Source organism: Ruegeria sp. CE9 (assembly GCF_056537425.1).
This window is the reverse complement of sequence record NZ_JBQFRO010000009.1, coordinates 115,344-210,036: the sequence shown is the minus strand read 5'-3', so window position 1 is coordinate 210,036 and position 94,693 is coordinate 115,344. Positions and strand designations below refer to the sequence as shown.

The following is a 94,693-nucleotide window of genomic DNA, read 5'->3' as shown; positions in this document are numbered from 1 at the left end:
ACAATCTCTTCGGGCTTCGGTCGCTTGTTTGCCATTCGTGGTCCTCCGTTCCCTAAACATAACGGTGGACCAGTTCAGTTGGGGAGGCTCAGGACGAGCTGGACCTGTCAGACCACCGAAAATGACAGATAGCCTGGACAATCGAGCCATTCTACGGAAGCAGTTTGCTGGACAGCTTCCCTGAAGATACGCATCGAGCCATTCAAGTTACACTCGAAACCAGGCAATCGAACTTGTCAGAAGTGTAACTATGCTATTGGTCGTTGATGTGCCCTACTGCCCGCCCGTAATGTTGACTTTGCCCACAATCTTCGCACCGCTTTCAGTTGCCATAGCCCTGGCCGATACATCAGCCTGAACATGTGAGGTCGATGCAATCTTCAGATCGTCACATTTCAGACGACCTTGATGCTTGCCTTCCATAACGATCTTTTTTGCCGACAGTGCACCGTCAACCGACCCGCCAACCTGAACAGTGATTGTATCAGCGCTGATGTCCCCGACCACACGGCCTTTGACTTCAACGCCGCCCGCACTTGAAACGACATTGCCTTCGATTGTCAGGTCTTCTTCTACTATTGAGTTGGTCACATTGAGATCCTCTGACTGAGATAGCGGCGACCCTAAGACGGAAGCTGGGATTTGGCCACCTGCGTCTAAGGTGACCTAATCCCGGGGCGAAGATTCGCCTTTAGCCACAGGCAATACTACAGGACTGCTGTATTTGCATTTCCGGATGCTCTCTCTACTTGGCAAAGGCGCGCGCCAGAACCGAGCCCATACGCTGTGCGAATGCGGATGGGTCGATGGGGGCTTCACCTTCGACGATGCGGGCTTGATCCAGCAATAGATGGGCGGCGTCTTTCAGCAGGTCGTCATCGTTCACATTCTCTTGCGTGGCACGGTCTGCCAGTTTGGTAACAATCGCATGGCTGGGGTTCAGCTCAAGAACGCGCGGGGCGCCGTGCTGCAACTGCCCGTGGCGTTTTAACAGGCGCTCCAGATTGACATCCATGTCCCCGTCATCGGCTATGAGGCAAACTGGGCTGTCGGTCAGACGCTTCGAAGGGCGCACGTCTTTGACCGCTTCGCCCAGTTCGGCCTTAAACGCAGCGATCAGAGCAGAGAGATCAGCTTCTTCTGGTTTTTCTTCTTCCGATTGGGCTTCATCTGCCTTGATCTCGTCGAGATCTGCTGTCCCGCGAGTGATGGACCTGAATGGCTTGCCGTCGAATTCTGTGATGTGCTGCAACCAGAACTCATCCACATGGTCGGACAGGAGCAACACCTCGACCCCTTTGGCTTTGAAGCCCTCCAGATGTGGAGACTGGGCCAGTTTGGCCGGATCTTCGCCAGCGATGTAGAAGACCGCCTCTTGTCCCTCTTTCATACGAGCCACGTAATCGGCAAGGCTTGTCAAGTCGCCAACAGCGGTGGAGGCGAAGCGGCAAATCTCGAGGATCCGATCGCGGAGCGCGGCATCTTCGACCAGGCCCTCCTTCAGCACTGCACCGAAATTGCCCCAGAATGCTGCGTACTCATCAGGTGCTTTGGTGGCTTTTTTCTTCAGCTCACTCAGCACTTTTTTCGTGATCGAAGTCTTGATCTTCCTGAGTTGTGGGTCGGTCTGCAACATCTCTCGCGAGACGTTCAGAGACAGATCCTGGCTATCCACAACCCCGCGCAGAAAGCGTAGATACGCTGGTATCAGATCCTTCGTAGTCTCCGAAATGAAGACCCGGTTGACGTAGAGCTTCACATGGCTCTTGCGCTCGGGCTCAAAGAGATCGAATGGCTGGGTGCTGGGCACAAAAAGCAGGCCCGTGTGATTGAGTGTGCCTTCGACCTTATTATGCATCACGTTCCACGGCGCATCAAAGGCGTGGGAGCAGTGACGGTAGAACTCGGTGTATTGCTCCTCCGAGATGTCCTTCGCAGGGCGGGTCCAAAGCGCTTCGGCTGAATTAAGCGTGTCTTCTCCAAGTTTGACCGGGAAGTTGATATGCTCGGAGTAGGTCTTGATGATGTGCCGAATACGGGCCTCTTCGGCAAACTCCTTGGCGTCTTTCTTGAGGTGCAACGTCACCGTAGTTCCGTTGGTCACGCGCTCGGTCGGCTCGATAGAGAACTCGCCCTTGCCGTCAGAAGACCAAAGCCAGGCCTCGCTCTCGCCTGCCTTGCGGGTCACGACATCAACCCGAGACGCCACCATGAAAGCAGAATAAAAACCCACACCAAACTGGCCAATCAGGCCTGGCTTGTCTTTGTCGTCAGCCTTGAGCGCTTCAATGAAAGCACTGGTGCCGGATTTGGCAATGGTGCCAAGGGTTTCAAGCAGATCAGCGTGGTTCATGCCGATACCATTGTCCGAAATCGACAACGTTTTGGTCTTGGTATCAATCTCAAGCGTGATCGCAAAATCCTCGGAGGGTGCAAGCGACGCGTCGGTCAGGGCTGCGTAGCGCAGCTTGTCACAGGCGTCGGATGCATTGGAGACGAGCTCGCGCAAAAACACCTCGCGGTTGGAATAGAGCGAACCTGCGACGATTTCCAAAAGCTGGCCCACTTCGGTCTGGAAGGAAAACGTTTCTTTCTCAAGAGTCTCTGTCATGGCTCGTAACTCCTATTAGCAATCGCGGCGCAAACTAATGATCTATCATGCCGGTTTCAACTAGCCCCAAGGGCCACCTCTCGAAGGTTGGGCGCTGCTTTTCAACCCTTTGGCACTACCAAGTGCCCGCAGCTTGGCGATGCGCTTTTCAATTGGCGGGTGTGTGGCAAAAAGGCTATCCACCGCCTGCATGTGAAGCGGGTTGACGATGAACATATGCGCCGTGGCCGGGTTACGTTCGGCAGCAATATTGTCGATCCGACCAGAGAGCTGGCCCAATCGGGCGAGCGCTGACGCCAACCATTCGGGATTGCCGCAGATCGCGGCCCCCTCGGCATCTGCTTCATACTCACGCACCCGGCTGATCGCCATCTGCACCATACCCGCAGCCAGGGGCGCAAGGATCATCATCGCGATAGTACCGACAATACCCAAAGGCCTGTCGCGCCCGCCGCCAAAGAAGATCGCGAAATTCGCCAGCATCGAGACCGCTCCGGCCAGGGTTGCGGTGATGGTCATCGTAAGCGTGTCGCGGTTTTTGACATGTGCCAGCTCATGAGCAACAACAGCAGCCACCTCTTCACGGCTCATGTTGCTCAACAGGCCGCGCGTGACTGCGACTGCGGCATTCTCCGGATTGCGTCCGGTGGCGAAGGCGTTGGGCTGCTCGGTCTCTATGATGTAGATCGCGGGCATGGGCATACCGGCCCCTCGGGCCATCATTTCGGTCATTTTCCACAGCTCCGGTGCCGAGCGCGCATCAACGGGCCGCGCTCCATGCATACGCAGGACGGCTTTGTCCGAATTCCAGTAGGAGAAGAAGTTCATCGCAAATGCGAGGCCGAGCGCGATGACAAAGCCCACCTCACCGCCCAGCATGAGCCCGATGACACCCACAAAGGCCGTCATCACGGCCATGAGAATAAACGTACGCACCATCAGACTTGGCCTCCAAAACCCATCGCCGCGCATATAGGATCTGCCTTCTGCGAGAACAATGACCTGACACGGGAAGTAGCTGGATTGCGGGCAAAGCTGCAATTCGGAGAAACCAATTCGACTTCTCCTATCCCAAGCTGCGGCCTTTGATGTTAGAACCGCAAAAGAAAAACATTGACCATATGACTGACAATGAAGCTGGAATTTCATCACATTAACTTTGTGGCCGACGATGTCGATCGCATGCACGACTTTTACACAAGCGTGCTTGGTCTTGCTGATATCCCACAACAAAATTTCCTTCGCACTGAAGCAAACGAAGATACGGGCTATGACGGCAAAATCAGATTTGCGACCGAAGGTAGCATGCAGATGCATCTTGCAGAACGGGACTTAGGTGTCGCGTTCAAAAAACATGCATGCAATAAATCCGGTTGAACGAGGGCATATTGCCTTTCGTACCGATGACCTTGATGCCTTTCTCAGAAAGCTCGATGAATGCGGCATTCCATACTCAGACTATGGAACGGCTTTCTCGAAAGAGTGGCACCAAGTGTTCTTGCCGCGACGGTCCTGCATACAGTTACCACTTAACCGTTTAGAAATGCATCAGAATGCGAGTGCAAAGTCGCATCGACGCGAATGTTTGGAAATGACCGGAGTTCAAGGGCTCGTGTTGCTCTAAGAACCCCAGCCAACAAATTATTCAGTTGCTTGGCGTCATATCGACGATCGTCGGTTCACGATCGCCACTGGTTGGAAAGACCACCATCTCATCACCCATCTCTCCGAAATCGATCTGCTTGAGATCGACCTTGTGCACGGTCCGGTCGTACATGGTGTGATAATAGTAAATTTGGTTCTGGGAGTCGCTGGCAGTGGTGACTTGCGTGGCGCTGTAAAGCAAGTCTTCCGATTGGACGTCGTCCTGCGCACCCTCGGCGGCATCGGCCGGAATGTTGAAATTGTCGAGGATCCGGAAAGCCTCGCGCACCGTGTCGTAGCCGCCTTCGGTGTCACGTGCAGTCTGAGAGAATGCAACGGCGCGGATAAAGCGTGAAGGGGGTGTGAAATCACCAGGCAGGCCGATCATGCCGCTGCCTGCGCCAAGTGGAGCAAAAGTGACGCCACTGGCTTCGACCTGCGGTACGCCAATAGCCGTCAGGTTGACGTAATTATTGAGGTTCGTCATGTGCCAGTCATAATTTGGCGAGTTGGTGATTACACCAAGCGGGGCATCGAAAACCGTCAGCTCGCCATCGATGTATTCGATGACGATCCGCCCGCCTGAGCGGTCTGCTATCAACATGTGAAATGGAAACGGGAACCCAAGCGTCTCATCCACCACACCCACGACGCGAATGTTCTCGAGCCCGGATTTCGCCTCCTCAACGGTTTCGAAATTCGACAGGACATAGCTGGCCAGCAAATCACCGGGGATCGTGTTGTCGGCGAGTTCAGGCTTGTAGTCCTGGTATTCCGTGAAGCCAGGCAGGTAGAACAGCCCGGCAGTCAGTCCCGCCTCGTTGATCCCGTCAGCTGGCGCACCGTGGTCCAGCATGCTGATGCCAACCATTCCGTACCTTCCCGTCCACGTCGCACCTTGCTTTCCGTCCGGCATCTCGCCGGCGCTGTAGGAATATCCCCTCGGGATGATGTTGATCTTGGTTTCGAGGTCGAAGGGTCCCCATTCGGCGGTCCTTGCACGAATGATGCTTCCGTCCGAACCGGTGAGCATGATGCCCGTACAGGCCCACGACACTGAAGCAGATGCGATCAGGGCAACAACAGTCCGGGCAACCGTTTTCGTCAGTGGGATAATGTTCATAGATAAGCTCCTGTCGTGGCGTTTTTCAAAATTTTGGAGTTGCTCGATGATAAACGTGCGTCAATTGCGAAAACCCATTTCTGATTGGCGGTTTGCATCAACACTAAGTGGTGTTTCATATTAACTGTATCTGATATCTAATGCTGGTCTGTTGTAATCACTACAAAGTCGGCATGGGCCAAGACAAAAAGTTCATTAAACCAACTAAACGCAGGCAAGGTGACGTTCTCCCGGCGGGTAGAAGCCGTGATCAAGAGGAATCAGCCAAGCCGCGATTAGATATTACTGAGGCGAAGCACTCGGTTCTCAGGAACGGGTGGCTTGCTGAACAAGACAAGGCATTCCAGGCAGTCATACTGGATAAGGCCACGCTTCGGACGTTTGCTGTCGGTAGCCGAGTCTTCGATGTCGGCGACTTCCGTGGCGGCATATTTGGCGTTGCAGGAGGCGCTTTTGGAATCAAGGTTCCGCGACGCGGCGGAGACGACAGGCTCGCCCATATATGCCGTGGTGGCGTGTGGTTCGGATATGATGCCTCACTCAGCCGGCGCCATCGAAACCTGGCATTTGTGGCGGTCGAGCCCTCGATTGCGTTCCACGTCCCGCTGGTCGCGCTGGATCAGATAGCTGCATCCGACCCGAGTTATCACCGAGCCCTGACCAAGGTTGCGTCCTATGGCATGGACATTGCCATCGCGACCGTCTCCGATCTTCTGATACCCAATGTCCAACAGCGCATTGCCTCGACGCTGTTGCGCATCGCTTCGACAAATGACGCAGGACAAGAAGGCACGGCCGTCATTTCGGGGCTAACGCAGGAGCAGATCGGTGAGCTGGCCAATGCCGCGCGAGACGTTGTCAATCGAACTCTCAAGCAATTTGCATCAAATGGGTGGATCGATGTCACCTACAAGAAGGTCAGGTTACTGGAGCCTGCGGAGTTGGAAGCGTTTTGTTCATGACCCGACGTACAAAGAGCCGCCGAAAGTGCTACTGGCATCATAATCGGAAAGTAGGCGACGCGATAATTCAAACCACTTCACTCTACTCAACGGATCAGGAATTCGGATGCATTCCGGCGACCGTTGCGGCCGAGTTTTTCAACATGGATCTGCTCAAAAGGATGCCCAAAGGGGAGGTGCGCGAGAAGCTCAAACCCCAGTTCGAGTTTACAGGCGCCGGTCCATGATAATTAATGACAATTCGAGGTAGTACTCAATTGGTCAAACAAATTCAATTCTCTTCGGCAAATCGGCGCAAAGCTGCAATCCCCGCTTGTGCAATTTGCTGCATCGCAGCTTCCCAGAAGCGGTAATTAACTCAGCCACATCAATTCGGTCTTGTGTGCTGATGCTCTGGGTCAATGCAATAGTCAGCCGCTGTCTCATCCAAGCAATGCACGCATCTCACCATTTTCGAGAACGGCACTATCACGAGGATCGCGCATGGCTGTTTCCAGCATTGCACGAGCCAGTTCGTCGGAGGTCACTCCGATTGTCGGCATAAGCCTTTGGAGCGGCTTGAAGACATAATCTGCTGGTTTCCAGCTGCTCCTCGGCACGGACGGTGCAATATAACCCGGACGGAATGCGAACATCCGTTCGAGGGCGGACGCGAACAGTGCATTCTCTGCCTCTCCCTTGACCTTCAATGCAAACGACATTCCGTCGCCGTCGGGTCGGGCACCTTGTGCGGAAAACAAGCAAAATGTCGCTTTGGGCGCCGCCGTTTCACAAGCTGTCAGCAAAGCTCGTAGCCAGTCTACCGTGATCTCTTCATACTCTGCCCGGCTTACCCGAGCAGAGTATGTAGCAAGGCAGTGGAAGATCGTGTCTGTTCCAATGAGATATGGCTCGATGGCTTGGGCATCGCCGAAACCTGAGAATGTGACTTCGGTGAGCTTCTCGTGATCTCGACCCGACGGTCTGCGTCCAAGCGACACGAGCTCGTGCGCGCTTTCCGCGTTCAGCAATGCCGCAAGGACCGATGACCCCACCATCCCTGTCGCGCCGGTCAGCAAAACCCGCCCAAGTGGTCGAGATGGCTTTTTAGGCGGATTAGGCACGCCGTTCTGCCTCGGCCTTAAGACCTCGATTGAAGGCTTGGTAGCCGTCCACATACATTTTGGCCAAACGACCGCCCATCAGGAACGTGATGCCGCCCATGATCTCGTCGGATTGCACGAAACGGGTTGTCCCATCTTCAAGCGGTTCTACTTGAAAATGATGGTTGTCGCGAATGCCGCCTGGTCCCTTCTCGGCCCAATAGAACTGCGTTCCGTCCACGACTGTGATTGTGTGATCCAACGTAGTCAGCTTCTCCTTTGACGCATCAAGTTGAAAGTCAACGGTGATCTTCGATCCGTCCCTGATCTCTCCCTTGATGCCCACAAGAAAGGCCGCCCAATTGCCGTAGCTGGCCGTGTCGGTCAGTACCGACCATACCACCTCTGGCGGCGCATCGATCACGATGTCGGTGTGAATCCTGTGATGCGAGAAGCTCACTTTTTCCGATGATCCGTTTTCCATGACTTGCTTCCTTACGTCTCAAGCGCTGATTGGCGACGGGGCATCCCTGCCCCGAACTGTGATCTGCCCGAACCGATCTCGCATACGCTTGGATCGGAAGAGATAGATCGAGATGATGATGTAGTTGATGCACTCCTGAACAAAGTTCCGGTAGCGATCCGGGCTTTCCAGCATATCGAATGTCTGTACCGCACACATGGTGGCAAGCGCGGTGAACATGACCAGCATGGCAATCGGAGTGAAGCTCCAGCGCAGGGCGTATCCCAAGAGAAACATAGCGCCGGAGGCGGTGATCAATATCCAATGAAGAGTCTGCATGCCCACTGGGAAGGTTTCATTTTGCAGCGGCATGAGCGGGGCCAGTCCGGTGAAATACTCCATAAAGCCAAGCAGTCCCCAGCCGAGCATGACAACCGATGCCAGCACGACCAGATACTCGAAGCCTTGCGAGACACGGTCCATGATTGTCGTCATCGCCGTCACCCCAACATCCGCATCATGAACCGATCGAACATGCGGTCGCTCAGGATGCGGTGAAAGAAAATGGCCTGTCTGACGCCGACACCAGCGGCATAGCGTGTTTTGGGCTTCGGCGCCTTGACCGCTCCAACGATGACATCGGCGATCACGCTGGGTGGCGAGGCAGTTCCTTTCTCTGCGCCCATGTTGCGGAACCAAGCCACCATTTTCTGCGCAATGGAACTGTAAGGGCCGCGTCCCGAGGTCTCGAGTAATGGATCAATAAAGCCGCCCATAATCTCGGTGTCGATGGCACCCGGACGAACAACCACCACATCGATCCCAAATTGGGCCGTCTCGGAACGTAGACAATCGCTGAAGCCTTCGAGCGCAAACTTGCTTGAGACGTACCAGGCTGCCAGCGGTGCGTGCACCTTCCCCTCGCCGGACGACACATTGATGATTTTGCCCCACCCCTGCTGGCGCATATGCGGCAGGACCAATTGGGTTAAGCGGCCAAGCCCGAAGAAATTGACGTCGAACTGATAGCGAGCCTTGTCGATGTCCGTTTCCTCGACCGACCCATAGACAGACAGGCCGGCATTGTTGACGAGGATGTCGACACCGCCATGGTCGCGCTCGATCTGTTCGATTACAGCGACAACGTCCTCCTCCTTGGTCACGTCCATCTTGATCGGGATGCATCCGAGCGCTTTCAGGTCGTCCATGATCTCGACCCGGCGCGCGACCGGATAGACGACGGACCCTTCCTTGACAAGCGCTTCTGCGGTGGCCTTGCCGATACCGCTGGACGCGCCGGTCACAAGGGCGACTCTCTTTTCATTGTTGTTCATGGCTTCGCCCTTAGACAGTAAACGTCTGACCGGTCATCTCTTCCGAGAGCAACCAGAGACGCTTGGCCACATCATGATCGTCGCAGATCGGATTGCGGATCGCGACGCCAGTGTCCCCGCTCATCTCCTCGGGGCCAGTCGGACCATAGTAGCCCCCACCCTCGACCTCCTCAGACAGGGCGGCAAACAGTGACGGCTTGGCAGCGTCTTCGTTGGAATGCAGCAGTTGCTCGACTTGCGCCTTCATCGCCTCACGTGAGGCGTCGTCTAGATCCTGGAACAGGCCGGAGTCAGAACCACCGGGATGCACGGTCAGCGACTTCAGTCTTTTGCCGGACACCCGAAGACGGCGGTCCAACTCGTCGCCGAACAGGAGACAGGCGAGCTTGGACTGTCCGTAGGCCAAACTGGGGTCCTGCCCACAGGTCAGATCATCGAAGTGAATGCTCGCGCCCTTATGCGCAATACTGGAGAGCGAGACGATCCGCGATGCCGGATCATCTGGCACCATATCAATCAGAAGCGCCGTGAGCAGAAAATGCCCCAGATGGTTGGTGGCGAACTGAAGATCGACGCCTTCGGCATTGGAATTCGCAGAATAGAGCAGAATTCCTGCGTTTTTTATCAGCACATCGAGTTTGGCGTGTCGGGCACGAAACGCATTGGCAAAAGCATGGACTGAGCCGAGGTCGCTTAGGTCCAGCAAGATGATGTCGAGCGATGCAGAAGGAACCCGAGAAACAACCTCTGCTTTGGCCGCTTCGGCCTTCTCCTGACTGCGGCAGGCCATGACGACGTGAAAGCCAGCTTCGGCCATCCCTACGGTTGTTTCAAACCCGATGCCATTGTTTGCGCCGGTGACAATAGAGATTCTTCCAGAGTGTGCAGACATATCAATTCCTGACGAGTTGACAGTTGGTGTATGATTGTCATCATATTGACACTCCGCGTTCGTATGTCAATATGTAAATCATGGAATATCGCCACGCGTACATCATCGAAGCCGCAAAAGGCCTGTTTCTTCGCTACGGGGTGAAGCGAACTGGCATGAACGATATTGCCGAGGCCGCGGGCATTTCTCGCCAGACGCTCTACAAGGCATTTGCCAATAAGGATGAAGTGTTACAGGCTACGATACGGTCCCTGGCGGACAAGGTTGTCCTGGATATTGAGGCCGGACTGGACAAGGTCTCCGGTCTTGGCGCGCAACTGGATCTCATTTTCAAACACACGGTCATTGAGCACTATGACTTCCTGCAATCCTCGCCCAACGCCGAGGATATTATCGCAGGTGTCACAGCATCCAGTCAGGAAGAGCTTGAAGCAGGCGCCAAGAGAAACACTGAGATCATTTCCCGGGTTCTGGGGCCCTTCTCGGACAACATTAAGGCGTGCAGTCTTACCGTCGACCAATACGCTGACTTTATTCAGCGCTCAGCAACCGCAGCGAAGTACAGTGCCAAAAGCAGGAAGCATTTGCTTGGGCTTTTAGCTGCGCTTCGCGTTTCTGTGTTGAAGGTTACTGGTGCCAGCTAGAGAGCTACGACGGCCCTAAGCCGACTTTGAGCACTTCATTAGATTTCGCAGCCGCAGCCCGCATTCCGGCCATTCGCTGCACGCGCGAAATCTAAAAAGCCCGCCGACGGGGATCGCGTAAGAAATTCGACAAATGGCCTCTGGTTGTGAATGCCGATTGCATTTGTACATTCTAAATTGGTCGTCGAGTTTGACTATCCCGAGAAATATTGAAGCACTCACAGAAGAGCTCTTTCATTTAGTCAGAACGACGAAGGAGTGCAGGCGCTGATCACTTTGCATGGCGTATCTCCGGCATTCCGAAACCTGTGTGGCAATATGCTTGAGAAGTAGTACGCGTCCCCGGGACCCAGAACCCTGGACTGCCCATCTACGGTCACTTCAAGACGGCCCTCTATCACAACCGCACATTCCTCTCCTTCGTGCGACAGTTCAGATCGACCCGAGTCGGCACCGACATCGTACTCTTCTATGAGCATCTGGAGCTTTCTGTCTCGGCGCTCACCTGCGACAAGTAAATAGGAGACTCCGGGTGATCCTAGGTCGCGCATTCTTTCGTGCGGGTAAAAAAACGACTCTTCGTTTTGCAATTCAAAACTGAAGAAAAAGCCCAAATTGACGTCTACCGAGGCAAGGATCTTCTTTAACAACGCCACAGAAGGTTGGGTCGAACCGCTTTCGATTTGAGAAATCGTTCCGCTACCCACTCCCGCGCGTTTGGCCATTTCACGTTGACTGAGGCCTTTGGTCGTCCGAATCAACTTTAGACGACGGGCTGTTTCGAGATCTGATGACAAAACCGTTACTCTAGTGCTTTCTTGCTTTGGATCGAAAGCATTCTAGGGGTGCAATGATTTTTTTCAATAACTTACAGATTAAAATAAAACCGGATGTGCGGAAGGTCTGAACTCTGCAAGGATTTGTCATCAAATGAAAATCTTCTTCACGAGGAATGAACGTGCTCGATCAACCCAACACAATGTCATCGTTTTGGATGCCGTTTTCGGCCAATCGTGATTTCCTTCGCGAGCCCCGAATGATCCAAGCAGCCGAGGGGATGTACTACACCAGTTCTGATGGTCGGAAGGTCATGGATGGCACCGCCGGACTGTGGTGCGTCAACGCGGGTCACCGTGATCCGCTGATCGTTGAAGCGGTACAGAAACAGGTGCACGAGCTGGATTACGCACCAAACTTCCAGTTCTCCCACCCTCAGGCGTTTGAGTTGTCAGCAAAGCTGACCGCGATGATGCCTGAGGGAATGAACCACGCATTCTTCACTAACTCTGGCTCCGAGTCCGTCGATACGGCGCTAAAGATAGCGCTGCACTACCATCGAATGCGCGGCGATGGGGCGCGTACGCGCTTGATCGGGCGCGAGCGTGGTTATCACGGCACAGGGTTTGGTGGCATCTCGGTTGGCGGTATCGTCAAGAACCGCATGCATTTCGGCGCGCTTCTGACCGGCGTTGATCACCTGCGTCACACGCATGATCTGGACAAGAACGCATTTTCCCGCGGTTGCCCACAACACGGGGCAGAGCTGGCAGACGATCTGGAGCGTTTGGTTGCTTTACATGACGCCTCGACAATTGCAGCTGTGATCGTCGAACCAATGGCCGGTTCGACCGGTGTTCTCCTGCCGCCGAAAGGATACCTAAAACGACTGCGTGAGATCTGCGACCGCCATGGCATTCTGCTGATCTTCGACGAAGTTATCACTGCATTCGGTCGCTTGGGGGCAGCGACGGCGTCAGAGTATTTTGATGTAAGGCCAGACATCATCACGACCGCCAAAGGCCTGACCAACGGCGTCATCCCGATGGGTGCGGTCATCGTATCCGACAAGATTTACGAGTCGGCTATGGAAAATGCCGATGCGCCGATTGAGCTATTCCACGGCTACACCTATTCCGCCAACCCTGTATCGTGCGCCGCCGCGCTGGCAACGCTGGAGAGTTACAGGGAGAACGATCTGTTCCGCCGCGCTGCATTGCTGTCGCAGCCCTGGGAGGATCAGCTTCACAGCCTCAAAGGTCTGCCGAACGTCATCGATATCCGCAATCTGGGATTGGTGGGCGCGGTCGAGCTTGCACCACGAGAGGGCGCGCCTGGGGCACGGGGTTATGATGCAATGAAACTTGCCTGGGACGCCGGAATAATGATCCGTGTCACAGGTGACATCATCGCCTTGTCTCCACCTCTGATCATCTCGGAACCCGAAATAACAAAACTTTGTCTAACACTTGGAGAGGTATTGGCGGATCTGCCATAACCCCTGACTTCTAACCCCAAAAAGGACTGACATCATGAAAGATGCATCCCCGATCGCTTTGATCGGCCACTACATTAATGGCCAAATCACTGCTCCATCCGGTGAGAATACTCAGCCGGTTTTCAATCCCGCAACCGGTTCGCAAACCGGCGAGGTGTCACTGGCGAACGTCCAGACTGTCGACGATGCAGTGGCCGCTGCCAAAGCCGCGTTCCCGAAGTGGTCAAACACACCGCCAATCCGCCGCGCCCGCCTTATGAACAACTTTCTGGCCCTGGTACGCGAGCATAAGGACGATCTGGCACGCGCCATCACGGTTGAGCATGGCAAGGTTTTCACTGACGCCCAAGGCGAAGTTGAGCGTGGTATTGATATCATCGAGTTTGCCTGCGGTATCCCGCAACTCCTCAAAGGCGATTACACCGAGCAGGTCTCCACCGGAATGGACAACTGGACAACGCGTCAGGCGTTGGGCGTTGTGGCTGGGATCACTCCCTTCAACTTCCCGGTCATGGTGCCGATGTGGATGTTCCCGATCGCCATCGCCGCAGGCAATACCTTTATCCTGAAGCCGTCGCCGACCGATCCGTCCGCAGCGCTGCTGTACGCGGATCTGATGCAGAAAGCCGGTTTCCCCGATGGTGTGTTCAACGTCGTACAAGGTGACAAGGTCGCCGTGGATGCGTTGTTGGAGAACGACGACGTCAAGGCCGTGTCCTTCGTCGGTTCGACCCCGATCGCGAACTACATCTATGAAGTTGGCGCGCGGCACGGCAAACGCGTTCAGGCTCTGGGTGGCGCAAAGAACCACATGCTGGTTATGCCCGATGCCGACATGAACAAGGCAGCCGACGCCCTGATCGGCGCAGCCTTTGGCTCGGCAGGCGAACGCTGCATGGCTATCTCGGTTGCTCTGCTGGTTGGTGATGCTGCCGACAAACTCATGCCAGTTCTGAAAGAGCGCGCCGAAACTCTGAAGGTCAAGAATGGCCTAGAGCTGGACGCCGAGATGGGTCCGATCGTGACAGCTGCTGCGCGCGACCGGATCAAGGGCTACATCGACTCTGGCGTTGCAGAAGGTGCTGACCTGCTGGTCGATGGCCGCGACTATACCGTCGAAGGGCATGAGCAAGGCTTCTTCCTGGGCGGCACCCTGTTCGACAACGTCACACCCGACATGAAGATCTACAAGGAAGAGATCTTTGGCCCCGTCTTGTCCTGCGTCCGCGTCTCGAACTTTGCCGAAGGCCTGCAACTGATCAACGACCACGAGTTTGGCAACGGCGTGTCGTTGTTCACCCGCGACGGCAATGCTGCACGTGAGTTTGGCAAGCAGGTTCAGGTCGGCATGGTCGGCGTGAACGTTCCGATCCCGGTTCCGATGGCCTGGCACGGCTTTGGCGGCTGGAAGAAGAGCCTGTTCGGAGACATGCACGCCTACGGCGAAGAGGGTGTGCGTTTCTACACCAAGCAGAAATCCATCATGCAGCGCTGGCCCGAGAGCATCTCGGAAGGCGCCGAATTCGTCATGCCGACGGCAAATTGATCATCCGATCCAAGGAGTGAAGAACATGTTCATTGGTGTTCCCAAGGAAATCAAGAACCATGAATATCGGGTTGGCCTGACCCCCGAAAGCGTCGCGGAACTGGTCTCGCATGGTCACAACGTCATCGTAGAGACCAATGCCGGGACTGGCATTGGCGCAGATGACGACGCCTATCGCGCTGCCGGAGCCGAAATTGCTGCAACTGCAGCCGATATCTTTGCCAATGCAGAGATGATCGTGAAGGTGAAGGAACCTCAGGCCGTTGAGCGCGCCATGCTGCGTGAAGGTCAGATCCTTTATACCTATTTGCATCTGGCCCCCGACCCGGAACAGACCAAAGATCTGGTCGACTCGGGCGCTGTCTGCATCGCTTATGAGACCGTCACCGACGACAATGGCGGTCTGCCCCTGCTGAAACCGATGAGCCAGGTTGCCGGTCGCATGTCGATCCAGGCCGGGGCCAGCGCGTTGGAAAAGGCCAAGGGCGGTCTGGGCGTATTGCTGGGCGGCGTGCCTGGTGTGAAGCCGGGCAAAGTTGTGGTCATCGGCGGTGGCGTCGTTGGCTTCAACGCGGCCCAGATGGCCGTCGGCCTGCACGCGGACGTGACCATTCTGGACCGTAACCCTGCAGTTCTGGAGAAGCTGGAAAACCACTTCGAGGCCTCGGCCAAGGTTGTCTATTCGACCAAAGCTGCACTGGAGGAAGAAGTCACCAATGCGGATCTGGTTGTTGGCGCGGTTCTGATCCCGGGCGCTGCTGCGCCCAAGCTGGTCTCGCGCGAGCTGATCTCGAAAATGAAACCCGGTGCGGTCGCCGTGGACGTGGCGATCGATCAGGGCGGCTGCTTTGAAACGTCCAAAGCCACCACTCACGCAGAGCCTACCTATGTTGTCGACGATGTTGTTCATTACTGCGTCGCCAACATGCCTGGCGCAGTCGCCCGAACCTCGACCTATGCACTGAACAACGTCACGCTGCCGCACGCTCTGGCTATTGCCAACAATGGCTGGAAGCAGACGCTTGCAGACAATCGTCACCTGATGAATGGCCTGAACGTGGCCCACGGAAAGGTGACGTACAAGGCTGTGGCCGATGACCTTGGATACGAGTTCATCGCCCCGGAACTTTGCTGAACTGAAGCAAAGAAATGTCCCACCGCGCGTAATGCGGCGGGACACACACCACTGAGGAGGAAACCTTAATGATTACGAAGATTAACCGCCGCGCCCTCGGCGCGATGGGTGGCGCTGTTTTGCTTGCTGCAACCACACTCTCAACAGCAGCCGCAGCGGAAGACATGACACTGCGCTTTGCCGGCGTGTTCCCGATTGACCATCAGGGCACGAAAATGATGGAGCAGGTCGCAGCGGATGTCGCTGCAGCAGACGTCGGCCTGAAGATCGAAGTATTCCCGGCAAACCAACTGGGTTCGGGTGAGGCACTGTTCGAAGATGTTGCGCGCGGCAACATCGACCTGGCATCGGCGTTCATCTATGCCGATACCGATCCACGCCTGGAATTCCTGTCCATGCCGTTCCTGCTGGGCGGCTGGGATGACATGGAAAGCACGCTTCTGAACATGGATTCCGAGTTCAACACCATCCTGCAAGAGATCACCGACGAATATGGCGTGCGCGTCATGGCGCAGAATCCGGAAGGGTTCATCGGCATCGTTTCGTCGCAAGAGCCCCAGAACTGGAATACTTTTGACGACAAGGGCATGAACATTCGTGTCTGGTCGTCCAGCGTTGTGAAGTCGATGGTCGAAGAACTGGGTTACCAGGCGACCACCATGGCATGGGGCGACATCTTCCCCGCACTTCAGGCCGGCATTGTCGACGGAGCAATCTGCTGCACGAAGACCGCGACTTACTCGATCTTCGCCAAGTCGGATGTTGGCACCCATTTTGTCGAGTACAATTCGATCTCAGAACTGACAACCTTCTATGCGTCGCAGCGGACACTCGACAAGCTGAACGACGATCAGCGCGCCGCGCTGCAAGCCGCGATGACCAAGGCGTCCGAAGACTTCTTTGCCTACAATCGTGAGAACGACGAAGTGTTCGGCCAGAAATTGCTCGACAAAGGCTACACCATCCTGCGCCTGAGTGACGAAGAACAAGCTGCGATGGCCGCTCATGTCCAGGAAACGGTCTGGCCAGCGATGGCACAAAACGTCGGTCAGGACATCATCGACCGCCTGCTGGCTGCAAAAGAACAGCAATAATCACTGAGAAAAGGGTCAGCTAATCAGTTGGCCCTTTTTTCGTCTCTGGCTCAACAAAGGGAGGGAGAAAGATGTCTAGCACTGAAGCTGAGCGTCCGTTGGTCGTCGAAAGTGCAGAAAAGAAGAGCTCGCAAAAAATCACTGACGAGTTGCCAGTCATTATTGGGTATCCGCTGAAAGCAGTGGCTTTTGTCATGAGGCAGATCGTCATGTTTGCCGGTTTCCTGATGGCTTTTACATTTGGGGCAGTCGTTGTCATCCGGTATGGATTTGGCGGTGATCTGTTTGCCTACGAAGAGTGGCTATTGGGCATTAGTATCATCGGCTTTTTTGCAGGTGCTGTTCTGGCCTCTGCCCGCAACCTGCACATCAACGCGGACATTCTTGGCATTGTGATCCAAAACCCTCGGTTGATTTGGTGGCGCGGCTTTGTCGTCCTGACAGTCGAGGTGCTGGTGATCCTATTCCTCATGTACGCCTGCTATGTCTCGCTGCTTGATGACTTCTCATTCCCGCGACTGCGCGCAACCCCGGTGCTGCGCATTCCGTTTGTGACCTGGCGGATTGCGATCATGATTGCCTTTGGCCTCATGGCGACGTTCACGGCGGCGTATCTGTACGTGCATATCCGCAAGGGGCTCGGGCTTCCCTTGAGATCAGAAATGCAAAAAGGAGAAACCCAATGATCATCGGAGGAAGTCTCCTAATCGTCTGCTTTATGCTGCTGTTGGGCGTCAGCGTTTATGTAGCATTCGGATCGGTTTTGATTTTCATCGCCCTTGTCGGAGATCAATCCATCACCGGCTACTTGCCCACCGGCTCTACAGGTATCCGCTCACTTGTACTTCTGGCGATCCCACTCTTCATGATCGCCGGAGGCATCATGGAGAAAGGTAAAATCGCGGCCCCTCTTGTCTCTCTGGCTGAAATGTTCATTGGCCATATCAAAGGAGGATTAAGCGCGGCTGGGGTGTTGGCCTGCGGTGTGTTTGGCTCCATTTCCGGTAGTGCCAATGCAACGCTGACCTGTATCGGCGGCATCATGATGCCCCACCTGAAAAAGGCCAACTATCCGGGTGGGCAATCGGCGGCTCTGATCGTGGCGGCCAGCCCCTTGGGTCTGTTGATCCCACCAAGTTCGTCTCACATCCTTTATGGCTGGGTTGCACAGCAGCACGTACTGAAGTGCTTTTTGTCCACGGTCATTCCGGCGATCATCCTGATCACTCTTTTGATCGTCGTTAATCAGTTCATGCTGCGGAAGTATGACGACATCAACCTAACGGAACGTCCTAAACCGTTCCTGCCGACATTCGGAGTTCAGGCACGTTTGGCCGGGCCTGCGCTTATGATGCCGCTGATCATTCTGGGCGGGATCTATGGCGGCATAATGACGCCAACCGAGGCTGCGGGTATCGCAGTGGTCTACTCGATCCCGATCGCGATTTACTTCTACCGTGGCCTGACCTGGAAAACACTGGCTCAGACCATCCAGAATTCCGGTGTTACGATTGGCGTGGTCATGGTCATGATCTTCATGGTTCTGATCGTGTCGGACAATTTGATCTCGCAGGGCGCCCCTCAGTTGGCCAAGGATCTGGTTTATTCCGTGTCGGACAATCCGGTCGTCATCCTTCTGATGATCAACGTCGTGATGATCCTTATCGGGATGCTCATGGATGATATTTCGGGTCTGCTTCTGGCGACGCCGATCTTGCTGCCCATCGCGCAGAGCACTGGAATGGATCCGATCCATTTCGCGGCCGTAATTGGTGTGAACTTGGGTATGGCGAACATCACTCCACCAACTGCGCCGCTACTATATCTCGGTGCTCAGGTCTGTGATGAACCGGTTTCGCGCATGCTGTGGCCGACGTTGATCTTCATTGTCTTTGCATGGCTTCCGACGCTAATGCTCACGACTTTTGTCCCAGAGTTGGCCCTGTTCCTGCCTGATCTCCTGCTCAGCCGGTAGTGGCAAGAAAGCGCAAAAGCCCAAGACGAAATAGCACGCACCCCAACCTTACGGCTGGGGTGCCTGAGCGCCCTCCTAAAGATGAAGTGGGAGAGGCCAGTTCGCAGAAGAAAACTGAAAACCTAAATACGGAGGTTTAAAATGTACAAAAATATTCTAGTCGCGCTGTCTCTCGAGCATGGCATCAGTGAACACGCGCTTGTGGCGGCACATGCCCTTGTATCCGAAGGTGGAAAAATCACTGCCGCGCATATCCATGAGCCCCCAAATAGACAGATAATGTACTATATGGATGAAGGGATCGCAGAAAAATCTCTCCAAAAAGCAAAGGCGCGCTTGGCCGAGCGCCTAACAAGTGAGACCGACGTGTCGTCTATCTTGCTCGAGAGCCAATCGGCAGGTCGCGCAATCACTGAATACGCCAACAAACATGGCATCGACTGTATCGTCCTCGCTTCACACAAACCTGGGATGAAAGAGTTCTTTTTGGGTTCCACGGCTGCTCTCGTTGTTCGCCATGCTCAGTGTTCGGTGCATGTACTCCGACTGTGACGCCGGCACCCGCAACATGTTCGTAACTTCGCCCAGTGAAATCTGCGGTGATAAGCACGTCTCACGGTGACCAAGGTCTAATTTTGGTGCACCTAAAAGAGTTTCACTTTGCGGCCTTTGGGAGGTAGGATTCGCAGCCGATCTCGGCGGCAACGCGGCATCCTGTGATATCCTCTTTCGTCAACGTCGGGTTGTCGTTGTGGGCGGGAATGGCGGAAAGGAGGATCAGTTATGGATACACCAAACTTACCTGCCATTCGCGCGCTTCGCCCAGCTTGGAACAAGGGACGCATCGTCGGTCAAAAGCGCCCGTTAAAACCCAAACACGTCTGGGCAATTCGAGTAAGATTGGAGCTCGCAGAGAACCATCGCGACCTCGCTCTCTTCAATATGGCCATCGACAGCAAGTTGCGCGGCTGTGACTTGGTGAAGATGAAAGTCGTTGACATCATGGCCTCTGGTCAGATCAAGGAGCGGGCTTCGGTGCTGCAAAGTAAAACTCAGAAACCGGTCCGCTTCGAAATTTCTGAAGGTACTCGGACCTCCGTCGAGAAGTGGATGGAAGATGAACTCATGGTTGGGTCTGAATACCTTTGGCCAGGGCGTTTCCATGAGCGTTTGCACATTTCAACGCGCCAGTATGCGCGGATCGTGCGTGATTGGGTCACGTCTATAGGTTTGGAAGCAAGCGCATATGGCACGCATTCAATGCGGCGGACAAAGGTCACTCAAATTTACAAGAAGACAGGCAATCTGCGCGCGGTACAACTCTTGCTTGGGCATACTAAGATGGACAGTACCGTTCGGTATCTCGGTGTTGAGCTTGAGGATGCACTTGCCATAGCAGAGGCCATTGAAATCTGACTACTATGGGCCGCTTTCGTTAGCGGCCCATTCCTGCCGTTCGACCTTGGTCACCGTCGCTGCGACGCGGCCCGTCAGAGCCGACCTTCGCTGCAAGCGCAAAATCAGAAACGCGACGAACTGGGAGTCCGCGGGACAATCCTGTCGTTAAACCTCCGAATTCGAACGGCTGCCATTCGCACTTTGCCGCTGCAGCAAAAAACACCAAGTTCCGGTTCCGGACTTTCTTCGCATGTGAGAACGAGTTTTCCCGTCAATCTTTGGCAGCATTCACTGCCAGAACCCCACAGCGCACCATTTCGACAAGATACAACTCGTCCCAGTTGACGTTTCCAAGACTAATCTCAGGGCCATATTCTCTCACGAGCCAACGCAAAACATCCGTGCGGTAGGCTTTTGTATTTCCGGTGATGGTTTCCTTTGGCAGCTCAATCATGAGTTTGTCGGTATCGACGACCTCCGACAGCTTTGACAGAACATCACCACGCTGTTCGCCGCAAAAAATCTCTTTGTCTTCCAGGATTACAAGGTCAGAGCCAACTTCGAAGCACTTTTTGACGTCCGCAATGATTTCGTCAGCGCTCATTTTTCGATCGTGCAGGCCGACTTCTCCGATCACTTCCAAACCGGGGCGCTTGGCAACTGCCGCCAAGGCTTGATACTTGGATTCGATTTTTGAATCACTGCGAATGTTGGAAACCTCAACCCCAGTGAAACCGAGCGTTTCGCACTCGTCCAAAAACTCTTCAAAACGCCCAGTGTTTACAGCAACTTCAGCAAACAACCCTCCCGGAAAAGTGGAAATGCCGTGTTCGTTGTAAAGCTCAATTTTGGATTTCAGGGTTTCTAATGGGAGGATCCCAGCTAGATTCCCGGCAAACTTGGCCTGGTCAATGATGCCACTGTGCGATTTCATAAGATCAGCCTGGAGGTTAACCGGGAGCCCGTAGTCGATAAGCATGGTTTTGCCCGTCTGACGCGGTTTGGCGCTGCGATTGGGCAGACTGATGGATTTGAAATTGATTGCGTTCACGTCATTTGCTCCGGTTGCGGGCGGGTCACACCCATTTTGTCGTTGTCAGGATTAGTCAGATACTTCAGCGTCAGGCTCGCTGATTTTGGGAAGTGCATTGGCATCATCGCTAAGCTCTGACGCGGATTTGGAGTTCAGCAATGTTTGCTCAAGTTTCTGGAATACGACATGCAATGTCGCCAATTCGTCTTCACTTAGAGCAGCTGCAAGTTCGGCTTGCCTCAATTGACGGATGGCTTCGATCTCTTTGCTCAGAGCTCGACCATCCTGAGTTAACTCGACACGCACCAATCGCTTATCGTTTGGGTCGTCTTTCTTTTCCAGAACACCTTGATCAACCAGAAACGCCACCGCCCGGCTCGTTGAGCCTTTGTCCATTTTTGTGCGTGAAGAGAGCTCAGAACCAGTGAGCCCTGAAGCTCTGGACAACGCCCAGATCACCCGAATCTCTGGGACTGCAAGTCCAAAAAGTTCACCATAGATTTCAGAACTAAGTCGGGTCCACATCGTCGAGATCAACTTAAAATTTCGACTAATGTGATTCTGTGAAACCGCGCTCGTCCGCGTTTGTGGCGGTTCCTTTTGAAATCTCTTTCTGGCTGTTTTTACCCTGTTTACAAGGGTTTCTGGGTTCTTTTGCATAGCTCTGCCCTCAGGTGTTCGAAATTTAGTCTTGCACTGTTTAAAAGCACATGTCAACGTTGTGAGCATAACGTTGATGACACAACGTTTTGTTTGCAACGGAAGTGATAAATGCTACTAGCGAGCATAAAACTATCGTTGCCTTTGAGATGGAGGAGGCTCAAATGAAGTCAACATTCAAAACGCTAGCCGTGGCCGTCGGATTGACCGCAGCTAGTCTTGCAGCGGTTCCCGCACATGCCGAGTACCCAGAGAATCCAATTACTATTGTTGTGGGTTCGAGAGCCGGTGGCGGTATGGACACGATGACCCGCGCAATTGCGCAAAAAATGGAAGAAAGCCTTGGTGCCTCGATCATTGTCGAAAATCGAGGTGGTGGCGGCGGAGCTGTTGCTGCGAAATACGTGCAAAAAAAGCCTGCTGACGGATACACCATCGGATTTGGCAGCACAAACGCGTTCACACTTTCTCCTCTACTGGGCAAGGTCGACTACACACACGAAGACTTCAAAATTCCCGGCATGATCAACGAAGCCGGCCTGATCCTTCTGGCGCGGGCGGACAAGGAATTTGGTGACTTCAAAGGGCTGGTAGATCGCGCGAAACAGGATGGCTTCATCCGATATGGCACGCTTTCTCCCGTTGATCTGTTGGTCATGAAGGCAATCGCTAAACAAGAAGGCTTTGAACTTGACCGGATTGCAGCCAAAGGCGGAGCCGAAACCAGAGCGGCGCTGATCGCTGGCGATGCAGATTTGGTTTCAAGTGGCGCGTCCGGGCTTAGGCTCGTTGCGAAAGACGAAAACATCGTTGCGTTGGCGACATTCACCCCAAACCGACTCGCGGCAGCCCCGGATTTGCCGACGCTGGCTGAGTTTGGTTACGATTTCAACGTCGCAGCAAGCTACTTGTTTTTCGTTCCTTCAGACACACCTGACGCCGTCGTGGCCAAAATCGAGACTGCGGTGTTAGAAGCTTTGGCGCAGGACGACATCAAAGGGCTGATCGAAAAAATGGGCCACGAGTATATGCCCAGAAACACCGAGGAATCGAAAGCCCGTTTGCTTGAATCGTTAGAAGCCATGAAAGAGTTGGCTTCAGGTCAATAGCAAGTTGGGGAGGGAGAGGTCATGCCGCTCTTGACGTCTAGGGACATAGTTGGTGGCCTTGTAGCTGTCGCGTTTGGTGCCTTGTTGTGGGTCTGGTTGATACCAACCTTTGTTGACGAGGACACGGACCTGCAACTGCCGGTGTCAACGATGCCCAAATTCGTTGCAACCGCGTTGATTGTTCTTGGCATTTTGCAAATTCTCAACGGGTTCAAACAGGCCGCGCAGACAAACTCTGCCGACCAACCCTTCCCCAAAGACGAAGCTCTGGTGGTGGCCGGTCTGCTTCTGGCTCTCGCGGCAGCGGTGTTCGCAATGCAGTTCGCACCATTTTTCGTGGTCGCACCCGTTCTGACGGCGGTGTTCGTGCGGGTTTATGCGAAAACGTCGCCTTTGGTGCTTCTGGCAATCTCAATTCTCGGCCCGAGCACGATTTTTGTCATCGTGCGCTACGTGTTCGAACGCACTTTGCCCTGAGGAAATTCGCATGGAAATGATTCTCGAAGCAGCCAGCAATGCATTTCAGTTTTGGAATCTGGTCGCAATCTGGGTCGGTGTATTCGTTGGAATCACCATCGGAGCCATTCCGGGGTTGAATACGCCCATGGCGATGGCAATCGCCATTCCACTTACACTGACTATGGAGCCATTGGCTGCAATAGGCATGCTGGTCGGTGTTATGAAAGGTGGTGGGTTCGGAGGAGCCATTGCGGCCACCTTGCTGAACACTCCCGGAGAGCCTTCTGCGGCTGCGACCGCTCTCGACGCTCATCCTCTGGCGAAGGACCAGGGGAAGCCGCGGAAGGCTCTCAAAATGGCTCTTTTTTCGTCGGTAACCGGCGACACGCTCTCCGACATCGTGCTCATTACGTCGGCGGTTCCTCTAGCCATTTTGGCTTCGCAGATGGGAAGGGTTGAGCAAGCATCGGTATTGTTGTTCGCATTTACCATGGTGGCCGGAATAGCCGGATCCTCGTTGGTTCGCGGACTTATTGCCACGCTTTTGGGCATGCTGGTTGCGCAGGTCGGAGAGATCGAAGGAAGTATCGCTGAGCGGTTTACCTTTGGCGTTCTGGAATTGAGCGAAGGCGTGCCTTTGGTCGCAGCAGCTTTGGGCTTGTTGGCGGTTCCAGAAGTTTTGATCCAACTGCAAAAGGGACGTTCCGAAGGCACTACGGCTGCTGTGATCTCGGAAAAGGGCAACAAAGACGACCGGCGACTGACGTTTTCCGAATTTTGGAGTGCGAGAATATCTGTAGCGCGTGGTGCTGTGATCGGAACTGGAATCGGTGCGCTGCCCGGTTTGGGAAGTTCGGTTGCTGCATTCATCAGCTATGGTCTCGCAAAGCGGTTTTCCAAAACACCCGAGCAGTTTGGCAAAGGCTCGCTGGAAGGAATCGGCGCCGTTGAATCCGCGAATTCTGCGGTAAATGGTGCAAACCTGATCCCGTTGCTGACTTTCGGTATTCCCGGAAATGTCACGTCCGCCCTGCTGATCGGAGCATTTGTCATTCACGGTGTCGAACCTGGACCTGGCGTGTTTGACAATGACGCGCTTCTGATCTTTGGATTGTTCGTTTCGATGATGATCGCAAATTTTTTGACATTCTTGAGCGGACAGGTTGGTCTCAGGTTCTTTACGACAGTGCTCTCAACGCCCGGTGTGGTCGTCTTCCCAATCGTTGGCCTTCTGTGCTTCACCGGCGTTTACATATCGGCAGGAGTTGGATTGCTTGGCGTGGCAATAATGGTTGGCTTCGCGGCCCTGGGTTATCTGATGCGCCGCTTCGACTATTCCACGATTGCTTTCATTATCGGCCTGGTTCTTGGGGACACGTTTGAACGCAATCTTCGCGGGGCGGTCACAATTCTGCACCGTGATCCGGTTGGGGGAATGGCGGAACATCCCTTCGCAATTCTAATGTTGGTGGTGACGATCATCTTCCTATTCTTCCTTTACAAACAAAAACGCGCGTTGATGAAGGAGATGAAAAGGATGAATTCGGCAGCTTAGACCAACTCCGCTTCAACGCGCCATAGCGACAACGAAACCTAATAATTGCGCCCGATTTTTTACTGCCACCGGCAGTCCACGAGAGAGGTGTGCGCAATTCAATTCAATCAACGAAAGGTGACCCGAAATGAACCTTGGGGATATTATCAAACGCTCGGCGCGGTATTGGCCGGACCGCCTAGCCGTCATCGACGGGGACCGACGCGTGACTTATCAGGAATTCCATGAACGCACGAACCGGTTGGCGTCGGCATTGGCTGGAATGGGACTAGAGCAAGGTGACCATGTCGCTGTGCAGGGCCCAAATTCGCTTGAGCTGATCGAGACCGAAGTTGCTCTTTATAAAGCTGGAATGGTGAAAGTTCCGATCAATGCGCGACTTTCGACCGATGAAACGGTTCATGTGATTAACGATGGCCACCCAAAGCTCATCATTTGCGGTCCTCAACACGCCAAAGCGCTTGCGGCTCGACAAAACGAGATGCCCACATTGCAGAAGATCGTGGCTTTTGGGGCTGACACCGGAGACACGGGGTACGAAGCGTTGCTGGAGAGCGGGTCCAATGAATGGATCAGTGTAAACCCTGACGACAGCGCGACGGCGGTTCTTCATTATACCTCTGGAAGTTCTGGTGTGCTGAAAGCGGCAATGCAGACTTACGGCGGGCGTCGGGCCTTGGTGCGAAAAAGCGCAACAACCCCGATTACCCGGATCGAAACGCAAGATGTTTTGGCGCATGTTGGTCCCATTACCCACGCAAGTGGCATGCAGATGATGGGGCTGCTGCGTGTCGGGGCCTGCAACCTAATGAAAAACGGTTTTGATGTCGATGACCTCTTGCAGACCGTACAGGATGAGAAAGTAACGCGGCTCATTCTGGTTCCGACCATGGTCAACCGCATCGTAAATCATCCGGGTGTCGAGAACTACGACCTAAGCTCGTTGCGCAACGTGTCTTATGGTGCGGCTCCAATGGCTCCGGCGCTTGTTGAAAAAGCATTTGAACTCTTTGGTCCAATACTGTCGCAAGGGTACGGAGCTGGAGAGGTTTGCAGCGCTGTTACAATCCTTACCGAACAGGACCACATCGACGCGATGGCTGGCGACAAGAAGCGCTTGGCGAGCTGCGGTCGATGTTACTTTGAAGCTGACGTTCGGGTCGTGAACGATGATTTCGAAGATGTGGACCCGGGCGAAACCGGCGAGATCGTCGTTAGCGGACCCGGTGTCATGGCGGGCTACTACAATGCTCCAGACCTGACTGCCGAAGTCATGAAGAATGGATACTACCTCACCGGTGATCTCGCGACTGTTGATGAAGAGGGATACATCTTCATCGTTGATCGAAAGAAAGAAATGATCATTTCGGGCGGCTTCAATGTTTATCCAAACGAAGTCGAAAAGGCGCTTTATCAACACGATAGTGTTTTTGAGGCCGCTGTTGTCGGCGTGCCCGACGAAGAATGGGGCGAGGCGGTGAAGGCTGTCGTCGTGGTAAAACCCGGGCACGAACTCTCCGCAGAGCAGGTCATCGAATACTGCAAAGAACATCTGCCCGGTTTTAAACGCCCGCGCAGCGTCGATTTCGCTGAAGAACTTCCCAAGAACCCAAATGGCAAAGTCGTCCGCCGACTGGTGCGCGATGCCTATTGGCAAAACACTGACCGAAAGGTGAACTGATGAAGGTGCCCTCTGATTTTCGTGGTTCCGAACGAGCCGCCGAAGTTCTTAATGAACTTCTGACATTCCTGGATGACATTGTCATTCCGATGGAAAAAGAAGCAGGGCTCAAGTGGGGAGAAAAGCCCCCTAGAGAGTTGCTTGAGCGAGTCTGGAAAACGTCGTCCGAGGCGGGACATTACTCGTTGCTTTTGCCAAAAGAACTTGGCGGTGCAGGACTCTCGACCCGAGATTTCTGCGCGGTTAAGTGCGAAGCATATGCGCATGGCTCTCAGTTGGTCGCGCATGTGCTCGGCGAGTTAACGGGTCCGCCTCGCGTGGGTCACCTGTTTAAGGTGGCGACTGACGATCAAATTGAAAGGTTCCTTTCAAAGGTAAGCAGCGCTGAAAAAAATGTTTGCTTTGCGCTTACCGAACAAGGCGCAGGTTCCGACGCGGTATCGATCAAGACCAATGCCGTTCGGGATGGCAACCATTACATCATCAATGGCCACAAAAGGTTTATCTCAGGCGGTCCCTACGCGGATTTTGCTATTCTTTTGGCTGTGACCGATCCTGAAGCCGGTGCGCGGGGAATTTCTGCCTTTTTTGTCGATCTTGATGGCCCAGGCTGTTCAGTCGATTCTGATTACGAGGTTCTGACAGGCCAACGGTCGCATGCCGACTTGATCTTCAAAGATGCCCGCGTGCCCTTAACGAACTTGATTGGGCAGGAAGGGGCAGGCTTCAAACTGGCCATGGGCCGCATCACAGTCAATCGCCTGCTGCACTGCGCCACGATGCTGGGTCAGGCCAAACTTGTGACAAAACTGTCAATCCAGCGTGCCCAGACACGTCAGCAGTTTGGCAAACCCATCGGCATGTTCCAGGCGATACAACACATGATCGCCAACATGTCGACTGACCTCTACGCGGCGCACAGCATGATGTTGGACGCAGCCGCACAGCAGGATGCGGGCCACGACATTCGCAAAGAAGCTTCCATGGCAAAGGTCTTTTGTTCCGAGAAGGCCTTCGAAATCGCTGATCGCGCAGTTCAGGTCCATGGCGGTATGGGACTGCTTAAAGGCGGTGCGCCTGAATACATCTTCCGCACCCTCCGAATGTACCGGATCGTAACCGGAACTAGCGAAATCCAGAGAAGCACGATTGCCAAGGAGTTGCTTCTTCCCAAAGGAATGAAGGTGCCAAAATGAGCTTTCCTCAACCACTAGCTGGAATGACGGTCCTTGACTTCACCGCTCTACTACCCGGTCCGTTTTGCACATCCATGCTTGCCCAATACGGCGCAGAAATCATCAAGATCGAACGCCCAGAAGGTGATCCTGTGCGCAAACGAAATGTGTTTCTGTTCAATCAGATCAACGCTGGCAAAAAGTCCGTCGTTTTGGACATGAAATCGGACGACTTTGCCGAAACCGTGCTGGAGCTTGCAAAGGATTCGGATGCCGTTGTCGAGGGGTTTCGTCCCGGCGTCATGTCTCGGGCAGGTGTGGGATATGAACACCTCAAGGAAGCGAACCCGGCACTTGTCTACACCTCCATTTCAGGATTCGGTCAGGACGGACCTTATCGAAACAGGCCGGCACACGATTTGAACTATCTCGCGGTGGGTGGATATTTTTCGGTACCATCTCAATTGGATGGACAGATCTCACGCCCCAACGTGAGGCTTGCTGATACCCTTGCATCCGTAAACGCAGCATATGCTACGTCGATGGCGATGATGGACGCACAGAAATCCGGCAAGGGATGTCATGTTGATGCCAACATCTTCGATGGGATTGCCAACTGGTCTTTAATGCTTTTGTTGGCCGGAGGCGGAATGATGCCGGAAAAAACCGAACATTTCGGGCACGTGATGGCGGACAGCGAAATGTACCGGACCAAGGATGGGCGTTTCATCACGATTGGCACACTGGAAGACAAATTCTGGATCAACTTGGTTGATGCCATCGCGGAGGAAGGCGATCCGTTGCGCGACGAGAAGTACCATAAGCGACGTGGGCGCGACGCCGACAAGCATGGATTGAAGGCTCTTTTGGATGCATGTTTTGAACGCAAGACGTTGAAGGAATGGGAAGCTATCCTGGAAAACATCGATACAGCGTGGGGGCCTGTATACCGGGGTCTTGAGCTGCTTAGCGATCCACAGGTTATCGAGCGTCAACTCGTGCACGATCATAATGGATTCAAGAAACCTGCGTTTCCCATTTCCTTTTCTGGTGATCGCGGGGAGGCTCTTTCACAAGCGCCCAAACTGGGAGAGAACACGGACGAACTTCTTGATGGGTTGAGATGACTTTCCGGACGTTGGACGGAGCTTGAAACAGCTTCTTCCGGCGATCCCTGCTTTTCCCACCCCAGTTTCCAACACACCTAAGTCGTCAAAACTCTCACTTTGGATTTTGCGAAATCAGCGGCTCGGTTCGCGTTCATTTGGATCGCGAAGTGTTTGAAAGACCCAGAAATGCGTTCAGTCCGATGGAGGTCTGCTTGAATTCTACAACAAAATACGAGGTCTACGAAAATCTTGCCCTTGTTGGGATCGACAATCCACCTGCGAATGCCTTGTCGCAGACGGTGAGAAATGGAGTGTTACGCGCAATCGAAAACTCCGAGCTCGCGGAAAACGTTGAAGCAATTGTCATCTACGGCAACGGTGCCATGTTTTCGGCGGGTGCTGACATTCGCGAATTTGGCTCTCCGCCGTTGGAACCATTTCTGCCCGACCTGATCAATCGAATAGAAGCTTGCCAAAAGCCTGTCATCGCGGCGGTGCATGGGACCGTTCTTGGCGGTGGTCTCGAAGTGGGGTTGGGATGCCATTTCAGGGTGGCTGCTGAGAAGACCGCGCTTGGTTTGCCTGAAGTGAAGCTTGGGTTGTTGCCGGGCGCGGGTGGAACTCAGCGGTTACCTCGGCTTATACCGGTGGAATCTGCGCTCGATCTCATCACGACCGGCAGAACGATCGATGCGCCAGAAGCGTTGGCACTTGGATTGGTGGACGACGTTTCGTCTTCGGCGGACCCGCGCCAGGTTGGTATTGAGTTCGCTCAGAAGGTGCTGGAAACAGGTCTGAAGGCCAACCCGACCCGCTCCAGACCTGTCAAAAACTCTGATGGAGCGGCGTTCGAAAAACACCGGTCAAAGGCGGCAAATTCCAAACTCGGCAGAGGTGCGCCGCTCAAATGTGTCGAGGCCGTTCAGGCGTCCGTAGAAATGTCGTTTGAAGACGGTCTGAAAACCGAACGCGGCTTGTTTCTGGAACTGGTCAAATCGGATGAGCACAAGACGCTGGCCCACACGTTTTTCGCCGAACGGCAAGTTGGCAAGATCCCCGACCTCGCAAAAGGAAAACCACGAAAGATATCTGAAATCGGAGTTATTGGCGGCGGTACAATGGGCGCAGGGATTGCGGTCAGTGCCTTGTTGTCCGGCTTTTCCGTGACTTTGGTGGAGCGAGACGATCCCGCAGTTTCCAAAGCAGAGTCCATCGTGACAAAATTGCTTTCCGGCGCGGTGAAACGCGGCAAGCTTACCCAGGCAGATTTCGATGCAATCGTTCAGCAACGTTTCCGGGCGACCGATAATTACGACCGGTTGCAAAAGGCCGACCTTGTGATTGAGGCGGTTTTTGAGGACATGGCTGTCAAGAAAGAGGTTTTCGCCAAGTTGGATGACGTCTGCAAACCCGGCGCGGTGCTCGCGACCAATACTTCTTATCTTGACGTCAATGATATCGCGAACGCGACGCGAAGACCCGAGGATGTCATCGGACTGCATTTCTTTTCGCCAGCTCACATCATGAAGCTGTTGGAAATCGTTGTGGCAGACAAAACGTCGGCTGAGGTCGTGGCGACGGGATTTGCCCTGGCCAAGAAGCTGGGCAAAATTGGTGTGCGATCCGGAGTATGCGACGGGTTTATCGGCAACCGCATCCTTTCTGCTTATCGCAAAGCACTCGACGGTGCCATTTTAGCCGCGGCCAGCCCCTACGATGTGGATCGCGCCTTGGAGGGATTTGGTCTCGCCATGGGGCCCTACGCCGTGGGCGACCTTGCGGGCCTCGACATTGGCTGGGCAACCAGAAAGCGCCTCGCGCCGAACCGGGATCCCCGAGAAATCTACTCAGAGTTTCTTGATCGCCTTTGCGAAATGGGACGTTTTGGCAGAAAAACTGGGCGTGGGATCTACATCTACGGGGACGATGGCGCGAAGCCTGATCCAGAGGTGGTGGACATCATCGCTGCAGAACGCGCCGAAAAGGGCATCAAATCTCGGTCGATGGATGATGAAGAAATTGTCGACCGGTTCGTTGCCGCCATGGTGAACGAAGCGGCTAGAATTGTTGATGAAGGCATCGCGCTTCGCCCATTGGACGTCGATGTGACACTGATCAACGGTTATGGATATCCGCGGTGGCGGGGAGGTCCGATGCACTATGCCGATAGTATCGGGTTGAAGAATATCCTGAACAAAATCAATCGATTTGCCGAAGATGACGCATTCCTTTGGCAACCTGCGCGCTTGCTGGAGCGGCTCGTCGCCGACGGTAAGAGTTTTTCCAGCATGAACTTCTGAGGGAACAAAATGAAACAAGCCGTTATCGTATCCACCGCCCGCACTGGCCTCGCCAAATCCTATCGTGGAGCTTTTAACAAAACTCATGGGGCCACCTTGGCAGGGCACGCCATCGAACACGCCGTTGCCCGCGCCGGGGTGAACCCCGATCTGTTGGAAGATGCCTTTGTCGGATGCGGCTATCCGGAAGGTTGGACAGGTGGAAATATCGCCCGTCAGTCGGTGATAAGAGCGGGGCTTCCCGTGACCGTTGCGGCAACAACCGTTAATCGCTTCTGTTCATCCGGGCTCCAGGCAATTGCCATGGCGTCCGGAGCAATTGTCAACGACGGAGCCCCAGCCGTGATCGCCGGAGGTGTCGAAAGCATTAGCCAGATGCCCCCGACGCGCCCCCCGCAGGCGCAGGAACCCTGGATCCTTGAACACAAGCCAGATCTGTATCTTTCCATGATTGAGACGGCCGACATCGTCGCAAAGCGTTACGACATCAGCCGCGAGGCACAGGACGAACTTGCGCTGGAAAGCCAGAAACGTACGGCGGCAGCGCAGGCCGCAGGCAAACTTGCCGACGAAATCGTGCCAATCACGGTTGTTCAGGCCATCAAGGACAAAGAGACCGGCGAGACGAGCGAGAAAGAAGTGACGTTTGGAATGGACGATTGCAACCGTCCGACCACAACGATTGAGGGTCTGGCTCAATTGGCGCCGGTACAAGGCGACGGAAACTTCGTCACAGCGGGGAACGCATCGCAACTGTCCGACGGTGCATCGGCCTTGGTTGTAATGGACGCCGATGTCGCAGAGCGCGAGGGCCTGGAACCGTTGGGTGCGTTCAAAGGGTTCGCCGTAGCAGGCTGCGAACCGGATGAAATGGGGATTGGCCCCGTGTTCGCGGTTCCACGCCTTTTGGAACGGCAAGGGCTGTCGGTTGCAGATATCGATCTGTGGGAACTGAACGAAGCCTTTGCAAGTCAGGCGCTTTATTGCCGGGATCGGCTGGGCATTGATCCCGAGATTTGCAATGTAAATGGCGGCTCAATCTCAATCGGGCACCCGTTTGGCATGACGGGCGCTCGGATGGCTGGGCACCTTTTGATCGAAGGCAAACGCCGTGGCGCGAAATACGGGATCGTCACCATGTGTATTGGCGGCGGCCAGGGCGCGGCCGGGCTGTTCGAGATTTTCTAAGGTGGCGAGATGGATTTGAACCTGACACCCGAACAAGAGCAGTTTCGCGCAGAGGTGCGCGAGTTTGTGACCGAAAAACTGCCGTCTTCTATCGGCAATAAGGTTCGTCTGGGAAAACGCCTTTCCAAATCCGATATGGCGCAATGGGCGGCCATTCTGAGCAGGAAGGGCTGGTTGGCCGCCAACTGGCCCAAAACCTATGGTGGCGCCGAATGGGATGCTGTGCAGCGGCAGATTTTCGAAGAAGAAGCGTGCAAGGCCTATGCGCCACGACTGGTGCCCTTTGGGCTGACGATGCTTGCTCCGGTCTTGCTGAAGTTCGGAACCGAGGAGCAGCGCCAACGCTTCCTGCCTCGCATCTTGAGTGGCGAAGACTGGTGGTGCCAGGGTTATTCTGAGCCCGGCGCAGGGTCCGATTTGGCGGCAGTCAAGACAAAGGCCGAGTTGAACGGGGATCACTACGTCGTCAACGGGCAGAAAACCTGGACCACGCTTGGTCAGCATGCAAACTGGATCTTCTGCCTCGTCCGCACCAACCCGGACGTTAAAAAACAGGAAGGCATTTCTTTCCTTCTGATCGACATGAACACGCCTGGTGTAACGGTCCGACCCATCGTGCTGATCGATGGCGAGGCAGAGGTCAACGAAGTCTTTTTTGACAATGTCAAAGTTCCGGTCGGAAACCTTGTCGGCGAGCAGGACAAGGGTTGGACCTATGCCAAATACCTCCTGACCCATGAACGCACGAATATTGCTGGCGTCGGCTTTTCCGATGTCGCTTTGACCACGCTCAAACATGTTGCGGCCAACACTGTGTCCGGAGGTAAGCCTTTGGATCAAAATCCGTTTTTCGCCGGGCGCATGGCGCAGGTTGAAATCGATTTGATGGCGATGCGAACAACCAATCTCAGGGTGGTCAGCGCGGCGGCAAAAGGCCAGGCGCCCGGCGCAGAAAGTTCGATGCTGAAAGTAAAGGGCACACAGATCCGTCAGGAACTCACGGCATTGTTGCGCCGTGCCGTTGGTCCGGATGCGATGCCATTTCTTCCCGGCGTTCTGGACGACAGCAGTAATTCAGAAAACTTGGTGCCGGAATATGCCGCCGCTGCTGCTTCGACGTATTTCAACATGCGTAAACTGTCGATCTTTGGAGGCGCAAACGAAATCCAGCGCACCATCATCGCCAAATCGATGCTTGATCTTTGAAAGGCGACAACATGGACTTCTCGTTAACCGAAGAAAGAATAATGCTGCGAGATATGTTGCGGCGGTTTCTCGTTGACAGATACTCTCACGAAAAACGCAGAGCGGTGCTTTCGTCAGGCGAAGCATATGATCCTGAAGTCATGGCGGAACTGGCTGATTTGGGCGTTTTGGGCGCGGTCTTTGCAGAAGAAGACGGCGGTTTTGGAGGTAACGGCTTCGACATATCGGTCGTTTTTGAGGAGATCGGGCGAGCTGGTGTGATCGAGCCGATTCTGGGATCAGCCGTCTTGGCTGGCAGTCTGCTTTCTGAACTGGGAAATCCAGATCAGAAAACGTCTATCATGGACGTCATCGACCGCACCACAACCCTTTCCCTGGCGCACGCAGAGCCGCAGTCACGGTACGATCTAAGTCTGGTGCGAACGGCGGCAGTGCAAGACGAGAGTTCCGTGACCCTAAACGGTATCAAATCCCACGTCCTCAATGGTGCCCAGTCCGATGTGGTGATCATATCTGCCCGCGAGTTCGGGGCCGAGAATGATGAAGACGGGATTTCCCTGTTTTGGGTGCCGATTGATACGAAGGGCGTGAGCTGCGAAGGCTTCACGAATATCGACGGAACATCGGGTGCGCTGATGATCCTGGAAAATGTTCGCATTGAGTCTTCCCATCGCCTCGGCAATCGAGGTGGAGCATATCCGGCATTGGAAACCGCAATGGCACGCGCAATTCTGGCTGTTTGCGCCGAAGCTGTCGGAGCGATGGACGCTGCGCGGGAACTGACGGTTGAATACCTGAAGGAACGCAGACAATTCGGCGTCCCTATCGGCAGCTTCCAGGCACTTCAGCACAGAATGGCCGATATGGTGATTGAAATTGAGCAAGCACGCTCAGCCGTCATAAACCTTGCCGGACATCTCGATTCCGACCGAAACACAAGAGAAACGCACGTAAGCGCCGCAAAAAACCTGATTGGACGCGTCGCTAGTTTGGTTGCAGAAGAAACCATTCAAATGCATGGCGGGATCGGCATGACAGACGAATACGCGCTTTCGCACTTCGCCCGCCGCCTCACAATGATCGACCACCAGTTCGGGGATACCGACCACCATCTGGAACGATTTATCACGCGGAACACCACATAGCTTATTCGGCACTGCAATTATGCCAAACAGCCACGCCCGCTATTTACTAGGCATACATTCGATTAACGGCTGTGAATTGGTGGTCCGGGCCATGAATTCTGGCCCGGCGGAATGCCCCCAACACTATTGTCGGCAAGCAGCGCTTTGCCGCTGTTTGCGCGAGGTGCAGCATCCAGGGCTTTGGGCTCGATGCGGCCGTTCTCCGCGGCGTCAACAAATGGTCGAAAGGATTCCTGAGCCGCCATTGCTGATCCAACAGGGCGCTGCGTACGTATTCGGCAGGTCGCAACCCTAACCGGACTTTCCAAACTAGACTTTGCTATTCTAGAGATGCGGACGAAAGCTGCAGTTTGGTCTTGAACGAATACGTGTAAGTTCACGGATACTGGACGCAACTTGCTCCACAACTCGAAAGCAAAGGCACATCGACAATCGCTCACCTTGAGAAATTGACTGAGCGGTCCCGGAGGATACCATGACAATGATGACCAAACTGGCCCTAGCTGCCTTATCCTTTGTGGCTATGAATAGCCCGAGCCTTGCGCAGGATGTCACAATCGCCCTGCAATCGGCTTTCCCGACCAGCCTTCCGGTCGTCAACACGATCCGGCAGTTCGAAGCAGACGTCGAGGCAGCCTCCGGCGGGACGATCCAGATCGAGCTGGTGGAACCTGGCACGATTGTCTCGCCGTTCGACATTCAACAGGCGGTCTCTGACGGCAAGATCGAAGCGGGCTATACCGCTGCAGCCTACCTTCATGGGTCCTTGCCCGTTGCGTCGTTTTTCACGTCGATGCCGTTCGGGCCGCAGGCGCTCGATTTTATGGCTTGGTTCTACGAAGGCGGCGGGCTCGAGCTCAATCAGCGCATGTATGACGATGCAGGCTTTGACCTCGTGACTATGCCAGTAACATTCACCGGCATGGAATCGGGCGGTTGGTTCAACACACCCATCGAAGGGGCCGAAGATTTTGCAGGGCTCAAGTTGCGTTGGACGGGGCTGGCCTCGGAAGTGCTGGCAAGCCTCGGTGCGGATACCGTGCTGGTAGCAGGCGGAGAGATCTTTCCATCGCTTGAAAGTGGCACCATCGACGGGACCGAATTCAGCTTTCCCCAGGTGGATCTTGCGCTGAATTTTCCGGACGTGGCTTCTTTCTACTACTTCCCCGGATGGCACCAACCTTCGACGATGATTGAGCTGATCATCAACCGCGACGTTTGGGACGGCCTGACAGACAGCCAGCGCACAATTATCGACATGGCGGCCAGAACCAATGCGATGCGTTCGGTCTTGCGGATGGAATACTCACAAGCCGCCGCCGTCGCGCAAATGGCAGAACAGGGCGTGGAGGTCCGCCTCTACAGCCCCGAGACTCTGGACAGCCTCCGCGTAGCCTGGGACGCGCTTGTCTCCGAAATGGCTTCGGCTGACCCCTTTGTGGCAGAGGTTTGGGACAGTCTACTGGCCGCGCGAACACAAGAAGACGGCTGGGATGCGTTAACCGAAAAACCAATGCTGCGTCCATGATGGGCCGTCTCGACGCGATCCCCGGGCTTCTGCTCCCGGGGGTTTGAGATGAGCTTCTGCGCTATGTGAGCTGGGCCAAAAAGGGCTCATCGCAGACCTCGAAGGCGGTGCGGCAATCGCATGATATGGTACCTCGTCAACGTCGGGTTGTAGCTTGTGAGGGCATGGCGGATCGGAGGATCAGTCATGGAAACACCAAACTTACCGGCCATTCGCGCGCTGCGTCCAGCCTGGAACAAAGGTCGTATCGTTGGCCAAAAACGACCGCTGAAGCCAAAGCATGTCTGGGCAATCCGTGTTCGACTTGAATTGGCAGAAAATCATCGCGACCTCGCACTGTTCAATATGGCGATCGACAGCAAGCTGAGAGGATGCGACCTGGTAAAGATGAAAGTCGTTGACATCATGGCCTCTAGTCAGATCAAGGAGCGGGCTTCGGTGCTGCAAAGTAAAACTCAGAAACCGGTCCGCTTCGAAATTTCTGAAGGTACTCGGACCTCCGTCGAGAAGTGGATGGAAGATGAACTCATGGTTGGGTCTGAATACCTTTGGCCGGGTCGCTTCCATGAGCGTCTTCATATCTCGACACGCCAATATGCACGGATCGTCCGTGATTGGGTCACGTCGATCGGTCTAGAAGCGAGCGCATATGGCACGCATTCGATGCGGCGCACAAAGGTTACTCAGATTTACAAAAAAGACGGGCAATCTGCGCGCGGTGCAACTCTTACTTGGGCATACAAAAATGGACAGTACCGTTCGCTATCTCGGTGTTGAGCTTGAGGATGCACTTGCCATAGCGGAGGCCATCGAAATCTGAATACTACGGGCCGCTTTCATTGGCGGCCCATTCCTGCCGTTCGACCTTGGTCACCGTCGCTGCGACGCGGCCCGTCAGAGCCGACCTTCGCTGCAAGCGCAAAATCAGAAACGCGACGAACTGGGAGTCCGCGGACAAAGCGCCTTTTAGTTGCAATTGCGCCAATGGCCGATTTCCGAGATTGATTGGGTCGAAAGCCTCGGCTCGTAAAAGCGTTGCTGTGTTTAAGCTTTATCCCAGTAGCCCTATTGGACAGCCCCGGAAACGCGGTCCTGTCTTGGGGAGCGTCCGAATTTGCGGGCATATTCACGTGAGAATTGAGCCGGGCTTTCATATCCGACCCCATAGGCAATCTCTGAGATCTTTGCGCCGGTAGTTTGAAGCTTATTGCGGGCATGAAGCAGACGCAGGTCTTTCTGGTATTGCAGCGGTGAGGTTCCTGTGACGGCCTTAAACTGTTCAAAGAAGGCCGAACTGCTCATACCCACGCGCCCGGCAAGCTCTCCGACGACAAGGGGATTAGCCAGATCTGACCGGATTTCGTGCGTCGCCGCAAAAATCCGGCTGGACGTATTTTCGTGCCACACCAGTTTTTGAAGCGTGCCGCCATGTTGCCCGATCAGCAGGCGGGCATGGATTTCCCGCGCCGTGATCGGTGCCAGCATGTGATGTGTCTCTTCGGCTTCGCACTGCCGAAGATACCGTAACAAGGCGCTTTTCATTTCATCATCGGTTTCAGCGAGGCAAATCGAAAATGGATCCGACACTCGATGGGTGGATGACCGCGGCAGTGACGCGGCAAGTGCGCGCAAGAGGTCCAGATCAAGGTGAAACACGATCGCGACGTAGGGGTGTTCGGCCGTGGCCTCGGTAATCCTTGAGACAACCGGTAACGCGTTGCTGACGATCAACGACTGCCCGGCCCGCACCGTGAATGTTCTGGTACTGGTCCCGACCTCTTTGGCGCCTTGCAGGACCGCACATAGCAGAGGGCGGTAGACATTTGCGTCATGTTGGGTGGTCGATGGATAGGTTAGAAAAACCGTCCCGCTTTCCTTGTGTGGTAGCGCACCCTGCGCGACGCCTGCTTGGTCAAGCAGCGCCAGAACGTAGTCCAATAGTGTCTGAGGTCCCATGAATGCCTCCTGTCATTGCCATCGTCGATAGCACAGAAGCAACGAACGCCATCACTGAAAAATTCCACTTCTGGAGGATTAAGCAAGAAGCGCGGAGATTCCTGAAAGATACATCCCCATTTGATGATTATTGTGTGCTTAGAGTCTTGCGGAGTAATAACATGAAAACCATTCTGATCACCGGGGCTTCATCCGGTATTGGCGCGGCAACCGCCCGACATTTCCAGGCGAACGGTTGGAATGTCGTCGCCACGATGCGCAACCCAGCGGGCAGCACAGATCTTGGGGCTTTGGACAACGTGCATCTGACTCAAATGGATGTGACGGATACGGGCTCAATTGCATCGGCCGTGGGCGCTGGCATCGAACGGTTTGGGCAGATTGATGTTTTGTTGAACAATGCAGGTTATGGCGCCTACGGTGCGTTAGAGGCCTTTTCGATGGATCGCATCCGACGTCAGTTTGACACCAACGTGCTTGGGTTGATGGAAGTGACCAAAGCGGTTCTGCCCCATTTTCGTCAGAGCCGGTCAGGCACGGTCATCAATATCTCGTCCATCGGAGGACAGATTACATTTCCACTTGGGGCGCTCTACCATGGCACCAAGTTCGCAGTTGAGGGGTTATCTGAGGCGTTGCACTACGAATTGGAACCTCTTGGCATTCGGGTCCGAATTGTCCAACCTGGTATGATACGGACCAACTTCGGCGGCAGCTCTTTCGATTTTGCGATGGATGAGAACCTGCCGGATTACGCACCAATGGCCGAAGCCATGGGGCGCCTGTTTGGCAAGCTGGCCGCAAACCCGTCTGAACCAGAAACGGTCGCACAGGTCATTTGGGATGCGGCCAACGAGACCGGAAGCCGCCTGCGTTTTCGCGCAGGGCCTGATGCTGAAGAATTGCTGAACGCGCGCAAACAACAGGATGACGAGACGTTCATTGGTAGCCTTAAGCAAAAGATGGCACCCTGAAGAACCGTTGAGTCATTCATAGAAAAAAGGGATGCTCCATGTACCGCAAAGTAATTGATAAAGGTGGCCTGGCCGTTGTAACCGGGGCTGCAAGCGGTGTCGGCAAGGCCGCGGCCCAACGATTCATTCAAGACGGATTGGGGGTTGTGCTGGTCGATCTGGCGGGTGAGGCCTTGGACAGAGCCGAGGTGGAGCTGCGTGATCAGGCTGGAGCCTCCGCAACTGTTCAGGCGTTTCCGACTGATGTTACCGACGCCACTGCTGTGAATGCTTTGGCGGATCAGATCTTTGCGCTCGGCGAGGTGGCTGTCCTGATGAACAATGCCGGTATCGCGGTGCCGTCCGGCAGCTGGGAAAACGCGAAAAACTGGCGCAAACTGTTAGAGGTCAATCTTTTTGGCGTCATGAATGGCGTGCATTCTTTCCTGCCGCGTATGATTGAGGCGGGGCGCCCCGCTGTGGTGATCAACACCGGGTCAAAACAGGGCATCACCACACCGCCCGGAAACCCCGCTTACAATACCAGCAAAGCCGCCGTGAAGGTCATGACGGAAATGTTAGCGCATGATTTACGGCAGGCCGAGGTGGATATCACCGCCCATCTGTTTGTGCCGGGATTTACCTATACTGGTATGATCGCAAAGTTCATGCCGGAAAAACCTGCTGTCGCTTGGACAAGCGAAGAAGCAATTGACTATATGCTGAAGCGCATGTCGGACGGGGACTTCTATATTCTTTGCCCCGACAATGATGTGTCCGAAGAGCGCGACCGCAAACGGATTGAATGGGCCGTGGGCGATATCATCAACAATCGCCCGGCTCTTTCGCGCTGGCATCCTGACTATGTGGATGCCTTTGCGGCGCATGAGGCTTCGGAATAGCCGGTCCCAAGAGCGGTCAAGCATAGAGCCAGTGAATCAGTGGAGCAAACAACGAGGCTTACACCAATTCTAAATTCCTAACGGACGTTTATGCCAAGCGCAGCGTTGGTCGATATGGGCTCATTCCAGACCTCGACGACGTTGCAGCACACGCCTCTGCCCCGCTGCCAGCTGATCATGCAGACGGCCCTTACCAGCCATTCGACCAAGGTGGACGTCTCTGCGATGCAGCCTGTCAGATGAGCTATTCGGTGCGACGGCAAATTCTACCTGAGCTTGGAGGTCGGAATCGCGGGACATTGCGGCTGTTCTTCGCGTCGCTTTAAATGTCCGCTGTGCCTATTCGCGGCACCAATGGAATGAAACAGCTATCTAATACTTGATGAAAAACGCCCTCACAATTCGCTGTTTCGCCGAGCTCAATCAGGCTTCAACTGACAAAGAGAAAACGAAGAGGCGTCAAGTTGTTTCATGGGAAAGTCCATCATCTCGGTACTTAGGCCGAGCGCTGCAATGTAGTCGCTGATGCGCGCACTACCAAAAAGGTGATCGAGTACCGAAAAACCCTGCTCAGAAGCAAAGCCGGATACCTCGTCGGGAGCAACATTGAACAGGAACGGCTCTCCCGCCCCCGCAACGGCATTTCCGATGCCGTCTGTTTCGCCCATCGATTGAGAGGCACTGGCGGTGGACGCATAACTTGTCAGGAAACGGGTCGCAGGCGACCGGTTGGACCTAACCATCTGATAGACCTTTGCGACCTCAGCAGGCGGAACATATTCCAGCGAGACTTCGGCGATGAATACGGTACCGGCGCTGTGGTCGTAGCCGAGTTCCAAAAGTTTATTCAGCGTCGTTTCCCGCGCAAAATCCACTGCGGTATATCGGATATTCGGCGGAACTCCAAAATTGCGGGAAATCAGCACGCGTTTGGCGGCTATCGTTTCAGGTCGATCAACTTCGAAAACAGGGACCTGGCTATAGTTGCCGGACAAGCGCAGCCCAATTGTGTCAAGTCCGGAACCAAGGACTACGATTTGTTGAGCGCCGTTGGCCACAGCTTGTTCGGCCCGACTCTGCATGAAAGTCTTGCGCCACAAAACGTGGGCGACAAGTCGCCGGGCTATACCATTTTCGTCTGCGAAAGTGAGCACGGATGGCCAGTCGGTCAATCCGTCTAGAATGCGCTGACCATCGACCGCCCCCTCAGCAAACAACCGCTCTGCAAAAGGATCGTAAAGGACATCGTGATAGGCCGGATTTCTATTCACCATCGCGCAAAAGGCACAGACGCCAAGAGCCGTTCGGCTCAAGCCGGGTTGGGCTGTTTCCGGGACGTAGAACACGGCGAATACCCCACGACTTTATTATCACAAAGTTTTAGAGATCATCTATTCTAGTCCGAGTCAAAGACGGATGATCTACTCCCGTGAAGCTTCCAATGCCCTGATTGAGGCTTGCAGGTCCTGAAAAGATTGCAGAAATAGCTGTTCTGCAGCCCATTACTTCATGGCGACGTCTGTTCACTGTCTGGACTGTCCTACTTTTTGGACATTCGAGCAAAACGCAGCATTCGACACATTGGTCCAATTGCTGCCGATCAAACGAAACCAGCATGTTCCAGCTAATCTGACTTACGAGCAGTCATAATGTAGGCGGTTGTTGGGAATTCGGCAGTTCCATTTGGCGTAGCGTATTTTCTTAGTTTCGGTTCGGCCTCAATCAACACTTCCGAAACCTTATCCTCGCTAAGATGTATATCGAACAGCGGTAACCATCCGCGAAGCTCAACCTCCACCATTGTTCGAGTGCTGGGAAAATTTGCACGTTCTGTTTTTGTTTCAAAATCAATATCTTCAAAGCCGGAAAGTGATAGTAGTTCAGCAACCTGATCCGGGTTACCTAAACAGAACGGCAACCTGACTGCATCCCCTGCTGCAGAAGATACGTGTTCATCCAATGCCGAAACGATGTCGCCATATGCGGGGTTCTGATCGATGGAATGCCAGGCCGCTATGGCCAGTCTCCCACCCGGTTTGATCACCCTAAACATTTCATTGGCTGCTTTCTGGCGGTCCTGAAAGAACATAACGCCAAACTGAGAAACAACACATTCGAATGAATCATTATCAAATGGCAGTTCCTCAGCAGTGCCCAAAACCCATTCGATTTTGGTTTCAATTTCTCCTGCAGCAGCAATCATTCCGGGAGCTGGATCAAGACCAACCACGCGCCCTCTCTGGCCAGCACGCGCGAGTGCATCTCTTGTAAGCGCGCCCGAGCCGCAGGCAATGTCCAAAACATGGTCGCCGTCATTGACACCTACTCCATTTACTAGGTGCTTGGTCCAAGGAGCAAAAAGAGCTGGGACGAAAAGAGTTTCATATCCGCGGCCAGCCTCAAGTTGTTCTTGGGTTGCTTCAACCGCCATTGGTTTGCCTCCATACTAGAGTTTTCCTGCCCTACTATATCACGATGTTTTTCCGGCTTTGATAAATCCCTCGGGTGGACACAAATGATATCCGCTTCGGGCTCAGCGCTGACCTTGGAGCAGGCGCAGCATAAGCCACTGCACTTTTTTCACGAAATACCCAACGGCCCTTAGCAGACCTTGGGCACCCTCTCCATATGCTGCGGTCGCAATATGCATAGCTGCCGTTCGCTGCAGTGTGGCAAGGCCATTGGTCAAAAAACTTTCTAAGCGCAACAAAGCTACTGATGGCCGACTTAAGGCAATTTGCCACACTGGGAGTTTTGTATCTGTCTGACTGGCGTAGCCAGAGAAAAACTCAATTCCTCTGCCCTTTGAAGAGACTTAAGCGCTTGGCCGCTTGAGGCTGAACAGCTCTGTCACACGCGCATAGTCCTGATAGCCCAAACGTGCCAAGGGTTGGAACTTGGTAACATCGAAGATGCCATTGATCAGATATTTCTCGTTGAGGTGAATGCCTGTGACTTCACCAAAGGCTACGATATTGGAGCTGCCAGGCAGGTCTACAACCTTGGTCAGTTTACACTCCATACTCGCAGGGGCGTGGGCCACACGTGAACAAGGGATCGTTTCGCATTCAGTGCGTTCGAGCCCGGCGAGTTCAAATTCATCGACATCGCGGCTCGCCGACAAAGAGGTCTTGTTCATCGCGTCGCGCATTTCGTGCCCGACTACGTTGACACAGAATACCCCTGTATCGATCACGTTGCCGATAGAGTCTTTACCGCGTTGGCGGTCCTCTTTGCTGGACGTTGATGCAAACATGACCTGCGGAGGGGAGTAAGAGACACCATTGAAGAACGAATACGGTGCGAGGTTCTCCGATCCATCTGCGCCGCGGGTGGAAATCCAGCCAATCGGTCTTGGTGTGATGAGCGCGTTGAAGGGATTGTGCGTCAGACCGTGGCCGTTTCGCGGTTCGTAAAACATGGGTCGACCCTTGGGGAGCGGAAGCCTCGCCTTTAAGAGGCTCCCGGTGATTAGACTGCTAAGGCAACTACGTCGGGGTTCATGCTGTAGGTGCCGATATGGGAGACATTTGCCAGGACATGACCTTTCATGGCCGCCAGCGCGTCTGCCCCGGTAAAGGGTCCGTGCAAATCCAGCTGGTCGATGTCCAATGCGTAAACAGTAAAATAGTAGTGGTGGATGATGCTGTCGTTCCAAGGTGGGCACGGGCCGTCATAACCGCCGTAATTCCCGCCCATTTCACCATCGCCAGCAAACCAGTCTGTGTAGCTGTTGATCCCCGTTTTGCCGTAGGAACGCTGGCCGGCGGTTTTGCCTTTGGCCGTCACACCAAGACTGTCTGCGCCCTCTAGAATCTCGGATACATTCGCTGGAATGTTCACAACAACCCAGTGGTAAAAATCAACACGTGGCAGATCGGCTGGAACCGTTCTACCCTCTTGATTAACATCGTCTCCGGAGGATGGAACATCCGGGTCATGGCAAATGAGAGCGAAAGATTTTGTACCTTCGGGTGCGTCGCTCCATGCGATTGACGGGTTTACATTGCCGGACAAGGCAAAGCGACCTTCGGCAGGGATCTGTCCAAACGCGAACTTGGCTGGGATCGGTGAGCCGTTGGCAAAGCTGTCGATCGTGATTTTCATCGGTATTCTCCGTGAGGAATCGTTACGCCACGGGGCCACCCCGAGGCGCAAGAAATTAACGATTGTAGACGGCTGTTATGGTTGAGGAAGCCAGACTGTTGGCGTTCACCATGAACCCGGCCAGTGCATTGCTGACGGAGTCGTCCAGCTCCAGTGTCGTGCCGAGAGCATGAACCGTGAAGTTGTAGCGGTGCACCTCACCCGGCGGTGGGCATGCGCCGCCGAAGCCTTCCGCGCCATAATCGTTGGTCAGTTCCACTACACCTGTCGGGACCGCCGCGCCGCTGGGCAATTCACTTACATTTGCCGGGATGTTGAAAGCGAACCAGTGCCACCAGCCAGAACCAGTTGGCGCATCTGGGTCGTAGACAGTGACCGCGTAGCTTTCGGTACCCTCGGGTGCACCAGACCAAGCCAACGTCGGAGCAATGTTGCCGCCTTCACAGCCAAAGCCTTGAAAAACCTGGGCTGCGTCAAGCTGGGTGCCTTCTGCAATATGGGGGCTGGTCAGTTTGAAGGTGTCCGCCACAACAGGGGACGCCAGACCACTTGCGACCAGCATGGGCGCAAGAAGAGATGTGCGTAGCATTGTTCAGTTCCTTTCCTGAACTTTCGTGTTGTCGATGGAGCTAACTTAGACACGACGCACAAGTGCCGCCTCTGACAGCCACGCAAATAATGTCGAAATTCGATCAACCTTTCGCGGAGCGGATGTCTTTTGGCCTAATTCCGAACCTATTTTGGAAAGCGTCCGAAAAATGAGATGGCGTTTTAAAACCGCAATCCATTGCGATTGCGGAGATTTGGCTGTCTGTGGTTTGCAGCAAGCTCAACCCTCGTTCCAATCGCGTGTGCAATAGAATCTTTGCAAACCCCTGACCTGTTTTTGACAGCCATCGTCGCATGGTGGCTTCGCTCATCGCGAAATGGTCAGCGACGTCCCCGGCCATCCAAGGATGGCTGAGGTCCGTTTCGATCAAGCGGCGGACTTGACTGATTGGATCGTCTTCAACTTGCGTTGGCAGATTGAATCCCTGTGCGCGAAGCCAGAGTAAAGGCTCTAATAGTCGATGCTTTTTTATCATTTCCGAAAGCGAGGCGTTGTTCAGCGTATCTGTGATCAAGCTAAGGATATCAGATGGGTTGTGCTCTGAAGCTCTAACAATTTGGACGCCCCTTTCAGCCTGCGTTTTGGGCACATCAGAGAAAACGCCATCCACCAAATCGTGAGAAAAGCAGACTCCCAAAGCGCGGTAGGTTTCATTCATGACCGGCCGGTTTTCCATGGTGACCATGGCGCCCGGTGGAAAGATCATCAAATCCCCTTCTTCGCCAAGCATTTCGCCTTGGGTCGGATGCAGAACGTATTTGCTGCCGCGTTGAATAAAGAACAGGAAAGTCAGCCGAAAATAGAGTTCCGTAAACGTTGCTGTTGTCGCTTGAGTAATCGGATAGATGGATACCTGATGCGACACTTCCAAAGCTTCAGTTTTCGGTTCACGGTTCACGATTTGGTCTCGCTTGGAAATACGCTGCCCCACGGGAGAGCAGCGCAGAAAATAATCAGGCCACTTCTTGCAAGGACGCTGTCATGCCGTTTGACAGCAGTGCACCGCCGCCCGGTGCAACCTCAGTCAAATCCAGACGACGTAATATTTGGCGCGTCGTTGCAACGGCGGCTGACAGAGTTGGAAGTCCGGACGCACGTTCAATCATTTCGACTGATGGGAGCGACGGCATTTGGACACAGGCAGATGCAACAATGGCATCGACACCGCGCGTATCAAGCTTGCGCCAAAGCTCGGCAGGAGCTGTTGGGTCTTGTGACGCGACTTTGAGGTTGTCCGGAATTTCCAGTGCAAGGAAGTCCTGCACTTCGATACCCTCGTTCTCGATATAATCCACAACCATTTTCGTGAGCGGCTTCATATACGGGCAGATGATCGAGACCTTTTTGATCCCGAGATCCTTCATTCCATCGATGAGCGCGCCCGCAGAGTTCAGGACAGGAGTTGGGCATCCATTGTCGACCGTCGCTTGATTGAGTTTGACTTCAGATTTTCGGTGATAGCCCAACCCCATGGACATAATCGCAACCAGACACGCATAGGCCTGCACTTCGACTGCCGCGTCGGACAACTCGACCGCGCAACGCTGGCTGTCGGCGTCCATAGCTTCAAGCTCTTCCTTCACCACACTTTTCATCCGCATGCGGGACGAATGAAACGCGAAACGATCGGGCAGGATCGTCTCCCGCGCTTTCAAAAGTGCGGGAATTTCCGTTTCCATGGTGACGTTGGAGCTGGGAACAATCAGGCCAACGCGGCGGTACTTTGTAGCAAAAGACATGGTCTTTCCTTTCAGGAGATAGGGTTAGAGCGCGGGGCCCATGACGACTTCGGGCAACCAGGTTGCGATGCCCGGGAAGACACAAAGCAAGATGATGGCGATCAACATGCAGGCAACGAAAGGGAGGGAACCGGTCAGGATGGTCTTCAACGAAATATCCGGGGCGATACCGTTGATGACATAAAGATTCAGGCCAACGGGTGGAGAGATCAGCCCGATTTCCATGTTGATCGTCAGGATCACGGCAAACCAGATCGGATCAAAGCCAGCAGTCGTGATGATTGGCAACAAGATCGGAGCCGCCATTAGGATCACCGCGACCGGAGGAAGGAAGAAGCCCGCAATGATTAGGAAGATGTTCACAGCGATCATCAAAACCCAAGGGTTCACGTCCAGCGTCCCGATCCAGGTCGCAATGCTTTGCGTGATGAAAAGGCTCGACAGCATGTAAGAGAACACGCCAGCGGCTGCGATGATGAACAGGATCATCACGCTTTCCTTGGTGCTGTCCTGCAGGATCATCCAGATTTTGCGGATATCCCAAAGCTTGTAGATGACGATGGCCACGACAAGACACAGGATTGCGCCGACTGCTGCCGTTTCTGACGGCGTGGCAACGCCGCCGTACATGGTGTAAAGCACGCCGATGATAATGGCTACGAACGGCACAACACGCGGCAGAACTTCGAATTTTTGCTTCCAGGAATAACTGCGCGCGGTCAGCAGCGCGGTATCGCCGGATCGCCAGGTCGCGTAGAGCGACCAAACCATAAAGAGCCCCACCAAAAGCAGGCCAGGAAAGACGCCTGCCAGAAACAGACGGCCAATTGAGGTCTCCGTCGCGATCCCGTAGACGATCATTGTAACCGACGGTGGGATTAAGATGCCGAGCGTACCACCTGCCGCGATAGAACCCGTCGCGATCCCTTCCGGGTAGCCGCGTTTGCGCATTTCTGGAATGCCCATCTTACCAATCGCGGCGCAGGTTGCGGGGCTCGAACCAGACATTGCAGCGAACAATGCGCAGGCGCCCAGGTTCGAGACCACCAACCCGCCGGGGACGCGCGTGAGCCATCTTTCGAGTGCTTCATACAGGTCCGCGCCTGCTCGCGTTGATGCAATCGATGCCCCCATGATGATGAACATCGGGATCGAGAGAAGCGCAAAGCTGTCGAGCTTTCCAAAGAAAATCTCTGGCATCAGTTCCAACGACCGAATGCCGTCAAAGACCAACAAGAAACCAGCAGAGACGATCATCAAGCCTACGGCAACAGACACGCCAGAGAAAAGAACGAGGATAGTGCAAACGCCAACAAGGGCGCCAAGGATGAGGGGGTCCATCGTTATGCCTCCAACCCAAACGGGGTTTCAGATTTTGTGAGGAGTGCGACGAGATCAGCGACGAGTTGCAAAAGCAACAAACCGAAGCCGACAGGTAGCGACAGATACGGTATCCACAACGGAACGGCTGTGACCGTATCAGATGTCCAACCACGCTTGTAGGCAAAGTGCCAATACTCGTAGCCGTAGAACAGCAGCAGAACCGTGATGATAATGGACAAGCCGAGGGTCAGAACTGCAAGGCCAAACCGAGCGCGACCCCGCAATGCCAAGGGCATCAAATCAACGTTGACGTGCCCTCGCTGATATTGAACGAAGGGCAACCCGACCAATGTTGCGGCGATGACGAGGTAGACGACGATCTCTGTTTGCCACACAGTCGATCCATTCAGGACAAATCGAACAAAGATCATCTGACAAGTCAGAACGACTGCTGTCAGGATCATTAATGCAGAGCACCAACCGGCGGCGCTTGAAATTTTGTGGATGGATCGAACAATTTGGTTGTCACTTGTCGTTCGAACAATTGCTGCTGGGGCGTGTCCGGACATGGCGGGCGTCCTTTGCTTTCGTGAAAAGGTTGTCCGAGGCGCATTGGCCCCGGACGCAACAGGGCTATTCGACGGCCAAAGCGAGATCCAAAAGCTCCTGACCGCCGGGAACTTCGGCGACAAAAGTGGCATATGACGTCTCTTGCGCCAGCGTTTGCCAATCTTGGAAGTCTTCAGCGGTCATTTCAGCGATCTCCACGCCGGCTGCGCTGAAGACCTCAACCGATTTCGCGTCCTGAAGTTTCGCCTGTTCGAGGTAATGCGCCTCGGCTTTCTCCGCTGCGGCGAGGAGTGCGGCCTGCTGCTCATCCGACAAGCTTTCAAACGTGGACTTGTTCATCAAAAGCGGCTGATACAGGAACCACAGCGCAATGTCGGAGGCCGGCGTATAACACGCGACCTGTTCGAAAATCCGGTAGGACACAAACGAGGAAGATGATGTGTTTGCTGCATCCAAAACACCCGTCTGCATGGCCGAATAGATTTCTGACGACGCCATCGACGTAATCGATGCACCTGCCCCTACCAACATTTGCTCAAAAGACTTTCCAGCGGCGCGGGTTTGTAGTCCTTCGACATCGGATGGATTGGTGATGCATTTGTCCTTGCCGACAAAGCCGCCTGCCAGATAACCGTGCACAAGAACCATCACGTCATCTTCAGCCATCTTTTCTTCGAGTGCCTCCATGAAGGGAGACTGGCTCAAACGCGCGGCATGATCGTGGTTCTTTACGAGACCCGGCATCAAAGTGAGGTTGAATGACGGTTGTTGCCCACCTGCATAGGACAGCGGGAAAACCGTCATATCAAGCTGGCCCCGTGACAGTGGCCGATACTGTTCACGCGGCTTAAAGAGCGACTTGGACGGGAAGATCTTGATCTCAAGATCCACATCCGCGGCGGCGACTTCATCAGCAACGATTTGAGCGACCTCATGCCTGACATCTGCGGTCGACCATTGGTGAGAGAGGCGCAGCTCTTCCGCCTGTGCGCTGCCCGCAAAAAGCGCCAAGCCCAATGCAGTTGATCGTGCAAAATTTTTCATTGTGATTCCTCCTTGTGGATTATTACATGACTTATATGTATACATATAGCAACTAAAAAAATCCTGTTGATGCTTTTTTGTATGGAATTGGAATCCGCTGCACTGTATGAAAATGTTGGAAAGGAGCAGCCATGCCGCGCGCATCAGATATTCTTATCGAGCAGATAAAAAACGAGATTTTCAGTGGGTTACTGAAGCCTGGCGATCAGTTGGAAGAGGCTGAACTGTCCAAAAGATTTGGCGTCAGCCGCACTCCAATACGCGAAGCGATAAGGTCAATGGTAGATGGCGGGTTTCTCGAAACGAGGCCTCGCAAAGGTGCCATAGTTCGAGTTTTGTCTGCGAAAGAACTGAACGATTTATTCGAAGTCGCCGCGGAACTGGAAGGGATGGCGGCGCGTTTAGCCAGCGAGTCTTTGACGCTCTCACACAAGAAGTCGATCCAAGAAGGCTTGCAACAATGCAAGGACGCAGCCGCGAAAGAAGACCCAGCTGCCTATGCAGCTGCAAACCTCGTGTTTCACGCGGCTATCCACCGGGCAGCTGGAAACGAATGGCTCAGTGATCAACTGGAGCGACTTCAAGCTCGCATCAACGTCTACCGGCTGTTGCCATATGAAGTTGTCGGTCGACTGGAAAAATCGGTCGAAGAGCATGAACAGATTGCCGACGCGATCTTCAACAAGGATGGAGCAACTGCGAACACTTTGATGCGCGATCACATCATGCTGCAAGGCGCACGATTACCAAGTTTGCTGAAAGCCCTGGAGTAATGCACTTCAGATACCATTCGAGTTTGGACTTGTCGCGATCATTGGAGACGACGCTCCATCTTTCATACCCAACTTCGCTTGATCATAGGAAGCGGCCCAAACCGGTCACTCGTCCTTACTCATAGATGCTGCGGTTGCAACCTGCTTTGCGGTCATTCGCTGAGATAGCAATTTCAACGCGTAGTCAGTGTCGATAATATAGTGCGACTCAAACGATCGCTACAGGCTTGATTAAATCTCTGGAACCGGTTCAGTTCATAGACATTGGTCACCACGGACACCTTCGATCCGGTAAGGAGCATCTAATGATTGCTTTGCTTTTTGCACTTTTTGCCAGCGCGATGGCACTTGCGTATTTCAAGCTTGTAAGGTCGTCATACGCCATCTTCGTGCTTGCACTTTTGATAAGCACGTACTGGCTTAAGTTTCACGCTACGACCCCACTTTCTATCCAACTGTGAGGTCTTTGCATGTCACCTGAGTTTGCTCGAAACATGAACGCGCTTGGTGCCCTTGCGGTTTGCCTTGTTTTGGTTCTTGCATTTTATTTTCAACTCGTATTGTACGAGCTGCCTTGTCCACTGTGTTTGTTGCAACGTGTTGGGTTTGTGGCCGTCGGGTTTGGTCTGGGGCTGAACCTGTTGTGGGGTACGCGCGCAAGAAACTATGGAATAGTTCTTGTCGCGGCGATCTTCGGCATTAGCGTTTCGATCCGCCAGATTCTGCTGCATATAGTCCCAGGCACAGGTCACTATGGCTCGCCTGTACTTGGTTTACATTTCTATACATGGGCCGGAATAGCCTTTGGTCTGGTGATCCTTGGCACCGCGATCATGCTGGTTTTCGAAAAGCAATACGACCTAGCGTCGGACGTGAGAGCAACCGAAAGGTTCGGCGGCAGCCAGTTGGCCAAAGCGGTGTTTTTCCTGATCCTACTTTTGGCTGCGCTCAACGTCGGTTCAGCGCTTCTGGAATGTGGACCGGGCATTTGTGACGATCCGCCAACAGATTACAAGCTGCTGGATGAGCTTGAAGGCACGGCTGATTCATAAGCGCCTAAATAGACTTAGGACCGAATAGCGATTTGCTTAGTAACTGAATTGATTGCCAACAAGGAGCTGTGGAAAACCCATGTCCGTTACCACCAGCAGTCAGCTCTCAGACGCACTGGACGCATTGGCTCGCACTGATGACAAAGTACACGCATACAGACATCTGCTGATTTCTGGCGCTCAGGCCGGTGCGGCTGACATCCATGTTGGCCCTCAAGAGCCCCAGATTGAAGGATGGCCATTCGCGGTAAAAGAGGTGTTCGACGTGACGGGCGTGGTTACATCCGGAGGTTCAAAAGCTTATGAACACCGTGTTCCCTCAAAAGACGCTGCAGTGGTTGAACGGCTTCGCGCCGCAGGAGGTATACTGGTCGGAACGCAAATCGCGCACGAGTTGACTTGCGGACTGGATCAGCCACCAACACGTAACCCATGGGACCTAACCTGCTATCCCGGTGGATCGAGTGCAGGCGCGGGCGTCTCGGTGGCCGTTGGATCTGCCCGCTTTGCGCTTGGCACCGATGCTGCAGGTTCTGTTCGCATACCGGCAGCCATGACAGGAACAACGGGCCTGAAGCCAACCTGGGGCTTGATCAGCTCTCAGGGCGTAATGCGTCAGGCGTCAGCCCCATCGATTGACCATGTTGGCATCATCGCCAGGTCCGCCGCAGAAATCACCCGGATTCTGCCCATACTTGCAGGACCAGATCCTTGGGATAAAGCAACCTTGCAGAGCCGAGCGGCATATGGCGATACACCACGCCCCGCAGACAATATCGCAGTTCTTGGAACGGCGACACTAGAGGCGATTGCCCAAGCCTACGACCTCGACTCGGAAACCAAATCCGCATTTTCAGCGGCGTGCAACGTTTTCCACCAAACAGGCGCGGAAGTTGTTGAAATTGACGTTCCAACGCTGCCATTGGCTGTGGACGCAATCGTCACATTCTTTGCGACAGAGCTGGCATGTGCCAATGCTGACGCTCTAATGAAGCGTCGAGATGATTTCTCGCCAGCGGTCACGGAAATGATCGATTCTGGTCTGGAAATTCCCGAGGATCAATTGCTGAGCGCTATAGAAATCCGATCGCAGTTGCGGCAGGAACTAACTCACGCACTCAAGGAAGCTGACGCGCAGGCTTTGCTGACACCGACAACACCACGCCCTGCGATGCCTCTGGCAGACTTCGACCCAACACAGGAACTGGCAAGTTTGATACCCTTTACATGCGGGTTTAATCTTACAGGCCACCCAGCAATTAGTCTTCCCTGTGGCCAGACACAAAAGGGTATGCCGATTGGACTGCAAATAGTGGGACACCATTATAAAGAGACCTCACTGCTGAAGCTTGCAGACGTGTTTCAAAAACTTACTCATTGGCACGAGCTGCGCCCACCGGTCTGAGGCTTGGGTGGTTGGATTGCCGGCCCACAAGAGACGTTCGACACCCAGCTGGCTTTCTGCGGTCGCAGCCTGCTTTGCTGACATTCGCTGCAAATGCAAAATCTCGACATCTGCGAATTCACAGGATGCGGGACAAACCTGCCATTGGATTGAAAGTTGCTGCGGTGTCGATCCTTGGAGCTATGGGCTCCCTCCGGACCTTCGTCGCCGGACTTTTAGGTGGACGTAGCGCGAGGCTTTTCGGCTGTGTATCAAATGTCCGGCTTTGTAGCTCGGTGATAAACTAATGTCTCAATCGCTTTCACCATCTTTGTGGCAGACGACCTCAAGCTTGATGCCGTGTGGGTCGAGCCAATAGGCCGCATAGTGCGTCCCGTATTGAGGAAACTCTTGGGGTGCGTTCAGAATATGTGACTTCCGCGAGAGTGCCCAATTGTACGCCTCACGCACGACCTCACGCGTTTCCACCGAAAAGGCTAAGTGCTGTAACCCCGTAGCATGGCGCGAATAGTGCCCATTGTCCCTCGCTTGGTAGAAGAACAGCTGCGTCCCGAGTTTTCCATCCGGTCCGTAGTTGAACTCCGGTTCGGTTTTGAACCACTCCTTGAAACCAAGGATCGGCATTAGATCGTCATAGTAGGCCTTCGCCGTCGCAAGATCCGGCACCGCGACACCGATATGATCTATGAACCCCGTTCTGGGCATGACTGCTCCACAGATTAATTAGTCTTGTGGCACTAACGTTGTGCCGTGATAAGCGAGCTGATTTTTTCTCTTGGATTCGACATCAAGGTTATATTGGGCGTTTCACAAGATGCAAATGTCGAAAGGCTGGCGCTTGTTCCCGACCGTGGTTGCGTGGCTGCCAGTGTGTTGCACTCTGTTTGCTATGCCAGTCTGTTGCTAACCTCGACCAAATTGTCATCGGGGTCGCGGAAGTAGACAGACATCAGCTTTCCGACGGCGCCCAGTTTCTCAGAAGGCCCTTCGACGATAGTGACGTCATGCGCGCGAAGCTTCTCGGTGATTTCTTCGATTGGCGTATCTGTCAATAGGCAGAAATTGCCGCTTCCCGGAACAGTTTTCTTCGCCAGATTTGGTGCTGTGCCCGCATCTTGGAGACTGATTTTGTTTGAACCGAAATGTAGGGACCATTTGCCGGGGCGTTCCTCTCGCGGGGACATACCTAGCAGGTGTTGATAGAACTCAAGCGTTGCGTCGACGTCGCGAACGCAGAGCACGATGTGATCGAAGCCGTAGATGTTCATGGACAAAGCATAACGGAAAACAAAGAAACATCCGAGACGCAAGACCATGGAGATGATGGAGCAATGTCAGCCCGCCAACCTAGACACCCCGTCGGATATCAGGGACACATCGTCGTCCGCGAAGCGGTTTGAGACTTGGTCAGCGGAAACCATAAGGGCCAGCAGCCGCGTGCACGGCGCAAACAGGCCGGGCACACGACTGCATCTGACAGACGCTCGTATCAGCTCAAAATACCTTGCCATGCAGGAACCATCCACGCAGGACCTTCGCTACATTTGTACAATCTGCATGCACGACGTTCACGCACGCAATTTGCGAAGATCGTCCGGCACCCTCACGCATACGGGGTTTTGTTGCATTTTTTGAGGTACGATGTTGCCATTGTAACAGGAGTTTGCGGCTCCACACCCAAGCACACCATTGTTGCACTGACAATCTTGTTGATCTTAATCGGCGATTGGGTTTCAACTTTCCGGCAACAGTTCGCCTAAACTGGCAGTTGTACTGGAAGACGCTGCAGTTGAGACCAGTTTCCTTTTGGGTAGTACTACAAGTTGCATCTTCGTTTCAGCGTCGATGTATCATTCGACAAAAGGACCGGTGGGAGCAAGATACCGAATGCTGACAGCAGTATTGATCGTTCTCGCTACTATTTCTTCGGTTTACGGCGTTTACTTCCTTGCCCGGCTGGTACTGGGCTCGAACCCAAACCAAGAAACGCGAGACCTTGCAGCCTCAATTTTGTTCCGAATTGCCGCTTTGCACAGCCTGGTTCTTGCCTTGGTCTTTGCCTCCGAAGTAGTTGACTACCATCAATTGTCATTCGAAAGCGCCGTCGAAACCAACGCTGTGTCTGATGCGTATTACGACGCGATCAGATATGGTGAGGAAGAAACGGGGGCGATTCAAGCTGCGCTTCGCAATTATTTGTCGATTGCTGCTAACTCGGAATGGGAGAGCCTGGGAAAAACAGGAGATTTACTTGATTCAGGATGGGAAGCCTGGGGCATCGCCTACGATGCGGCACTAGAGCTTGATCCCCAGACCGCACGCCATGAGTCCATCCGAGACAACTTACTCGATAACCTTAGTCTCGTCTCTGACAGCCGCGATCTCAGAGAATATCAAGCAAAATCGTCCTTGAGCTCTCTGTTTTGGATTGCCGCAATATCCGGCGTTCTGCTCTTATCCATCGGGTATTTCCCATTCCCGCCGATTAGAGAGAACCTCATCCTGTTGGGGGCTTTTGCGACATATACCGGGTTTGTTCTGTTTACCACTTACGCTATGTCTAATCCCTATCGTATGCCGGCGGCCCTGGACCCTGTCTTATTTCATGATTTGGCACAGGAGCTTGGCAATTGAGGCTCCACATCTCTTGGGCTATGCCTACTTCAAACCTACGATCATATTGCCGTTCGTATGCACTATCCGGAAAACCAGCACTTGAAAAAGTCAGAAGCAAGTTAGGTGCTTCTCGAGTGCGAAAGAGTATGATTGCGACGCATTTCTTTCGGAAACTACTTCCTGTGTTTTTCACGGCAACTATTTTGGTTGCCGCCTGTTCGCGTCCTCCTAACGTGATTGGTGTCGCCGATCCTGAAAGAAGCCCTGAGATGGAAACGCAGGTCTCTCGTCACGATATATTTATAGCCACAACACGTTCACCCTCGCCCGATACCGCTGAGCTTTTTTCGTCAGAAAGATCTGACAAGTTGGGATTGGCGGTTGTCACCGTGACGATCCCACCCAACCACCAGCCCGGTGAAATCACGCGCCCCCGGAGGCTCCCTCCGGACGCCAGCCGGGACTTTACGGTCGTTGATCCAATAGTGTTTCAGGATAGCTCGGGGTTTGTGGCAAAAATCAACAATGCACTCTCCGAAAGACCGCGAGAAAACAGAGACGTGTTGGTCTTTGTCCATGGCTACAACAATACACTGAGTGACGCGGTGCTACGCGTCGCACAATTCGTTGAAGATTCCGGATTTGAAGGCGTGCCGGTCTTGTTTTCCTGGGCATCAGCCGGTCAGGTTGCGAAATATGCCTATGACCTGAACAGCGTCCTTGCGGCTAGGCCGTTGTTGGAAGAGGCCTCCGGTCTGATCGTTCAAACAAATGCCTCCGGGTTCGATGTATTTGCACATTCCATGGGAACACTTTTGGTCACAGAAGTCATGGTCCAGTCGGACTTACAGGGATCGCTCGGCAGTTCAGGGCGTCTAAGGAACATCCTGTTTGCGGCGCCGGATATAGACGTGGACGTGTTCGCGTCTCAACTCAGCCAGATTACCAACAACCCTGGAAATCTTTATGTCCTCATTTCCGATGGCGACCCCGCATTGGGGCTCTCGCGCCAGGTTGCCGGGGGCATCGACCGCGTTGGAGATGCTGAGGTGGACGAACTGGCCGGACTTGGCATCACTGTTATTGATCTCAGCGACATCGATGATTCCAGGACCGGGTCGCATTCCAAGTTTGCGGGCTCACCCGAAGTGGTGCAACTCGTAGGACGCACATTGCAGCAGCATGGATATTCGGAAAAGCGGACCGACACCATTGTGCTGGATGCGTTGCAACTTATCCCGAACACGGTGGAAAACTTAAGCAACTAAGAGGCTCAAGCGACAGACAGCGCAGATTGGCAAGTCTGATTGGCACGGCGATGACCAAATGCGCCTCTGAGCAACACGCATTTTTGGAGGACTAACAGTGAAACGAGTACTGGCCCTGCTGCTCATAATCACGTCCGGGTGTGACGTTACTTCCGATGATCTGGCGCAGCCCGCCTATGTGATCGATGGTATCGCAGCAACTGTGCAACAAACCGGCGATGAAGCTGTTGTGACGCTTGATACAGAAAACCCCTCCGATTGGGACGGGCAACAGAAAATGGTGCAGCGGGCACTGGAGGCAGCAGGGGTTTTGACCGGGTGTTATGCATCACCAAAACCGGACCAGGAACTGGACGCTTATATCGCAGGAGCGCAGCCCGTTCGCATTGCCGTCGATCTCCAGTGTTTCTGAACGTTGTGGGCGATTGATTGAGTTCAATCGCTACTGCGTAGGAGCTTCTTCTGGATCTAGCGGCGCAACAAACACGTTTCGTATCACTTGCCGACTGGTCGCATAGTCTCCCTCACCCAGGTACTGAATCGGACCCAAACCAAGACGCTTCATGTCCTCCAAGGTATATGTCCAACCTGCTCGCCCACTTTGACGCCAAGCCTCAATATTGCCGGGACGAAGGCCATGCACAGTGAACTCGGCATCAATGCCGAGAGTTGCGAAGAATTCCGCTTCGTCTTGTCGCGAGGCGTTTGCCAACTCGATTTGCTGATCGACTGCCTGCTCAATGTCCGCGTCAGAGGCATCTTCTGGCAGGACTGGGAGGAGTGCCGCTCTAAGCGACTCTCGTTCGAGATCCTCGCCACTCTTTCCGGGAATACTCAAAGCGGTAACCTCGTATTGCGTTTCAGAGCCATGCCAACCCACGAAAGAGTCGGCACGAATGCTGCGAGATGTCCCTGCCGGAAAAACGTAGTTGGCGCAGGAAGAAAAACAGATCGCATCAACGACAACCGACAGGCCTTGATCATAAATCCAGCGCCCGATGACACGACCAACGTGTGTATCGCCGCCCAGTGAGTTGATCACAAAACGCCTAGCAGCTGACGTGTCTTCCGTCGCAACGAAATCCAAGAAAACGTCCTGTGACGCAAGTGAGATTGCACCCGAATAGTGGATTGCATCTCCCTCAATCCATATCCGCGCCAGGTCATCTTCTGCAAACTCAGGAACAGGTACTTCGGCCAACGCGATACTTACGCCGATTGCAGCGACGATGGCCGCAGAAACGCTGAATTGGAGAAGACGCGGACTCATGGAAGGGAGTCCATTAGCTCAGCGATCCGTGACCGGGTCAACTCAACATGGCACGCGCCTTCAGCGATACCAGCCCCGGACCCACCACCGAACAATGCAGCACTATAGCTGCATTGTGTATCACGATAAGCAACCCAAGCCGTTTGCGCCGCTTCCAAGGCGGGCAGAGCAACATCGCGTTCGTTCACACGGTCCAACTCACTGGCTGCGTCTTGTGCAAAACCAATTGCCTCATCCAGCGCTTGATTGAGAATTCGGACTTGCGCATCGACGCAGGAGGCAATCTCAACTTGGCTGGAGACTTGTACACCGCACTCCATGGCCGTGTCAGCGGATATTGGCGACAGGGACGAAATTAACAATAATGAAGAAACGAATGCAGTTCTGATCATATACAGCTCCAACATTTGAGATTTTTCTGTTTCCAATGATTGCCACTCAAGTGTGCCTAAACAACCCATCTTGCGTTGGAAATCGAAGGTTTCACGACTTGGTTCCCAATCTTCTAGATGTGGATCGCCGAATTAGTAGCCCAAAGCGCTCACTCGACCCGGCTCTCAGTTACCGCGGATGCAGCCAGCCAAGTCGCCATTCGCCGCGACAAAAAAAATCGGAACCTTGGCGAACTTAAATTCTGCGGTATTAATCCGGCTTTGGGGTTTCTATTCCAGAAGTTCCATTTAGGTTTCCCCAAAAGACAGGGACAATAAGTCAGCCTTTAAAAGCTGCGTGTCGTCTCTTCCGAGTAGTGCATCAACGTCGTCATGGGTTTTTCGCCAGACAGGAACGGCCTGAACCAGTAGGTCACGGCCCGCGTCTGACAAACCGACGCGCCTGCTGCGTTTGTCGCTGCTGTCCGGTTGCATATTCAGAAGCCCCCGACGCTCTAATGGTTTCAAATTTGCAGTCAGGGTTGTGCGATCCATGGCCAGGAACTTCGCCAATTCGCCAAGTCTCGGTGCCCCCGGGCGATTCAACGCCATCAAAAGTGAGTACTGGCCGTGGGTCAAACCCAGCGGTCTCAGAGCGTCATCAAATCGCCTGGCAATTGCCCGTGCGGCACGCTGAAGGTGTAGACACAAGCACCGATCCCGAACCTCATGGGTAACTTCAATTGGCAAGTCGGATCTCATATTTTCCGTTTACGTTGACATCAACGTTTCTGTCAATATTGTGTTGTTTGTGGAACAGAGATTCTTGAGTTGGTGCGCAATGAGATTGCTCACCGATTATGCCTGACAAGGGATCAAGGCGCTTGAATCGGGCGGCCTCAGATCGCGTTCAACGGTGGTCAGGAATGGCAGTAGTATCTCGCTTCCAACTGGAACGGATACCCTTAGAAAACAGGAGTTGCATAATGCAAAAGGTCCGCACCTGCCTTTGGTTTGAGAGTGGCGGCGCGGATGCAGCGGCGTTTTACGTGTCATTGCTGCCTGATAGCCAGTTGGAAACCGTTCTAACGCCGGACGTGGAGGAGCCGTTGTTGGTGGACTTCACACTTGCAGGTGCTCCGTTTCAGATTCTGAATGGTGGTCCTCACTTTAAGCTGACCGAAGCGGCTTCGATCAGTGTGCTTGCAAAGGATCAGGGTGAAATCGACCGTCTCTGGGCGGCGCTGACCTCGGGTGGGGGTGAGGAAGCTCAGTGTGGTTGGCTCAAAGATCGTTGGGGCCTGTCCTGGCAAATCTACCCGCAAGTACTGCTTGATATGCAGGCTGCCAAAGACCAGGCCGCTGCAGAGCGAGCGCGCCAAGCGATGTACAAGATGAAGAAGATCGACATTTCCAAATTGGAAGCCGCATTTGCAGCATCATAAATCAAGGAGTTTGGTGTGACCTATATTACTGTTGCAGCCTATGCCGTCCCCACGGCGAACAAGGATGTCTTCATTGCACATTCCAAAGAAGTGACGCCTTTGTTCAAAAAGCATGGCGCACTCGCCGCCGTGGACGCTTGGGGCGATGATGTTCCGGACGGCAAAGTCACGTCATTCCCAATGGCTGTGAAGTGCGAACCGGATGAAACCGTCGCCTATTCGCACGTCATCTGGCCCGACAAGGAGACCCACGATGCAAACATGGAAAAGGTCATGTCCGAGATGCAGGCGTCTATGGAGAACAATCCAATGCCCTTTGATGGCAAACGCATGATTTTTGCGAGTTTCCAATCACTGGTCGAGGTCTAGCGGGCGGCAAGCAGCCTGTTCACGCAACGTGGAGTGAAAGCAATGTCGTCCTCAGAAACAACAATTCTTATTGGCACAACAAAAGGCGCTTTTCTGCTTCGGCGCGATGGTGCGGAAGGTCCATGGATAGTTGATGGTCCGTACTGCGACGGCTGGCCCATCAATCATTTTACGAGCGATCCGGAAACGGGGACAATCTGGGCCGGCGGCGGCAGCGATTGGAATGGCGCAGGCGTCTGGCGCTCAGACGATGGCGGCAAAACGTGGAATGTCACGCGGCTCAGCAAAGGTGAATTGGACAATTGGGCTGCCAATGATCCAGATTTCGCCGAAATGATTGGTTGGATAGATGAACAGCTCCCGTTTGAAGACAAGTTTTCCCAAATTTGGTCTTTGCATCACACCGACGGGAACCTCTATGCCGGAACCAAGCCTGCAAAGCTGCTGAAAAGCTCAGACGGCGGAAAGACATGGGAAGATTTACGCAGCCTGAGCGAGCATGAGTCAGCCGACAGCTGGAACCCGGGCGCAGCTGGGCTGACTTTGCACACAATTATTTCTGATCCCGACAATCCTCAGAAACTTTGGGTCGGAATATCCGCGGCTGGTGTATTTGCTTCCGAAGACGGTGGCCAAACCTGGGAACGGCGTAACAGGCTATCAAATACACAAGACTGCGGTCACCACGATCATCCTGCAGCGCCTCGTGATTGCGAGACAGGACACTGCGTACACAACATGATGCGCGCGAACGGGGCTGACGACTTACTTTATCAGCAGAACCACCATGGTGTCTGGCGTTCATCGGATGGTGGCCGCAGTTGGTACAACATAACGGATGGTCTGCCTTCGACGTTTGGCTTTCCGATCCGTGTGCATCCGCGCGACTCCAAAACGATATGGACCCTGCCACTCAACGGAGATTCGGTGGGCCGGTATCCGCCAAACGCGGCTGCTGCAGTATGGCGGTCCCGCGATGGCGGTGAGACATGGGAGGCAATGCGAAAGGGGCTTCCACAGACGGGTTGCTTCTTCACCGTTCTACGTCAGGCGATGGCCGGCGATACGGATGATCCGCCTGGACTCTATTTTGGCACAAACAGTGGTTCAGTGTTTGCCAGCCACGACGAAGGTGAATCTTGGCGCGAGATTTCCCGGCATTTACCCACAATTCTGGGGATCGAAGTTCAAGAACGACTGTAAACGGCCCATTTCAGACCTTCGCCCTACTCTCAAGATTCTGCACCGGCAGCCCGCTTTCCGGACATTCGCTGCGGCACCTGATAGCTGACTTTCATGAGCGCCAACGCAGCTTGTTAAATATGTCAACGGCGGGCCAATAGTGAACTCATAACAAAATCTTCCACACAACCAATTATCGCCGTCATGGGCGTATCCGCCAGCACGCTTCGATATGCGCTGCCTTCCAGTACTTCTATCACCAATTGAGAAGCCTGAAGTGGATCCGGTACTGTACGCAAGTCACCATCCTTTACCCCTTGCCTTACAACCGCTTCGAGTGCATTGGCCAGCATTGCACGGTTCTCCATAAAAAGCTGCGCAATGTCCGGCTGGCGAATGGCTTCACTCGAAACCTCCAATGTAAGGATGATATTTTCCGGCGCGGCCAGATACTTGGCGTAAGCGCCGATGAATTTCTTCAAAATCGTCGGTGCGGATGATCCCGAGCTAAGAATGACAAGAAACTGCTCCAGTTCGCGTCGCTCCAGCATTGCCATTTCAACAAGCATATCGTGTTTTCCGCGAAAGTGGTTGTAGAGATTTCCAAGGCTGACCCCGGCCCGGGTCGCGATGTCGCGTATGCCGGTCTGATGGTATCCCTGCTCGAGAAAACACATGATTGCGGCATCCAGGATTTGACTGCGCCGCTTCGCCGTTGCCTTCTTTCGGGCCGAACCTGCCTTTGCATCATCTGACATTTTTTCATTTTCTATATTGTACGATCGATCGTTCATTTTATATAACACCTCATCCGCCCTGGCAAGGACAATAGAATCAATTGCGTTGAGAAAGGCTGTTTCATGACTGAAAAACCCGCGGAACCGCCACAGGACGCGAAACGCCGATGGCTTTGGATCGGGCTTGCAGTGGTGCTGTTGTTTGCGATTGTGATGCTTTTGTTCGATACCGAAGACACAATTGACGTTCAGGCGACAACGACGGCGCCACCACCACCTGTTGTTTCTGTGGTTGCTGTGGCCCCCAAGAAAGTCCAGGCGCAGATTTTCGCCTTCGCCGAGGTTCGTCCACGCTGGGATGCCGAGCTGAAATCTGCTGTTTCCGGGCGGATTATTGCGGTTCACGATGCCGCTTTGTCCGGGGCAAAGGTGGCACGTGGAGAGCCTTTGTTTTCAATTGAAAAAGCGCCGTACGACAGCGCAGTCGCAGCGGCTGAGATAGAACTTGAACAGGCGAAGCTGGGCCTCCTGCGTGCGCAGAACAATGTCACTGTTGCTAAACGTCAGTTCGAGCGGGATGGGGTGGAGCCGCCAACTGATCTGGCACTGAATTTACCGCAACTGCGCGTTGCAGAAAAAACCGTTGTGGCAGCCGAGGCGCGCCTCAATGCGGCGCGAACCGAACTGGCGGAAACTGATGTGGTCGCACCGTTTTCGGGCTTTGTCACGCGTCGCTTTGCCAGCCTTGGTCAAACGGTTGCTCCGGGCGATGCTCTCTTGCACTTGTCGGACGACAGGCAATTCGAACTGGTTGCCGAGTTCAGCCAGGCAGACTGGGCGCTTCTGGAACATCCATTGTCCGGGGCGAAGGCAGAGTTGATACATCGCTCTGGGGCGTTGTTGGGAGAGGCCCAAGTCCGTCGCGGCGGCGGGTTTCTGGATCAGGACACGCGACAGGTGCGGGTCTTTCTGGACGTCACTTCACCCGATGATCGGATACTGGCGGGCGATTTCCTAAAGGTTCGGCTTCCAGGACGTACGATATCAGACACGCTGACACTACCGGAAAGCACACTAACCCGCGCCGGACATATCTGGCTGGTCGGGGACGACGAGCATCTGCAACGGCTCAACCCGGACATATTGTTCCGAAGCGAAGGCACAATCACAATTTCCGTGCCGGAAGAGTCAGGCCCTTGGCGCGTGGCAAAGACCCCTCTCGCTTCGTTTCTGCCGGGTCAACACGTAACGCCGCTTTTGGTTGAGGGTTGAACAATGCATACCCTGACATCCTGGTTCATCCGCAACCCGGTCGCCGCCAATCTGATGATGGCCCTGATCCTTTTCCTTGGCGTGCAGACGCTACTGAACATACGCATCGAGGGCTTCCCGCGTATTCCGCCGGAAAGTGTCACCATCTCGATAGAGTTTCCGGATGCGACAGCCGAGCAAGTGGACGAGTTGGTCACGCAGAAGATTGAGCAAGCCCTTGAGGGACTTGAAGGCGTGCGCAGCGTTACCTCACAGTCCGAAAACAGTCTTAGCCTGGTCACGGTCCGTCGCGCAGGTGGAGAGAAGCTTCAGGCTGTCCTGGACCGGGTGCGTATTCGTATCGACGGGTTGACCGACCTGCCCGAAACAGCGCGCCGACCCGTGATCGAAGCATCAGGTTTTGATTTCCCGGCACTCTATCTGAATCTTTACGGTGCGACCGATCCAGCCACGCTGCAAACTCTGGCACAGCGCCTCAAGGAAGAGCTGCTGGCCCAGCCGGATTTGTCCCGTTTGCAAATCTGGGGGTTGATCCCACGTGAGTTGCGCATCGAAATCGACCCTGCGCGACTACGACACTATGGACTGACAGTCGCAGACGTAACCCGAACGATTGAACAAAACTCGCTGACATTTCAGGCCGGTCGGTTGCGTACAGAAGGCGGGACAATCTTCCTGCGGGCCGATGACCGGGCAAGATACGGACCGGAGTATGCGGCCCTGCCCATTATTGAACGTGGCGATGGATCATTTGTACCCCTGGGCGATATTGCCACTATCGAAGATGGGTTTCAGGATGGCGAATACCTGTTTCGACTGAACGGTAAGCCGACCGTGGGCATGGAGGTTCTGGTCGGTCAGAAAGAGAACCTGCTTGAGATCAGCGATGTTGTCCGCAACACGGTGGAGGAGTTCAGCCGACAATTACCGGCGCAAATTCAGATTGAAGTTTGGGGGGATAGCGCTGGCTACATCGCGGACCGGCTGGCGCTGTTGAGATCGAACGGTGTGCAAGGCCTGATCCTTGTGACCCTTATGCTGTCGATCTTTCTGAACGTGCGGTTGGCCTTCTGGGTTGCGATGGGCATTCCGATTTCGGTCATGGGGGCGATTGCAGTCTCAGGCTCAAAATGGGTGGATTACTCGCTGAACGATGTGACCACGTTCGGTCTGATCATCGCCTTAGGTATTTTGGTCGACGATGCCGTGGTAGTCGGTGAAAGCGTCTTTGAGGAACGCCGCAACGGTAAAGATCCGATCAAAGACACCGAGCGCGGCGTGCATCGCGTGGCCGTAGCCACCGTGTTTGGAGTGCTCACCACGATCGCGGCTTTCTTTCCGATGCTGCTTATCGACAATCCGCTGGGCAAAGTGCTGGCTGGGTTTTCAGGTATCGTGATCCTGACGCTGATCTTCTCGCTCATCGAAAGTAAATTCATCCTTCCGGCGCATTTGGCACAGGTTTCGATGGGGCAAGAGCGTAGATTTCTGCTGACCCGCCTCTGGGGTCATGTGCAGGACGCGGCGCAGGGAGGGTTGTATTGGGTCCGGGACCATATCTACCAACCCATGCTCGTCGCTGCAGTGCGCCATCGCTACGCCGTGCTGATCCTGTTCATCGCTGCCGCAATGCTGGGACTTGGCCTTATGTACAAAGGCAAAGTGAGGACGGTGTTCTTCCCCGAAGTCCCTGGTCAGATCATTACCGTGAATCTTGAAATGGACGCCCGTGCGCCTTTTGCGCTGACCCGCTCGAACATAGACCGGATTGAAAGCGAACTGAACGATCTGAACGCAGAGCTTGCCGAAGACGCCGGTATGGCCACGCCGCCCGTTCAAACTGTGTTCACCATCATCAATAGCGCAGGCAGTGCTCAGATCTATGCTGAGATGATACCGGTGGCCGAACGTCCGGAGGTTCCGATCCTGAAGGTGGTACGAGACTGGCGCGAACGGGTGGGCGAAGTCGAAGGTGCGACGGAGCTGGAGTTCACCGGGTCCGAAGCGCTCGCCGGAGGGTTTCGCATTCGGTTGGCTTCCAAAGACGAGGATTTGCTGCGGCAGGCCAGCGCTGAGATGAAGACCTTTTTGTCCCAAATCGAAGGCGTTGAAAATGTTCGCGACGGTTTGGCTGGTGGTCAGCCCGAACTGAGACTGCGTGTGAGCTCGGATGCGCGGCACCTTGGTTTCAATGCAGAGACCCTTGCCAAACAAATTGGCTATGGGTTCGGCGGCGCCGAGGTGGCCAAGGTCAGACGTGATGGCTCGGAAATTCGCGTGCTCGTACAGAATGCGCAGGAAAATCGCGATACGCTTGCCGACCTGATGCAGACCCGATTGCGTAGCGCATCGGGGGCATGGGTGCCGCTGGAAACGGTTGCCGAAATCGAAGGCACCTACGCCTCCGGTATCGTCAATCGTCGCGACGGAAAACGCATGAATATTGTGGCCGCCTCGATCGACCGCAACCTCGTCGCGCCAGAAGAAGTTGGGCAAGCGGTATTCGAACAACTGGTTCCCAGACTTTGGGAAAAATACCCGAGTGTGACTGTCCTGCCAGCTGGCGAGTTGGAAGAGATGTCAGACATTAGCGACGGACTGAGACAGGCGCTGCTCTTGGCGGCGGTGCTGATCTATGTGCTGATGGCCGTGCCGTTGAAAAGTTACTGGCAGCCCTTCGTTATTCTGGCCATCGTGCCCTTTGGCTTTATTGCAGCCGCCGTCGGCCACCTGATCATGGGTGTATCGATTTCGCTGTTCTCGTTTTTTGGCATGCTGGCTTTGACCGGTGTGATTGTGAACGACAGCCTCGTCATGATCACCCGCTACAATCAGGCCCGCGACGAAGGCCAGCCCGTGAACCTGGCGTTGAACAGCGCAGGTGTCGGGCGCTTCAAAGCGATCTTCCTGACCACTGCGACGACGGTGATCGGCTTGCTGCCTTTGCTGACCGAAACATCTGAGCAGGCGCAATATCTGATCCCGGCAGCAATCTCTCTGGCCTATGGTGAGCTGTTCGGTACCGCGCTGATGCTGGTACTTGTCCCCGTGCTGATCGCAATCGCCGAAGATATCATCGCGATTTTCAAACCGACCCTCCCAAAACCGGATACGGAAAGGACAATGGCATGAACCGAAAACTGATGGGCGCTGCAGCCGCCATAGTGACTTTGGCAACACCTGCTGGTGCGGACGGACTGAATGTAACCGTGGATGGCATCCGCAATGCCAAAGGGAACATCGTTATCCTTGTTTTTGGCGACGCGCGCGCCTTTGACAGCTTGGACGCCTGGAGTGCCATTGACTTTGCCCAGGTCCCATCGCGGAAAGGCAGTATCAGCCATGAGTTTTCTGACTTAAACGCCGGCCCATATGCGGCGTTGTCATTTCATGACGAAAACAAGGATGATGACCTGAACATGACCGCCACGCAGCTTTTGGAAGGCGTTGGTTCAACCGGTGCGCCAAATCCCCAAGACGAGCCGGATTTCAAAGCCGCGTCTGTCTGGCCGGGCGATGTCCATGTTCGCATCCACTATGATCAGTAACGCAACATGCTAACGGATCGCGAACTCACCATCGGCACGCTTTTGAACGTGTTTCGTTGGCGCGTCAGTATTACCTGGTGTCTGATCCTGTCCGAAACGGCACTGACCGTTTTGATCCCACTTTATATGGGCTTTGCCATCGATGGGTTGCTTGAAGGGAACGTTGAGCCCTTCGTACATCTTGGCGCGCTGATGGCCGTCCTGACTGTGATCGGTGTAGCTCGGCGGATTTATGATACGCGGGTATATGGGACGATCCGCGTCGAATTGGGTAACGCCCTAGCATCGCGATTTTCGAACCTACCAGTGTCAACATTGAATGCTAGGATTGGCATGGGACGAGAATTGGCCGACTTTCTGGAGGAAGTGTTACCGAATGCAATGGCAGGTGTTGTACAGTTCGTTGTTTCAGCGGTTCTTCTATTTTATTTTTCACCAACACTGGCTGTGTCAGCCTGTGTCGTCCTGTTCGGCATGATCTCGGTTTATGGGCTATTCCACGCCAACTTTTGGCGATGGAACCGGGAGTTGAATCAACAGATGGAGCATCAGGTCAGTGTCCTGGAAAAACGAAGGGACCGCCCGGTGCTGGCGCACCTGAAAAAGCTGCGGAAATACGAGGTAAAACTCTCGGACACCGAGGCCATCCTGTACGGTACAATCTTCATCCTGCTGATCGGTTTGATATTATTCAACCTGTGGTTTGCCACGCAAAATCTTGATGCCACACCTGGCGCGATCTTTTCGATAGTCAGTTATACATGGGAGTTCGCGGAAGCAGCGCTTGCCTTGCCGATTACAATGCAATCGTGGTCGCGACTTTCAGAAATCACGACCCGATTGAATCTAATTGAACAACAAGTCTAAGTATCAAAGTAGTCCACAGGTGAAATCGTGCAGGCAGATCTCTGCGTCCTCTTTCGACTTTCAAAGACAGGCGATGGTAACACAGCCCCTTCTGCGTTCCGATCTTCCAAGCGTCCTGCAACCCACGCGCAACGAGGACGACAGGATCGACACGTCACGCCTTTGGCCCTCAATCCAAGAAGGTGTATTCCCCAAGTGAACATAGGTCTAAGCTGTAGTCTTCAGATACAGACCGATCTGAAAAAATACCCCGAATATCATAAACACATGTGGTTAGACCGTCTTCAATAAAGACGTCCACCTCGTAGCCAGATGCAAGATACCCTCCTCTCAGAAGGTTACCTTCCCAGTTGCTCGAGGAGGCGGGCGAGACATTGAACTCTAAAAGGTCTTCGCTACTGTCATTAAACAGCAGAAACCGAAGATCTTCTGCATACGCTGAAACTGAGAGCAAAATGCTCAAAGCTGTCGCCGTGAATAAGGTTTTTTTCATCTTCTTTGTTTCCCAAAAGTTGAGGAGTTGCTTGCACTTGATCAAAGTTTAGGTGTCATTGCCGATGCGAGAGCCTCTCCGGGTCGGTCAAGATCGAGGACGCCCCAGGCCTTTTGCAGCAGCTGGTTTTGTTCAGCTTCGGAAAGCACGCCCGTGCAGCAAGAGCGCGCTTTGGCTTCAACTTCTGCATCGCTCAGCGGGTTCTCCGGCCCGCCGCGGTAACGTTCGTCTGCCCATCCGGCAATCTCACGCCCATCTTTCAAGCGAATGGTGATGCGAGAACGCATTTTGTCGAACCCTTGTGCTTCGATTTCAGGGTCCAACTCGGTCCGCACGCGGCGCTGCATCTCCTGCATCGGATCTGATCCTACAAACGCGTCCGAGAACTCGACCTTGCCGGCTTTGCGGGCCAGAGCGATCATCGACAGCGCCGCGGGAAGCGAGAACTTTGCCTGCAAGTGATTGGATGCGATGGGATAGCGGATGGGTTTAAGAATGTTTGTGCCTGCGTAAACCGTCACTGCTTCGATATCTTCAGGTTTGATATCCGCATCTGTGATCAGCCGCAGCATCAGATCGATTGTCGGATGGGTCAGCACGCCACAAGGATAGGGTTTAATGGACACACCGGGTTCAACGATAGTCCAGGTCCTGCCGAAACCTTGCGAAGTTTTATCCGGGTTTGCGCCACCGCCCTGCACAGCCATAAAGCCCCATGGACCATCCAGCGCCTGAGGATCGGCTGTATAACCGCGTGAGGCCAGTAGGGCAGCGGTGATCCCGTTTTCGGCAGCGCGTCCCACATGCAGGGGCTTGGTCATGGTGCCGAAATTGCAACGAATACCGGCGGCAAAGCTGGCGGCAATTCCGAACCCGTGGCGCAGAGCGTCACCCTTAAGTCCCAATAACTTAGCCGCTGTTGTATACGCCCCGAAATGTCCGACTGTGCCACTGGAGTGCATTCCCTGCATGTAGTGCTGTGGCAGCATCCATTCCGAGATCTTGCACTCAACCTCGAAGCCGGTAAGGAAGGCCAACATAAAGTCCTTACCTGACACGTTGCCCAACTTCTGCGACATGACAATAGCGGCTGTCAGCGGTGGAATAGTCGGATGTGTCAGCAGGCCGTAGATGTGGGCGGGGTCAATACTCACCTGACTGTCGTCCCAGTCATGAGCGTGGCCTGCCGTTCCCAAGACTCGAGCCGCCATCGGAGCCGGAACCTTGGCATTTCGCCCGATCAGCAGCGCATCTTCGCGTCCACCAAAATCCAGCGCTTCGTCCACCAGTATGTCGATTGTGTGTTCTTCAGACCCTGCAACAAAAAGGCCGACGCCGTCCACGATACAACGCGTTCCGATGCGCACGGCTTCATCGGGAATGTCTTCAAAGCGTACGGTTTCCACGAATTCGGCGGCCTCGGCCGTGATCGCGGTATTCTGGGGCATTTCTGCAAACGCGTTCTGAACAGCTGACATTGGTGTCATCCTTTCGGGGTAAGGGAAGTATCTGATTGTGAAACAAGTTTGCGCCAAACAACTCCAGCGCAAGCGTTGACGAAGACGGCACGAACCGCCTGAAATCCGGCGACAAGGGCAACGTTCTGACCCAGAACTTTTGAAGTCAGAACCATTTCGGCCATACCACCGATGGAGAAACAGAGAACAAGTGTTGGCAGGCTGACCGGCATAACCAAACCCAACAACGCAGCGGCAAACGCCATTCCCACCATGATCACGAGAAGAACGGGAAGGCCCGCGCCGAGTGCTCTCGGGATAGAAGACATAAGCTCTCGCCGGAATCTGGCTCCCAGCGAGATGCCCACCAATACCTTTACTACTGCCATTAGGGACACAGGCATGCGCCCGTTGGATAAGCCAAAGGACGAAAGCAATCCAACAGCGATCAATGCGCCAAGTATCCAAGCAGCGGGAAGCCCCAGCTGGGCGGCGGTCCATCCACCCGCCGCCCCGACAAACATGACCAAAGCCAGATTGGGCAATGTCAGATACGCTGCCTCTTGCATTGGGTCGCCAGACACGGGAAAGAATGCGTAAAGCGCCAAGGGCAAAAGACCTACAACCAATGCCACGCGCACAGCGTGCAACGCGGCAACAATCGTACGATCTGCGCCGTAGCTATCGCCGACATTTGCCATTTCTATCACGCCACCAGGTAGCAACGAGAAAAACGCTGTGCTACGGTCCATTCGCCCAAGCCTTGCCAAAACTGGCGCCATAAGCGCTGCGGCAACAACGCCCAAGCATCCGGCGACAAGCATCACAGGGGCCCAGGCCAACAACTCAACCGCCACCTCCGGGGTGATGGACAGCCCAACCCCGGACCCTAAAGCCGCCAGTGAAAGGCAATACAGCGGTTTCGGCACCGTGACCTCGACATTGCACATGGCAAAGCAACCGGTCACCACCGCCGCGCCCATCAGCCAGCCCAGCGGGAGGCCCAAAGCTTCCCACAGGCTGCCCCCGAGCGCGGCGGGCAACAAGGCCAATACAAAGCCTCGGGTTATGCCGAGATTGTACCGGGTCACTCATTCAGGTCTTTGTATACGGGCGCATCCGCGCGACGGCGTCCTTTTAGCCAAGTGCTGAGCGGTGATGACGCGATACTGAGGATGGCCAGCGCGAAGAAGAACAGCGCGATCGGGCGCGACAAGAACTGGCTCATGTCCTGATCGAACAGGATCATAGATTGGGCCAGAGAGTTTTCGACCAGATGACCCAGCACTAGACCCATGATGATCGGTGCGGGTGAGAATCCGGCACGGTTCAGGAAGTACCCGACCAGGCCAGCAACCAACATGATATAGACGTCACTCATGGATTGCCCGACGCCGTAAGCACCGACCACACAAAGGCAGAACACAGTCGGCCAGAGAAACTGGCGCGGGATCAGCGAAATGCGCGAGAAATACTTGGCACCAACCAGACCGAACCCAAGGAACACAAAGTTCGCGATCAACATTGCGAAGAAAATCGCATAAAGCAGGTTGGGTTGGTTTTCGAACAGATATGGGCCTGGTCGCAGCCCGTGTATCTGCAACCCACCCAGAATGACCGCGGCCGTGGCCGAACCCGGGATCCCAAGCGCCAGCGTCGGTACCATCGCTCCACCGGTTGCAGCATTGTTGGCGGCCTCGGGACCCGCGACACCTTCGATCTCACCCTTGCCGAAATTGTCCTTGTTCTTCGACCAACGCTTGGCTTCGTTATAGCCCATCATCGCAGCGACGGTAGAACCTTCGGCGGGTAGAATTCCCACGAACGTCCCCAGACCCGAGCTGCGCAGGATCGTTTTCCAAACCCGTTTGAAGTCGTCTACGGTTGGGAGTTTTAACGCTGACATGCTGAACCGTTCCAGCGGCGTATCTTTCTGTCCGGCCTGATCCAGCAGTTCGGCCATAGCAAAGAGGCCGATCAAAACGGGAATGAAGCTGATACCCTCATAAAGTTGGGGAACGCCAAACGTGAATCGCTCGACACCGGTGGTCAGGTCAACGCCAACGGTGGCAAGCAGAACGCCAAAGGCGCCACCAATCAGGTTTTTGACTGCAGATTTGCCGCTGATCGACGCAAGCATCGACAAGCCAAATACCGTAAGGGCAAAATACTCAGGCGGGCCAAACCGATAGGCAATCGTTGCCAGTGCAGGTGCAGCCAGGATCAGGACAATCAGAGAGAATATCCCGCCAGCGACACTTGCAACCGCAGCCATGCCGAGCGCCTTACCCGCCTCGCCCTTTTTGGCCAATGGATAGCCATCGAAGGCCGTCGCAGCCGCAGGTGGGGCACCCGGTGCATTAATCAGGATCGCCGTGATACTGCCTCCAAACGTTCCGGCGCAGTAAAGCGCTGCAAGCATTGCGATCGCTGGGATCGGATCCAGATAGATGGTGAAAGGCAGCAGCAACGCGACTGCCATCGAGCTCGACAAGCCCGGAAGCGCGCCGACAAGAACACCTACGATTGTTCCCACCATGATCAGCAGCAGAGTCGTGGGCTGAATGATTTCAAGAAATCCGCCAAGAATATCCATGATTTCCTCCCCTCAAAGCCCAAGCGCGGCAAGCGGGCCCATGGGCAACCGCAGGCCGAGCAGTATTTTGAAGACGACGTAGATTGCGATCGGCAATCCAACTGCAAAAACAACAATCACGCTGTAGTTCCGTGCACCCCACATCAACGGCAAAATCACGCAAACGCAGAAGAAAACCAGCGGTACGCCAAGAATTGGAAACAGAATGGCTGCGAGTCCCAGCACCGCTGCGGTTGCAGGCATTTGCCAGGGCGGCACTCCGCCCAATGCTTCACCGCCGCTTGTAAGGCTTTGCACGATCATGATGAGGGTGAGTGCGGCGATTACGCCGAGGATCAGGCGGGGCATATGCGTGGCCGGCATACCTTGCGTCATACCAAGCGGGTCCGTGTCAAAAGTCGTCGTGACCCACCAGAGAGTTGCCGACAAGACAAGGATCAGCCCGCCTGCAACAAGGTCGCGTGAAAGTTTCATGGGGTTCCCTTCCAATGGAACAAACGACCGCCCGCCAGGGCGGCGGACGGTCGGGAGGTGGCCTTACTTGCGCAAGCCCAGTTCTTCGAGGGTCGCGTAGATGTTGTCGTACATCTCGCGGATCTGGGCGTCCCAGACCTCGGAGCCTGCAACTGAGCTTGCATCCAGACCAATGCCCTCCAGGTACGCCTGATAGGTGCCGTGGCTCATACCCTTCAGAAGCTTTTCTTCCAGCAGTGCTGCACGGTCTTCCGGGGTATCCGTCATCACAATAACGCCCCGTACGGTCGAGAAATTGACACCATCAATTCCCAGTTCGATCATCGTTGGGGTATCCGGCAAAACACCAAGCCGCTCCTTGGCCATAATAGCCAGCGGAACAAAGTCGCCGGTTTCGATGCCGTCGACGGCTTCACCATAGTTTAAGCCCGCCGCCTGAATGTTCTTGCCCATCAGGTTAGTGATTATCGCGCCGCCGCCGTCAAAGGGGACATAGGCAACTTCCGCACCGGATTTATTGGCAAAGGTCATCGCGGCAATATGGTCGATACCCCCTGCCTGCGTGCCGCCCCATTTGATCGGAGCCGACTTAGATGCCTCAATCAGCTGCTCGAGACTTTCGATCCCGCTTTCTTTGTTTACGACGACAATAATTGGATCATCCGTTGAGCGGGCAATTCCTTTGATGTCATCAATGCCAATTGGCGCACGGCCTCGGGCCATGGTGATCAAATGCGTCGGCGTAATCGCCATCAATGTGTGGCCGTCCGCTGGCTTGCCTGAGGCATAGCTCATGGCCACAGCGCCTCCGCCGCCTTTTTTGATCTGGACGAAGGCATCCACGCCAAGCTCTTTCCGAGCCCGGATCAACATCGTCCGTGCAGTTGTGTCGGTTCCTCCACCTGCAGATGCGTGTGTTACAACTTCAATCGGCTGCGATGGGTACTCTTCTGCCGCCGATGACGTGGCAAGCGCCGCGATGATCATCGTACCAGCTGCAAAACGCGAAAGTTTGTTCATGGTGTCCTCCCATTGGTTTTCGCCCAGCCGGTTACGGCCGTTGATTTTGGTGGGTAGCATCGAACATTGTAAACTGTCAACAGTTTTCAATTCAAGGATTCGACCAATTGCGTAGAACTGGCGTTAAAGGGATGCGATCAGACGCGTCAGGCCGTTGGAAACGTGGTCGCGCAGCGCGTTGCTGGCCGCATAGGCGTCGCGCTCCGTTAAGGCAGCAACTATTGTCTTGTGTTCAGAATTTGAAACCTGAAGGTTACCTTCCTGGACGAGGCCACGTCTCCGCAGCAAGTGAAGCTGATTGACAATTTTCCTATAGGTATCTTCAAGCGCGCTGTTTCGGGCGGCCAGAACCAAAGCATCGTGAAACTGCAAATTCAGCTTGTAGTAGTCCTCTGTGTTGCCCTTATCCGCAGCCTTCTGCATCTGATCCACGAGACCGCTTAGTTCCGCAATTTCAGCATCATCTGCACGCTTAACGATCAACTCACCCGCAAGCCCGGCAATGGCTCCTCGCAGTTCATACAAGTCTCGCGCTTCGTCCAATGACACTTCGCGGACATACATGCCCCGATTCACCTTGCTGGCTAGAAGCCCAGCCTGTTCGAGACTTCTGCACGCTTCGCGGATCGGACCTCGGCTGATTCCAAGGTGTTCCGCCAGCGTACTCTCGTTTATCCGGTCACCCGCAACCAGCTCGCCTGAAACGATCATTTCTTCTATCGCGTCCACGGCAATTGACGTAATGGTGCTCGCCCGCCGCTGGCTGATGGCCTGAGTCGCAGAATGTGTTGATGATGATGCTTTCATGAGCGCAATTGTGTTAGCTCATCCGTCTACTGTCAACAATTCGCAAAGCGCTTGTTTTCTCGAAAAACGTCAACGTCAAAAAATTTTAAAACGGTTGTTGTACTTATTGCTGGACCGGCCCTTTCCGGACTTTCACGTTACCCTCACGATGCTGCGTTCACGCCCACATAGCCGCCATTCGCTGCAAGTGCTCAATCTCGACGCAGGCAATTGTCTGGATCGCGGACTTTTCAGCCATCCGCATTTTCACTCCAAACGATCGTAGTCAGCCCTAAGCGGACATTGACTACCTGACATAGCCACTCTAAAAAATACAAGTTGGGAGTTTTCAATATCGCTGCAAAGTATTGAGGCATTGCAGTCGTTTTGCGAATTTACTGACTTGGCGGTATGTGCGCGAAGCGGGGCAACGACGCGTTACCTCAGAGACGTTGCTAGAACTTGTTCCGCGATCCAGTCAAACACTAGCTTGGGACCTGGGCCCACGTTGGTATGGCTCCGTGACATTACATAACCCGCATCGCTAGAGACTAAGTCTTCTGTAACGGTCACAAGAGAACCCTTGCTGAGCAAATCATCGATCAATCCAATCCAGCCTAATGCCACGCCATCACCAGACAAAGCGGCTTGGGTCACCATGTCATAGTTATTAAAACTGATGTAGTTTCTCTTTCTTTCGCCCGTTACACCTAAACTGTCAAACCACCCTTGCCAGGTTTGCCACTCAGCGGTTGCGGGTTTTGACAAGCTAAGAAGTTGAACCTTGAGTAGCTCCGTAGCAGATCGGATCGGTCCAATCTTTTCCAATAACTGCGGGCTGCAAACTGCGGCTACGACCTCTTCCAAAAGTAGTACTTCGTCTGGTTTGATCCGGTTATTGGGCGCAACGTGGATCTGGATGTCGCAATCGGTATCATCCAAACCGGGTGGCACGGTTGAAGCCAAAATCTGAATTTCGATTTCTTCCCCAATTTCCTCTCGCAAATAACCTAGACGCGGCAGAAGCCAGAACGTTGAGAACGCAAAATCAGCAGAAATCCGAACCCTAGGTTTCGATTTGCGTTCGATCAGAGAACCAACGGCATAACCCATTTGCCGCATTGCCGGACTGACCACGTTAAGAAGTCTCAGGCCTTCATTTGTTAACGAGACACCGCGATGCTCGCGTTTGAACAAAACGACGCCTAGATCGACCTCCAGCCCTTTAATCCGTTGCGAGACCGAGGATTGTGTCAACCCAAGCGCCTCACCTGCGCTTGTAAAGTTTCCGTGTTGGGAAACCATTTCAAAGGCATAGAGCGCCACCAGATTGCGGCTGAGACTGGTATTAACCCTGCTAATGTCATCCATAACTACTCAACTACTGCAAAAAGGACCAGATATGCATCAAAAAAGTTAAAAAGCGGCGCGTAAGCGGCCTCAAAATCAAGGGAGCCAAAGATGACCAGTCATAGACACGATCAATCCATTCACCCGGCGATAGCCATGCATGCCAATGAAGTTGCTAACGGCACTCTCGGTCGTCGCGAGTTCTTAACGCGCGCCACCGCACTAGGGTTGTCGGCCTCAGCGGCTTATTCGATGATTGGTTTGTCTCAACCAGTGCAGGCCGCGACCGATGTTCAGCCAGGCGGGACCATTCGCATTCAGCAGGTCGTGCGGGCGCAGCTTGATCCGCCGCTTTACAACTGGCCACAGCTCGGGAACGTAGTCCGTGGATTTTTGGAGTATCTCGTCCAGTACAACGCGGACGGCACGTTCGAACCCCGGCTGCTTGAAAGCTGGGAAGTGAATGACGATGCAACCGAATACGTACTACGCATTCGGCCAAGCGTGAACTGGAATGACGGGCGTGGAACGCTGACGGCTAAAGATGTCGCGTATAACTTTGGTCGATGGTGTGATGGGAGTTGGGAAGGCAACTCTATGGCCGCGCGTATGGGGTCCTTGCAAAATGATGCCGGTGATGGCCCGGCTGATGGGGCCTTGGAAGTGATCGACGATCTGACGCTGAAGCTCAAGCTGACGCGACCGGACATCACCATTATTCCTGCGGTCACGGAATACCCCGCAGCAATCGTGCCTGACGGTTGGTCCGGCGATCCGGCGAATGACCCGGTTGGTACGGGGCCATACAAGCTGGTTGAGTATCTGGTAGGCGAAAAGGTCGTTCTAGAAAAGAACACAGATCACGAATGGTGGGGTGAAGGCGCCTATTTGGATCGGATCGAATTTATCGACTACGGCACCGATGGCGCAGCGCATTTGGCGGCGGCAGAAGCTGAGGAAATCGACATGACCTATGAAACGGTCGGAGAATTTGTCGACATCTACGAAAGCATTGGCTGGAATCAGAGCGAGTCCGTTTCAGCCAACACTATGGTTTTACGAACAAACCGCGACGCCGAAGTGGATGGGGTCAAACCCTATGAAGACGCACGTGTTCGCCGCGCACTGGCGATGGCGTGCGACAATGCTGTATTGCTGGAATTGGGGTACGCCAATCGTGGTACGCTCGGTGAAAACCATCACGTTTGCCCCATTCATCCGGAATATGCCGACATCGGAGCTCCGGAAAAGGATGTTGAGGGCGCACGTGCATTGCTCGAAGAGGTCGGAATGCTCGACTATGAGCATGAGATTTTCTCGATTGACGACGACTGGCGCCGAAACACAACCGACGCGCTTGCAGCTCAGCTCCGTGATGCAGGGTTGAATGTTAAGCGTACCGTATTGCCGGGCAACACGTTCTGGAATGACTGGAACAAATACCCGTTCAGTTCGACAGATTGGGGTCATCGTCCGCTGGGTGTTCAGGTACTGACCCTTGCCTATAAATCAGGCGTGGCGTGGAACGAAACCGGCCTTGCTAGCTCCGAATTTGACGCAATGCTTGAAGAAGCCTCAGCAATTGCCGACGCGGAAACGCGGCGTGGTCACATGGAAAAAATCGAGCAGTTTATGCGAGATGACGGGACCATAATTCAACCCTATTGGCGGTCTCTGTATCGCCATTCCCGTCCCGGCGTCATCGGCGCGGAAAGCCACCCGATCAACGAAATTCACGTGCATAGGTTAGCTCTCGAAAGCTGAGAAAATCGGCAAGCATATTTCCCCGGATCCAATGAGATTGGCGAGGCAACTGGTGTGCGTCGTTGGTCTCATTGGTTTCTGGCGAAAAGGGTGATCAAGGCAGAATTACCCGCTCAATAATCAAACTCAGGGAGAAATTAATTATGGCGATAAAGCCACCTCTTTCAGAACTTCCGATTAAGACCGCTGACAACGGTTTTTATCGGGGGTTCAGCGTAAACGTGACGGTGATCAGTAAGATCATCATTAGCCTGCTGGTTGTCTGGTGCATCGTTTGGCCGACCCAGGCCGGCAAGATACTCGGCGACTGGAACGCAGCCATTCTGGCTCAGTTTGCCGCGTGGTATATCTGGGTTGTCACCGGGTTTGTGATAGTCTGTATCGGATTGGCCATCTGGCCTGCGGCGGGACGCCTCAACCTGGGCGTGGAGGGGGAGAAGCCCGAATTCTCCAATTTCTCGTGGTTCTCCATGATGTTCGGTGCCGGTATCGGTGTTGGAATGTTGACCTGGGCTGTTGCAGAGCCCGTGGCCCATTTCAAGAACAACCCATCGGTAATTCAGGGTGTCACAACAGCCCTTGATGCTGACAACGTGCGCACCGCTTATGTCTGGTCCTACCTGCATTGGGGTCTGGGCGCTTGGGCATGCTACGCGATTGCTGGTCTGGCACTGGCGTTCTTCAGCTATCGCCGCGGGCTCCCGCTGACGATCCGCTCGTCCCTGACGCCGCTCTTCGGTAAGGCACTTTCGGGCAACCTCGGTCACTTGATCGATATCGTTGCCGTTGTTGCGACGATCCTTGGCGTGGCGCAGACGCTTGGATTTGGTGTAGAGCAGTTCGTTGCGGGCCTGACGCGTATCGGCATCGGCGGTCTGGCGAATACCGATGGCTCAGCCACAACACTGGGTATCATTGTCGCCTTGCTGGTTATCATGGGGGCCTCGACACTGTCTGCTCTGTCCGGTGTTGGCAAAGGCATTAAGTGGCTGTCGAACATCAACATGGCGTTGTCGATCTTCCTGTTGGGTTTCTTCATCCTGTTCGGAGCGACATTCTTTGGTGCCAAGGCCTTTTTTGTCGGCATTTGGGACTATCTGGTCGCGCTGCCCTGGCTCAGCTTCAATGTTTACACCTCTGACGGCGTCGAGGGTTCCGAATCCTTCCTGCTGGCACAATGGCAGGGCTGGTGGCCGGTGTTCTATTGGGCCTGGTGGATCGCGTTTGCACCTTTCGTCGGGCTGTTCCTGGCACGCATCTCGCGCGGGCGTTCAATCCGCGAATTCGTACTGGGCGCGATGATTGTGCCGTCGCTGATGTGCTTTGTCTGGTTCGCCTGGGCCGGTGGTACAGCGATTGATTTGGAACTGAACGGCGGCGCAAATGGTGTGATCCTTGACGCGGCCAATGGCGACAAGATCTTTGCCATGACAACCTACATGCTCGCACCCATTGCTGAGTTCCTGGCTTGGGCCATGGCAGTTGTGATCGTTGTGCTGTTGATGACGTTCCTTGTGACCTCCGCTGACTCGGCCGTGCTTATCGTGAATACGATCAACGCAGCTGGAGACGAAGGGCCTAAGGCACGTCCGCACATCATGTTCTGGGGTGCAGCGTTGGCCTTGGTGGTTGGCGGTCTTCTGATCTCGGGCGGAACCGGAGCCATTCAGACCGCGATGGTGATCGGAGCATTGCCATTCTCTATCGTCATGGCTTTGATGTGCATCGCTTTGATCAAAGCGATCTGGAATGATGGACGCCGCGAATCCGCCGGCGTCGCGTCAACTATTGATCCAGAAACATCAACGATGCCTGCCGAATAAAATCGTTTACCTGTCTGTGACCCCAGGACAAAGTTGGGGTCGCAAGCAGGATGAACACCTGCACAAAAACAAAACTAAAGTGCGGTTGAACACGCTACATACTGACTGCTCGCGCATGGTCGAAGAATTGTCGCAGGCCTAACTTTGCAAATTCCGCTTTCTGCGCATCGCTGACATTGGTGCGTTAAGCAGCATCGGTCCTATTGGGCTCCTTGCAGACCTCGATGCTGGTGCAGCACAGGCCCCTGCCCCGCTGTCAGCTGATCACGCAGACGGCCCACAAGAGACGTTCTTCGCCCGCCTCCGATGCTGCGGTCGCAGCCCGCATTGCCGTCATTCGCTGCAGGCGCAAAGTCGAGAGCTTGTTGGGTTAGAAGCGGAACACTGGTTTAAGCTGCGCCGCATATGCTCAGAACGAATTCAACGCGTTGTTGCACTGATACCCTTGGCAGCTCCGTTCTCAAGTAGCCAAGGGTATCTAGTGCGCACAAAATACGGTGATACTCCTGAACTGCTGCGCAGAAGTCGTGTCTGCGCTCACCATCCTGCGTGAAAAGCTCTTTCCATGGCGGAGCCACAAAAACTTGCTTCGCATATTGCCGCGTTTTTCCGAGTGTTTCTGATAGGTCCTGTCCGCCGGAACTCGCTAAAGCAACAGCTGCATCGACCAACCCGCGATCAAAAAAGACAGAACCTTCTAACTCACGCGCTGCGTGCAAGTCGCTCCTTGCAACCTCAATGGCACGCAATGCGAATGCGTGCATGTTGACCCACGGCAAAGCGTGACCCGATCGGGCCAATTCATCCGCAACAATCCGTCGACCGGGCTCTTTCACCGTGGCGTGTCCGCGCTCGCCGAGGGCCTGAAGTAACGTTGACTTCCCGCCACCAGAACAGCCTGTCAGCAAAATCAACTTTTGTCTCATCTCTGTTTCCGAAAACCAATTCTGCTTCGCGCTAACGTTCGTTTTGAGGGAGCCCGTCTGCGATCTCGTAATAGTCCCCTTTCTCGGACACGAAGATATGCATCGCGAGGGACGTTTGCGTTGGACCATCGAATACGCCCATGGCGACAGCCGTCCAGTCATGGTGGATCGGATCCCAGAACAGTGTTGATCCACAGGTGCCGCAAAAGCCCCGTCGCACCTTTTCAGAAGACTGGTACCAGCGCACTACATCCTCGCCTTCGATCCGAAGTGCTGTACGGGGAATATCTATGGAGGCCTCAAAATGACCGGAATGCTTGCGACATTGCTGGCAGTGGCACGCGGTGGGGCGTGGCAGGTCACTTTCGACGACGATCTTTACGGCGCCACAAAGGCAAGATCCTCTATGCATGGCCGACCTCCTCTGCTTTTGGCATACGGTTTCGGCGCCGCATGTTCAGTGCTTGAATGAGAGCTTTCGCCTCGACTGGCGGCTCCTGTTCGACGCGTCGGTAGTCGGTACCATCGTTTTGACGCGTCAGAAGCCCGGCAGAAATCATTGTGCGCCGCAGGGTTGCTGGATCTTCGAACGCGTGTTCGAGAATCAGACGCTCGTTGACTTCCTGCTCCATCATCGACTGTGCCGGCGGAAGTCTTGCCCAGAGCGCCCAAAGAGCAAGCGTTTGCACGTTGCGTCTGGACGGCCAGCGAAGGAGACGACCATTGGCATCGAATTGATACAAGGCGCGCTCTACGGTTCTCGCATCAACAGTTTGCCCGTTGGTTGCGCGTGCAAGCCTTTGACCAGCGGCATGGACCGAGCGCATGTGTTGGACGTTTTGAAAACCTGCGGCACGCGCAGCCATATTCATGAGCACGAGGTGCGGCGGGCTTGCGTCACCGAGTTGCTTGGCGAGGGATCGCACAAACACGGTCAAGTCGTCCGCGTGTAACGGCAGAGAGATTTTAGGCATGGGGCTTCCACATCAAGCGCCATTGCTGGATCGTCGGTCGCTGGCTTAACGAAGCGGCGCTCTCAACTGTGTTAGTGAATGCTTTGCCGTTCGATCTGTTTGGCAGGTTTAGCTCTCCCGGAGGAGCAGCGACGCCTCGGTTTCTGCCGACCGTGCAATGTAGATAGCAAACGATGCGACCGAGGCCAAGGCCATCGTTGTTTTGCTCGCCCAACCAGACAGTTTCCGTCATCCGTCTCTTCCTGGTTCGCTCTGATCGCTGGAGAATAATGCGATCTTGTTGCCTTGAGGATCGCGCAGGTAGCCGACAAAAAAGTTCGGTCCGTAGGCCTCTCTGAAGCCCGGCGCTCCATCGTCTCTTCCACCCGCCTCAAGTGCAGCGGCATGAAGATCACGAACCTGTTGTTGGCTGCGTGCCTCGAACGCGACCATCGTGCCATTTCCCGTTGATGCGGGCTGCCGGTCGAAAGGAGATTTGACATAGAACTCAGGGAGGTTTGGCGCCTGCCCCGGCTTTGTAGGAAGCGCATAGCTCAGGTCACCGTGATAGTGTTCCAGCTGATATCCGAGATCTGGCAGAAACGCGGAGTAGAAGCGTTCCGCGCGCTTCATGTCATCGGCACCGAGTGTGATGTAGGCAATCATAGTTAAGCATCCTTGTGATTTGTTCCCATTCGTCGCTTGGCGCGTTTAGTCGCGGCGGTTCGCGCATTAGACTATAGAAACCAGTATCGCCGTGCATGTTCGGCCTTAGCCTCTTCGATAGTCATGCGATTTCTACCAAGCGGATCAATTGATGGAAGATCATTGGGTCGTGCTGAAGCGGGCAGAGTGCCGATGGCAAGAACGGCCGCACCGCCGGCAAGCGCCGCAGAAAGGCCAAACATGGCACCCCAGGATATGCCAGCGACGATCCCGGCCAAAACCGCTCCAAACGCGCCTACCCCGTCCAGCAAAGTGAACGCGAAACCCAGCGTCGTACTTTCGTTGCGATCCGAGTGATCAACTGTAGCTGCCAGCATTGTCGCTCGAACTGCGTCCAGCGAAGCGACCCCAAAGGCCATCAGGGCTATCATGATCCAGAACGGAGGCTCGAACACCAGTACACCGATAGCCAAGGCAGCAAAGCCGTTTCCAGTTGCGAGGATCGAGAAGCGGTTGAGCTTGTCAGAAATTGATCCGACCAACGGTTGGGCGAGCGCCCCGGACACAAGCATAGCTGCGAAGATGCCCCCTATCATACTGGGTGCAAGTGCGTGAACCGTCGCCAAGTAGAGTGGGATCATGCTTAGCAGAGCGATCAATGCCATATTGTAGAGCGAGACCATGGCAACGAGGCGGATCCCCTTTCGACTGCGCCACGTCTTCAGAAGCAGTAAGAGCTCCTTGCGATTGATACGCAAAGTTTCGGAGGCAGGAACCGCCCGTGCGACCCACAAAAAGCACACGCCAACCAAAGCGGTTGGAAGCACGGAAAGCGCCAAAGCAACGGGCCAATCGAGGGCCGACAGAAGCAACCCGATCGACAGTGGCGCGAAGACCTCCGCAAAGGATCCTCCAACGGCATGCACTCCCAAGGCGCGGGCGCGTGTCGCCTTGTTGGTGCTCGTCAATATTCCAGTTGCGATCGGATGCCAGGCCGCGTTGCCCATACCAGCGAGCGCCAGAAGGATAGCAAGGCTCCAAAATCCTGGCGCCGCTGCTGCGAGAACATATCCCACGACGACCCAGAGAAAGGTGCCGACAAGAAGACGACCGCGGTTCGAAACCCAATCTGCGATGAGGCCTGCTGGCAGGTAGGCCAAAGCGCCGCCAATGCTGAACAGCGTAAACAGTAGACCGACCTCAGCGGGGGAAAAGCCCATGTGTAGACCAGCAGCCGGCACGATCAACCATAGCGCTGCAATTGGCCAGTCGATGGCGAAGTGTCCCGCGGCGAACCAGGCCATTAGGGATCGTTCTGTCATGGTGGCTAACCCATCGAGTGCAAAACATCGGGCACGGTGCCCGACTGATTGGCGATTGATAGCGAAGGATGGTATGTCTATCTGTCGACAGGGAGACGACTGTTATCGAGGATTCGTCAATGAAGTACAGCACGCCGACTACATCTGATCGACCCCGCTATCTCGGGGAAACGATTGAGCCAGCGTCAGGCGAAAGCTACGACTGGCATTCCCACGATTTTGGTCAACTGATCTCGGCAGCCTCGGGGTCGATGTATGTCGGAACCCCGGACCGGGTCCTGCTGCTCAGTCCGGCCATGGCAATCTGGATTCCTCCAGATAAAGAACACTGGATGCGCTATGGGGCGAACAACGTCATGCACTATGTCGATGTCAATCGCGAAGAGGCAGAGTGGCTTGGACCTGATTGCCGGGTCGTTGCCATAACACCGCTTCTGGACGCATTGTTTGTTGCGGTGATGCCTGAAGCAACAGGCACGCGAACAGTCAAGCACAACACAGCGCTGCATGCGTTGCTTCGACAGGAGATTCTCGCCGCAAAGGACGTGCCGCTTACTCTTGCATTGCCAAAAGATACGCGGATTCTCGACGTCGCGCGTGGTGCGCTCGACGACCCTGGTAGCGTTCGCTCGGTCGAAGCCTGGTTGTCGGATGTACCAGCGAGCAGAAAGACCATCGAACGACTGTTCATCGCCGAAACAGGCATGCCGCCTTCGAAATGGTTGCGCCATGCACGGGTCTTGCATGCCGTATCGCTGCTCGCGGCGGGTAAGAGCGTAACCTCGGTTGCCTTCGACATGGGATACGAATCTATGAGCGCGTTCAGCTACATGTTTCGACAAACTCTGGGCGTCAGTCCGAGAGAGTTTTTAAGGAACCGGTAGGTTGTACCAAAAGGGTCAGATGCTTGCTACGGCCCAGAGCCGACATCCAACCCGTTGTTTCGATGCTGCGGTCGCAGCCCGCATTGCAGACCTTCGCCGCGAGCGCAAAATCCAGTTCAAACCGAACTCACACACACGGACAAAGCAGCCGTCGAAGGTCGGACAATTAAGGATTGTTCGCAGCCCGAAGCGGACATTCTCAATTAGACTTTGCAGTTTCCTAGAGCGCAACGAAAAGGTCAATTGCTGCTTCTTTCTGAGCGGTGGTCAAACGCCCATAACTGCCATTCGTTTCATGGGTTTAGCTCCCTTTGCATACATGATGTACCAGGCGGAAAACTTCGAAACTACCAGACGGCCGCCCTGTGATAGGGCGGCCGCTCCCGTATCGTTTGTGACGGATCGGAGAGTCTATCCGCGGCTCAGGATTTCCTCTCCGAGGATTTGCATGATCTTTTGACCGGTCTCGCTGGCCCAATTGACCGCAAGTTCTGCCAGCAGCGCGCTGGTTGTGGTGAGCTCGACACCACCGCGCTCCATCTTCCGGAACGCCATCTCATCCGTCAGCGCGGTGGGGGAGCCAGAAGCATCGACTACAGCAGTCACGGCAAAGCCTTCGTCAACGGCGCTGATTGCAGGAGGGGCAAGGCATACGTCGGTGGTGATGCCCGCCATGATGAAATGCTTGCGCCCGGTGTTGCGGCAGGCATCTGCAAAGGCACCGTCATCCCAGCAGTTTACTACGCCGGGACGCTTAATCCGCGCGGCGAATGCATCTGATGCGATCTCTTCCAGCGCGGGCATCAGCGGCCCCTGCATGTTGTCTTCCATACTGGAAGTCAGCACCAGCGGCATGCCAAGCGCGGTCGCCGCCCGCGCGAGGGCGCGGGTGTTAGCTTCGATCAGATCGCGGTCAACGGATTTTGCCCAATTCATTGTGCCGACCTGATGGTCGATCAGAACGATGGCTGCGTTGTCGGGGGTCACTTTCGTGGAGGTCATGTTGATGTCCTTTTCTGGTTAAGAATAATGGGAAGAGGGCAATTCGAAGATCAGGATTTCGGCTCCGGCTGTGACGTCAATCTCCAGGTCCCGGGCACGGAGCACTCCCAGCCCATCTCCTTTGCCAAGGGCAAGGCCAGCAGCAGTTGACTCGCCTTCGATCATAAAGATGTAGAGGCTGCGATCAGGGCCGGACGGGCTGAAATATTGCACGCCGCGACGGTCGAATTTGCCGTAATTCAGGCGCACTTCTTGCTGCACAACAAGTGAGCCTTCGGCACCGTCGGGTGAGAGCACCAGTAGAAACCGGTTGGTGTGGTCCGCAATCTCCAGTTCCTTGCTGGAATAGGCCGGCACCAACCCTTTGGCTCGTGGCTCGAACCAGATTTGCAGTGCCCGCATCGGCATCGTCCGTGAGTTGTTCACTTCGTTGTGGAGGATACCGGTGCCTGCGGAGATCACCTGAAGGCCCTTCGCCTTCACGGTGCCGTTGTGAGCAGGCACCACCGGATCGATATGCGATACTTCTCCGCTCACCATGAAGGTAACGACCTCGACATCCTGGTGCGGATGCAGGCCAAATCCCTTGGCGCCGGGGGACAGCGTGCTGTCATCGATTGTGATCAGCGGGCCGAACCTGCGCCGCCCCACTTCCAGATGCGGCTTGAACGACAAATGCGCCTGCATAAAGCCGAAGTCCTTGAACTCTCGTGTCGCGGCGGGGTGGTAGACCATCTCTGTCTGCATTTCTCATATCCTGGCCTGTTCGCTGGGACAGAATTTAGGGATTCCATTCGTTCTGGAAAATGATCCCTTTGTTAACTACTGTTCGTAATTATGAACGATAGATTCTATTCCTGCGCCAAGGCCCTGGTGGCTACTGTTCGTGCTGGCTCGATGAGTGCAGCAGCGGCGGAGCTGAACACCACGAAATCATCGATCAGTCAGAAGCTTGCGCTTTTTGAAGCTGAATTGGGGCTGGTATTGTTGGACCGGTCAGGTCGGGCAGTGGCCCCGACCACAGCAGGGCGCAGAATATTCGAGATCTGCGCGGGGCCTGTTGACGCAGCGCTTGAGGCAGAGGCAGAGCTTGGCTTTGCCAGAAGCGGGAAGATTGCTGGTCGAGTGTCGGTCTCGGGGCCCAACAGCCTGCTTGGCACCGTATTTGTCCCGCTCCTGGCCGGGCTTCAATCCCGCTATCCAAATGTCGAACTGGAGCTTCATTCCGACGATTCCAGGTCGGATTTTGCGGCAGAAGACATCGATCTGGCATTCAGGACCGGCCCCGCCGATAAAGGACGGTTCATCCCGGCAGCCTTACCGCCTGCGCAGCGGGCACCTTACGCCAGCCCGCCGCTATTGAAGCGGATGAAAACCGTCAACCAGCCTGCTGATTTACTCTCGGTGTCATGCGTTTTGCGCACACAAGAATCAGGCAAATGGCTATTCAAGAACGAAGCAGGTCAAAGTGAGGCCGTTGCGCCGCCCGTCGGCTTGCGAGTCAATACGATGGAGCTCGCAATTACAGCAGTTTTAACGGGGCATGCAGTTGCCATGCTGCCCACATTGCTGGCGCAACAGGATGAACGCGCTGGCAACCTCGTGCGCCTTCTTCCTGAATGGTCTACCGAACCAGTTCCCCTGAGTTTACTTTGCCGCCCTGAACGCTTGGCCGCTCCGCAGGTCGCTGCGGTTCGGCAATACGTTATGGAGGCACTAAAATCCGCACAGCTGTTGTAGCCAGTCAATTTCGACTGAGCTGTATGACGGTATGTGGAATCCACTTAGCTCAAATCAACAAGCCGCTAAAAATTTAATAGTGCGAGACCTCCTGGTTGACGTATTGATGTGCAACATCTTCCCCGAAGCGGTGGTTGAAGTAGGACAATCGGGATGGAAGCAATAACTATTCCCATGCGGGCGATTTCGCTGTCTGCCCTCTCGTGCAGGAATCGGCGGCCACGTTCAAATTTCGGACATTAGAATTCGGGCCAAGTCTTCAGGCCTATCGATCATCACGTAGTGCCCGAATGGCACCGAAATCGCCGTCCACCCCGACTGATGCTGATATCGCTCGAAAAACGGTTGGCCAAGCCCTGGGACCCAGCCGGTGGCATAGATGTAGGTCCGCTTTACCACCTCGGCTCCGCCGCTCACCAGTTGAATCGGTTGCTCAAATGTCTTGATTGGTTGGGCGACATTTCGGCGGTCCACCCACGCACAGTCTGCTCCATTCACCGAAAAAGCCTCCGCGGGGCCCGGCGCGACTTTGCCATCGACGGCACTATCACGAAGCCCTGCCGCGATTTCCGCAGGCAAAACATCCAAGGCCGCCTGCCCATCGCCTGGCACGAGCGCATCGAGGTACACAAGTGAGCGAATGTGGTCGGGCGCCCTATCCGCCACTCCGGTGACAACCATGCCGCCATAGCTGTGACCGCACAAAACAATGTCGGAGAGTTCTTCGCACCTGATTACCCCCAGGACATCCTCGATATGCATGGCCAGATCGGTTTCGTCACTCACGAGGTGAGCACGTTCACCCAACCCTGTCAGTGTAGGGGTAAAAACGTCGTGGCCTTCCCTGCGCAGAAGCGCGGCTACGCGAGCCCAGCACCATCCCCCTTGCCACGCTCCATGGACCAATACAAATGTCGCAATAACCCGCCCCACTCCGTCGATACTGTAATGACATTAGATTCTACAGGGCCGCCTCGTCCACAGCATCGTGTGGACGTTCAGCGTCAATCCCTTGCACATAGTCGCTACCGCTCTAGACGCGCCGCAGAGTGCGTCTGACATCTACGGTCCATTTCTTTTCAGAATGCGCGAGCATCTGCAAAAGTACACTTCTGAAATGAGCCCATGGTCACTATTCTCTGCGATCCGTTCGATTGACTGATTGCAGCCCATTTACACCTGTCAATCGCCGCCACTTCGGCGCTTCGCAACGTCTGACAGTCCCCGGGCCAGCAGGTCGAATACGATCCGGATACGGCGGCTGGTCTGTAACTCCCGATGGGTGACCAGCCAGATTGGAAACTCAAGCGAAGGGAAATCCGGCAAGACCTTCTCTATGCCAGGTTCAGCCTCGCCCAACGTTTCGGGCTGCATAGAGACGCCGTAGCCCGCTTTCACCAATTCCCATGCGACGACACCACTCTCGCTCGACATCGCGAAGCTCTCTGCACGAACGGGCACGCCCATGTTGTGCAGTGGGGCCATTAGCCGCTCGGGGTCGGCATTGCCGACGAAATCGAGTGCGGCCACATCGCGCGGTGTCCGTGGGCGGCTTGCACGATCGAGATAGTCGGTCGCGGCATAGAGAGTGGCGCGAAAGTCGCCCAAGTGCCGTGCGATCAGGTCCGGCTGATCTGGGCGGACGTGGCGTATCGCGATGTCCGCCTCGCGCTGCGTCAAATTCTGCATTTCACTCGACGCAAGAATGCGGACGCGGATGCCCGGCGCCATCTGTCTCAACGGCTTGAGCACGCCCGGCAGGATCGCTGCTGACAAGAGGTCCGTTCCCGTGACCGTGACCTCTCCGGTGACATCCTGAGATTTACCGTCGGCCACCATCGAGATGAGCGTCGCAGCCTCGCCCATCGTGCGCATGTGATCAATCAGGTCGCGCCCTGCTTCCGTCAAGGTAAGACCACGGACGCTGCGTTCTACCAACGTGACGCCAAGTGCCTCCTCCAACGCACCGATCTGCCGTCCTATCGTCGGCTGCGTTGTCTTCAGCACGCGCGCCGCGCCGCTGAACGAGCCTTCCTCCGCTGTCGCGAGGAAGGCGCGTACCTGGTTCCAATCGAAGGAAACGGCCTGCCAGTTCATTCATGAGCGTATAGCAGGTGGACGAATTTAAGCAATCGACCTTTTATGAGCGCATGGATGATACCGGCTGCGAAACGAGATCGGCCCGGTCTCTGCAATCGAAAGCGACACAATGCATTCCGCAGTTTCTTACGACTGGCGCATCCGCACCGCTTCAAACCTGAAGTGCAACACGCAAAGGAAACCGACATGACTGCCCAAGCCTTCTGGGACCGGCATGCGCCCAAGTACGCCAAGAAGCCTATTGCCGATGTCACCGCCTACGAAGAAAAGCTGGAATGCGTCACTGCGCTTCTTCGATCGACTGATCGCGTTCTTGAAATCGGCTGCGGGACAGGCGGTACGGCGAGTAAGATCGCGCCTGTAGTCGCTCATGTGACCGCAACCGACCTCTCTGCCGAGATGATCCGGATCGCCCGGTCACGATCAGGAGGAGATGCTGCGGGAAACCCAGAATTTCTTCAGGCGGAGGCGGCGCAAAACATTCCTGGCCCACCATTCGAGGTCATTTGCGCGTTCAGCCTGCTTCACCTGGTGGACGACATACCCACCGTACTGGATGCAGCATTCCACCAAATGAAACCCGGCGGTCACTTCATATCAAAGACGGTTTGTCTGAAGGACGCGCCGCGCTGGATGCGAGCCATGGTTCGCGTGCTCATGGCCGCGCGGATCGCGCCTAATGTGATCATCTTGAGTCGCGCTGAATTGACCCGACACCTGATCCGCGCCGGGTTCGAAATCGAGCAGACGCGGTACTTCGGAAAGAACCGACTGAGCCCCTTTATCGCCGCGCGCAAGCCCGCCTGAGGCAGACCGACGCCTAATTCTGAGAGACCGAAGCATGCACTTTATCAGCCGTCGCGAATGGGCGTTCCTTGCCCTCGTGTTCCTCTACTCTTTCATTCCGGCAGTCGTAGGGCTGGTCCGGCTTCTGGAACTTCTCGGCGCCCCGGCGATCATCCCGCCGAACCCGCGTGCGGTGATCGATCCCCTCCCAATCACATTGCATATCCTCGGCAGTTCAGTTTTCTGCCTTGTGGGGGCTGTGCAATTCCTGCCGAGCCTGAGGCGCTACCGCCCGGCCCTGCACAGGACCCTCGGGCGGATTGTGGCGGCAGCGGGATGCATCAGCGCACTAACCGGGCTCTGGATGACCGTGTCCTACGCATTTCCCGACGCCCTGCAGGGACCAGTACTTTACGGGGCAAGGGTCACGCTCGGCCTCGCGATGGTCACCCTCATCGCATGGGCCATCGTCGCGATCCGGTCGCGAAACGTCGCCGCGCACCGCGCCGCGATGCTGCGCGCCTATGCCATCGGCCAAGGGGCCTCAACGCAAACCGCGCTCTTTCTGGTCGCAATGGCCCTCTTTGACACCGAACTGCAGGGGTTTTCGCGAGACCTCCTGATGGTTGGGGCGTGGGCCATCAACCTTGCGATTGCGGAACTCCTTATCCGCCGCGCCTTTGCGGCGCGCACATCCGGTGCCGTGATCTGAACCCGACCGTGCTCCCGGCCTGACACCGGCAAACTCCAGAAACACAGAAAGAAGGCACCAAAATGAGACGGCTCGATCCCCATATTCTTCTGTCGGCCCTGTGGCTGTTCATACTGCTCAACATCATCTTTCGCGACATTCACCAGTTTGTTCTCGCGTCCCATATCGAGATGCTGCTGACAGGCCATTATAACGGCATCGAGATCACCGAAGGGCTGATGCTTCTCGGCGGTTTCCTCGTCCAAGTGCCGATTGCGATGGTGCTCTTTTCGCTCCTGCTAACCCGCAGGATCGGTCGCCCTGTCACCTTCCTTGCAGTGATCGTCACGACGGGCACGCTCCTTTCCTCGGCCCCCACCGACATGGATGACACCTTCCACCTCGCTATCGAGATCGTGGCTCTAATGGCAATTCTCTGGACTGCATGGACGTGGCCCGAGCACGAACACACCGCGCCGCAATCCGACGCAAGTTCTTCGTAAAAAACGTGCGCGCACCGCGGACACTATGAAGAGTAATAGGACTAAAGAGATGTTGGCAGAAACGCCTTTAGACGATGCGGTCGATCTTTATGACAAACTCGCACCTCGCTATGATAAACTTCATCATCGCTGGCTGCGTCATGCAGGCGGCGAGGCGCAGGCCGCCCTGGAAGGCCTGGTGCGTGCACTTGCGTCGCCGAATTCGAGTTTTTTGGATGCTGGCTGCGGCACCGGCAATCTGGCACGTGCATTGATTGCCGAGGGTATGCCCCCGAATTTGATGACCCTTCTCGACCCGTCCGCGGCGATGCTTGCACGCTGCGCCGACATTCCCGTGCCAAAGATACAAGGACGGTTGGAGTCCCTGCCGTTTGAAGATGGCACGTTCGATCTTGTGACGTGTGCTTGGGCTTTGGAAACCGTCCCCGATCCCTATCTGGCTTTGACTGAGCTTTGCAGGGTTGTTCGAGCCGGCGGCGCGCTTTGTCTCGCGTTTTGCGCGGATGAGCCTGCCCGTGGTCCTGTCGGCAGCCTTATGCGCCAGGCGCTTTTGTTTCGCGGGACCGGCCGATTTATGTCCCGCTCCCGATTGATGCAGGCAATCGAGCGTTTCGAAAATTTTGAAGTGCGGGCAATTCCGAGCCATGGTCCGGCCTCGACCTTACTTGCAAGGCGGTCTGGCGCAGCAACCCAGGTGTCTTTGTAGCCGGGCTTAAAGTTGAAAATGACGCCCACAGAATTACGGAGATCAAGCATGATCGGATATGTTACCCTCGGAACCAACAACTTCGAGGCCGCGCTGAAATTCTACGACACCTTGTTTTCGAGCGTGGGCGCAAACCGCCTTTGGAAACACGGCGATATGGCCGCATGGGGCCGCTCAAGGGCCGAGCCTGCGTTATGCCTTGCTTGTCCATTCAATGGGGCACCGGCAAGCGTTGGAAACGGGGTGATGGTCGCTTTGAAAATGACCAACAGAAAAGCCGTCGATACGCTTCACGCCAAGTGCCTCGAACTTGGTGGAACAGATGAGGGACCCCCCGGCACACGCGGAGATCACGGTTTCTACGGAGGGTATTTCCGGGATCTGGATGGCAACAAACTGAATGCGTATGTCCCAGCATGACAGCAGGCAAAGAGTTGGCTGTTGAAATATCGCGTCCAGCGGACAATGAGCGACGAGCACATCGAAAGACGCCGCAATGAGATCTGAAATAAAATTCGTCCGATTGTCGGAAATCGACCCAGCCGAAATCTTAGCGCACATGTCCGACCCTCGTGTCGCCGAGCATATGCCGCTTCTGAGATTTACTTGGAATGCCGAGACAGTGGCGCGGTTTGTCGCCAAAAAGGAAGAGTGTTGGCACCGTGACGGACTTGGACATTGGGCATTCTTGTCCGATGACCGATATGTCGGCTGGGGTGGATTTCAAAAAGAAGGAGCCGAGTGGGATTTCGGACTGGCCTTGCGGCCCGACACGTTTGGCCTCGGGCCGCGCATCTCGCGAAAGGCGATCGACTTTGCAATTTCTGATGAACGCATCCCGTATGTGACCTTCCTTTTACCACCGTCACGCACGAACCTGCGGGCACTCGACAGACTTGGTGCTTGGCGGGTTGGCGAAGTCGACTATGACGGGGCGACCTTCCTCAAATTTCAACTTGCGACAGAGTGACAGCATTGTCCGATTTCTGGTACATCGCCAGCTCCAGAGTGTGTTGTAACTCGCGGCCCAAAGGAGACATCCAGTGCACCCCTCGGATGCTGCGGCTGCTGACCGCGTTCCTGCCGTTCGCTGCGCAAGCGAAATATGGGCTTTGGTGAACTCACGGTAAGCTGACTTTGCCGTCTTTCGATCTGGAGCCTTCGCTAAAGCAGCACTTGCTCGCGGTCGCGGCATACTTATTGTTGCGTCGCGGCAAGTGTCACCAATCAGGTCATTCGCAGCCGTTGTATTTGCGTTAACGGGAACCGTACCTTCGCCGCGGCTCGGTCGGACGAGCAAGACGCGGGATATGGCAAGTATTGAAACATTGGTTTTTGCTTCGTGTTTGAACTGATTAGAAACGAGACGCCAATTTTGTGTCTTCTTGCTGTTAAGCTTTTTTGCCGAGCATAATCTTGTTTTTCCGATACGGGACTTTACGCTACTGCCGAACCCGATAGCCGGAAGCAATGATCCGGTTAATGAGAAAGGCGACGGCCTGGTGCATATCCTTTTCATCGTTATTGCCGACCGCTGTTTCGTGGGCAGCAGCTGCGTCACGCAGAACTCCCACAATTTCATGTTCGGGCAGGAGCTCACGATCTTTGATTGCAAGCAAAAGCGCTTCACAAATTGAGAGTGCGGCCATTCCAGAGTGGTCTTGCCGGTCAGCCATGGTAGACGTCCTTTTTTAACAGGCGTCCAAGCAAGGAAGCGCCACAATGAATTGCATCATACTGGCATAGATTGCTGTATACTTAACTGATCGAAAGCAGTCTTGGCGTCGGATAGTTTCGCGGGCTGCTCATCGATGAAGGAAGAACACTTGCGCACTATCAAAAACAGTCCACTCACCCGAAAGCTTTCAAACTTCGTCGCTCTGACTGAGGTTGAACTTGCGGCATTGGCACGCCTGCACAAGCGTCGCAGAACCTTTGAAGCCGGACGTGACCTTGTGCATCAAGGGCAATCAGAGCAGGCTGCCTACATTCTGGCCTCGGGCTGGGTTTGTTCCTACAAAACCCAGACTGACGGGTCGCGTCAGATCGTCGATTTCCAAATACCGGGTGACTTTCTGGGCTTGCGAAGCGTTCTGCTGCACACCTCGGATCACAGCATAGAACCAATCATGGAAATCCAAGCCATTGAAGTAGTAGTGGATGATCTCCTGGACGCATTTGCGCAAACGCCCCGGCTGGCGACAGCAATTTTTTGGGCGGTCTCTCGAGATGAAGCGATGGTGGTTGAGCACCTGGTCAACATAGGACGGCGAGATGCGGGTGAGCGCATGGCGCATTTTCTATTGGAACTTGGTGTGAGGCTGACTCAGGTCGGGATGGCAAGCAAGACGGGATACGCCTGCCCACTGACACAATACCACCTTGCCGATGCACTGGGACTGAGTGCCGTACATGTTAATCGTGTCCTACGGCAACTGCGGGAGAAGGAGCTGGTTACTTTTCAATCCGGGCAAGTGGTATTTGATGATTATGAAGGACTGGTGACGTTGGCCGGTTTTGACCCCACTTATCTGGATCAGGCCGGGCCACTGTTGAAGCAATAGGTTCACCCCTACAGCGATGCCGGGATTTTGATGATCGTTGCCTGTTAGAGACGGAATTCGCTTCGGCAGATTTGGGATTTCACTGAAAAAGAAGCGCAAGATAAATATAGTCCGATTGCGGTACTGGATTTCCTGCGCTTCTCAATTACTCGTTAAGAACACGCCAGCAAATATCCCGCCAACACACATCATGTTGCCGGAATCCAAACATCGTTGCACTGACGCAGGTTAGTCAATTTTTGGCAGTACCTGATCCTCGGGCACCAAATGCATTTGAGATTTCAATAAAATCTCAGGTCATTGGCCGCAGACTAACATCGATCAGCGCGCGTCTGCCATTTGCACATTATTCTAAATTACAACGCCGGTACTACCGCAGCGC

General features: G+C 54.6%; 97 protein-coding genes and 2 pseudogenes. 50 read left to right on the top strand and 49 right to left on the bottom strand.

What is annotated here, in order from left to right; all coding sequences use genetic code 11:
• Nucleotides 1-273: 273 nt before the first annotated feature.
• From ACR0B3_RS17240 to htpX, 3 genes are all read right to left on the bottom strand, one after another.
• Nucleotides 274-591: a bactofilin family protein gene (locus ACR0B3_RS17240; RefSeq protein WP_480810138.1), complete on the bottom strand. Its 318-nt coding sequence runs from the start codon at nucleotides 589-591 to the stop codon at nucleotides 274-276.
• 154 nt (nucleotides 592-745) lie between these two features.
• Nucleotides 746-2,611 (bottom strand): molecular chaperone HtpG, encoded by a 1,866-nt coding sequence (htpG, locus tag ACR0B3_RS17235; protein WP_480810137.1) that lies wholly within the window; start codon nucleotides 2,609-2,611, stop codon nucleotides 746-748.
• A 60-nt stretch (nucleotides 2,612-2,671) separates the two neighbouring features.
• A complete protein-coding gene (htpX, locus tag ACR0B3_RS17230) occupies nucleotides 2,672-3,550 on the bottom strand; it encodes a zinc metalloprotease HtpX (RefSeq protein ID WP_480810136.1) in 879 nt (292 codons plus the stop codon).
• A gap of 192 nt (nucleotides 3,551-3,742) precedes the next feature.
• Between htpX and ACR0B3_RS17225 the strand changes: the two genes are divergently transcribed.
• Nucleotides 3,743-3,988, top strand: coding sequence for a VOC family protein (locus ACR0B3_RS17225; protein ID WP_480810135.1), 246 nt, complete (start codon nucleotides 3,743-3,745; stop codon nucleotides 3,986-3,988).
• A 268-nt stretch (nucleotides 3,989-4,256) separates the two neighbouring features.
• Here ACR0B3_RS17225 and ACR0B3_RS17220 read toward each other — a convergent pair whose 3' ends face one another.
• Complete coding sequence (locus ACR0B3_RS17220; protein ID WP_480810134.1) at nucleotides 4,257-5,378, bottom strand: linear amide C-N hydrolase; 1,122 nt, start codon at nucleotides 5,376-5,378, stop codon at nucleotides 4,257-4,259.
• Between the two features lie 173 nt (nucleotides 5,379-5,551).
• On the opposite strand from ACR0B3_RS17220, the gene ACR0B3_RS17215 reads away from it, so the two are divergent.
• Nucleotides 5,552-6,340, top strand: a complete 789-nt coding sequence (locus ACR0B3_RS17215) for a Crp/Fnr family transcriptional regulator (RefSeq protein WP_480810133.1) — start codon at nucleotides 5,552-5,554, stop codon at nucleotides 6,338-6,340.
• A 422-nt stretch (nucleotides 6,341-6,762) separates the two neighbouring features.
• Here the strand turns inward: ACR0B3_RS17215 and ACR0B3_RS17210 are convergent, their stop codons facing one another.
• The 5 genes from ACR0B3_RS17210 to ACR0B3_RS17190 are packed head-to-tail and all read right to left on the bottom strand — an operon-like array spanning nucleotide 6,763 to nucleotide 10,111.
• Nucleotides 6,763-7,443: an NAD-dependent epimerase/dehydratase family protein gene (locus ACR0B3_RS17210; RefSeq protein ID WP_480810132.1), complete on the bottom strand. Its 681-nt coding sequence runs from the start codon at nucleotides 7,441-7,443 to the stop codon at nucleotides 6,763-6,765.
• Nucleotides 7,436-7,906 carry an SRPBCC family protein gene (locus ACR0B3_RS17205; protein ID WP_480810131.1) on the bottom strand — a complete coding sequence of 157 codons (471 nt, stop codon included), beginning with the start codon at nucleotides 7,904-7,906 and terminating at the stop codon, nucleotides 7,436-7,438. The genes ACR0B3_RS17210 and ACR0B3_RS17205 overlap by 8 nt, the downstream gene beginning before the upstream one ends.
• Nucleotides 7,907-7,924: 18 nt before the next feature.
• Nucleotides 7,925-8,380 carry a hypothetical protein gene (locus tag ACR0B3_RS17200; RefSeq protein ID WP_480810130.1) on the bottom strand — a complete coding sequence of 152 codons (456 nt, stop codon included), beginning with the start codon at nucleotides 8,378-8,380 and terminating at the stop codon, nucleotides 7,925-7,927.
• 5 nt (nucleotides 8,381-8,385) lie between these two features.
• On the bottom strand, nucleotides 8,386-9,219 hold the full coding sequence (locus ACR0B3_RS17195; protein WP_480810129.1) for an oxidoreductase: 834 nt from the start codon (nucleotides 9,217-9,219) through the stop codon (nucleotides 8,386-8,388).
• A 10-nt stretch (nucleotides 9,220-9,229) separates the two neighbouring features.
• Entirely contained in the window at nucleotides 9,230-10,111 is an 882-nt protein-coding gene (locus tag ACR0B3_RS17190; RefSeq protein WP_480810128.1) for an oxidoreductase, read from the bottom strand.
• 80 nt (nucleotides 10,112-10,191) lie between these two features.
• On the opposite strand from ACR0B3_RS17190, the gene ACR0B3_RS17185 reads away from it, so the two are divergent.
• Nucleotides 10,192-10,755, top strand: a complete 564-nt coding sequence (locus tag ACR0B3_RS17185; RefSeq protein ID WP_480810127.1) for a TetR/AcrR family transcriptional regulator — start codon at nucleotides 10,192-10,194, stop codon at nucleotides 10,753-10,755.
• A gap of 242 nt (nucleotides 10,756-10,997) precedes the next feature.
• Here ACR0B3_RS17185 and ACR0B3_RS17180 read toward each other — a convergent pair whose 3' ends face one another.
• The gene (locus tag ACR0B3_RS17180) at nucleotides 10,998-11,552 is read right to left on the bottom strand and encodes a cupin domain-containing protein (RefSeq protein ID WP_170417168.1); all 555 of its coding nucleotides are present in this window, start codon (nucleotides 11,550-11,552) and stop codon (nucleotides 10,998-11,000) included.
• Nucleotides 11,553-11,707: 155 nt separating this feature from the next.
• On the opposite strand from ACR0B3_RS17180, the gene aptA reads away from it, so the two are divergent.
• From aptA to ACR0B3_RS17140, 8 genes are all read left to right on the top strand, one after another.
• Entirely contained in the window at nucleotides 11,708-13,030 is a 1,323-nt protein-coding gene (gene aptA / locus ACR0B3_RS17175; protein ID WP_480810126.1) for an omega-aminotransferase AptA, read from the top strand.
• Between the two features lie 34 nt (nucleotides 13,031-13,064).
• A complete protein-coding gene (locus tag ACR0B3_RS17170) occupies nucleotides 13,065-14,576 on the top strand; it encodes a CoA-acylating methylmalonate-semialdehyde dehydrogenase (RefSeq protein ID WP_480810125.1) in 1,512 nt (503 codons plus the stop codon).
• A 25-nt stretch (nucleotides 14,577-14,601) separates the two neighbouring features.
• A complete protein-coding gene (ald, locus tag ACR0B3_RS17165; protein ID WP_480810124.1) occupies nucleotides 14,602-15,711 on the top strand; it encodes an alanine dehydrogenase in 1,110 nt (369 codons plus the stop codon).
• Nucleotides 15,712-15,815: 104 nt separating this feature from the next.
• Entirely contained in the window at nucleotides 15,816-16,805 is a 990-nt protein-coding gene (gene dctP, locus ACR0B3_RS17160) for a TRAP transporter substrate-binding protein DctP (RefSeq protein WP_170671124.1), read from the top strand.
• A gap of 71 nt (nucleotides 16,806-16,876) precedes the next feature.
• Nucleotides 16,877-17,491, top strand: a complete 615-nt coding sequence (locus tag ACR0B3_RS17155; RefSeq protein WP_254429826.1) for a TRAP transporter small permease — start codon at nucleotides 16,877-16,879, stop codon at nucleotides 17,489-17,491.
• A complete protein-coding gene (locus tag ACR0B3_RS17150; protein WP_170511078.1) occupies nucleotides 17,488-18,780 on the top strand; it encodes a TRAP transporter large permease in 1,293 nt (430 codons plus the stop codon). The genes ACR0B3_RS17155 and ACR0B3_RS17150 overlap by 4 nt, the downstream gene beginning before the upstream one ends.
• 141 nt (nucleotides 18,781-18,921) lie before the next feature.
• Nucleotides 18,922-19,332, top strand: coding sequence for a universal stress protein (locus ACR0B3_RS17145; RefSeq protein WP_170733115.1), 411 nt, complete (start codon nucleotides 18,922-18,924; stop codon nucleotides 19,330-19,332).
• 231 nt (nucleotides 19,333-19,563) lie between these two features.
• Nucleotides 19,564-20,196 carry a tyrosine-type recombinase/integrase gene (locus ACR0B3_RS17140; RefSeq protein ID WP_170633759.1) on the top strand — a complete coding sequence of 211 codons (633 nt, stop codon included), beginning with the start codon at nucleotides 19,564-19,566 and terminating at the stop codon, nucleotides 20,194-20,196.
• 253 nt (nucleotides 20,197-20,449) lie between these two features.
• On the opposite strand, the gene ACR0B3_RS17135 is transcribed toward ACR0B3_RS17140, so the two are convergent.
• Both ACR0B3_RS17135 and ACR0B3_RS17130 read right to left on the bottom strand, forming a co-directional pair.
• Nucleotides 20,450-21,229, bottom strand: a complete 780-nt coding sequence (locus ACR0B3_RS17135; protein ID WP_480810123.1) for a phosphosulfolactate synthase — start codon at nucleotides 21,227-21,229, stop codon at nucleotides 20,450-20,452.
• Between the two features lie 51 nt (nucleotides 21,230-21,280).
• Nucleotides 21,281-21,871, bottom strand: a complete 591-nt coding sequence (locus tag ACR0B3_RS17130; protein ID WP_480810122.1) for a MarR family winged helix-turn-helix transcriptional regulator — start codon at nucleotides 21,869-21,871, stop codon at nucleotides 21,281-21,283.
• Between the two features lie 164 nt (nucleotides 21,872-22,035).
• Between ACR0B3_RS17130 and ACR0B3_RS17125 the strand changes: the two genes are divergently transcribed.
• The 12 genes and pseudogenes from ACR0B3_RS17125 to ACR0B3_RS17070 all read left to right on the top strand — a co-directional run bounded on the left by ACR0B3_RS17125 (nucleotide 22,036) and on the right by ACR0B3_RS17070 (nucleotide 37,146).
• Nucleotides 22,036-22,980 carry a Bug family tripartite tricarboxylate transporter substrate binding protein gene (locus ACR0B3_RS17125; protein ID WP_480810121.1) on the top strand — a complete coding sequence of 315 codons (945 nt, stop codon included), beginning with the start codon at nucleotides 22,036-22,038 and terminating at the stop codon, nucleotides 22,978-22,980.
• 21 nt (nucleotides 22,981-23,001) lie between these two features.
• Nucleotides 23,002-23,457 (top strand): tripartite tricarboxylate transporter TctB family protein, encoded by a 456-nt coding sequence (locus tag ACR0B3_RS17120; protein ID WP_480810120.1) that lies wholly within the window; start codon nucleotides 23,002-23,004, stop codon nucleotides 23,455-23,457.
• A gap of 10 nt (nucleotides 23,458-23,467) precedes the next feature.
• Nucleotides 23,468-24,994 (top strand): tripartite tricarboxylate transporter permease, encoded by a 1,527-nt coding sequence (locus ACR0B3_RS17115; protein WP_480810119.1) that lies wholly within the window; start codon nucleotides 23,468-23,470, stop codon nucleotides 24,992-24,994.
• A 127-nt stretch (nucleotides 24,995-25,121) separates the two neighbouring features.
• Nucleotides 25,122-26,675, top strand: a complete 1,554-nt coding sequence (locus tag ACR0B3_RS17110; RefSeq protein WP_480810118.1) for a class I adenylate-forming enzyme family protein — start codon at nucleotides 25,122-25,124, stop codon at nucleotides 26,673-26,675.
• Entirely contained in the window at nucleotides 26,675-27,871 is a 1,197-nt protein-coding gene (locus ACR0B3_RS17105; protein WP_480810117.1) for an acyl-CoA dehydrogenase family protein, read from the top strand. The genes ACR0B3_RS17110 and ACR0B3_RS17105 overlap by 1 nt, the downstream gene beginning before the upstream one ends.
• Nucleotides 27,868-28,977 carry a CaiB/BaiF CoA transferase family protein gene (locus ACR0B3_RS17100; RefSeq protein WP_480810116.1) on the top strand — a complete coding sequence of 370 codons (1,110 nt, stop codon included), beginning with the start codon at nucleotides 27,868-27,870 and terminating at the stop codon, nucleotides 28,975-28,977. The genes ACR0B3_RS17105 and ACR0B3_RS17100 overlap by 4 nt, the downstream gene beginning before the upstream one ends.
• 194 nt (nucleotides 28,978-29,171) lie before the next feature.
• On the top strand, nucleotides 29,172-31,259 hold the full coding sequence (locus ACR0B3_RS17095; protein WP_480810115.1) for a 3-hydroxyacyl-CoA dehydrogenase NAD-binding domain-containing protein: 2,088 nt from the start codon (nucleotides 29,172-29,174) through the stop codon (nucleotides 31,257-31,259).
• Nucleotides 31,260-31,268: 9 nt separating this feature from the next.
• A complete protein-coding gene (locus ACR0B3_RS17090) occupies nucleotides 31,269-32,447 on the top strand; it encodes an acetyl-CoA C-acyltransferase (protein WP_480810114.1) in 1,179 nt (392 codons plus the stop codon).
• A 9-nt stretch (nucleotides 32,448-32,456) separates the two neighbouring features.
• Nucleotides 32,457-33,653, top strand: coding sequence for an acyl-CoA dehydrogenase family protein (locus tag ACR0B3_RS17085; protein WP_480810113.1), 1,197 nt, complete (start codon nucleotides 32,457-32,459; stop codon nucleotides 33,651-33,653).
• A gap of 11 nt (nucleotides 33,654-33,664) precedes the next feature.
• On the top strand, nucleotides 33,665-34,798 hold the full coding sequence (locus ACR0B3_RS17080; protein WP_480810112.1) for an acyl-CoA dehydrogenase family protein: 1,134 nt from the start codon (nucleotides 33,665-33,667) through the stop codon (nucleotides 34,796-34,798).
• A 475-nt stretch (nucleotides 34,799-35,273) separates the two neighbouring features.
• Nucleotides 35,274-36,326, top strand: a complete 1,053-nt coding sequence (locus tag ACR0B3_RS17075) for a TRAP transporter substrate-binding protein (RefSeq protein WP_480810111.1) — start codon at nucleotides 35,274-35,276, stop codon at nucleotides 36,324-36,326.
• Between the two features lie 186 nt (nucleotides 36,327-36,512).
• Nucleotides 36,513-37,146, top strand: a pseudogene (locus ACR0B3_RS17070) (tyrosine-type recombinase/integrase).
• A gap of 3 nt (nucleotides 37,147-37,149) precedes the next feature.
• Here the strand turns inward: ACR0B3_RS17070 and ACR0B3_RS17065 are convergent.
• Entirely contained in the window at nucleotides 37,150-37,284 is a 135-nt protein-coding gene (locus ACR0B3_RS17065; protein WP_480810110.1) for a hypothetical protein, read from the bottom strand.
• 107 nt (nucleotides 37,285-37,391) lie between these two features.
• Nucleotides 37,392-38,282: an AraC family transcriptional regulator gene (locus tag ACR0B3_RS17060; protein WP_480810109.1), complete on the bottom strand. Its 891-nt coding sequence runs from the start codon at nucleotides 38,280-38,282 to the stop codon at nucleotides 37,392-37,394.
• A 161-nt stretch (nucleotides 38,283-38,443) separates the two neighbouring features.
• On the opposite strand from ACR0B3_RS17060, the gene ACR0B3_RS17055 reads away from it, so the two are divergent.
• Nucleotides 38,444-39,256: an SDR family oxidoreductase gene (locus ACR0B3_RS17055; protein WP_480810108.1), complete on the top strand. Its 813-nt coding sequence runs from the start codon at nucleotides 38,444-38,446 to the stop codon at nucleotides 39,254-39,256.
• Between the two features lie 38 nt (nucleotides 39,257-39,294).
• Nucleotides 39,295-40,137, top strand: coding sequence for an SDR family NAD(P)-dependent oxidoreductase (locus tag ACR0B3_RS17050; protein WP_480810107.1), 843 nt, complete (start codon nucleotides 39,295-39,297; stop codon nucleotides 40,135-40,137).
• A 419-nt stretch (nucleotides 40,138-40,556) separates the two neighbouring features.
• Here the strand turns inward: ACR0B3_RS17050 and ACR0B3_RS17045 are convergent, their stop codons facing one another.
• The 10 genes from ACR0B3_RS17045 to dctP (ACR0B3_RS17000) form a co-directional block, all read right to left on the bottom strand.
• Nucleotides 40,557-41,483, bottom strand: a complete 927-nt coding sequence (locus tag ACR0B3_RS17045; RefSeq protein ID WP_480810106.1) for a class I SAM-dependent methyltransferase — start codon at nucleotides 41,481-41,483, stop codon at nucleotides 40,557-40,559.
• Nucleotides 41,484-41,761: 278 nt separating this feature from the next.
• Nucleotides 41,762-42,568: a class I SAM-dependent methyltransferase gene (locus tag ACR0B3_RS17040; RefSeq protein WP_480810105.1), complete on the bottom strand. Its 807-nt coding sequence runs from the start codon at nucleotides 42,566-42,568 to the stop codon at nucleotides 41,762-41,764.
• Between the two features lie 384 nt (nucleotides 42,569-42,952).
• The gene (locus ACR0B3_RS17035; protein WP_170687416.1) at nucleotides 42,953-43,558 is read right to left on the bottom strand and encodes a flavin reductase family protein; all 606 of its coding nucleotides are present in this window, start codon (nucleotides 43,556-43,558) and stop codon (nucleotides 42,953-42,955) included.
• A gap of 50 nt (nucleotides 43,559-43,608) precedes the next feature.
• Nucleotides 43,609-44,244 (bottom strand): YbhB/YbcL family Raf kinase inhibitor-like protein, encoded by a 636-nt coding sequence (locus tag ACR0B3_RS17030; RefSeq protein ID WP_170687415.1) that lies wholly within the window; start codon nucleotides 44,242-44,244, stop codon nucleotides 43,609-43,611.
• Between the two features lie 55 nt (nucleotides 44,245-44,299).
• Nucleotides 44,300-44,833 (bottom strand): YbhB/YbcL family Raf kinase inhibitor-like protein, encoded by a 534-nt coding sequence (locus ACR0B3_RS17025; protein ID WP_170403862.1) that lies wholly within the window; start codon nucleotides 44,831-44,833, stop codon nucleotides 44,300-44,302.
• A gap of 103 nt (nucleotides 44,834-44,936) precedes the next feature.
• Nucleotides 44,937-45,752 carry a helix-turn-helix transcriptional regulator gene (locus tag ACR0B3_RS17020; RefSeq protein ID WP_480613316.1) on the bottom strand — a complete coding sequence of 272 codons (816 nt, stop codon included), beginning with the start codon at nucleotides 45,750-45,752 and terminating at the stop codon, nucleotides 44,937-44,939.
• A gap of 55 nt (nucleotides 45,753-45,807) precedes the next feature.
• Entirely contained in the window at nucleotides 45,808-46,593 is a 786-nt protein-coding gene (locus ACR0B3_RS17015) for a maleate cis-trans isomerase family protein (protein ID WP_480613314.1), read from the bottom strand.
• Nucleotides 46,594-46,617: 24 nt separating this feature from the next.
• Nucleotides 46,618-47,934: a TRAP transporter large permease gene (locus ACR0B3_RS17010; protein WP_170687414.1), complete on the bottom strand. Its 1,317-nt coding sequence runs from the start codon at nucleotides 47,932-47,934 to the stop codon at nucleotides 46,618-46,620.
• A 2-nt stretch (nucleotides 47,935-47,936) separates the two neighbouring features.
• Entirely contained in the window at nucleotides 47,937-48,485 is a 549-nt protein-coding gene (locus ACR0B3_RS17005) for a TRAP transporter small permease (protein WP_480810104.1), read from the bottom strand.
• A 64-nt stretch (nucleotides 48,486-48,549) separates the two neighbouring features.
• Nucleotides 48,550-49,530, bottom strand: a complete 981-nt coding sequence (gene dctP / locus ACR0B3_RS17000; RefSeq protein ID WP_170687437.1) for a TRAP transporter substrate-binding protein DctP — start codon at nucleotides 49,528-49,530, stop codon at nucleotides 48,550-48,552.
• A gap of 131 nt (nucleotides 49,531-49,661) precedes the next feature.
• Between dctP (ACR0B3_RS17000) and ACR0B3_RS16995 the strand changes: the two genes are divergently transcribed.
• The 4 genes from ACR0B3_RS16995 (at nucleotide 49,662) to ACR0B3_RS16980 (ending at nucleotide 52,760) form a co-directional block, all read left to right on the top strand.
• Complete coding sequence (locus ACR0B3_RS16995; RefSeq protein ID WP_480810103.1) at nucleotides 49,662-50,303, top strand: GntR family transcriptional regulator; 642 nt, start codon at nucleotides 49,662-49,664, stop codon at nucleotides 50,301-50,303.
• A 305-nt stretch (nucleotides 50,304-50,608) separates the two neighbouring features.
• Nucleotides 50,609-50,764: a DUF5993 family protein gene (locus ACR0B3_RS16990; RefSeq protein ID WP_480480247.1), complete on the top strand. Its 156-nt coding sequence runs from the start codon at nucleotides 50,609-50,611 to the stop codon at nucleotides 50,762-50,764.
• A 9-nt stretch (nucleotides 50,765-50,773) separates the two neighbouring features.
• Nucleotides 50,774-51,355 carry a disulfide bond formation protein B gene (locus ACR0B3_RS16985; RefSeq protein WP_170687411.1) on the top strand — a complete coding sequence of 194 codons (582 nt, stop codon included), beginning with the start codon at nucleotides 50,774-50,776 and terminating at the stop codon, nucleotides 51,353-51,355.
• Between the two features lie 79 nt (nucleotides 51,356-51,434).
• Nucleotides 51,435-52,760, top strand: a complete 1,326-nt coding sequence (locus tag ACR0B3_RS16980) for an amidase (protein ID WP_170687410.1) — start codon at nucleotides 51,435-51,437, stop codon at nucleotides 52,758-52,760.
• 291 nt (nucleotides 52,761-53,051) lie between these two features.
• Here ACR0B3_RS16980 and ACR0B3_RS16975 read toward each other — a convergent pair whose 3' ends face one another.
• Nucleotides 53,052-53,465, bottom strand: a complete 414-nt coding sequence (locus ACR0B3_RS16975) for a VOC family protein (RefSeq protein ID WP_170720362.1) — start codon at nucleotides 53,463-53,465, stop codon at nucleotides 53,052-53,054.
• A gap of 182 nt (nucleotides 53,466-53,647) precedes the next feature.
• The gene (locus ACR0B3_RS16970; RefSeq protein ID WP_170720367.1) at nucleotides 53,648-54,028 is read right to left on the bottom strand and encodes a VOC family protein; all 381 of its coding nucleotides are present in this window, start codon (nucleotides 54,026-54,028) and stop codon (nucleotides 53,648-53,650) included.
• Nucleotides 54,029-54,647: 619 nt separating this feature from the next.
• Between ACR0B3_RS16970 and ACR0B3_RS16965 the strand changes: the two genes are divergently transcribed.
• The 3 genes from ACR0B3_RS16965 (at nucleotide 54,648) to ACR0B3_RS16955 (ending at nucleotide 57,056) form a co-directional block, all read left to right on the top strand.
• Complete coding sequence (locus tag ACR0B3_RS16965) at nucleotides 54,648-55,394, top strand: bestrophin-like domain (RefSeq protein ID WP_170720370.1); 747 nt, start codon at nucleotides 54,648-54,650, stop codon at nucleotides 55,392-55,394.
• A gap of 371 nt (nucleotides 55,395-55,765) precedes the next feature.
• Nucleotides 55,766-56,644 (top strand): alpha/beta hydrolase, encoded by an 879-nt coding sequence (locus ACR0B3_RS16960; protein WP_480810102.1) that lies wholly within the window; start codon nucleotides 55,766-55,768, stop codon nucleotides 56,642-56,644.
• Between the two features lie 97 nt (nucleotides 56,645-56,741).
• Complete coding sequence (locus ACR0B3_RS16955) at nucleotides 56,742-57,056, top strand: hypothetical protein (RefSeq protein ID WP_170720377.1); 315 nt, start codon at nucleotides 56,742-56,744, stop codon at nucleotides 57,054-57,056.
• Nucleotides 57,057-57,086: 30 nt separating this feature from the next.
• Here the strand turns inward: ACR0B3_RS16955 and ACR0B3_RS16950 are convergent, their stop codons facing one another.
• The 3 genes and pseudogenes from ACR0B3_RS16950 to ACR0B3_RS16940 all read right to left on the bottom strand — a co-directional run.
• Complete coding sequence (locus ACR0B3_RS16950; protein ID WP_480810101.1) at nucleotides 57,087-57,914, bottom strand: hypothetical protein; 828 nt, start codon at nucleotides 57,912-57,914, stop codon at nucleotides 57,087-57,089.
• Entirely contained in the window at nucleotides 57,911-58,306 is a 396-nt protein-coding gene (locus ACR0B3_RS16945; RefSeq protein ID WP_480613306.1) for a lysozyme inhibitor LprI family protein, read from the bottom strand. Before ACR0B3_RS16945 ends, ACR0B3_RS16950 begins: the two co-directional genes overlap by 4 nt.
• 477 nt (nucleotides 58,307-58,783) lie before the next feature.
• Nucleotides 58,784-58,897, bottom strand: a pseudogene (locus ACR0B3_RS16940) (MarR family transcriptional regulator); the annotation flags it as partial.
• Between the two features lie 374 nt (nucleotides 58,898-59,271).
• Here ACR0B3_RS16940 and ACR0B3_RS16935 point away from each other — a divergent pair.
• Genes ACR0B3_RS16935 through ACR0B3_RS16925 form a run of 3 tightly spaced genes read left to right on the top strand, consistent with a single transcriptional unit; the run spans nucleotide 59,272 to nucleotide 61,302 of the window.
• Nucleotides 59,272-59,730, top strand: a complete 459-nt coding sequence (locus ACR0B3_RS16935; protein ID WP_170720387.1) for a VOC family protein — start codon at nucleotides 59,272-59,274, stop codon at nucleotides 59,728-59,730.
• A 15-nt stretch (nucleotides 59,731-59,745) separates the two neighbouring features.
• A complete protein-coding gene (locus ACR0B3_RS16930; protein ID WP_170720390.1) occupies nucleotides 59,746-60,099 on the top strand; it encodes a DUF1428 domain-containing protein in 354 nt (117 codons plus the stop codon).
• Between the two features lie 42 nt (nucleotides 60,100-60,141).
• Nucleotides 60,142-61,302, top strand: coding sequence for a WD40/YVTN/BNR-like repeat-containing protein (locus tag ACR0B3_RS16925; protein WP_480810100.1), 1,161 nt, complete (start codon nucleotides 60,142-60,144; stop codon nucleotides 61,300-61,302).
• Nucleotides 61,303-61,424: 122 nt separating this feature from the next.
• Here the strand turns inward: ACR0B3_RS16925 and ACR0B3_RS16920 are convergent, their stop codons facing one another.
• Nucleotides 61,425-62,075 carry a TetR/AcrR family transcriptional regulator gene (locus ACR0B3_RS16920; protein WP_480810099.1) on the bottom strand — a complete coding sequence of 217 codons (651 nt, stop codon included), beginning with the start codon at nucleotides 62,073-62,075 and terminating at the stop codon, nucleotides 61,425-61,427.
• Between the two features lie 66 nt (nucleotides 62,076-62,141).
• Here ACR0B3_RS16920 and ACR0B3_RS16915 point away from each other — a divergent pair, with 66 nt between their 5' ends.
• The 4 genes from ACR0B3_RS16915 to ACR0B3_RS16900 are packed head-to-tail and all read left to right on the top strand — an operon-like array spanning nucleotide 62,142 to nucleotide 67,705.
• A complete protein-coding gene (locus ACR0B3_RS16915; RefSeq protein WP_480810098.1) occupies nucleotides 62,142-63,290 on the top strand; it encodes an efflux RND transporter periplasmic adaptor subunit in 1,149 nt (382 codons plus the stop codon).
• Between the two features lie 3 nt (nucleotides 63,291-63,293).
• Nucleotides 63,294-66,422 carry an efflux RND transporter permease subunit gene (locus ACR0B3_RS16910; RefSeq protein WP_480810097.1) on the top strand — a complete coding sequence of 1,043 codons (3,129 nt, stop codon included), beginning with the start codon at nucleotides 63,294-63,296 and terminating at the stop codon, nucleotides 66,420-66,422.
• Nucleotides 66,419-66,838, top strand: a complete 420-nt coding sequence (locus ACR0B3_RS16905; RefSeq protein ID WP_480810096.1) for a DUF2141 domain-containing protein — start codon at nucleotides 66,419-66,421, stop codon at nucleotides 66,836-66,838. Before ACR0B3_RS16910 ends, ACR0B3_RS16905 begins: the two co-directional genes overlap by 4 nt.
• 6 nt (nucleotides 66,839-66,844) lie before the next feature.
• Nucleotides 66,845-67,705 (top strand): ABC transporter six-transmembrane domain-containing protein, encoded by an 861-nt coding sequence (locus tag ACR0B3_RS16900; protein WP_480810095.1) that lies wholly within the window; start codon nucleotides 66,845-66,847, stop codon nucleotides 67,703-67,705.
• 169 nt (nucleotides 67,706-67,874) lie between these two features.
• Here the strand turns inward: ACR0B3_RS16900 and ACR0B3_RS16895 are convergent, their stop codons facing one another.
• The 8 genes from ACR0B3_RS16895 to ACR0B3_RS16860 form a co-directional block, all read right to left on the bottom strand.
• Nucleotides 67,875-68,198 (bottom strand): hypothetical protein, encoded by a 324-nt coding sequence (locus tag ACR0B3_RS16895; protein WP_480810094.1) that lies wholly within the window; start codon nucleotides 68,196-68,198, stop codon nucleotides 67,875-67,877.
• A gap of 41 nt (nucleotides 68,199-68,239) precedes the next feature.
• On the bottom strand, nucleotides 68,240-69,676 hold the full coding sequence (locus tag ACR0B3_RS16890) for an MmgE/PrpD family protein (RefSeq protein WP_480810093.1): 1,437 nt from the start codon (nucleotides 69,674-69,676) through the stop codon (nucleotides 68,240-68,242).
• Nucleotides 69,677-69,681: 5 nt separating this feature from the next.
• On the bottom strand, nucleotides 69,682-70,746 hold the full coding sequence (locus ACR0B3_RS16885) for an AbrB family transcriptional regulator (RefSeq protein WP_480810092.1): 1,065 nt from the start codon (nucleotides 70,744-70,746) through the stop codon (nucleotides 69,682-69,684).
• Complete coding sequence (locus ACR0B3_RS16880) at nucleotides 70,743-72,251, bottom strand: tripartite tricarboxylate transporter permease (protein WP_170591546.1); 1,509 nt, start codon at nucleotides 72,249-72,251, stop codon at nucleotides 70,743-70,745. The genes ACR0B3_RS16885 and ACR0B3_RS16880 overlap by 4 nt, the downstream gene beginning before the upstream one ends.
• A 12-nt stretch (nucleotides 72,252-72,263) precedes the next feature.
• Nucleotides 72,264-72,725: a tripartite tricarboxylate transporter TctB family protein gene (locus ACR0B3_RS16875; RefSeq protein WP_170591544.1), complete on the bottom strand. Its 462-nt coding sequence runs from the start codon at nucleotides 72,723-72,725 to the stop codon at nucleotides 72,264-72,266.
• Nucleotides 72,726-72,788: 63 nt separating this feature from the next.
• Complete coding sequence (locus tag ACR0B3_RS16870; RefSeq protein ID WP_480810091.1) at nucleotides 72,789-73,745, bottom strand: Bug family tripartite tricarboxylate transporter substrate binding protein; 957 nt, start codon at nucleotides 73,743-73,745, stop codon at nucleotides 72,789-72,791.
• A 123-nt stretch (nucleotides 73,746-73,868) separates the two neighbouring features.
• Nucleotides 73,869-74,552, bottom strand: coding sequence for an FCD domain-containing protein (locus ACR0B3_RS16865; RefSeq protein ID WP_480810090.1), 684 nt, complete (start codon nucleotides 74,550-74,552; stop codon nucleotides 73,869-73,871).
• Between the two features lie 417 nt (nucleotides 74,553-74,969).
• Entirely contained in the window at nucleotides 74,970-75,902 is a 933-nt protein-coding gene (locus tag ACR0B3_RS16860) for a LysR family transcriptional regulator (RefSeq protein WP_480810089.1), read from the bottom strand.
• Between the two features lie 90 nt (nucleotides 75,903-75,992).
• On the opposite strand from ACR0B3_RS16860, the gene ACR0B3_RS16855 reads away from it, so the two are divergent.
• Both ACR0B3_RS16855 and ACR0B3_RS16850 read left to right on the top strand, forming a co-directional pair.
• Nucleotides 75,993-77,645, top strand: coding sequence for an ABC transporter substrate-binding protein (locus ACR0B3_RS16855; protein ID WP_480810088.1), 1,653 nt, complete (start codon nucleotides 75,993-75,995; stop codon nucleotides 77,643-77,645).
• A 143-nt stretch (nucleotides 77,646-77,788) separates the two neighbouring features.
• On the top strand, nucleotides 77,789-79,468 hold the full coding sequence (locus ACR0B3_RS16850) for a BCCT family transporter (protein WP_480810087.1): 1,680 nt from the start codon (nucleotides 77,789-77,791) through the stop codon (nucleotides 79,466-79,468).
• Nucleotides 79,469-79,857: 389 nt separating this feature from the next.
• On the opposite strand, the gene ACR0B3_RS16845 is transcribed toward ACR0B3_RS16850, so the two are convergent.
• The 6 genes from ACR0B3_RS16845 to ACR0B3_RS16820 form a co-directional block, all read right to left on the bottom strand.
• Nucleotides 79,858-80,394 (bottom strand): AAA family ATPase, encoded by a 537-nt coding sequence (locus ACR0B3_RS16845; RefSeq protein ID WP_480685670.1) that lies wholly within the window; start codon nucleotides 80,392-80,394, stop codon nucleotides 79,858-79,860.
• A gap of 31 nt (nucleotides 80,395-80,425) precedes the next feature.
• Nucleotides 80,426-80,806 carry a GFA family protein gene (locus ACR0B3_RS16840; RefSeq protein ID WP_480810086.1) on the bottom strand — a complete coding sequence of 127 codons (381 nt, stop codon included), beginning with the start codon at nucleotides 80,804-80,806 and terminating at the stop codon, nucleotides 80,426-80,428.
• Complete coding sequence (locus tag ACR0B3_RS16835) at nucleotides 80,799-81,368, bottom strand: DUF2087 domain-containing protein (protein ID WP_480810085.1); 570 nt, start codon at nucleotides 81,366-81,368, stop codon at nucleotides 80,799-80,801. The genes ACR0B3_RS16840 and ACR0B3_RS16835 overlap by 8 nt, the downstream gene beginning before the upstream one ends.
• Complete coding sequence (locus ACR0B3_RS16830) at nucleotides 81,361-81,600, bottom strand: hypothetical protein (protein WP_480810084.1); 240 nt, start codon at nucleotides 81,598-81,600, stop codon at nucleotides 81,361-81,363. The genes ACR0B3_RS16835 and ACR0B3_RS16830 overlap by 8 nt, the downstream gene beginning before the upstream one ends.
• The gene (locus tag ACR0B3_RS16825; RefSeq protein WP_480810083.1) at nucleotides 81,597-82,013 is read right to left on the bottom strand and encodes a VOC family protein; all 417 of its coding nucleotides are present in this window, start codon (nucleotides 82,011-82,013) and stop codon (nucleotides 81,597-81,599) included. Before ACR0B3_RS16825 ends, ACR0B3_RS16830 begins: the two co-directional genes overlap by 4 nt.
• Nucleotides 82,014-82,084: 71 nt before the next feature.
• Nucleotides 82,085-83,335: an MFS transporter gene (locus tag ACR0B3_RS16820; protein WP_480810082.1), complete on the bottom strand. Its 1,251-nt coding sequence runs from the start codon at nucleotides 83,333-83,335 to the stop codon at nucleotides 82,085-82,087.
• 119 nt (nucleotides 83,336-83,454) lie between these two features.
• On the opposite strand from ACR0B3_RS16820, the gene ACR0B3_RS16815 reads away from it, so the two are divergent.
• Nucleotides 83,455-84,219 (top strand): helix-turn-helix domain-containing protein, encoded by a 765-nt coding sequence (locus ACR0B3_RS16815; RefSeq protein WP_480810081.1) that lies wholly within the window; start codon nucleotides 83,455-83,457, stop codon nucleotides 84,217-84,219.
• Between the two features lie 411 nt (nucleotides 84,220-84,630).
• On the opposite strand, the gene ACR0B3_RS16810 is transcribed toward ACR0B3_RS16815, so the two are convergent.
• Together ACR0B3_RS16810 and ACR0B3_RS16805 are read right to left on the bottom strand one after the other, a co-directional pair.
• A complete protein-coding gene (locus tag ACR0B3_RS16810; RefSeq protein WP_480810080.1) occupies nucleotides 84,631-85,221 on the bottom strand; it encodes an isochorismatase family protein in 591 nt (196 codons plus the stop codon).
• Nucleotides 85,222-85,239: 18 nt separating this feature from the next.
• Nucleotides 85,240-85,968, bottom strand: coding sequence for a pirin family protein (locus ACR0B3_RS16805; protein WP_480810079.1), 729 nt, complete (start codon nucleotides 85,966-85,968; stop codon nucleotides 85,240-85,242).
• Nucleotides 85,969-86,058: 90 nt separating this feature from the next.
• On the opposite strand from ACR0B3_RS16805, the gene ACR0B3_RS16800 reads away from it, so the two are divergent.
• Entirely contained in the window at nucleotides 86,059-86,961 is a 903-nt protein-coding gene (locus tag ACR0B3_RS16800; RefSeq protein WP_480810078.1) for a LysR family transcriptional regulator, read from the top strand.
• A gap of 225 nt (nucleotides 86,962-87,186) precedes the next feature.
• Here ACR0B3_RS16800 and ACR0B3_RS16795 read toward each other — a convergent pair whose 3' ends face one another.
• Both ACR0B3_RS16795 and ACR0B3_RS16790 read right to left on the bottom strand, forming a co-directional pair.
• Entirely contained in the window at nucleotides 87,187-87,894 is a 708-nt protein-coding gene (locus ACR0B3_RS16795) for an alpha/beta fold hydrolase (protein WP_480810077.1), read from the bottom strand.
• A gap of 249 nt (nucleotides 87,895-88,143) precedes the next feature.
• Nucleotides 88,144-89,058 (bottom strand): LysR family transcriptional regulator, encoded by a 915-nt coding sequence (locus ACR0B3_RS16790; protein ID WP_480810076.1) that lies wholly within the window; start codon nucleotides 89,056-89,058, stop codon nucleotides 88,144-88,146.
• 189 nt (nucleotides 89,059-89,247) lie between these two features.
• Between ACR0B3_RS16790 and ACR0B3_RS16785 the strand changes: the two genes are divergently transcribed.
• From ACR0B3_RS16785 to ACR0B3_RS16760, 6 genes are all read left to right on the top strand, one after another.
• Nucleotides 89,248-89,868: a class I SAM-dependent DNA methyltransferase gene (locus tag ACR0B3_RS16785; protein ID WP_480810075.1), complete on the top strand. Its 621-nt coding sequence runs from the start codon at nucleotides 89,248-89,250 to the stop codon at nucleotides 89,866-89,868.
• Nucleotides 89,869-89,902: 34 nt separating this feature from the next.
• Nucleotides 89,903-90,559: a DUF2306 domain-containing protein gene (locus ACR0B3_RS16780; protein ID WP_480810074.1), complete on the top strand. Its 657-nt coding sequence runs from the start codon at nucleotides 89,903-89,905 to the stop codon at nucleotides 90,557-90,559.
• Between the two features lie 62 nt (nucleotides 90,560-90,621).
• Nucleotides 90,622-91,041: a DUF6326 family protein gene (locus ACR0B3_RS16775; RefSeq protein ID WP_085824872.1), complete on the top strand. Its 420-nt coding sequence runs from the start codon at nucleotides 90,622-90,624 to the stop codon at nucleotides 91,039-91,041.
• Nucleotides 91,042-91,090: 49 nt separating this feature from the next.
• A complete protein-coding gene (locus tag ACR0B3_RS16770; RefSeq protein WP_480810073.1) occupies nucleotides 91,091-91,747 on the top strand; it encodes a methyltransferase domain-containing protein in 657 nt (218 codons plus the stop codon).
• 48 nt (nucleotides 91,748-91,795) lie between these two features.
• A complete protein-coding gene (locus ACR0B3_RS16765) occupies nucleotides 91,796-92,167 on the top strand; it encodes a VOC family protein (protein ID WP_170621331.1) in 372 nt (123 codons plus the stop codon).
• 76 nt (nucleotides 92,168-92,243) lie between these two features.
• Nucleotides 92,244-92,717, top strand: a complete 474-nt coding sequence (locus tag ACR0B3_RS16760; RefSeq protein ID WP_480810072.1) for a GNAT family N-acetyltransferase — start codon at nucleotides 92,244-92,246, stop codon at nucleotides 92,715-92,717.
• A 472-nt stretch (nucleotides 92,718-93,189) separates the two neighbouring features.
• Here ACR0B3_RS16760 and ACR0B3_RS16755 read toward each other — a convergent pair whose 3' ends face one another.
• Complete coding sequence (locus tag ACR0B3_RS16755; RefSeq protein WP_170336649.1) at nucleotides 93,190-93,423, bottom strand: hypothetical protein; 234 nt, start codon at nucleotides 93,421-93,423, stop codon at nucleotides 93,190-93,192.
• A 135-nt stretch (nucleotides 93,424-93,558) separates the two neighbouring features.
• Here ACR0B3_RS16755 and ACR0B3_RS16750 point away from each other — a divergent pair, with 135 nt between their 5' ends.
• Nucleotides 93,559-94,311 carry a Crp/Fnr family transcriptional regulator gene (locus ACR0B3_RS16750; RefSeq protein ID WP_170511144.1) on the top strand — a complete coding sequence of 251 codons (753 nt, stop codon included), beginning with the start codon at nucleotides 93,559-93,561 and terminating at the stop codon, nucleotides 94,309-94,311.
• Nucleotides 94,312-94,693 lie beyond the last annotated feature (382 nt).

Bases quoted from the DNA above. Each gene is read 5' to 3' on its own strand.
- htpG (WP_480810137.1), bottom strand. From the start codon at position 2,611: ATGACAGAGACTCTTGAGAAAGAAACGTTTTCCTTCCAGACCGAAGTG.
- htpX (WP_480810136.1), bottom strand. From the start codon at position 3,550: ATGGTGCGTACGTTTATTCTCATGGCCGTGATGACGGCCTTTGTGGGT.
- ACR0B3_RS17225 (WP_480810135.1), top strand. From the start codon at position 3,743: ATGAAGCTGGAATTTCATCACATTAACTTTGTGGCCGACGATGTCGAT.
- ACR0B3_RS17220 (WP_480810134.1), bottom strand. From the start codon at position 5,378: ATGAACATTATCCCACTGACGAAAACGGTTGCCCGGACTGTTGTTGCC.
- ACR0B3_RS17215 (WP_480810133.1), top strand. From the start codon at position 5,552: ATGGGCCAAGACAAAAAGTTCATTAAACCAACTAAACGCAGGCAAGGT.
- ACR0B3_RS17205 (WP_480810131.1), bottom strand. From the start codon at position 7,906: ATGGAAAACGGATCATCGGAAAAAGTGAGCTTCTCGCATCACAGGATT.
- ACR0B3_RS17200 (WP_480810130.1), bottom strand. From the start codon at position 8,380: ATGACGACAATCATGGACCGTGTCTCGCAAGGCTTCGAGTATCTGGTC.
- ACR0B3_RS17195 (WP_480810129.1), bottom strand. From the start codon at position 9,219: ATGAACAACAATGAAAAGAGAGTCGCCCTTGTGACCGGCGCGTCCAGC.
- ACR0B3_RS17190 (WP_480810128.1), bottom strand. From the start codon at position 10,111: ATGTCTGCACACTCTGGAAGAATCTCTATTGTCACCGGCGCAAACAAT.
- ACR0B3_RS17185 (WP_480810127.1), top strand. From the start codon at position 10,192: ATGGAATATCGCCACGCGTACATCATCGAAGCCGCAAAAGGCCTGTTT.
- aptA (WP_480810126.1), top strand. From the start codon at position 11,708: ATGAACGTGCTCGATCAACCCAACACAATGTCATCGTTTTGGATGCCG.
- ACR0B3_RS17170 (WP_480810125.1), top strand. From the start codon at position 13,065: ATGAAAGATGCATCCCCGATCGCTTTGATCGGCCACTACATTAATGGC.
- ald (WP_480810124.1), top strand. From the start codon at position 14,602: ATGTTCATTGGTGTTCCCAAGGAAATCAAGAACCATGAATATCGGGTT.
- dctP (WP_170671124.1), top strand. From the start codon at position 15,816: ATGGGTGGCGCTGTTTTGCTTGCTGCAACCACACTCTCAACAGCAGCC.
- ACR0B3_RS17155 (WP_254429826.1), top strand. From the start codon at position 16,877: ATGTCTAGCACTGAAGCTGAGCGTCCGTTGGTCGTCGAAAGTGCAGAA.
- ACR0B3_RS17150 (WP_170511078.1), top strand. From the start codon at position 17,488: ATGATCATCGGAGGAAGTCTCCTAATCGTCTGCTTTATGCTGCTGTTG.
- ACR0B3_RS17145 (WP_170733115.1), top strand. From the start codon at position 18,922: ATGTACAAAAATATTCTAGTCGCGCTGTCTCTCGAGCATGGCATCAGT.
- ACR0B3_RS17140 (WP_170633759.1), top strand. From the start codon at position 19,564: ATGGATACACCAAACTTACCTGCCATTCGCGCGCTTCGCCCAGCTTGG.
- ACR0B3_RS17130 (WP_480810122.1), bottom strand. From the start codon at position 21,871: ATGCAAAAGAACCCAGAAACCCTTGTAAACAGGGTAAAAACAGCCAGA.
- ACR0B3_RS17125 (WP_480810121.1), top strand. From the start codon at position 22,036: ATGAAGTCAACATTCAAAACGCTAGCCGTGGCCGTCGGATTGACCGCA.
- ACR0B3_RS17120 (WP_480810120.1), top strand. From the start codon at position 23,002: ATGCCGCTCTTGACGTCTAGGGACATAGTTGGTGGCCTTGTAGCTGTC.
- ACR0B3_RS17115 (WP_480810119.1), top strand. From the start codon at position 23,468: ATGGAAATGATTCTCGAAGCAGCCAGCAATGCATTTCAGTTTTGGAAT.
- ACR0B3_RS17110 (WP_480810118.1), top strand. From the start codon at position 25,122: ATGAACCTTGGGGATATTATCAAACGCTCGGCGCGGTATTGGCCGGAC.
- ACR0B3_RS17105 (WP_480810117.1), top strand. From the start codon at position 26,675: ATGAAGGTGCCCTCTGATTTTCGTGGTTCCGAACGAGCCGCCGAAGTT.
- ACR0B3_RS17100 (WP_480810116.1), top strand. From the start codon at position 27,868: ATGAGCTTTCCTCAACCACTAGCTGGAATGACGGTCCTTGACTTCACC.
- ACR0B3_RS17090 (WP_480810114.1), top strand. From the start codon at position 31,269: ATGAAACAAGCCGTTATCGTATCCACCGCCCGCACTGGCCTCGCCAAA.
- ACR0B3_RS17085 (WP_480810113.1), top strand. From the start codon at position 32,457: ATGGATTTGAACCTGACACCCGAACAAGAGCAGTTTCGCGCAGAGGTG.
- ACR0B3_RS17080 (WP_480810112.1), top strand. From the start codon at position 33,665: ATGGACTTCTCGTTAACCGAAGAAAGAATAATGCTGCGAGATATGTTG.
- ACR0B3_RS17075 (WP_480810111.1), top strand. From the start codon at position 35,274: ATGACAATGATGACCAAACTGGCCCTAGCTGCCTTATCCTTTGTGGCT.
- ACR0B3_RS17060 (WP_480810109.1), bottom strand. From the start codon at position 38,282: ATGGGACCTCAGACACTATTGGACTACGTTCTGGCGCTGCTTGACCAA.
- ACR0B3_RS17055 (WP_480810108.1), top strand. From the start codon at position 38,444: ATGAAAACCATTCTGATCACCGGGGCTTCATCCGGTATTGGCGCGGCA.
- ACR0B3_RS17050 (WP_480810107.1), top strand. From the start codon at position 39,295: ATGTACCGCAAAGTAATTGATAAAGGTGGCCTGGCCGTTGTAACCGGG.
- ACR0B3_RS17040 (WP_480810105.1), bottom strand. From the start codon at position 42,568: ATGGCGGTTGAAGCAACCCAAGAACAACTTGAGGCTGGCCGCGGATAT.
- ACR0B3_RS17035 (WP_170687416.1), bottom strand. From the start codon at position 43,558: ATGTTTTACGAACCGCGAAACGGCCACGGTCTGACGCACAATCCCTTC.
- ACR0B3_RS17030 (WP_170687415.1), bottom strand. From the start codon at position 44,244: ATGAAAATCACGATCGACAGCTTTGCCAACGGCTCACCGATCCCAGCC.
- ACR0B3_RS17025 (WP_170403862.1), bottom strand. From the start codon at position 44,833: ATGCTACGCACATCTCTTCTTGCGCCCATGCTGGTCGCAAGTGGTCTG.
- ACR0B3_RS17015 (WP_480613314.1), bottom strand. From the start codon at position 46,593: ATGTCTTTTGCTACAAAGTACCGCCGCGTTGGCCTGATTGTTCCCAGC.
- ACR0B3_RS17010 (WP_170687414.1), bottom strand. From the start codon at position 47,934: ATGGACCCCCTCATCCTTGGCGCCCTTGTTGGCGTTTGCACTATCCTC.
- ACR0B3_RS17005 (WP_480810104.1), bottom strand. From the start codon at position 48,485: ATGTCCGGACACGCCCCAGCAGCAATTGTTCGAACGACAAGTGACAAC.
- dctP (WP_170687437.1), bottom strand. From the start codon at position 49,530: ATGAAAAATTTTGCACGATCAACTGCATTGGGCTTGGCGCTTTTTGCG.
- ACR0B3_RS16995 (WP_480810103.1), top strand. From the start codon at position 49,662: ATGCCGCGCGCATCAGATATTCTTATCGAGCAGATAAAAAACGAGATT.
- ACR0B3_RS16990 (WP_480480247.1), top strand. From the start codon at position 50,609: ATGATTGCTTTGCTTTTTGCACTTTTTGCCAGCGCGATGGCACTTGCG.
- ACR0B3_RS16985 (WP_170687411.1), top strand. From the start codon at position 50,774: ATGTCACCTGAGTTTGCTCGAAACATGAACGCGCTTGGTGCCCTTGCG.
- ACR0B3_RS16980 (WP_170687410.1), top strand. From the start codon at position 51,435: ATGTCCGTTACCACCAGCAGTCAGCTCTCAGACGCACTGGACGCATTG.
- ACR0B3_RS16975 (WP_170720362.1), bottom strand. From the start codon at position 53,465: ATGCCCAGAACGGGGTTCATAGATCATATCGGTGTCGCGGTGCCGGAT.
- ACR0B3_RS16970 (WP_170720367.1), bottom strand. From the start codon at position 54,028: ATGAACATCTACGGCTTCGATCACATCGTGCTCTGCGTTCGCGACGTC.
- ACR0B3_RS16965 (WP_170720370.1), top strand. From the start codon at position 54,648: ATGCTGACAGCAGTATTGATCGTTCTCGCTACTATTTCTTCGGTTTAC.
- ACR0B3_RS16950 (WP_480810101.1), bottom strand. From the start codon at position 57,914: ATGAGTCCGCGTCTTCTCCAATTCAGCGTTTCTGCGGCCATCGTCGCT.
- ACR0B3_RS16945 (WP_480613306.1), bottom strand. From the start codon at position 58,306: ATGATCAGAACTGCATTCGTTTCTTCATTATTGTTAATTTCGTCCCTG.
- ACR0B3_RS16935 (WP_170720387.1), top strand. From the start codon at position 59,272: ATGCAAAAGGTCCGCACCTGCCTTTGGTTTGAGAGTGGCGGCGCGGAT.
- ACR0B3_RS16925 (WP_480810100.1), top strand. From the start codon at position 60,142: ATGTCGTCCTCAGAAACAACAATTCTTATTGGCACAACAAAAGGCGCT.
- ACR0B3_RS16920 (WP_480810099.1), bottom strand. From the start codon at position 62,075: ATGAACGATCGATCGTACAATATAGAAAATGAAAAAATGTCAGATGAT.
- ACR0B3_RS16915 (WP_480810098.1), top strand. From the start codon at position 62,142: ATGACTGAAAAACCCGCGGAACCGCCACAGGACGCGAAACGCCGATGG.
- ACR0B3_RS16910 (WP_480810097.1), top strand. From the start codon at position 63,294: ATGCATACCCTGACATCCTGGTTCATCCGCAACCCGGTCGCCGCCAAT.
- ACR0B3_RS16905 (WP_480810096.1), top strand. From the start codon at position 66,419: ATGAACCGAAAACTGATGGGCGCTGCAGCCGCCATAGTGACTTTGGCA.
- ACR0B3_RS16900 (WP_480810095.1), top strand. From the start codon at position 66,845: ATGCTAACGGATCGCGAACTCACCATCGGCACGCTTTTGAACGTGTTT.
- ACR0B3_RS16895 (WP_480810094.1), bottom strand. From the start codon at position 68,198: ATGAAAAAAACCTTATTCACGGCGACAGCTTTGAGCATTTTGCTCTCA.
- ACR0B3_RS16890 (WP_480810093.1), bottom strand. From the start codon at position 69,676: ATGTCAGCTGTTCAGAACGCGTTTGCAGAAATGCCCCAGAATACCGCG.
- ACR0B3_RS16880 (WP_170591546.1), bottom strand. From the start codon at position 72,251: ATGGATATTCTTGGCGGATTTCTTGAAATCATTCAGCCCACGACTCTG.
- ACR0B3_RS16875 (WP_170591544.1), bottom strand. From the start codon at position 72,725: ATGAAACTTTCACGCGACCTTGTTGCAGGCGGGCTGATCCTTGTCTTG.
- ACR0B3_RS16870 (WP_480810091.1), bottom strand. From the start codon at position 73,745: ATGAACAAACTTTCGCGTTTTGCAGCTGGTACGATGATCATCGCGGCG.
- ACR0B3_RS16865 (WP_480810090.1), bottom strand. From the start codon at position 74,552: ATGAAAGCATCATCATCAACACATTCTGCGACTCAGGCCATCAGCCAG.
- ACR0B3_RS16860 (WP_480810089.1), bottom strand. From the start codon at position 75,902: ATGGATGACATTAGCAGGGTTAATACCAGTCTCAGCCGCAATCTGGTG.
- ACR0B3_RS16855 (WP_480810088.1), top strand. From the start codon at position 75,993: ATGACCAGTCATAGACACGATCAATCCATTCACCCGGCGATAGCCATG.
- ACR0B3_RS16850 (WP_480810087.1), top strand. From the start codon at position 77,789: ATGGCGATAAAGCCACCTCTTTCAGAACTTCCGATTAAGACCGCTGAC.
- ACR0B3_RS16845 (WP_480685670.1), bottom strand. From the start codon at position 80,394: ATGAGACAAAAGTTGATTTTGCTGACAGGCTGTTCTGGTGGCGGGAAG.
- ACR0B3_RS16840 (WP_480810086.1), bottom strand. From the start codon at position 80,806: ATGCATAGAGGATCTTGCCTTTGTGGCGCCGTAAAGATCGTCGTCGAA.
- ACR0B3_RS16835 (WP_480810085.1), bottom strand. From the start codon at position 81,368: ATGCCTAAAATCTCTCTGCCGTTACACGCGGACGACTTGACCGTGTTT.
- ACR0B3_RS16830 (WP_480810084.1), bottom strand. From the start codon at position 81,600: ATGACGGAAACTGTCTGGTTGGGCGAGCAAAACAACGATGGCCTTGGC.
- ACR0B3_RS16825 (WP_480810083.1), bottom strand. From the start codon at position 82,013: ATGATTGCCTACATCACACTCGGTGCCGATGACATGAAGCGCGCGGAA.
- ACR0B3_RS16820 (WP_480810082.1), bottom strand. From the start codon at position 83,335: ATGACAGAACGATCCCTAATGGCCTGGTTCGCCGCGGGACACTTCGCC.
- ACR0B3_RS16815 (WP_480810081.1), top strand. From the start codon at position 83,455: ATGAAGTACAGCACGCCGACTACATCTGATCGACCCCGCTATCTCGGG.
- ACR0B3_RS16810 (WP_480810080.1), bottom strand. From the start codon at position 85,221: ATGACCTCCACGAAAGTGACCCCCGACAACGCAGCCATCGTTCTGATC.
- ACR0B3_RS16805 (WP_480810079.1), bottom strand. From the start codon at position 85,968: ATGCAGACAGAGATGGTCTACCACCCCGCCGCGACACGAGAGTTCAAG.
- ACR0B3_RS16800 (WP_480810078.1), top strand. From the start codon at position 86,059: ATGAACGATAGATTCTATTCCTGCGCCAAGGCCCTGGTGGCTACTGTT.
- ACR0B3_RS16790 (WP_480810076.1), bottom strand. From the start codon at position 89,058: ATGAACTGGCAGGCCGTTTCCTTCGATTGGAACCAGGTACGCGCCTTC.
- ACR0B3_RS16785 (WP_480810075.1), top strand. From the start codon at position 89,248: ATGACTGCCCAAGCCTTCTGGGACCGGCATGCGCCCAAGTACGCCAAG.
- ACR0B3_RS16780 (WP_480810074.1), top strand. From the start codon at position 89,903: ATGCACTTTATCAGCCGTCGCGAATGGGCGTTCCTTGCCCTCGTGTTC.
- ACR0B3_RS16775 (WP_085824872.1), top strand. From the start codon at position 90,622: ATGAGACGGCTCGATCCCCATATTCTTCTGTCGGCCCTGTGGCTGTTC.
- ACR0B3_RS16770 (WP_480810073.1), top strand. From the start codon at position 91,091: ATGTTGGCAGAAACGCCTTTAGACGATGCGGTCGATCTTTATGACAAA.
- ACR0B3_RS16765 (WP_170621331.1), top strand. From the start codon at position 91,796: ATGATCGGATATGTTACCCTCGGAACCAACAACTTCGAGGCCGCGCTG.
- ACR0B3_RS16760 (WP_480810072.1), top strand. From the start codon at position 92,244: ATGAGATCTGAAATAAAATTCGTCCGATTGTCGGAAATCGACCCAGCC.
- ACR0B3_RS16755 (WP_170336649.1), bottom strand. From the start codon at position 93,423: ATGGCTGACCGGCAAGACCACTCTGGAATGGCCGCACTCTCAATTTGT.
- ACR0B3_RS16750 (WP_170511144.1), top strand. From the start codon at position 93,559: ATGAAGGAAGAACACTTGCGCACTATCAAAAACAGTCCACTCACCCGA.